The sequence below is a fragment of the Brucella pituitosa genome, assembly GCF_003049685.1.
Lineage (GTDB): Bacteria > Pseudomonadota > Alphaproteobacteria > Rhizobiales > Rhizobiaceae > Brucella > Brucella pituitosa.
This window is the reverse complement of sequence record NZ_PYSY02000003.1, coordinates 1-115343: the sequence shown is the minus strand read 5'-3', so window position 1 is coordinate 115343 and position 115343 is coordinate 1. Positions and strand designations below refer to the sequence as shown.

Below are 115343 nucleotides of genomic sequence, written 5' to 3'. Positions count from 1 at the left end.
AGGAAAGTCCCGTCGCCGGGCCTATCTCAGTCTTGCGCGCGCGTCCGTGATTGTTGCCGGGATCGGTTTGGCCATTGTTATACCGCTTGGCTGGGGAAGCTGGGTGGCGGGCATGACCAGCCAGACGACCGACAATGCCTATCTGCGCGCCGACACAACGCCGGTCAGCGCTGAGGTTAGCGGGCGTATTGTGCGCCTGCTGGTAGGGGATTACCAGCACGTCAAGACCGGACAATTGCTGATGGAGATCGATCCGACCCAGTATCAGGCACAGGTGGATCAGGCCAAGGCAAGCGTAGCCGCCGCACAGGCCACAATCCGCAATGAGCAGAGCAACATCACCTTGCAGCAGCGTGTTATCGAGAAGGCGGATGCGGGTCTCGCGGCGCTCAATGCCGATCGCGAGCGCGTCGTAAGCGAAGGTCGCCGCCAGACATCTCTGACGAAAGACGGCTGGTCGACGGCGCAAAAGCTGGAAGCCGCGATTGCCGACGTCAAACGCATTGAAGCGCAGATTGCCGAAAAGCAGGCCGAAATAGCAGCCGAACGCCAGAAACTGGACGTTCTGGCAAGCCAATCCGATCAGGCGCAGGCTGAACTGTCCAATCAGCAGGCTGCATTGCGGCTCGCGCAGATCGATCTGGATCGTACCCGCATTTTAGCACCGATGGATGGCGTTGTGGGTGTCAGCGGCGCGCGCGAAGGACAATATGTGCGGGCCGGGTCGCAGCTCGTTTCCGTCGTGCCGGTCTCTAAGCTTTATGTCGTCGCCAATTTCAAGGAAACGCAGCTGGCCAAGTTCAGGCCGGGACAGCTTGTCAGTGTGACGGTCGATACATTCCCGGGCAAGGAGCTGCGCGGTCATGTCGAGCGGCTGTCACCGGCAACGGGATCGGAATTCAGCCTGCTGCCGCCGGACAATGCGACCGGCAACTTCACCAAAGTGGCCCAGCGTGTCGGCGTGCGTATCGCACTTGAACACAATGATGAACTCGGCGGTCTGCTTCGCCCAGGCATGTCAGTGGTGGCAACCGTGCATACAGACCAGAGCATCGAGACGACAGCCAGTCTCATCAAATAGCTAATTAGGCCGCTTGCCGCGAAACTTCGTTTGAGACGGCAGGCGGCAGGAGCCGAAAAGCCATGTCCACCGCTACGATCGTTCAAGGTTCTACCCGATCGCACTCCACAAACCTACCCAACATGCGGGCTCTGATCGGCGTTGCCGCTGTCCTGCTCGGCACGACGACATCCCTGTTGAACTCGCGTCTCACCGATATCGGGCTTGCCGATATTCGTGGAGCGCTTGGCGTCAGCATGGATGAGGCGAGCTGGTTGACGACGGCTTATGTCGTCGCAGAAGTGGCAGCCATACCATCCGCCGTCTGGCTACGCTCGATCCTCTCGCCCGCTCGCGGGGTTATGATCGGAGCGCTTATTTTCACGATTGCATCGATGCTGGCGCCGTTCAGCCCCAATCTCCAAACCCTGATCAGCATTCAGGCGGTACGCGGCCTGAGTGCAGGTATCCTGATGCCGATGGCTTATGCCGTGATCATGCGGCATCTGCCACAGCATTTGCGGCTCTATGGCTTGTCGCTTTATGCGCTGGCTTCGTCACTGACGCCAAATCTTGCTGTCAGCATCGAGGGATGGGTGATTACTCACTTGTCTTGGCAATATCTGTTCTGGATCAACATTATACCCGGCAGTCTTACGCTGCTGGCGGGAGCCTACGGGCTTGCCAACGATCCTATCAAATTCCTGCGTTTCCGCAGACATGACGGTTTCGGTCTGCTGGCACTGTCTTTCGGGCTGGCTGCATTGGTTACGGCACTCGATCAGGGCAACCGCCTCGACTGGCTCGGATCGGGATTGATCGTGGGTCTGCTGGCGTCGGCCTTGTTCTTTCTGAGCATTTATCTCATCCATGCATTGTGGCATCCAGATCCGGTGGTCAGTCCGCGTCTGCTTGCCAGACGGAATATTGGCTTCAGTCTGTTCCTGATGTTCGCCATGCGCATCGGGTTGATGACCTCTGCTTATCTGCTGCCGCAATACCTGATCCGTATTCAGGGCTATCGCGCGCTGGAAAGCGGCACGATGTTCTGGGTCTCTGTTCTGCCGCAGATCGTTCTGACGCCATTCGTTGCCTGGCTGGCCTACAGGATGGATCCGCGCAGTCTGGCAGCATTCGGGCTGATGCTGTTCGGCGCAGGCGTTCTCATGCTGTCCGATCTCACGCATCTATGGACGTCGGATCAGATATTGCCTTCGCTGTTCGTGCAATCCATTGCTGCGCCATTCACCGCCATACCCTTAATGGTTCTGATAACGGAAGACATCAGCGTCAGGGAAATACCGTGGATTGCGTCCCTTGTTCATATCGTTCGTACGGTTGGCACAGCCATTGGCCTTGCTGCGGTCAGCACATTTACACGCATGCAGGAGCAGCTGCACTCCAATCTGCTTGGCCTGCATCTGGAACGGGGTGCTGCGGACGTGCAGGGTCGCATCGACCGAACCGCAGCCATGCTGGAAGCTCATAACAGCGATCCGACGACGGTGACTGCCCAAGCCACGGCCATGCTCGCCAGAACCGTTCAACGGGAGGCTTTCGTGTTGGCCTACAGCGACATGTTCGTGATGATCGGTCTTGCCATTGCTCTTGCAGCGCTCGTAACACTCTTCATGCGCCGACCACCGCTCCCGGGAAAATTCCTGTGATACCGGCTGTATCTGCTGCAGTTCCCGCTTCAACGCAAGCAACCGTCCTATTTATAGGACATTGAGTACCGAAATCCGAACTACACAGCGTTGCGCCCCACAGCTACTTACAAAGGCATCGAAGCGATCACTGTATTCACGCTTCACGGCTAAATCTCGACAAGGAAATGGACATGAGAAAGTTCGTACTGCCACTCTTAGCCTCGTTGCTGTCAGTCTCGGCTGCCCAGGCTGCGGATTACAAACTGGACCCAACACACACAAAAGCTGTTTTCTATATTGATCACTTCAATACATCGACAAACAGCGGCGGTTTCTATGAAATCAACGGCGATATCTCGTTCGATCCTGAAACGATGGATGGGAAGATGGATATCTCAATTCCCGTAAAGACGCTGAATACAGGCATGGCCGCATTTGACAAGCACGTGACAGGTGCCGACATGCTGGACGCGGAAAAGTTCCCAACCATTGAGTTCAAGTCGACCAAATGGAATTTTGACGAAAACAAGCTGGTATCGGTGGATGGCGATCTGACCATGAAGGGAAAGACACTGCCAATCCAACTCACGGCCACCAAGTTCGGTTGTTACCAGAGCCCGATCTTCAAGGCAGAAGTCTGTGGTGGCGATTTTGAAGCAACTATCGATCGCACCCAATGGGGCGTGGACTTCCTTGTAAAGGAAGGCATGGCCAAGATGGTCAAGCTTGAGATTCAGGCTGAGGCTATCAAGCAGTAAATCAACTGCTCTGATGACGCATATAGTTCTTCGTCCCCATATGACAGCCAGCGAGCCAAACGGCTCGCGTGGCCATGGGGACAATTTAGTGTCGATCAACCCGCCGCTTTAAACGCCGCGTCGTCGTTTCAGCTGAGGAGCAGTTTGACGAGCAGCGGAACAACGAGTGATGTTGCAATAGCGTTCAGCGCCATGGCAATTCCGGCGAAGAGGCCAGCCGTCTCATCGACATCGAAAGCACGTGCAGTTCCAATACCGTGCGACGTTAGCCCCACCGCAAATCCACGTGCGGCGTAGTCCCTTATCCGCATGGCATTCATGAAAGGGGTGACGACAAGTGCGCCGATGATACCGGTAAGCACGACCAACACCGCGGTTAGCGATGGTGTGCCGCCAAGTGTGGAAGAGATCGCCATGGCAACCCCAGCAGTTGCGGATTTTGGCAGAAAAGAAATCAGCACTTCATTGGAGAGATTGGCCCATTTGCCCATCACCACAATGGAAAGAACCGCAAAGAACGAACCGACGACGAGCGCTGCTCCCATTGGGATGAGCGCTTGCCGCACCTGATGCCATTGGCGAAACAGAGGCACGGCGATAGCGACAGTTGCTGGACCAAGCAGGAAGTGGATAAACTGGGCTCCCTCAAAGAACCTTCCATAGGGAACATCGAAGATCACAAGCAGGCTGGAAAGCAGCACGATGGAAATCAGTACAGGATTGGCCAATGGATGGCGCTTCAATCGAACGGAAATCTGCGTTGCCACGATCCATGCACATAATGTGAGAGTGAGCCACAGCAGTGGCGATGCTGAAAGGTAAACCCAGAGTTCCAGCGGATGTTTCATAACGCTACCTCTGCCCCATGAAGCGTTGCACAAGAATGAAGGTCCAGACCGTCACCGCCAATGTGAGAATTGCCGAGATCACCACGATAGCCAGAATTGCCGTGGCTTGCCCCTGAATCTGGCCCCACATAGCCACCACTCCGACGCCGGCCGGGACAAAAAGCAGGCCGAGATTACTGAGAAAGCCATCGGCCGCCGTTTCAGCTTCGGTAAAGACACCCCAGTCGAATATTTTGCACAGTTGCATGGCAACGAACAGAAGCACGAGCCCCACAACGGGGCCCGGTATGGGGAGCCCGCTCATGAAGATAAAGCTTTCGCCAAGCAGCTGAAACAACAATAGCAGCGCTATACCCTTGATCATAAAAGCTTCATCTCCGGTTCAAATCTCAAGAGCCAAGGTAACCGACCGGCCGTCCTGCCGTCTATACCGTCGGCAGTGATAGTGTTTCTGATTTGTATGATCATATGCCCGTCGAGCGGGTCCATATCGAGGGCACTTTCAGGATACCGGGTTTCGATAATGTGCCTTCTTGCATGCCAACAGGTAGTACCAATATTATACTCAGTTACTAAGATATACTGCCGACCAAGATTGTCGGCATAGGCCTTAAGGAGAGAATAACATGGAATTGGGCGTATATAGTTTCGGGGATGTGCAGAAGAACACCGCCACTGGCGAGCTCGGCTCTACGGCAGATGCAATGCGCAACCTGCTCGAAGCGATCCAACTTGCTGATGAGGTGGGTCTCGATTATTTTGGTATCGGCGAGCATCATACACGCGAGATGCCAGCTTCGGCTGCGACGGTCATTCTGGGTGCAGCAGCATCGACGACGACAAACATTAAACTTGGTAGTGCGGTCACAGTGCTCAGCACCGATGACCCGGTGCGTGTTTATCAGCAGTTTGCTACGGTGGACGCATTGTCGAAAGGACGTGCCGAAATTACGGCTGGCAGAGGGTCCTCAACAGAATCCTTTCCGCTTTTCGGACATGATCTCAACAACTATGACGAGCTTTATGCCGAAAAACTTGAACTGCTTTTGAAGATCAACGAAAGCGAAAAAGTTACCTGGCAGGGTAAATTTCGTCCGGCGCTAAACGATGCACTTGTTGTGCCACGCCCGGATAGAGGATCGCTGCCGATCTGGCTTGCCACTGGGGGTAATCCGCACTCGTCAGTTCGTGCGGGCCTGCTTGGCCTGCCGATTTCCTACGCTATTATCGGCGGTCAGGCGTCGCGATTTGCACCATTGGCTGATCTTTACCGACGCGCGGCCGCCCAGGCGGAAATCGCACCGGAAAAGGTGAAGGTCTCGGTCGCGAGCCCAGGTTTCATCGGCGAGGATGCAAAGGAAGCCAAGGAGTTTTTCTGGACCCATTGGCATGCCGTCATGGAACAGCTCGGCAAGATCCGAGGCTTCGCGCCGCCGCCACGCTCCCACTATGACAAGGAAGCGAGTGGTGCGGGCGCACTTTTTGCGGGTAGTCCGGAGGAAATAGCCAAGCGTATCGTCGAGTTGCACAAGCATATCGGTCATACACGACAGTTCTTCCAGATGGACGTCGGACAGATGCCACACAAGGCATTCCTGCGTTCAATAGAACTGCTGGGCACCAAGGTGAAGCCGCTCGTCGATGCGGAACTGGGTTCTGGAAAATAAACAGGAACAAACTGAATATGCCAATATCTCAGGTCAAAACCATCGGCATATTGGGTGCGGGCCGTGTCGGCACCGCCATAGCTCGTCGCGCAATTGCGGCGGGCATGAGATGCGATTGGCCTTCCAAAACGCCGGAAGATGTCGCGATTGACGCCACTATGGTGCCCTGTGGCGGAGGTGGTCTCTCGGCAGGAACCGCCTGGCCGTAAGAGCGTCGAATTCTCTTGCTGAAATCCGGACCGTCGAACCGCGGTACTCGATGATACGCGGCGTTCATTGGTCACAGGAAACCGAGGGGTCAAACTCGCCCTGAGCGGTTCGGTATCCCACGCGCTTCTGGTGCCTACACCTGCCGAACTGCTATACGCGATAAACCGATACGGCCTGTCGAAGGTGCTGATTGTCTCTGCTCGCGAGGTCCTGATTGCTATCCGATTGCGGCAAGAACGTTATCGTGGTTGTCTCAGGCGGCAACATTGAACCCGTAGTTTTCAAACAAGCGTTCACACAGACCACACATTGTCGTTTTTGCGATAAATCTTTATTCATGAGGTCAAAATGGTTTCGGTCATTGAAAAATTCGCCACCCTCGCCACCGACAATGCACCAGGGCAGGAAGTCAGGCAAAGCGTAGGTAATATCAACGACCTGATGCGCGGTGATAAAATGTCCGGTCGTCTGGTCGATTTCTCGCACGGCGACGTCGATGCCTTCGCTCTGACGCCAGGCTCGTTCGAGCGGTTTTCGGAGGCGGTTCAGGCCGGTGGTCGTCAAGCCTATACGGAGTATCGCGGTTCGTCTGAAATCCGGGTCGAACTGGCTGGGCGGCTTGCAGCTTTCACCGGTGCGCCGGTTTCTGCTGACGAGGGCCTTATCCTCACTCCGGGGACGCAAGGTGCGTTGTTTCTGGCCGTCGCCTCAACAGTCACTGACGGCGACAAAGTGGCGATTGTGCAGCCGGACTACTTTGCCAATCGCAAGCTTGTCCAGTTTTTCGATGGTCAGGTGATGCCGGTGACGATGAATTATATGAATTCAACTGTCGAGGCAGGTCTGGATCTTTCTCAGCTGCGGGCCGCATTCGAGGCGGGGGCCAAGACTTTCCTATTCTCCAACCCGAACAATCCGACTGGAGCAGTCTATTCCGAATCTGAGATCGACCAGATCGTCGAACTAGCCAAGGAGTTTGACGTTACGATCATTGCTGATCAGCTTTATTCCCGGCTGCGTTATGAAGGCGAATCCTACACTCATATCCGGGCTCGCGGTTTGCAGGCAGAAAAAGTGCTGACCATTATGGGGCCGTCGAAAACGGAATCGCTCAGCGGCTATCGTCTTGGAGTAGCATTTGGCTCTCCAACAATCATCGGTAGAATGGAGAAACTGCAAGCCATCGTTTCTCTGCGCGCGGCAGGCTACAACCAAGCGGTATTCAGGACCTGGTTCAATGAGCCGGAGGGATGGATGGATGAGCGCGTCCGGCTGCATCAGGCGATCAGAGACGACCTGCTCAAGGTGTTCCGTAGTGGTGGCCTTAAGGCACGCACACCGCAAGCTGGAAGCTATTTGTTTCCGACGTTACCAACGCTCTCGGTCGACCTTCAGGATTTCGTCAGACTGCTTCGGCATCAGGCCAGTGTCATCGTCACGCCCGGAACCGAATTCGGGCCCCACACCAGTAGCGTTCGCCTGAACTTCTCACAGGATCATTCGGCCACCGTTGAAGCTGGAAAGCGCATCGTGGAGATGGTCAATCGCTATCGGATCTAGAAAAGCGGCCAATTGTTTGATTGTACTCATCTCTGAATGCCAGCTTGATGTCGAATATGGCTATGCTCTCGTTTTCGAAGCCGAATTGACGAGCAAGCATATCGCCGCTAACAAACACTCGTGTCAAAAATGCTGAATTGTATATCGTACATCTTCTGCCTGCCTGAAATAGCACTTCGGTTCGCTGGAATTCTTTTCTCAAGGGGCATCATGTGGTGGCGATAACAATTCAACCACATGTTGCTGATGCTAATGATATCTACGGAGCTCGAGAATGATAAACGTCAGAAAATGGTCTTGCAGAATTGCGTTTGGTTTAAGCCTGACGCCTCTGTTGTTTTCTCAAGCTCTGGCCGCGTCATCGAATTCGGGAGATCTTTCTGCCGAGCAACGCGCCGAACTTCAGCGCTCTGCTGGTATCAGCTGCGACGCGAATGGCAATAATGATTGTACCGCCGGTAACGTTGAAAGTGGCGATTATTACAACGTACGGATCTATGGTGACTGCGCGAATGCTGCTTATTTTGGGCGGATAAGCGATAAGGCGGTTTCTCTGAGGAAAGATGTCGCAACAACTGGGACAGAAGGCAAAACAAATGGGCCGTTGGCGCCTGAGCAATTGGTTTGTATCAAAGCGGCCGCTCAGGTGAACGTGACAGATAAAGAATATTATGTCATGGCGCTCCCAATGGATCACGGCCCGGAATGCAAAGGCGAAGAGCTGTGCAAGAAGCCTCGGTCAATTCCAGAAAACTATCAAAAGACGATGGCTAATTGCCAGCCTGACAGTCAGAATGACTATCGCGGCTGTCCACAGGGATGGGTTTTTGCAACTGAAATGGAGGCCTATTCAAACGGGCTGCCTGGTGCACAGTAACTGACTGCCGCACACGACGATAACCATGGTCTGCTGACATTTACGCGGTTGGATTTTCACTGCGGAAACCGCAGTGCTGTGTTCAATTACAGCATGTCGCTTCAGCCGTAACGGAAGCAGACCCCGTGTGATTGACACTGAAAAGCTGGAGCAAATTTCACGCGCTCAATACTGAAGCCCGTCGAGCCCTCGTTTGCCGGACATTTAGCCTGCGGCGCCTGATCCTTATTGATAATCTTACCCGTATTGGTTGGAATAGATTGCAAGTGCACGGATAAGATTTATTCAAGTTTCCTTATATTGTATTATTATTAAATACTTGGCTGACAAGTTATTTTGGCTTCCTTCAACAAACCTGTCAATCACGTTGCCGTTTTAATCAGCCATATTTTAACTTTCTCTTTATATTAGCTAATCGTAATTATAAGAAAAGTACGACATTCTATTAAAATATCGCAGTGAACATTTGATTTTACTTGATAATTATTCTTTTGATTAATAATACTTGCCGTGATTCCAAGGGGGCAATTCGGCAGAGTCTTGCGCTGCTGGTTATGTCAGTTGTGAAGCTTGTTCTGATGAATGCAACCTGTTCCTCAACGAGGTGCGGGCGGGAGATTTTATGTACATGAATCTGACTCAGTTATTAGTTCATACGCGGTCTGGAAATTTCCGATCAAGCGTCTCTCACCGAACTCTGGCATTGGCAGGGACTGCAATTGCACTCAGTCTGACCGGTGCTGCAAATGCAGCTAACTTTACTGCATCAAATGAGACTGAACTGGTGGCAGCTATCAATCAGGCCAATGCCAGCGGGGATACAAATTCAACCATCACGATGGTTGGCAGTTTCACGATCGCGCCGGGTTCTCTGCCGCAAGTGACAACCAATCTGCGTATTGAAACGGCAGGCAATACGCTCACCTCATCAGTCGGCAATCTGGCGCTCAATGTCGCAACCGGTTCGGAGCTCACAATTGATGGCTCCATCCGCACGCAGGGTGTGAATGGCTTTAGTGGTGCTATTGTCAAGAATGGTGGCGGAACGCTCAACATAACGGGCGGCCCGAGTGCAGTTTTCTGGTCTCTGAAAACAACAGACGGCGACCTCATTTTCAAAGACGGAGCCCAGTTCACCTATGATACGTCAAAGGGCTCTGGTACGGGTGCACTGAGCACTGCATTATTTGATGGTGGTAGAACCATCACTGTTACGGGAGCCGGAACCGTCGTCACAGAAAAAGGCGGTGCCTTGATTGAAAGTGCCGACGAAGCAACCTTGAATGTCGAGAATGGTGGGAAATTCGTTTCCACTCTCGGCACAACTATGGTTATTACAGCCGGTACCAAGGGCACCGTCAATGTCACAGGTGCAAATTCCGCTTACGAAACAAATGCACTTCGGATATCGCGTGGGCACGCTACGATTAATGTAACAGGTGGCGGTTCCTTATCCGCGAGTGCCATGCAGGTCGGTGTATATGCATCCCTAAACGCTGCGGCCAGTGGCCTACAAGATTTGGGCGGATCAGCCGACATTCTGGTTTCGGATGCAGGATCGGTCATGACCGTTACCAACCCGTTTCTGTTGACGCGTGGTTCACTGAGCATTCTGAACGGCGGCGTGGTAACAGCAGGTGGGATGCGTGTCGGATCGTATGATCGCGCTGTCACCAATGATGCAATCGGTACCATTCTGGTTTCCGGAGCGGGCTCAGCACTCAATACGACACAAACGACAGCCAATTCGTTTATTGTTGGTGGCGGCAATGGTGCCGGCGTTAAGAACGGGACACTCACAGTCGCCAATCAAGGCAAGGTGAATGCTGCATCCGGTGCAGGCATAATCAACGTCGCCACAACCGCTGGCAGTGCCGGTATTATCAATATTGGTGGTGAAACAGGACAGGCAGCAACAGGCGCAGGCACGATTGAAGCTGGCACCATCAAGTTCGGTGCGGGCAATGGCGCACTCAACTTCAATCATACTGACAGCGATTATGCCTTCAGCACGGTGCTGGAAGGTAATGGCACACTCAGCCACATCGGCTCCGGCAAAACCACGTTGACAACTGATCAGACAGCTTTCACTGGTCAAACTCTCGTGCAATCCGGTATTCTGGCCGTAGATCACAAGCTCGGAGGCACAATGGATGTTTCCGGCGGACGCTTGCAGGGTATCGGCACAATCGGTGATACTGTTTTGTCCAAAGGCGGTGTGATTGCAGCGGGCAATGCATCCCTCGGTACGCTGACAATTGACGGCGACTACACCGGCAATGGTGGGTTGCTTGAAATCGAGACTGTGCTTGGCGACGATACATCTGCGACCGACAAGCTGGTCATTACCGGCAACAGTTCCGGCGATACGGATGTAAAACTTATCAACCGCGACGGTCTTGGTGCGCAGACAGACAAAGGCATCAAGATTATTGAAGTCGGCGGTCAGTCTGACGGTACTTTCGCTCTCGTCAGCGATTACACGACCAAAGACGGCAAAAAGGTCGTCATCGGTGGTGCCTATGCCTATGAGCTACTTAAGAATGCCAAAAGCGACCCGGCTGATGGAGACTGGTATCTGGTCAGTGAGGTTTATAAGACCGCCCCTGTCGATAGCGGCAATGGTAATGGTAACGGCAACGGTAATAATAATGGCGGCAGTAATGAAACCACTCCGCGCTATAGTGCAGCCGTTCCGGTTTATCAGAGTTATATGACCACCCTACAATCGCTGAACAAGCTGCCGACTTTACAGCAGCGCGTCGGTGAGCGTTATCAGGATGGCACACCTGTCGCTGCCGGCGGCGAAAACGGTGGTGCAAACCGCGCTATCTGGGGTCGTATCGAAGGTGCGCACAGCTCCCTCAAAAACAACAGCTCATCAGGTCGTCTGCAACAGGACATTAATACATATGTTATGCAAAGCGGTGTTGATGGTCAGTTCTATGAAAGTGACAAGGGCAGGCTGATCGGCGGTATTACCGGTCAATATGGCAATGCACAGAATAATGTCACAGCTTTTGCCGGTGACGGCACAATCAAAACACAGAGCTGGGGTCTGGGCGGCACGCTCACATGGTATGGCAGCAATGGTTTCTACGTTGACGGTCAGGCACAGGCCAACTGGTATGATAGTGATCTGAAGATCGATGATGTGAACAGCTTCACAAACGGACATAATGCCTTCGGCTATGCGCTCAGCATTGAATCCGGACAGACTTTTGCCGTGAATAACAACTGGTCGCTGACACCGCAGGCACAACTGATGTGGTCGTCGCTCGATTTCGACAGCTTCAGGGACAGCTATGGCACGCAAGTTGACAAGAACGACGGCGACAGCCTGACAGCGCGTCTCGGTCTTGCTGCCAATTATCGCAATGGCTGGAAGGGTGATGACGGACGCGCTGTAAATACTCAGGTTTATGGTATTGCTAATCTCTATCAGGAGCTCTCCGGCAATAGCAAAATCAATGTTGCAGATGTGAAGCTTGCCAATGATGAAGACAGAACATGGGCAGGCCTTGGTGCCGGTGGTACCTATGCATGGAGCGACAATGCCTATGCTGTTTATGGCGAAGGCTCGGTCAGCACGTCGCTCAACCATTTTGCAGACAGCTATATTGTCAAAGGTACTGTCGGCTTCAAAATGAAGTGGTAGTTTAACGTACTGCTCATAGCTATAAAAGCCTGTCATCTGGCAGTTCGGATGGCAGGCTTTGTTATTTGGTGTTGCATTCGTTTCAGAATGTTCATGGATCGTCAGATACATGAGCATCATTCTCTGGATATCAAGCGGTATAAACGATCTGCGCTGGACCTCAAATCAGAGACTTATGTCAATCAACACTCAGGTCAAAGCACTTGGGAGCGGCTTTTCGTCATTGGTGAAGTCCGCGCGGCGGCAGGTCCTTCCCAAGCTTAGGGTATTGCTGTCGGCTCCGTGCGGATGCGTTTTTAAATTGGCAAAAAGATTGCGATCAAGGTGTGCGGGAAACAACTGCCTACATTCTGCTGAGAGAAGTCCAGTCAATCAACATAAAGCGGACACGTAGACTTTACAAAGAGTTAGGACTTTAGTTCAGGCATAGACGTCCGAAACGTCGTATCAAGGCCAAGCCGTGTGAGGACCGCCAATAAGATCACTCTGGGCTTTTCCAGACCAGGAGGGCCCACGGCGACGGGTTTAGTGAAGCCTTCAATAGCAAGCTTGGTGCAGGGTGTTTGAATGCACATTAATTCTTAACGCAGGAAGAGGTGCGCGAAAAATTGGAGAGTTTGCGCAGAGACTACAATGAGGATCATCCTTATTTGACAATCGGATATATCGTCCCGATTGGCTTGCACAATCCCGGTGGCGTAACCGGAACGCCACTGGCATAAGGGCTGGAAAATCCTGATTTCTGGCGGTCTAATCTTGGGGTTCAGTGCAACGACTGGTAACGGTCAAGGTATCACCGATCATGAAAATAAGTTGTCGCGGCCTGATACAAGGGAGATAGGCTTGAGGCTTGGCTAAAATCCTGTCGTTGTTTGATAATGTTCGGAATTCACGCCACAGCACCCTTGTATTTGCCCTATGAGGCCGCCCAGAGCTGCGGCCGACGAAACAAGTCCCCGGCTCCCAAGAAATGGGATAGCACAAACTGCGCCGAAGAATTTCAATGTCCTGCCAGTTAATTTGATGGGTAGTCCTCTGACGGTCTTCACGGGGTTTTCTCTGTAACGTGCTGAGAATTCGGTGATGTTATGATCGCGATTGCGTCGGAAGTGATACGCAAGGGTGAGGCGTGACGCAGGAACGGTTTCGTACACAATAGCATCGTGCGCCCAGCCGGTTTCGGCACCCAGGCTCTTGGCTGTCGCCCACAGGTTCCAGTCTTCTCCACCGGAGAGATCAAATCTTTGATCGAAGCGAAGGCCTGTTTCCCGGAAAAAGCTTAAGCGCCCCATCCAGCTTCCCGTTGCTATTTTTATAGTATGGCCCTGACCAGACAGCGCTTTTGTTTTGCATTTGCGTTCCGATTTCATACTGCTGTGTTTTATACCAGACCATACGATCTTCTGCATAAGGCTCAAATCCTTCCCAAAAGGGATAGGACGAACTGGCGATCCGACTATATCGAGATCAAGCCTGTCGCGCTCGGCAAGCAAATTGATAAGCCAGTCTTTGTGTACTTGCTCGTCATCATCAACGTAGACCAGAAAGTCATAACCTTTGTCGACCGTGTAATTCAGAGCAAAGTTTCTGACAGCGCATATGCCAGGTTTACCTTGGTTGAAATAGGCAATTTCGGTATCTGTGACAGAGGAGCGGAATTGATCCACGATCTCGTCTAACGAACAATAGTCCTTATTTTCGACGATCAGGAAAGAAACCTTATCCATTGCTGGGAGCGTCATATCCCTTAATGAAGCCAGCAAACTAGCTAACATCTTTGGCCTGTCTCGCGTTGCCACGGAAACACAAATATGACGCCCCATGCTCAACCCCACCTTTAATTCATGCATTGCCCAGCGGTGATTTGATCGGGAATATGAAAATTAGATATCACTGAAACTTGGTATTTTATGAGATCCCATAGACTGCACATAAAGGTAGGACGCCCAAAATACCTGAATTCAGGGATATGCAGCAGGTCCTGCTAATTTTACTTGGTTCTCCAGCCTGCGGGTATTATTGGAGAAACAATATGAATCTGAGATCACTTCTTATCGCATCTGGCATCGCACTTTCGAGTGCAGGCGTTGCGAATGCCGCCGATGCTATTCTCTCACAAGAACCGACGCCAGCGATTGCGGCTCCTGTTTTTTCATGGTCAGGCAGTTATATCGGCGGTCAAGTCGGTTATGGTTGGGGCAAGTCGAGGCTCGGTGATGGCGAAGAGTCCATTTCTCTGAAGCCTGATGGTTTCCTCGGTGGCCTTTATGCGGGCTATAATTTCGACACGGGAAACAATGTGGTTCTGGGTATCGACGGAGATCTGACTTTCAACAATCAGAAAGACAGCATTTCAGAAAGCGATGATTTTCTTACGGCCACATTTGAAAGCAAGCTTCGTTGGTCGGGCGCAGTGCGTGCTCGGGCGGGTGTCGCGGTCGACCGCTTCCTGCCTTATATCGCTGGTGGTGTAGCGTTCGGCAGTGTTAAGAATTCTGTTTCCCTCACCGATGGGATCGATAGTATCAGCGCCTCGCAAAGCAAGACTTTGACGGGTTGGACGATCGGTGCCGGTGTTGATTATGCCGCAACCGATAATGTAATCCTGCGACTTGAATACCGTTATACGGATTATGGCAAAAAGTCCTTCAGTGCCGGTGACGACGATTTCGGTTTCGATTCCGTCCATAACAAATTCAAGACAAACGAAATTCGACTTGGCGTAGCATACAAATTCTAAAACACGTCAAAAGTTAACGGCTTGAGGTATCGTCCGGGTTCTCCAGAGGATACCTCAACAATTGTATTAGATTATTTATCAAATTCCTTGAGATAAAGATGTTTAGTTGTAATAGAAGTTTCTAAACCAGTAATTGGTCTGAAAGGAGATGCCGATGCCACTGAGCGCGCTTGCAGCCGATATCGCGTTGCCTGCACCGGTGCTTCTCGTTGAAGATGATATGGTGGTACGACGCAGGCTCGAAATACTGCTGCTTCAGTTTGGCTACCAACTGGAAGCAATTATCTTTGCCGCTTCACTGGCTGAGGCGCGCGCCTGTATGGCGGATCAGCCAGTTGCGCTGGCTTTGGTCGATATCGGTTTGCCTGATGGCAGTGGAATTGATCTGATTTCTGAACTTCATACTTCAGATCCGGGATTGGCTATACTGGTCATTTCGGCATGGTGTACGCAGGATGTTATTCTTTCTGCCTTGCGGGCAGGCGCTGTAGGTTATGTTCTTAAAGAACGTGACGATCTGGAAGTTGCCATCGCAATAAGAAGTGTTTTGCGCGGTGGGGCACCTATCGATCCATTTGTCGCAAAACGAATTATCGAGGAATTGCCTGCTCAATCGCCAGAACGGATGGCCGATGACGGCATGCAAGTGCTGACTGCGCGCGAGAGCCAGATATTACTTCTGGTGGCCGAAGGACTTGGCAATAGGGATATTGCAGAGCGCCTCTGCCTGTCACGGTACACGGTGGAGTGCCATATCAAACGGATTTATCGCAAGCTTGCCGTTTCCTCACGGACGCGAGCCATCCATACCGCGAGACAGCGCGGATTGTTGGCGTGAGGTGGCTGCTATTTCTGTGTTTGTGCATTTTTTCAACACCTGCGTGGGCGCAAGTGAATTCTACGTCATCAACATGTTCGGTGCGCATAGTCGATGTCAAAGCGGCTGCGGCTACTTCTGATGGTGGTAGGGCAGAGGTTTCGCAATGGGAACATGTGACTCTTCCAGATGATTGGAATTGGCGACATTCTCACAAGGCTAATGAAGTCTGGTATCGTATCGACTGGCAACGAAGTTGCACTGCTGACAGCAAAAAGCCTGTGGCCCTGCTTTTGCGATCCGTCGTTATGGCTGGAGAAGTTTACGTCAACGACCACCATCTCTGGAGTGATGAGCAATTAACGGAGCCGCTTTCACGCAGTTGGAACATGCCCCGCTATTGGCTTTTGCAGAACTCTTGGCTGCATGAGGATATAAATACACTCTGGATCAGAGTTGTCGGCATAGAAGGACAGTCCTTAGGGCTTGGCCCCGTCGTCTTTGGTGAGCCCAGACAAATTTATGAGCAATATGAAAATCTGTGGTGGCGTAACCGCACACTATATGTTGCAAACATCATCGTATCGGGCGTTATCGGCATTTTATTCTTTTGCATCTGGATCGTTCGCAGGGATCAGACTGCATACGGATGGTATGCATTTTCGTCCTTATTCTGGGTAGTTTTCATATCAAATATTCTTGTCACGAAACCCTGGCCATTCCCGGACACTCTTACGGCAGCCAAAGTAAACGCAATTGCCTTGTTGTTATGCGTGGCCTGTTTTTGCTTATTTACACTGCGTTTTGGCGAAAGGCGATTTAAGCGCTACGAGCGTATTCTATGGAGCACGACAGCATGCCTGATTATCGCGCTCGTTATCGCGCCGGTTCACGTTATCGGTTATGTACAGATACTCAGCTTATTGTTGGCAACTGTGGCGTTTCTGGCGAATTGCCTGCAATTTCCTCTCTATGCTCTGCATACGCGCCAGCGCGAACATTTGATGCTCGCTCTTTGCCTGCTGGTTTTATTCGTGACAAGCCTGCATGATTTTCTGCTGATTTTTAAATTCATTCCAGGTGAATTTTCGATCCTGCCCTATGCGAATATAGCGATTACTCTCTGTTTATCAGGGATATTGGGATTGCGTCACGCGCATAATGTCCGACGAATAGAACAGTTCAATGTTGAACTGGCGGACAATGTGGCCAAGGCGCGTGCTGAACTCGCAACTATCCTTGAGCGTGAATATACTCTGGCACTGAGCAATACGAGACTTAGAGACAGGTTGGATATTGCACACGACCTTCACGATGGCATAGGCGGTTCACTCGTGCACATGATGGCTTCGGTGGAGCAGGGCCAAGGTCCCGTCAACCGGCCACAGGTCGTCTCCATGCTTAAGTTGATCCGCGACGATCTACGCCAGACCATTGACAGCAATTCCAGCCCCAGCATCAAGGTTCCAGCCACTCCATTGGAATGGATAGCTCCTTTACGACACCGGTTCACGGCACTTTTTGATGAACTTGGCATAAAGTCCGAATGGGTGTTTCCAGGTCAGTGGCTCAATCCTCCCAACACGTTACAATGTTTGGCGCTGACCCGAATTGTTGAGGAAGCATTGACCAATGTCATAAAGCACAGCCGCGCAAGAATAGTGACATTGTCATTGGTCCAGAGTTCTCGTGACACACTCGTACTGCATGTCGAAGACAATGGCATTGGCTTCGATGTCGAGGCCGTGCACCAGGCCAATATCAGTATTGGCATGCGCAGCATGTCTACGCGTATGGCGCGCGTTGGGGGAAGGATCGAGCTTACGTCAATGCCGGGTCGAACTCTTTTGAGCGCGGTGCTCGTGATTGGATCCTGATGAAAAGAAATGCGGGCGACACGATTGGTGCTGTTTCGGCCCGGATCGTGATCTCCGTGCTCGATAAGAATACGAATGGTTGCTAAAAGACCATAATTGTTTCACATAAATTGTGGTCTGAATGTTCTGCTTCGAGAAAATGGGGTGCAAGTTGTTACGCAAGAAGTTTGGTTTTCTCTTCCTTTTCCTTGCAATTATTGCGTCGCCCGCAAACGCTTTTGAAGCAGGTTCTCCGCCGGAACTAAAGCCGTTGCCGCAACAGGTTCAGGCAGCACGTTTGACGGCAGAGTTCCTTTCGCGCTTTCATTATAAGCCAGTTCCCTTGGACGATGCTCTGTCCGTCAAGATCATGAATCGCTATATCGATTCCCTTGATCCTGATCGGCTGATTTTCCTGCAGTCGGATATTGATAGCTTCAAAACCAGCAGCAAAGAAATCGATGACGCCATCAACCAGGAAGACCTGAGCATCCCGTTTGCCATTTTCAATATTTATGGGCAGCGTGTCGTTGACCGCATGACTTATGCACGCAGTCTGCTCAATCAGAAGTTCGACTTCAGTGTCGAGGAAGACTATCCGATTGTTCGCGATAAAGCAGTTTGGCCGCAGTCGGATGCGGAGCGCAATGACTTGTGGCGCAAACGCGTCAAAAACGATTGGCTACGTTTGAAATTGGCTGGCAAAGACGATGCCACAATTCGCGAGACGCTGGGCAAGCGCTATGAGAACACTCTCGCGCGGACTTATAAGTCGAAAGCTGACGACGTTTTTCAGATCTTTATGGCTGCTTATACGACGTCCATCGATCCTCATACCGACTATTTTGGTGCGAATGCTTCGGCAGAATTTGATATTGCTATGAAGCTGTCCCTTGTTGGTATCGGCGCTGTTTTGCAGGAACGCGATGATTACACGACTATCCGCGAACTCGTGGCTGGTGGTCCTGCTCAATCGTCAGGCAAGCTTGCCGTTGGGGATCGTATTGTTGGTGTCGGTCAGGACGAAGACGGGCCGATAAAAGAAGTCGTTGGATTGCGTCTTGATGAAGTTGTGCAACTGATACGCGGCGCCAAAGGGTCGATTGTGCGTCTGGATATCTTGCCAGCGGATGCCGGACCGGATGGTGCACATCACGTCGTTCGTCTGGTTCGCGACAAGATCAGTCTCGAAAAACAAGCGGCCCAAAAGACAGTGCTGTCGGTAAAAGATGGAACGACCACGCGAAAGATAGGCGTAATCACACTACCTGCGTTTTACGAGGATATTGAAGCACGCCGAAAAGGTGACAAGGATTATCGAAGCGCCAGCCGTGATGTCGCTAAACTCGTAACGGAACTGAAGCAGGACAAAGTCGATGGTATTCTCATTGATCTTCGCAACAATGGCGGTGGTTCGTTGACCGAAGCCATCGACCTTACTGGCTTATTTGTCGGCAAGGGTCCTGTGGTTCAGCAACGCAATGCAAAAGGCGAAGTGAAAGTAGAGAATGATGACCTTCCGGCTCCGATCTGGAATGGACCGCTCGGAGTTCTCATAAATCGTGGATCGGCATCAGCTTCCGAGATTTTTGCTGCGGCGGTTCAGGATTATGGGCGGGGTGTCATTATTGGTGAGCCTAGTTTCGGCAAAGGAACAGTGCAGACCGTTATCAATCTTGATGAGGTGGTACAGAATCCAGAACCGAAATTCGGCGAATTGAAGTTGACGGTTGCCCAGTTTTTCCGTGTGAATGGCGGCACAACGCAATTACGCGGTGTAACACCCGATATCAGCCTGCCTGGAACATTTAATATCAAGACCACCGGTGAATCGAGTTTCGATAATGCCCTGCCCTGGAGCGAGGTGAAGGCTGCGAAGTTCAAGTCGTTTGGCGATATGGCAGCTACGATATCGCAGCTGCAGGAACGGCACGATAATCGAGTAAAGAGTGAACCGGAATTCCAACGGTTTGTGGAAGATATTGCAGCCCTAAAGGCACAGCGCGAAAAGACAATCATATCTCTTAACGAAGCCAAGCGTCGTGATGAGATCTCGGCAGAAACAAATCGCCTGAAGGCACGTGGTGAGAACAAAGATGAAGTCGCCACGGATCAGGATGATGGCCTACAGTCCAATGAGCGGAGTTTGAGCGCTGAAATTGCCATCGAAAAAGCCCGTACAAGTGCAAAAGATGTTCTGCAAAATGAGGCGGCGGCTATCATTGGCAATTTGGCAGATTTGCAAAAGGAAGCGTCGAAATAGAGCTTTATTGCAAACTCATTCGTCAATGATGACGATGGTAGTAGCATTCTGGCTATAGTCTGAAGCGGCGTAATTCACAGGAAATGATGGCTGAGCGCGGCATCTCGTTGAATGCTCGGCTGTCCATCGCCGCACCTAGAATTTCAACTCTGAGTGGTTTTGTCGATTCAATCGAAGGAAGTACTCGTTCTACGAGGATGCCAACGGGAAACTGGTTGTCGGTATCACCGGGCGATATGGTACGGCACATGGCAATTCCAGCTCGTTCTTGGGTGACGGTTACACCGACACCAGTGCCTGGAGCCTCGGTGCGACGGAGACCTGTCTTCCGATGACATGAATTCGTCTCTGGTCAATGGCGCGATGGCCTTCGGTTATGCATAGAGTGCCGAGGTGGGCCAGCGTGTCGCCATTGATGATCATTAGTCGCGACGCCACAGGCGCAGTTGATGTGGGTGCCTTTCACGACATCTGGGGCAACCGCGTACATATGCAGGACGACGACAGCCTGACGGCACGCTTCGGTCTTGCTGCCGGCTACCGCAATGACTGGACGGGCGAAGATGGCCATATAGCCAACAGTTCGGTCTATGGCATCACTAATGTCTATCAGGAGTTTCTCGGCGGCACGCGGATCAATGTGGCCGGTGTTCCCATCGATGCCGACAACTATAAGACTTGGGCGGACCAGAAATACACCGTCCATGGTGAGGGCTCCATCAACACATCCCTCTACGATGCGTCGCTTTCAGTGGGGAGCGCTGTTTCTCAACCTCTGCTCCGCATAAACGAAGGCTGCATTGATCAGAACCGCAAGTGCTGCGACGATGAAGCCACCTTGCAGAACGAATGCCGTATTGCCGGATAGAAGTCCTGCAACGATGACTTCGCCAAGCGTGCTTGCCGCAACAGTCGAGCCAATGGTCGCAGTAGAGAGTGAGATAATCGCTGCGAGGCGTATGCCCGATAAAATCACTGGTAGGGCGAGCGGCAGTTCTACATTGAATAATAATTGCCGGTCGGTCATGCCCATGCCGCGGCCTGCATCGACAACAGATGGTTCAAGCTCGGTGAGGCCGGTCAGCGTGTTCTCAAAAATAGGTAGCAGGCCATAAAGCAGCAGAGCGATGAAAGCCGGAACTGAACCAAAGCCGAAGATTGGCACTGCGATGGCCAGAACGGCAACAGGCGGAAAGGTCTGGCCGATATTGGCGATGGCGCGCGACAGTGGCAGGAATTCGCGTCCGCTTGGCCGGGTGGTCAAAATGCCAAGTGTTACTGCAATGATAGTCGCGGCCAGCGTTGCGATACCGACCAGTGCCAGATGGTTGATAGTCAGCGCCAAGAGCGAATTCTGCGTGTAGATCGCCGGTGCATTGTTACGGGTGAACGGTGCTAACCAGCTCTGAAACCACTCCGGCCTCAGAATGAAAATACATAGAATTCCCAGCAGTCCGGCTTTCAGAACTGTGCCCAGTTTCATGCGACCCTCCGGGCATGGTCTTCAATTGCCGTACGGGTGATGCGGCCAACAATCTGGCCGTTGCGGCTGACGGGAAGTGCAGGGCGGCCTGACCACAGGCTGGCGCCAAGTGCTTCGCGCAGCGACGTCTCGCTAGATATTGCTTCACCATCAGCTTGGCCCGGTTCAATGAGACCATCGACTGTTTCAAGCGACAACAGGCGGAATACGCGGTCGCTGCCTCCGCCGAGCAGCGCATGGACAAATTCTGTTGCGGGCTGCGTGATAATTTCTTCCGGCGTCGCATATTGCAGTAGCTTACCCTTATCCATTACTGCGATGCGCGAACCAAGCCGGATAGCTTCTTCCATGTCGTGGGTCACGAGAACAATCGTGGTGCCATAATGCTTCTGGATGGCCAGCAGATCTTCCTGCGCTTTATCCCGGATGATTGGGTCAAGCGCGCCGAATGGCTCATCCATCAAAAGGATGGCTGGATTGGATGCCAGCGCGCGTGCGACGCCGATGCGTTGCTGTTGACCACCTGAAAGTTCATGCGGCATACGATCACGATAGATCGCCGGGTCGAGATGAAACAGCGACAATAATTCATCGACACGAGCAGAGATTTTGGCCTTGTCCCATCCGAGCAGAGTAGGGACAGTTGCAATATTTTGGGCGATTGTGCGGTGTGGAAACAGTCCGTGACCCTGAATGGCATAGCCGATACCGCGGCGCAGAATATGAGATGGCAGTTCGCGATTGTCTCTGCCGTCGATCTTGATCACGCCATGGCTCGGTTCGACAAGACGGTTGATCATGCGCATCAGCGTTGTCTTGCCGGAGCCGGATGTGCCGACGATGACAGCCACGTCACCTGCCTGAATAGTCAATGAGACGTTGTCGACGGCCGTCTGTGCACCATAGATACGTGTGATGTTTGAAATCTCGATCATAGCACGGGCTCCTAATTCTGATGGCCGCGGCTGATTTCAATCAGCGCGTCTAGCAAGATGGCAGCGACGAAGGCCATTGCAACGGTTGGTAATGCGCCGAGCAGCACCAGATCGGTGGCTGTCTGGGCAATCCCCTGAAAGACGAACATGCCAAGACCGCCGCCGCCGACGAGGCCTGCAATCACCGCAAGGCCGATATTCTGCACCAAAACCACGCGGACACCGGTAAGGACCACCGGGAAAGCCAGTGGCAATTCCACCGAGAACAGGCGTTGGCGGCGCGTCATACCCACACCACGGGCCGCGTCCACAACGGAAGGCGACACATTATCGAGACCGGTAACGGTTGCCGAAACGATGGGAAGAAGTGCATAGGCAACAAGCGCGATGAATGCGGGTGCCGGACCGATACCGGCAATACCGAGAGCGCTTGCGCCGGGCAGGTTCGCGCCAACCCACGCAAGCGGGGCGATCAGCACACCAAATAGCGCCATGGATGGGATAGTTTGGATCACATTGAAAAAAGACAGAACCGCATCACGGATGCGCTTAACGCGATGGATTAGGATGCCGATGGGTGTGGCAATGATGAAGGCGGCAATCAGTGAGCCGATCGCCAGAAAAGCATGAGTGCTTAGTGCGCTTTTGAATGCGCTACGGCGGGAAGCATACTCCTTGAGAATAGAAACATCGTTCCAGACACCGCTATAGAGAAACACACCGAGCAACAGAACGAAGATGCCAAGTGCTACCAACCGTGACAGGGGCTTGAGGCGTAGCCGCACAAGCGTGTCACCAATGGCAAGTGCCAGAGCAAAGACCATCAGCCACAAGCTGCCGCCAGGCGAAACACGTGCGTAATTATTGCCAGCTGGCGTAAGATAGGTTGCGCTCCAGCCAATGGAGATGGCCAGCATGATGAGGGTGATAACCAGAATTCCAAGCCGGACACCTGACTTCGAACGTAGCGCCATGATGAGTGCTGTGCCAAGCGCCAGCGCTATTAGAACAAGCGCCTGCAACAAAGGCAATGCGTTCCAGATATAGATTGGTGCAGTTGCCGCAACACGATTGGGGCGCACGAGGGCAAAAGGCTGGATGAACATCGCTAGAATGATGATGAGCGCAATAACCAGCCCCAGCCTGTCGAAGGCAAAACGTGATGGAGAGGCGGCGGCACGGTCTGCGGTTATTTGCATGGTAAGTCCTGTTCGCCGGGAGTTCTGCTGGCTTTAACGACGATTGTGTGAAGCGCTCTCTCTAAAGCAAACCATCAGGAAATGAATCCCTGCCGGAGCGATGAACGCCCGGCAGGGGAAGGGATTACTTGATGAAACCTTTAGAGGTCAGGTACTCGCGAGCAACATCAGCTGCAGGCTCGCCACCGACCTGAACGCGACCGTTGAGTTCCTGAAGGCTTTCGAGAGTGAAGGACTCAAATACCGGCTTTAGCAGTTCGGCAATTTGTGGGTTTTCCTTCAGCACTGCTTCGCGAATAATTGGGGTCGGCAGATAAACCGGCTGCACACCCTTGTCGTCTTCCAGCACCACAAGATTCGCAGGTCCGATGCCGCCATCGGTGCCATAGACCATGGCCGCATTGGCGCCCGAGGTCTGCTGTGCAGCAGCAGCGATTGTCGCTGCCGTGTCACCACCAGAAAGCGTGATCAGCTGGTCAGGCTTGAGGGTGAAACTATACGCCGTCTGGAAAGCGGGCAAGGCTGTTGCCGAGCTTACAAATTCTGACGATGCTGCAAGCTTTACCTCACCGCCATCGCTCACATATTTGCCGAAATCAGTCAGAGACTTCAGATTGTTCTTTTCTGCTACATCGCGGCGCACAGCAATTGCCCATGTATTGTTGGCATTGGCGGGCGTCAGCCAGACAATCTTGTTGGCATCGTAATCGAGCTTCTTGGCTTCTTCATACCCTGCCACGGCCTTGTTCCATACAGGCAAGTCGCCCTTGTTGAAGAAGAAAGCAGCATTGCCGGTATATTCAGGATAGATATCAATCTGGCCTTGCGTAATGGCTTCGCGCACGATCGGCGTTGCACCAAGCTGGATCTTATCGACAACAGGAATGTTGTTGGCCTTAAGAACCTGCGAAATAATATTTCCCAACACGCCGCCTTCCGTGTCGATTTTGGAGCCGACAACAACGTCGGCAGCCAGGGCAGAGCTGGCAGCAGTTATCATGCCGGCCAATATGCCGACCATCCTCAGCGATGTCTTCATAGTTATGTTCTCCCTCACAGTCAGACGCTGTTTGAGTTTCAGGCTAATTTAAAACACCGGAAAGGGATATATCCCAGATTCCGAACGAAGGATGCCTCAGCAAGCGCTGCCATCCCGGTAACGTTTTATAAGCGTCGAAAACCAGTCCTCGCGAGAAATAAAATTCTACTAATCGTCCTCTGTTAGCAGTGACACCATCTCATTTAACATCGTTGGTGTGAAAGTGTTCCGTCGCCAGACAAATGAAAGTATCTGCCGGTGTTCTTGTCCAAGCGGATATTGCGTAATCGGAAATGGGAGACGTGCAACGACGGGTTCAGGCAATATCGAAAGGTAGCCATGACGAGTGACCAGATTGATGATCACGGGAATTGAGTCCATTTCTATTAAGCGCAGTTTGGACGACCCTACTTGGCCAAGTATGCTTTCCAAATAAAGCATTGCGTGTTGTCGGATACCGCTCTTGGCGCTGGGGAGTGCCAGACGATGCTTCTGTAAAAATGCAGCCATATCGCCATTGAGCTCTGCCATGACCCGATGATCGCCAATCAGTGCGAGCGGCGCATCGGATACGACGCGGCCATCAAAATCTTTGGAAAAGTCGTCATGGTCTATGAGAATTGCATCATAGCGGCGGCTTTTAAGGCCGGAGATCAGTTCTTCAGCTGTGTTGGCCGAGATTGACAGAGGTTGGCGCGGATAGAGTTTTTCCCATCCGGCAGTCAGATTGGCGAGTATCTGGGCAATATTGCTTTCATGGCCAAGTGGCATAACGGAACCGACCCGGCATGTCGCAAGATTGTACCGGAAGCGATCGGAGGATGCATGAGACAATTCCTCCCAATTGCTTATAATTCCCTCAACAAGAGTGAGCATTTTCTCTCCGGTCTCAGTGCAGCTGACGCCAGACCGCGTTCGTTCAAACAAACAGCAGCTAAGGTTACGCTCCAGTTCGGACAGCTGACGGGTCAACTGTGGCTGCCCCATACCGAGGCTTTTGGCTGCGGCACGGATGCTGCCCGCTTGGGCTGCAACAGAAAAGCGAGTGAGAGCGGTGAGAGAAATGGCTGCGCGACTATTGGTGACGCCGCCGATTGATTGCAATTGGCGGCCAAGCTGGGCTGTTTCGTCAAACAGTCTGCGGCGCTTTTGTGCTTCCAGAGTGAGACTGAGGACTGCCCCCTCCCGCCGCATGAGCGGTACCGCAAGTGCGTTTTCCATTCGCTCCAGTGCTGCGCTGACTGTGGATGGAGCGCGGTCTTCCTGGCGTGCTGTTTCGCGAATGGAGCAAGTTGCAAGCAGTGAATTGATGATCAGGATGGTGGCAATGTCCATTAATATACCCCGATTCACTTTTTATAGCCGCACGGCACGCGATGTGCCTGCTGAACAATAGGCCTCAGCTTGTCGATGGCCTATCGCATAGATTCATATTGCTTGCATCAAGACTTATGCAGGTCTTTATATTTAGCGAATGCCAATCCCGCGAGATTAGCAGTGTGTTGTGAATGAAGTCGCAACCTGAATTTAGCCCTCCCGGCATTCGCGGCTCTTACTAAATTAAAATCCCCACATCGCGCGTTCGCAATATGGGATATCCCTTATGCTCTCTGTGTCAGATAAGCTCATCCTGACAGCCTAGTCTTTAAAGGTATCGAAAACAGTGCAGATCGTATTGAACGGGCAGCCAATTGGCTTTGCCGATATGATGAAGATCGGGAATGGAGAAGTGGAAGTCGCAGCTTCTGCGGAGGGCATGGAGCGCGTGAGAGCATCCCGCGCCGTGCTGGAAGAGGCGATCCGCAATGGCGTTCCCGTTTATGGCACTACAACCGGGGTCGGTGCGATGAAGGATGTTGCCTGGTCCAGTGAAGAGCTTGATGAGTTCAATATGGGGCTGGTGCGCGCGCATCATTTTGGTACCGGTGCTGCTTTCCCACCGTCAGTCGTGCGCAAGGCCATTGCCATTCGCATCAATACAATCCTCACGGGGCAGGTCGGTTGCACAACGGGACTGGTTGATGCCTATCTCGATTTGTTGCGGGCAGATGTTATCCCTGTTGTGCGCCGTACAGGCTCGATCGGCTGTGCTGATATAGGCCTCATGGGGCAGATCGGGGCTGTTCTGACGGGTGTCGGTGAGGCAATCTATCATGGTGAGCGTATGCCGGCGCACGAGGCGTTGGCCGCCGCCGGCCTTAAAGCTCATCGCATGGCACCCCGTGATGCATTAGCCTCGCTTTCGGCGAATGCGGTAAGCTTTGCCGCCGCCGCCCGTGCCCTTCGTGATGCGGCTTCGGTCATTCGGGTTATGTTGGCGACAAGCCTCACAGCTTCTGGTGCGCTCGGTGCATCGCCGGACCCCTGGCTTGCAGCCTGTCATGTTGGTACGCCGCGTGAAGCACTGGTCGGAAAATGGTACTGCGACGCGGCAGCTTCATGGCAATGGCCGGTATCAACCCACGTGCAGGACCCGTTGAGCCTTCGCATGGTTGCGCAAGTTTTTGGCGCAATAATCGAGAGCCTGCTTGGTGCGGGTTACAAGATTCTGCAGGCGACGGGCCGCTCCGACGACAATCCGGTGGTGGTTGATGGTCGTGTTGTAACGTCTGGCGGTTCACTGCCACTCGACGTAACGGTTTTGCTTGAATCAGTCTCCATTTGCATGGCTCATGCTGCGCGCAATGCTTTCAATCGCTGCGTTCTGTTTGGCAACGGTCATCGCCGGGGTTTGCCACTCAATCTTGTACCAGAGGGTAGAATCGCAACCGGCTTTGGCCCGATCATCAAGCTTGCCGGTGAAATCTTCTCGCGGGTTCTGTCGCTCAGCCATCCCGTATCCGCCCAGTCATTGGTTGTGGCAGGTGGGATGGAAGACGAAGCCGCTTTTCTGCCGTTGGTGATAGAGCGTTTTGAACGTCAGGTCGAAGCGCTGAAACGCCTGGCAGCTTTGGAAGCACTGCTAGCCGCGCAAGCCATTGATATTGTCGGTGATGAACCCAAAGGCGTGGCAGGTCTGATCTATGAGCAGGTACGCAAATGCTCACCGTTATATAGCAAGGACCGACCGCTTTCTGCTGAGGTGGAATGCATCGAAGAACTGATTTGCTCGGACGCGATTGTGGCACAAATCATCAACCGGGCACCAATCAACAGCTTCGACGGTTTCTTTGCACTGGGTACTGCACCCGAAGGCACGCCCGAAGCGACACGCGCGAGGGTTGTTGCTGCGGTCATTTCATTTGAGGAGGATTGATATGGCCGATTTCGATCTGGTTTTACAGGGAACCGTTGTGTTGGCTGATCGCGTGGTGAAGCGCGGTTATGTGGCGGTGCGCGATGGCAAGATTATCCAGCTTGGCATCGGAACACCGCCGGAAGCCAAAGAGCGTCACCTGTTGGGTGAAGCGCTGATTATGCCGGGCGCAATCGACGCGCAGGTGCATTCGCTGTCGCAGAAAAACCAGGAAGACTTCATCTGGTCGACGCGCACGGCGGCGGCTGGCGGCGTTACCACTATTGTAGATATGCCTTATGATGAAGGTGACTTGATCTGCTCCGCAGCGGCGGTGGAACGCAAGATTGCGCATGCGGGTAAGCAGGCTTTCGTCGATTTCGCGCTTTATGGGACGATTGATCCACTCGAAGGTGCCAAGCGCATTGCCGAACAGGCGGAAGCGGGCGTAGCAGCGTTCAAATTCTCTACTTTCGGCACTGATCCAAAGCGCTTCCCGCGCATCAATCCGCCGCTTCTGGCTGATTGCTTTGCGGAAGTGGCCAAAACCGGTCTGACTGCTGGTGTGCATAATGAGAATGATGAATATGTGCAGTCGGCAATGAAAAAGGTCAAAGAAGCAGGCATTACCGATTATCGTGCGCACGGATTGTCGCGTCCACCGCTGACCGAACTTCTTGCTATGACCGAGATTTATGAAATTGGCGCTGCAACCGGTTGTCCGGCGCATGTGGTGCATTGCTCGCTTGGTCGTGGTTACGAGATTGCCGCGTCTTATCGCGCGCAGGGTTATCAGGCGACGGTCGAGTGCCTCATTCACTATCTGATGCTGGATGAAGAAAATGACGCACAGCGTCTTGGCGGGCGCTCTAAATGTAACCCGCCATTGCGTCCACGTGCCGAAGTGGAAAAGCTGTGGCGTGAACTGGCCAATGGCAATGTCACGCTGCTCTCCACGGATCATGTGAGCTGGTCACTTGACCGGAAAACTAATCCGGACATGCTTGCCAATGCATCTGGTTTACCGGGGCTGGAAACGCTTATTCCGCTGTTTGTGAAAGGTGCGATGGAGCGCGGTGTGTCGCTTTCATGGGGTGCAAAGCTGATGGCAGAGAACCCAGCGAAGCATTTCCGCCTTGATCATATCAAGGGCGCACTGACGCCGGATCGCGATGCTGATATCACGATCCTGACACCCGAAACATATATCTACGATGCGGCCTCGACAGGAAATAATGTTGCTGGCTGGTCACCTTTCGACGGGATAGAGCTGCCGTACAAAGTGGCGGCAACCTATGTGCGGGGTCAAAAGGTCTTCGATGGTAAGAATGTCATTGCAACCGCAGGCTCAGGCCAGTTCATTCGCCCACCGCTGCGTCATATCATTGCTGGACACGCATAATGAGCGCCAATCTGCCGGTTCAGGCTATGCGTATCGCGGAAGACATCGACGCGTTGGCTGCAATTACCGAGCCGGGTCGTCCGTGGACAAGGCGCGTGTTCTCACCGCTTTATCTGGAAGGTCGTGCATATCTGGAAAAGCGTATGCGGGCGGCTGGTCTTGAAACCCGCATCGATGCGGCAGGCAATCTGATCGGCCTGCGTAAAGGCAAGGGAGCCGGTAAGGGCGTTATTATGCTCGGTTCCCATTCTGACACCGTGCCGGAAGGCGGACGCTTTGACGGCATTGCCGGGGTTGTTGCAGCGCTCGAAGTGGCGCGTGCATTGAGCAATCACGGCGTTGAGCTTGATCACGATCTTGAAGTCGTTGATTTTCTCGCAGAAGAAGTGAGTCCGTTTGGCGTTTCCTGTATTGGCAGTCGCGGCATGACCGGACAATTGCCGAAGGCATGGCTGGAACGTATCAGTGACGGGCGCACGCTCTATGCTGCATTTGGCGAAGTCGGCGGCGATGCAGAAAGGGTTCTAAGCCAGAGCCGTCCTGATCTTGCTGCCTTTCTGGAACTGCATATCGAGCAGGGGCCGGTGCTTGAAACCGAGCATAAAGATATCGGTATCGTCACGGCAATTGCGGGTATCAGCCGGTTTGAGATTGTCATTGAAGGTCGCGCCGATCATGCAGGTACAACACCGATGGGACAGCGGTCGGATGCATTGGTCGCGGCCTCAAAGCTGGTACTGGAGATTAACAAAAAGGCTTTCGAACTGTCGGCAACGCCGGGGCACTTCACGGCGACCGTCGGTGAATTCCGTATTCAGCCGAATGCTGCCAATGTGGTGCCGTCACTGGTGCGCCTCCTGATCGATGCGCGTGCAGAATTTCGCGATGATATGCTGAGCTTTGCCGCGTGGCTTGATCAGGCTTGTGTCAAGTGCGCCGAGGCTGATCGTGTGGCAATTTCTGGTGTTAATCGCGTGTCGGATAACAATCCGGCTCCAAGTGATGCGACTGTTCTGACACATCTCGAACTGGCTTGTGAGAAGGTTGGTGCAACGCATCGGCGTCTCGCATCCGGTGCGGGCCATGACGCAGCATGGCTTTCAAAAGTCACGCCAACGGCAATGATCTTTGTGCCAAGCAAAGGCGGGCGTAGTCACACATCAGAAGAATGGACAGAAAACAACGAAATCACCTTGGGTGCTGCCGTGCTTTATGAAGCGGTACTTTCCCTCGACAAAGCGCTGACAACACAGAGTTAGAACGCAGGAGAAGCTGAATGGGACGCATACTCGTTGAGAAAGACGTTGAAGCCGCAGTCAAGGGCGGTTCCGTTTACGCGGCTGGCGGCGGTGGCTGGGCCGATCATGGCCGTATGTTGGGTTATGCGGCGGTGAGTATCGGGAAGCCTGAACTGGTTTCCATTGATGAGCTTGATGATAATGACTGGATTGCCACAGCTGCTGCCATTGGCGCACCGGCTTCGACCACTCCATGGGAAATGCAGGGCGTTGATTACGTCAAGGCCGTTGATTTGTTGCAAAAGGAACTGGGCGAGCCGCTCAAAGGTCTGATCATCGGGCAGAACGGCAAGTCTTCGACGCTCAATGGATGGTTGCCATCAGCCATTCTCGGCACCAAGGTTGTTGATGCGGTGGGCGATATCCGTGCGCATCCGACCGGTGACATGGGCTCAATTGGTATGGCCGGTTCGCCGGAACAGATGATCCAGACCGCTGTTGGTGGCAATCGCTCGGAAAATCGCTACATCGAGTTGGTGGTGAAGGGTGCTACCGCGAAAGTTTCGCCAATCCTGCGTGCAGCGTCTGATCAGTCGGGTGGTTTCATTGCGTCTTGCCGCAATCCGCTGCGCGCTTCATATGTGCGCACCCATGCGGCTCTTGGCGGTATTTCCATGGCATTGAGTCTTGGCGAAGCAATTGTCGCTGCCGAAGCCAAGGGCGGTCATGCGGTGATTGATGCGATCTGCAAGAGCACTGGCGGTCATATTCTGGCCGAAGGCGTGATCGCGGAAAAGAACGTGGTCTATACCAGGGAAGCCTTTGATATTGGCACTGTTAAAGTCGGCACAGGTGACAAGGCCGTGCTGCTGCATGTCATGAATGAATATATGGCGGTGGATGACAAGAACGGCCAGCGTGTCGCAACTTTCCCATCGGTCATCACCACGCTTTCGGAAGAAGGCCATCCCTTAAGCGTTGGCGAATTGCGCGAGGGCATGAAGATTTTCATCCTGCATGTGCCGATGAACATTATCCCGCTTTCAGCCAGCGTGTTGGATGCAACTGTCTATCCGTCGGTTGAAAAAGCGATGGGCATTGAAATTGCGAAATACGTGCAGGGAGTGAAGTAACCATGCCAAAGGCAAATCCACGTCATCCGAACTTTCCCATCCCGGGTGGTCCGGAGCTTCGTGCCAAGGGCTGGCGGCAGGAAGCGTTGCTGCGCTTGCTTGAAAACGTACTCTCGGTTGGTGAAGATCCGGAAAACCTGATCGTTTATGCGGCGCTCGGCAAGGCTGCACGTAGCTGGCCTGCGCATCGCGCCATCGTGAAGACCCTTCTGGAAATGGATGAAAATCAGACATTGCTCATCCAGTCTGGCAAGCCTGTGGGTTTGATGAAAACCCATGCCAAAGCGCCGCTTGTCATTATGGCGAATTGCAATATTGTCGGGCAGTGGGCGAAGGCTGAATATTTCTACGAGCTACAGCGCAAGGGCCTTATCTGCTGGGGCGGTCTGACGGCTGGCGCGTGGCAATATATCGGAAGTCAGGGTGTTATTCAGGGCACTTATGAAATCTTCATGCGCATTGCGCAGAAGCGTTTCGACGGTGATCTGGCCGGACGGTTCATTCTGACTGCTGGTCTCGGTGGTATGGGCGGTGCGCAGCCGCTTGCCGGTCGTATGGCAGGGGCTGCAATCCTCTGTGTGGATATTGATCCTGAGCGTGCCCGCATGCGCAAGGAAATAGGCTATTTGCAGGAAATCGCCCCTGATCTCGACGCGGCGCTTGCCATGATCGATCAGGCGGTGAAGGAAAGGCGGGCTCTGTCGGTTGGCCTTGTTGGCAATGCCGCTGAAATTTATCCGGAAATTGCGCGTCGTGGCATTGTGCCGGATATCGTCACAGATCAGACTTCAGCACATGATCTCGTTTATGGCTATGTACCAAAGGGTATGAGCCTTGGTCACGTCAGGGAACTGCGCGAAGACGGTCAGGGCCAGCTGATGGCCGCAAGCCGTGCTTCGATTGTTGAGCATGTGCAAGCAATGCTGAGCTTTCAGAAAAATGGCTCTGAAGTGTTTGATAACGGCAACCTGATCCGCACGCAAGCCAAGGAAGGCGGCGTCGAAAACGCGTTCGACATTCCGATTTTCACGGAAGCTTATCTACGTCCACTCTTTGCCCGCGCGATTGGTCCGTTCCGCTGGATGGCGACTTCTGGTGAAGAAAGCGACATCGCCAAGATTGATGATGTGTTGCTGGAAATGTTTGCAGACAACCAGATCGTCACCAACTGGATCAAGCTTGCCCGCGAGCATATCCCGTTTGAAGGCTTGCCAGCACGTATCGCATGGCTTGGTCATGGTGAACGCACGGCGTTGGCGCTACGCGTCAATGATATGGTGTCGTCTGGTGAACTCAAAGGCCCTGTAGCCTTTTCGCGTGACCACCTTGATGCCGGGGCTATGGCGCATCCAAATATCATGACTGAGGGCATGAAAGATGGTTCAGATGCTATCGCGGACTGGCCGTTGATCGATGCGATGATGCTCTGCGCATCGATGGCCGATCTGGTGGTGGTGCATTCCGGTGGTGGCGGTTACGCCGGTTACATGACCAGTGCGGGTGTAACCGTGGTGGCCGATGGTACTCCTGAAGGTGCGGAGCGTCTCGAACATTCGCTGACCAATGATACTGCGCTTGGCGTTATTCGTTATGCAGATGCAGGATACGAAGAATCCTTTGACGAAATTGCCAGGAAAAACGTGCCCTATATTTCGCTGATCTAAGTTATCTGCTTGTCCGGAAACGTGGGAAAATCTCCATTGTGAGATAATCTTCATTGAAACTGGAAATATGCACCAGAGCAGCACGGTTGAGAAATTCAACCGTGTTGTTTCGAAAGGTCAGCAAATCATCGCTGCGCAATTCACGCAGCATTCGATTAATATGTATCGGCGTAAGTCCAAGAGCATCACCAAGTTCGGATTGTGTGAGGGGACAGAAAAAACGCTCCTCATTTCCTGTTCCGTTCAGTCGTGCTCGATGGCCCAGTTCCAACAGCAGGTGGGCCACGCGAACAAGAGCGCTACGCCGTCCTATACTGATAATATGTTCCACAAGGATTGCGCGTTGCCGGGCCATCAGTTCCATGAAGGTCATGGCGAGGCGCGGGGATTTCGCAAGACATTCAGTGAGATGGTCGAGAGAAAGCTCAAAGACTGCGAGTTCAGTGACTGAGATCAAAGTATAGTAGTTAAATCCGATTCCGGTTCTAAAGCCGAGAAAGTCGCCTTTCATCGGAAAGTCGAGGATCTGGCGGTCACCGTCTGCCAGGTCGCGATAGATGCATCCCCAGCCACCTCTTATGATATGGAGAGAGTTGGCCCAGTCGCCCTGACTGCTGACAACCGTATGCGGCGCGTAAGTTTTCATGGACACTGGAAGCGCGCTGAGGATGCCGAAATCGCTCTCCTCAAAGACGGCACCAATTGGCGGGCTTTCGAGGAAATGGCGAAATGTTTTTGCGTCGTCAGTCATGACCGCCATTGGCACATATCCGCAGAAATGATGGTTTGCCTGATTCTCGCGCCTTCCGATTTCTTAAGGAGCGGGCGATCTACTAAGTGTCGGGGAGCACATTTGTTTTGGCAAGGTAGTAATCTCTACCACTAATTGCGTAGATATCTGAGCTTTTACTAAACCATATTTCCCGCAAGTGCTTAATCTAGGTTAATGACACTGTGATAAAATTCGGGCAATCTTCTAATCAATAAAAGCAAAAATAAGAATTGATTACGGGGTTAGAAATATATCTCACTGAAATCAAAAAACAGGCGGCCGTTGCGCTTCAGTCATCGTGACATGAATACGAAAGAGCTGTGCGCATAATTCGGATTTGAGGGCGAAAAGATGAACGTTTCTCCGCATTTCAATGGCGTGAACAGTGAATTAAGAAATAGTAGTCAGGTTGTATCTAAAGATGCATCAGTTAAGTCGGAAGATTCTTTCGACAGTTTACTGCCATTACTTGTAATAATCGACAACCGTGCGTTGGATCGCGAATGTTTGGCGCATGGGCTAACCAACCACAGTATCGAAATGTCGATCGCGACATTCAGTTCCTTCGAACAGTGGCAGCATCAGCGTCGTGGACGTACTGTGAGCGCCGTACTGTTCAATATTGGTGGTCAGAAAGTTTCGGATCCTGCCGTAGGCAATTATCTGAACCGTATCGTCAACGACTGTGCACCGGCGCCGGTCATCATTTTGGCGGACAAGGAGGAAATCTCCCAGGTTCTCAAGGCACTCGATCATGGTGTACGGGGCTATATTCCTACATCCGTCAATGTGAATGTATGTGTAGAGGCTTTACGGCTGGCAATGGCTGGTGGAACCTTTGTTCCTGCAAGTAGCGTGCTTGCTCTTCGACACGCGACAGATCCGAATTCGCATCGACTTCAGCCATTGGGGGGCATGTTTACCCAGCGTCAGGCAGAGGTTGTCAATGCTTTGCGTCGTGGCAAGGCAAACAAGATCATCGCCTATGAACTCAAACTTCGGGAAAGCACTGTTAAGGTTCATATTCGCAACATCATGAAGAAGCTGAAGGCGTCTAATCGCACAGAAGTTGCCTGCATTATCAACGAGCTGTTTCCGTCGGAAACATCCTTTTCCGACATCCATTAACCCCTCACGGGTTCGGTAAAACAGCTTCGTCACAACGCAGAGCCTTTTCTCATAAAGGAGACTTTTTGTGATTATCTCCGACGTTTCATCAGGAAACGCGCGGCAGCCACTGGCTGACCTGCTCGAAACCATAAAACGCAGAAAAACATTGCTTGTTGTACCGGTCGTAGCAGGGGCTTGCATTGGATTTGCGGGCTACCTGACTGCGCCTGTCAGTTATGTTTCAGAATCTGTTCTGGTGCTTGATATGCGACGTGTGCAGGCACTTCCAAATGAGAGTGCTATCACCCCTTTGCCTCAGGACAGCCCAGTTCTTCGTTCTGAACTTGATATTATCAGTTCACGCATGATGGCCCGTAAGGTCATAGATATTCTGCAAGCTGATAATATTGTCGTGCCGACCGAGTTCCGTTCGCGTACCGTGCTTTCTTCTGCATCCGATAATGTGGCGAGGGAGCGCGAAGCACGTGATGTAGACCCCGTAGCACGTGAGCGTCAGCGGATCGACCTTTTGCTTTCGCGTCTACGGGTGAATAACGACGGTCGATCATATACGATATTCATTTCATATCGTGCTTCCGACCCTGTTTATGCGGCAAAGGTCGCCAATGCATTCGTTACGGCCTATCTGGATCATCAGATCGATGTGCAACAATCGGCAGCACGTCGCGTTAGTGAATGGCTTGGTGAGAAGCTCGTTACGTTGCGTAGCGGCCTTGAAGAGGCTGAACGTGCCGCCGAAGATTTCAGACAAAAGTCGCGCCTCGCCGGAGAACCGGGACAGATTAGTTTTCAGGCGCAACGCGTTGCGGCATTGAACACTGAAATCGTTGCGGCAACCGGTGCGGTATCGCTCGCCGAGGCAAGGCTTCGCACGGCGGAGTCTTTGAAAACAAATAATGAAGCGCCGGCGATGACCGAAGTGTTAGCCTCACCAGCGATCCAGACACTTCGCAACGAACAAGCTCGTGTCGAGCGCCAGCTTGATGAGCTGAGGTCTAATGGTGCTTTGAAAAGTGCGGAAATTCCTGTTCTCACTGCGGAACGGGACGCGCTCAAGCAACAGATCTCGGCACAGGTTGATGAAATCACAAAGAGTCTCAGTAATGAAATCCAAATCGCTCGACAACGCAGGGTAGGGCTTGAAGAAGCGCTCAAAGCTGCGGAAGCCGAACTTGGAGACGCCAATCAAGCTCAAGTCAAAGCTGTGCAACTTGATCGTGAAGCCAATGCCAGCAGAACCGTCTATGAGAGTTATCTGACCCGGTATAAGCAGCTCATTGAACAGGACGGGATTGCTGTACCTGAAGCGCAAATGATCTCTGCTGCAGAGCCGGCAATGGCCAAGGCGAGCCCTAATCTTGCAAACTGGCTGTTACTCGGTTTGGGACTTGGTGGACTGGTCTCGCTCCTTGGCACGGTTTTAAGAGAAACGTTCGATACAATTCGTCCTGCTCAGACGGCGTCGTTCATTCTGCCGGGTATTCCCGCAGCGACTCTGCTGCCGTTGACGCGTCAGCTGACAGTTCCGGTGCTTGTCAATCGCGGGCTCGATCCAACCAGCGCTTTCGGGCGTGCAATCAAATCAGTTCATGATCGTTTGCGGTTGCTGACACGCGGGCGGGATTCCCTTGCTCTTTCAGTCGTATCTCTGACTGATAATGAAGGAAAAACTCTGCTTATCACAGCATTGGCACAACAGTTTGCTGCATCGGGAATGGCTGTGGCTGTTATTGATGCAACCAACCGACAGTCGAGGCTTTCGGAGGCATTCGGACTTCCTGAAAATGAATATGGCGTAACGTCGTTTGGCAAAGCATTATCCGGAGCAACTCTCATACACGATCACAGTTCAGGAATTGATATCATAACTCCTGGGAAACAATTGCAAGAGGGTGAATGGCTCGCAGATCTTATCGCCCAACTTCGTTCTGACCATAAAATTATACTCGTGGATCTCCCGGCTGTGATGGAGGACAAGCGTTCGCTTCTTTTGTCCCGAGCGACTGATACCGCACTTTTGGTGGTCCAGCCGGATCGAAAAGATCAGCATGCGAATCTGGCGCTTATACAAACAATGGCGTCTTTGGGACGCAAGCCAGCACTTGCGGTCGTCAACCAGGTTTCAACATCCTATCGCAACTGGATCAATATTGCTGTTGCATACTTTCGTCCGGGCGTCGGAAAAGCCAGCAGGTTTCTGCGAGCGGCAATTACGCGGCGCAATCAGGCCGGGGCTGACAAAATGCAAGATCAGGCGTGAGGCAATAAGATGGTTTACAGACTTAATCACTTCCGGCTGAGTGCCCGTTTTAAAGCAGCATTGTTGTCGGGATTTATCGCTGTGGGGGCGCCCAATGGGGTCTTGGCACAAGGACAGGCCTATCTCGTCAGCCCCAATGATGTTTTGCAGGTCACAGTTTATGGTCAGCCATCTCTGACGGGGCTCTACCCTGTCGATGTGGATGGCAATATTGGCTATCCGGTTGTGGGGAACATCAATGTCAGGGGTCTGACAACGCCACAAATCAGTGAAAAGATCGCCAGCTCGCTGTCCGAGCATATACCGGGGCTGACTGTGACTGCCGTGATTAATCAGTATGCGTCCGTATTTGTTGTCGGCGATGTAAAGGCACCTGGTAAATACGAGTTTCGTCCGGGGATGGTGGCACTTGAGCTCATGGCTTTGGGCGGGGGAGCTGGAAAAGGTGAAGCGCCAGCAGTCACAGCCGGTATGCAATTAATTTCTGCGCAACAAGAATATGCTGATCTGCAAATGCAGATCACGACGACGAATATCCGGAGGGTCCGTCTCCAGGCTGAACTCAACGGAACGGAGTTCAAGTATGAATTACCGGATTCTACACCGGCGAATAAGCAGGCCGCAGCGCTCAGTCAGCATATGTTAGAGGGTGAAAAGACGCTCTTCGATGTTCGTCGTAATAACCTCGCTGCCGAACGTCAGGCATTGGAAGCGCAGTCAGCAAGTTATGGAGATGAAATCCAGACACTCCAGCAGAGCATCAAACTTCATGATGCTGAAATCCAACTCCTGCAGGAAAATGTCGATTCAAGTAAATCACTCGTTGACCGTGGGCTCGCTGCAAAGTCCAATCTTCGTGACATGGAGCGCGATCTTTCAGCAACGCGGCGCGATGCACTGGAGCTGGGATCGTTTTTGGCCCGGGCAAGACAAAATCAACTGGCTGTACAACAGCGTATTGCCAATCTTGAGGAGGTTCGCAAAAGCGAAGCCGCTGGAAGTCTGCAGGAGCTGGATCTCAATATTGCCCGTATGGAACTGCGCAGCAATGCCCAACTTCAAACAATGGCCGAAATCGCCAAATCTTCAGGCAATATTTCATCGTCTGACATGCGTCAGAAACTGGTTTTTACAATCAGTCGGAATGTAAATGGCACATTTGAGGACATCGTCGGTAACGAGCGCACTGAGATCAAGCCTGGTGATATTTTGCGTATCGAGTTGGACATGAGTAAACTAACGGGCTCACCTTCGTAAGTGCAGCCTATCAAAGATCCTCAATAAGAAGGGCGCTTCCCATAAATTGGAAGCGCCTTTCTTGTTGTTGCAACGACATTGAACGTTGTCGCTTAAGCCGCGACTGGTGCGGTAACGCTTTGAACCCAGTTCTGGTAAACTTCCCGGATACCATCATGGAGACGGATACGTGGTCTCCAGCCAAGCGCATGCATCAGTGAGGTATCGAGGAGCTTACGCGGCGTTCCATCTGGTTTGCTGAGATCATGTACGAATGTGCCTTCGAAGCCGACGACGTTCGCAATTGTCAGAGCGAGTTCTTTGATCGATATTTCTTCCCCGGTACCGATATTTACCGGTTCGATGCTCTCGCTGAAACGCAACAGATGTACACAGGCATCAGCAAGGTCATCGACATGCAGGAATTCGCGCAATGGGGTGCCGCTTCCCCACAGCGTAATATGATCACTGCCATTGATTTTTGCTTCGTGAATGCGGCGCATCAGTGCTGGCAATACATGGGATGTATGAGGATCAAAGTTGTCGTTGGGCCCATAGAGGTTTGTCGGCATGGCGGTCATAAATCGATTGCCGAATTGGCGAGAGCACGCCTGTGCGTATTTGAGGGCCGCGATCTTCGCGATTGCATAGGCTTCGTTGGTTGGCTCCAATGCTCCGGTCAACAATGCTTGCTCATGCAAGGGTTGAGGAGCATCTCGGGGATATATACAACTTGACCCCAGCCAAAGCAGGCGTTCGACATTTGATAAATGTGCAGCACGAATAACGTTCATGCCAATGGTCAGATTGTCGTAGAGAAAGTCCGCCGGGAATTGTGAATTGGCCAGAATTCCACCAACACGAGCTGCGGCCACAATAACGACATCGGGCTTATGATGCGCGATATATTGCTCTGTCGGACTTTGTCGTGTGAGATCAAGATCGCTATGGGCGATGCTAATGACTTCACAGTCTACAGATTGAAGTCTTCGCAGTATTGCCGACCCCACCATGCCGGTATGGCCGGCAATGAAAACTTTCTTCCCCGAAAGCGAGTAGACTGCACGAGGCGTGTGATCAGCCGTAGAAGTCATTGCGTCCAGCCTCCCGCATAATATTGCGCAAATCCCAGTCGACCATTTCAGTGACAAGATTTCCAAATTCCGTCGTATGTTTCCAGCCAAGTCTGTTCTTCGCTTTGGATGCATCGCCTAACAGGAAATCAACTTCGTTGGGACGAAAATAGCGCGGATCTATTTCGATGAGACATTTACCTGATTTTCGGTCGATACCGATTTCATTGACTCCGTCACCGTCCCACTCGATCTGTTTATCGACTGCGTTAAATGCCAGCTCGACAAATTCACGCACGGTGTGCGTTTCTCCTGTGGCAAGAACATAGTCGTCAGCTACATCTTCTTGCAAAATCCGCCACATTCCCTCGACATAGTCGCGCGCATGACCCCAGTCACGGCGGGCGTTAAGATTGCCAAGCCGCAGCTTTTCCTGAAGTCCTCGCTCAATTGCCGCAACTGCGCGTGTGATCTTGCGTGTGACGAATGTTTCGCCGCGCAGAGGACTTTCATGGTTGAACAGGATGCCATTGGAGGCATGAAAGCCATAGGCCTGACGATAGTTGACTGTTGTCCAGTAAGCAAAAAGCTTAGCGGTTGCATATGGGCTTTGCGGGGCGAATGGCGTTTGTTCACTTTGTGCGTATGGTGAGCTGTTTCCAAACAGTTCTGATGTTGAAGCCTGATAAAAGCGGCATGTATTGCCAAGCCCCAGAATGCGTATCGATTCAAGCAATCTCAAAGTGCCGAGTGCATCTGTATTCGCAGTATATTCGGGCGTTTCAAAACTGACCTGAACGTGGCTTTGTGCACCGAGATTATAAATCTCGTCGGGGCGGACTTCCTGAATAACGCGGCAGAGATTGGTTGCGTCGGTCAAGTCGCCAAAATGCAGGCGAAAGCGGATATCCTCTTCATGCGGGTCCTGATAAAGATGGTCGATGCGTGCCGTATTGAACGAAGAAGACCTCCGCTTAAGACCGTGTACCCGATAGCCTTTGTTGAGCAATAGCTCACTTAAATAGGCGCCATCCTGCCCTGTCACGCCAATGATGAGAGCTGTCTTTTCCTGCAAGGTCTTCCCTCCGGTCAGAATTAAATACAGCCATGATAGCGATTTAGATCTCCGACTAAACGGCTTCAAAACGGTAATACAGACGCCAAGTATCCCACTTCGGATAAGCATCAAATTGCATTGAACATGCCCTGTTTAGACAAAAGAGGTAGGCCTCTCGCCCGCTGTCTGTGTTCCCTATGCCATTGGGCTCCTTGCGACATTGGAGATGGTGTTGCCATCCTGATCAAAACCCGATCGAGCTATGGGAAATCAAAATCATGCGTGTGGTTCTGGCAAACAGGTATTTTTATCCCGATCAATCCGCGACGAGCCGGATGGTGACGAGCCTGGCACATGAACTGGTGCGCGAAGGTGTAGAGACCACCGTGGTTGCCAGCCGCAACTACCACGAAAATGGCAAACCTGTTTTACCCGCGCGCGAAACAATCGAGGGTGTCGATGTCCACCGAATATGGACGTCTGGTTTTGGTCGCAAGAAACTTGCGGGTCGGGCAATTGACTATGCAACGTTTCATCTCTCGGCTGCGGCATGGTTTGCTGCCAACGCAAAAAAGGACGATATATGCGTGGTTTGCACTGATCCACCACTCCTTTCCGTTTCTGCCGCACTACCTGTTCGGTTCCGACGAGCGCACCTCGTTAACTGGGTCATGGATCTGTTCCCCGAAACGGCCATCGAACTGGGATTGATGAAACACCAAAATGCATCCGGCAGACTGGCTGTTGCGTTACGCAACTGGTCGATGCGCCAATCCGCACTTACGATCTGCCCGATAGAGAAGATGGCACACTACTTGTCTGAAAAAGGCATACCTTCTGATAATCTGGCAGTGGTTCATCACTGGGCAGATAAAAACGAAATCCTGCCAGTGAACCGTGAAGAGAATGCGTTGCGCAATCTATGGGGACTGGAGGAAAAGTTTGTCATTGGCTATTCAGGCAATTTTGGTCGGGCGCACGAGTTCAGCACTGTGCTTGATGCTGCAGAACAGCTTCAAACGAATTCGGATATCGTTTTCTTGATGATTGGCGAAGGACAACAGCACGCCTATGTCGAACAAGAAGTCAAACGACGCAGACTATCGAATGTTGTCATGAAACCTTTCCAGCCGGTGGAGCAGCTTTCAGAAAGCCTTGGAGCTGCGGATGTTCATCTGGTGTCGCTGAAACCTGAGCTTGAACACTGTATTGTGCCGAGCAAATTCTATGGTGTTTTAGCAGCTGCGCGTCCGACAATTTTCATTGGCGACCCTGACGGCGAGATAGCAACTGTTGTGCGCGATTTTCACTGCGGCTTGTCGTTGTGTCCGGGTGAGGTCGAGATGCTGATTAGCGCGATACTTTTGTTGCGAAACTCACAGCTCAATCGCAACACGATGGGAAACAATGCACGCTATCTCATGGAAACTGCTTATTCGCGCGAATTTGGCGCTGCCGTCTGGCAGTCAGCAATAGGCCGAATAGTAAGGAACGGCCAGCTCTCAGCAATGCCGGTTCTCGACCGGCGGTTTCATGCGGAGAAAATGTGATGGAAGGCTCTTTTGTCGTAAGCCAATTGGGCGCACGAATGCATTATGCGGTGCCTCGCATATTTGCAAATCATCAGAGGCTCGCACATTTTTACACTGATATTTGCGCCTTGCAGGGATGGCCGAGGCTTCTCAATAGGTTGCCTTCCACGGTGTTGCCAACTGCAGTGCGGCGACTGGTAGGGCGTGCACCGCAGGGTATTCCTCAAGAGAATATGACAACTTTCCCGACTTTTGGCCTCCACTCGGCAATGCGAAGACTGGCCAACCAGACAGGCCCACGGTCCACTGCCAATGCGATATGGGCGGGTGAGACCTTTGGTAAACTGGTCGCCGCCAAGGGCTTTCATGGTGCAAGCGGGGTCTATGCGTTCAGTGGAGAAGCACTCGAACTTTTGCGCGCGGCAAAAAAGCAGGGTCTCTGGACCGCGGTTGAACAAATGATTGCGCCGCGTGGCGTTGTCGATCAGTTGGCGTGTGAGGAGGAAATTCTAAATCCAGGCTGGCAAGTATCGGCGACTGACGATGAGAATGCCGCAGCCTTCGCCGCAAGAGAAAAGGCCGAATGGCAGATCGCAGACGCCGTGATATGTCCGTCGAATTTTGTAGCAAAACACGTGATAGAAGCGGGCTGTGCGCCCGAAAAAGTGGTCGTAGTGCCCTATGGTGTCGATGATCGCTTTTCGATCAGTCCAAGGGCCCGTCAACCGGGACCATTGAGGATTTTAACCGTTGGTGCGGTGGGGCTTAGAAAGGGCTCACCCTATGTGGGCGAGGTCGCGCGAAAGCTCAATGGACAGGTTCAGTTTCGTATGGTTGGACCAGTCGATATCCAGCCAGAAGCGTATGAACAGCTTAAAAAGGCCGTTGAACTGACAGGTCCAATACCGCGCAGCGAAATGCGATCACAGTTTGAATGGGCGGACGTTTTCTATCTTCCTTCATTGTGCGAAGGATCGGCAACAGCATGTTACGAGGCTCTCGCCGCAGGTCTTCCAGTGATCTGTACTGAGAATACCGGAAGCGTTGTTCGCCACGGAATAGATGGATACATCGTCCCGATCCGTGATGTTGATGAAACCGTCGAGATCCTTCGTCGGTTTTCGAGTAATCCCATGACACTGTTCAGGATGAGTGAGAATGCACGCGAAAGAGCGAGCGATTTCACCGTTTTGCGCTACGGCGAACGGTTGGTCAAAGCCTTGTCACAACTCTCGATGGGTGAAGCTTCATGAAGATCGTCCATGTCATTGGGTCATTCGACCCCGCTAAAGGCGGTCCGCAAGCGGTCGTCGTTCGTCTTGCTGCAGCTCAGGCATCTCTCGGGCACGACGTGACTATAGTCAGTTATAGTGATGATGAAATCAATTATCGCGCTGTAAAAGCCACAGCTGCGATCCCCGATTTTAGTAAGGTGCGGACATTCCTGCTTGCAATGCCCGATATACGTGAGAAGTTTTTGGGTAATCGCGCCGCAAAAGCAATGTCCTCCCTTATACGTTCAGCAGATTTTGTACACATTCATGGTGTGTGGGAAACCAATTTGCTAAGAGCGGCAATGCTCTGTCGTCGCTATCGTGTAGCTTACTGCATATGCTGTTGTGGCATGCTTGATGTTTGGAGTATGCAACAAAAGGCCTGGAAAAAGAAACTCGCATTGAAGTTTGGTTTCCGCAAAATGCTTGATGGAGCAGCGTTTATCCAGGCGCTTAATCAAGATGAGATTGAGCTTATTCGAATATTATCATAATACCAAGTGACTTTGAGCTGACTGATATTTTGTTGATTGATTTGATGTTCATTGATTTGGTGGTTCTAGTTTGATTGACGTTTGGATATGACCTTGAAGATCTGTGCCCGTCCATAAGATCAATGACGCTTGTTCTGAAGTTATGCACTGAATCATCGCAGCGCTCCTTCTGAAACCGTCGGTGGGCAGTGCTTTATACTGAGATCCTGACGAATGGCAAACGTCACTTGACGGCTGCGGCTTATATAGTCTCTGGTCAGGATGCTCTGAAAACGATCACTGTAACATGAGCGCTATTTCCGGCATTCAGAGCGCCAAGTTGAAGAAAACTGGCGCTCTGATCTATATTTTCACTTTTCGGGATGCGCTCTAAGCTGATTTTCGTCTTGGACGTATTGGTGTCGCTGGATTGCCGGCGTAAACCATCCATGGTTCCATACTTCGGAAACTGACTGCTCTTGCCCCCAATACGGCACCTTCCCCCACATTTACCCCAGGTCCAACAAAAGCTTCTGCAGCAATCCAGGCACAAGGCCCGATGACAATCGGAGCTGCAGTGAGCGGGAAGTCGTGCTGATCGATGTTATGGCCTGCGGTACACAGATGGGCGCGTTGCGAGACAATGGCATAAGGAGCCAGTGTCACTTGCGCAACGTTATAACAAAGAACCCCCGGGCCAAGTGAAGAATGGGCATCCATAACAAGGTTTCCCGGCCACCATATCCGGGCGCTACCGCGCACAATGGCGGTTTTGTGAATTTGGGCACCGAATGCCCGCAATATCATCGCTCGCCAGCGCCACAGGAAAGAAGGTGTCCATGCAGCCAGAGAAAACCACGTCAGCTGCCAGAAGAGACGCTGAAGACGGTGTGTTAATGTGAAGGTTGCTCCGCCCTCCATTGGACGAGAGGAGTCCTTCCTTCCATTTATGGTGATGTGAGAATCTGATCGCGATGTAATAGACATCATTCCCATCCTTTACATAAATTGAGGGATGTGCGGATTGCGTTGCAACGGTGTCGGCAGACCCACTGACTGATTGCGTATGCGGCAAAGCGATAGAACAGGTATCAGGAAAATCGCCATATGGATCCAGACCGGAATAACCCAGTCAGTCTGATGCGATATTGCATGCATGGCTGGCACGATCGATAGCATATAGACCAGTTGCCCCAGCATTTCTCCAGCCATCGCAGTTTCCCAAAGCCTACGCATTATCCATGCAAGGAGCAGAAACTTGAAAGCGCCGAAGTACCAGAATGATGCAAATGCATCGACCAGTCCGGTTTCGGTTGTGCCCGTCGAAGGATTGTAGTCGCGGCTTGGTTTGGGCGTGTTGAACTGAAGTGAATCCTTCAATTTCGAGCCGACGAGCTGCGCTGGGACAAAAGTGAAGATCACGCGGTTCCAGTGAAACTTGCCGTAATCAAACTCCAGTCGCCTGTCGATTTCGTCAATACGCTGCACCGCATTGCGCATTTCGAGACCGCCGCGCTCCAGCGTCTCATTGAAGTTTTCCGCATAATCGATCTGCATAATGTCATCGAGAACAAAGCCTGAGGCTGCGCGCGTAATCTGGCGATAATCGCCCATACTCGTCATCAGAAATGTTCCCGCAAGAATACCCAATGACATAAGAATGCGCGGCACAACAAACCGACGGTAGAACCACAAAGCGAGCAATATCATAAGCAAAAGCTGAATTGCCTCTGCGCGTTTTCCCGTTACGAGAATGCGGTCGAGATAGAAAACCAGATCAAAAGCGATAATCGCCAGCACAGTCCATGAAGGCCGGCGTGCAAAGCAAAGAAGGGCGATTGCGAGGCCATAGGGCATAAGCTGCGCAAAGAATAGATAGACAACGGGAATGCCTGTCATCTGCATTCCGATTGAAATATCACCGGGCAGACGACTTAAAAGAAAATAGAAGATTGCACCAAATGCCGATAGTCCTGCTGCAGCCCAGATGAGGCGGCGTTCACTAAAGCTCATGCTGAGAAAGCCGATGGGCTTTTTGGTCATACGCCAACCAAGTGCCAGCATTGCGAGCGATAGAATTCCCATAAACATTGTCTTGGCGTAAGCACCTGATGGTAGAAACTGGTCATGCATCAAAGCCGGAATCTGTGGCAGCAGGAAACCAAATGTCATTACGCCTGCAAGAAAAGGAAACTGGTACATACGTTCTGCGCGAAACAGCAGCCCACCTGCCAGAAAGCATCCCACAAGACCAACAAAAATCCAGGTGAGTGAAATATTCATGGGCTTTTACCATAAGGCGCGCAAACGCTGGAGAGGGTAGGGGAGGAATTGTCCGGAACCAGATCCCATGGGAAAATGCGGCCAGATACCAGATACCAGCCTAATTTCACGTATTCTTTTGCCACCAGTTCTATATCGGCAGGGGTGGTAGGAAAGCCTGTTTGTCTGCCATCACCCCCAATGGGCGAAGAACTGAAATGCATTTGCGGGCAGGCTGCGCGAAAGCTCGCTATTGCGCGACGTGAATGATACCAGTTCGTAACAATCAACGCTTTTCTTGCCTGAATTTCACGCATGACAGGCACGGAATAATAAGCGTTTTGCCAGGTGCTGCCCGATTGGCATTCTACGAGGATTGCGGATGGATTCACGCCGTCACGAACCATTATCTGCTTATTGAAAAGGCAGTCGCCATCGCCTGTAATCAGAATGAGTGGTGAACGGCCTTCTTTCCAGAGGCGGGCGGCCTGTGCTGCTCGTGGTGGTCCATCGCCACCGGGAACAACAATAACATCAGCTTTAGTGCCATCATCCTGCAATGTCAGAACAGGTTCTGAATAAAACATTGCAGCCAACCCGAAGAGAACGGCACAGGGCAGGAAAATCAATAACATCATACCATATGCCGCTCTGGTTCTTTGTTCTGCAGGCCATGGCGAACCGGTGCGCCGTCCAACTCGACGCTTTGAATGAGACGCCGCTCTTCCATCTTGATAACGATCATGAATTCATAAGCAGCAAGAAGTCGGCAATAAAGGTAGCCGGGCTTTCCATCAAGGAAGCCTCGACGCAACAGATACATGTAAAGAAAGCGCAGGGATGGCCTGAAGGGCATGTGATAAGACAGAGATTTTAGCGCCCGTCTGCGCCTCTCAGGCGCAGTGGAAATTATGCCACCCCAGTCAATCTTTCGTTCAAGCAGACGGTTGGACGAAAGATCAGCTTCGGCCGAAGAGTAACGATTGTGCTTGTCGTACCAGGCCTCAAGGCCTTTATTGAAACTGTAGTGAATGAAATGCGACTGTAGAGCGCCTTCTGGGCCACCGCTTGCACGCGAATGTACCGAGCGTTCAAATCGAACGCGATCAGGACGCACCAAACGAGTGATCCATGTGGGATAAAGGCTCGCATGTTTTATCCAGCGACCCATGAACATGTTTTTGTAGCGTGCTTTAAAGAACACTTCTGGCCGGGTTGGATCTGATGCTATTGCCAGCATTTCATCACGCAAATCCGCAGGCGTTATCTCGTCGGCATCCGGTGTGTAGACCCAATCGTGTTTGAATTTTATTTCAGTTAGTCCGTACATTCTCTGTCGGTCTTCGGTATCGTAAGGCCGCTGAAACACGCGTGCGCCTGCAGCTTTTGCGAGTTCTACCGTGCGGTCGTCACTGAATGAATCGAGTACGACAATATCATCACACCAATTCAGCGAGGCCAGGCAGGCTGGTAGATTGACCTCTTCATTCCATGTCATGATAAGAACGGAAACGCTCATGAAGTTGCCCCTGGTAGAGTCACGTTAGCTTTTGGTGTTTGAGCTGGCTCTGCCGCCGTTATTTTAACAACAGGGCGCAAACCTCTGTTGGTGCGCAGGACGAACAGCGTGTGTGCAATTGCCGGGATAATGAGCGCTATAAGCATTGACCAGGCGGGTATTCCCAGTCGTATCGAAATATAGGCTATGGCGCCTGCCAGGAAATTGAGTGCCATGACGGCAACTGCGGTCTGTCCTGCTGATAACCCGGTGTCCATGAACAGATGATGCAAATGCTGCCTATCAGGAGAGAACGGGCTTCTGCGCGCTGCAAGACGACGCACAATGAGGCTGAGTGTATCGGTCACTGGAACGACAACCACCCACAGCACGGCCGGAAAGGCTATTTCAGCATGCGCATTTGTGAGAATTAGGATTATCCCGGCAAGTGTCGCACCGAGAAAAGTACTGCCGCCGTCACCGAGAAAGAGACTGGCTTTTGCACGCCAGCGATGCCGCATGTTGAACAGGAGAAAACCGCTGCATGCAGCTGCTAAGGCCAGTGTCTGTAAGCCGATGCGGTTTTCGCCTACCCAGAAGCAGATAGCTGCCAGCCAAAAAAAGGCCACAGCACTCGCTGAGCCTGCAAGACCGTCAACACCATCACTCATATTGATGGCATTCACGAGGCCGACCACAAAAGCGAGTGCGATAAGTAGGAAAAGCGGCCCCACCAGAACTTCGCCCGGAATTTCAGTTGCTGGGAGGAATACGCTTTGTATTGCACCTACAGCAAGACCAAGATGGATCTGTGTTAATCCAGCAATTCCGATAATCAGGAATGCAGCAACCACTTGCATTGCAAGGCGCGGTGCGACGGGAAGATTAAACCTGTCGTCCAGAACGCCGGTTGCAAGGATCAGAAACAGGCCTGGTAACAAAGCTATAGCATTCGCTGAGCCTGCCAAGGATGGTGTCAGAACAACTGCTACCAGGAATGAAAGAAAAACCGCTATTCCCCCACAAAGGGGCACATTTCCATCATGTCTCTTCCGGGCATCGGGGATATCAATAAGATACCACTCACGAGCAAGTCCGCGAAACCCTAAGCAGAATAATACTGATAAGGAAAAAGCAAGAAGCGTGATGCAGAAAAGACTGATCATGTCTCCTCCCTGGCGCGGGTAAAAATTAGGACTGGCTAGATTTTTACCGGCTCACGCACGCACCGACGACTTGGCTATAGAGCGTGCACCATACTCCTTTCAGGTCAGGGCCTAACACCAACGGTGACGTTCCCCGTTGGCCGCAAACAGTTATCCTTACGCACCAGAATGAAACGCAGCCCATTGCTGTTCTGTTTCGTCCGTCCGGGGGGATAAAATATCTTGAAAGAACACAAGCAGCTTGCAGCGCAGTCCGAAAAACTTAGCAGGGTCTTCGGATCGAAACACGCTTTGCCTGATCTCCCGAAGAGGAGCAGATGATGAGCGGTAGCCGACGAGGCATTCTTATGGCCGCGCTGGAGCAATATGCTGGCCTGCTGTTTAATTTCCTGACAGTCATTGCAGTCTCCCGCTTTCTTGGTCCGGCTGAAACAGGTGCGGGTGTGGTAGGGTTGAGTATCGCGGCAATTGTCTTTTCTTTACGCGAGTTTGCCAGCCCTGAATTTCTGATCCGGATTGAAAAAGTCGAGGACCACGACATCAGGACTTCGATGACCTTCCTCATGATTGTAACACTGCTGCTCTCGGCCGGGCTTTATCTGGCGCGGGAGTATTTTGCGGCGTCCTATCATGATCCGTTGTTATTGATGTTCCTCGATATAACCATCATCGCGGCAATCGTCGAAAGCATCTCATTACCGGTTGTAGCATTATTGCGACGTGAAATGGCATTTGGCATTCTTGCCAGAATTCGCACTGCCGGATCTGGTTTCGGAGCGGCTGTGACGATTGCGATGGCTACGTGTGGCTTCGGGCACATGTGTTTTGCTTTCGGGTTGCTTGCCAGTGCGTTGATGACAACGGGTTTGGCGATGGCCATCTATCCTCTTGGGCGTCTGTTACGTCCCTCATTGGCCAGCATTGATGTGGCCTGGAGATTTGGCATTTATCTCGGCGGCAATGCCGGTCTGAACAAGATATGCGAAACCTTCCCTCAACTGATGCTTGGGCGTTTCATGCCGATTGCATCTGTTGGCATATATAATCGTGCAAACACCGTAAGCGGGTTGCCTGATCGCGTTTTTCTTTCAGCAGTCTTCACGGTCGCATTTCCCATGCTTTCGGCACACGTTCGTGCAGGCGGCGATATCAGTCGCGCCTATGTTCGGGCTTTGTCTTATATTTCAGTCGTTTATTGGCCTGCACAGGCGCTATTGGCACTTTTGGCTTATCCTGCTGTTCGTATCATTTTGGGGCCGGGATGGTCTGAAGCAGCACTTATTGTTGCCATCACAAGTCTCGCAAGCCTGTTCTGGTTTCCGGTCATTCTGACCTATCCCCTTCTCATGGCACTTGGTGCAAACCGCGAGGCTTTCGTTTCCAACTTCATTTCAAGATCGGTCGCCACGATTATCTTGTGTCTTGCAGCATTTCACGGATTGCTTGCTGTGGCGTTGAGCCAGTTCATCAGTTTGCCTTTTCAAATGATTGTGGCCATTCTTTATGTGCGAAAGCACGTGAATTTTTCCTATCGGGTACTGGCCAAAGAACTGATGAAGAGTGCACTTGTTACTATATTTGCGCTTGCAGGCCCGCTTATCATGGTGGCGGCGGATGGATTTCATCTCGATATGCATTGGACGAGAGCAGTTATCACTGGGGTAGTGGCTGTCGCTGGCTGGCTCTTGGCGTTGTTTATAATCCGTCATCCCTTCAGGGAAGAGCTTATCCCGATTTTCAGATGGCTTTTGGGTAAGTTCGCACGCAGTTTTGGTTGGTCGCGACTGCTGCGATCAAACCTATCCGAGCCAGCGGAATGAGGCAGGTTATGCAGACGCGCTTCACCGATCAGCCAACTGTCGACGTTGTGATACCCAACTATAATTATGGTCATTATCTGCTTGAATGTGCAGATAGTGTGCTATCGCAAACGGGCGTCAACGTCCGTTTGCTCATCATCGACAACGCATCTGAAGATAATAGTGCAGCAATAGCGCGTGATCTTGCAGTGCATGACAAGCGCATCGAACTGTTACTAAGATCAAAAAATGCAGGGCCGCATGCGTCTTTTAACGAAGGTATCGATTGGGCGCGGTCCGAGTATTTTCTTATATTATGCGCTGATGATTTGCTTGCGCATGGAGCATTGTCTCGGGCTGTGCATGTGCTTGAGCAATGTCCCGATGCTCACCTTGCATATGGGGCGACCCAAAAAATATCAAAAGATGAAAAGCGTCCCCAAAGACCCATGATTGCAGGCGACAGGCAATGGAATATCAGCTCTGGCACTGATTTCATTGAACTAGCATGCAAACATGCTTTCAACCCGGTCGCCGGGCCGACGGCGGTAGTGCGCACACCGGTTCAGAAACAGGCCGGATATTACCGCCAAACACTTCCGCATACCGATGATCTTGAGATGTGGTTGCGTCTGGCGTTGTTGGGGAATGTTGCCTCGACTGAAACTGTCCAGGCTTATGCGCGTGTTCATTCGAACAACCAGTCGGCTAAGGTTGCAGGAATCATGCACTGGAACCGAGAGTTTGAAGCTGGATTTCGCTCATTCTTCGAGAATGACGGCCGAGATATGCCACAGGCCAAACAACACCTCGCGGCAGCGTGTGATTGCCTTACCAAACGAGCTTATTGGTCGGCGTGGTCAAATCTTGTCAGACGCGAAGAAGGGTCTGTATCTCTGATGACCTTTGCGCTTAAAAGGCATCCCCTGATGGCCTTGATGCCACCTTTTGACTATTTGTTTCAGCGTCGCCGGCGGCTTTCCCCGTAATGATCCGTCAAAATTGGGCTCATCTTATTTTCTGGAGAAGATAGACGCGCAAGACTTCTTCTTGTTTGGCAAGTCGCTCGCGATAGACTCCCACACCAGCGTTGACGGTTTTGACGAGTTCTTCTCGGTGAGAAAACATATTATCGATCTGAGCGAGTAATATTTTCGGATCAAAGTTCTCGATGTGGTGGCAAAATTCACTCAGGCCGGTGTCATTTAGAAGTGCATCATTCTTACGGGCATAGCCAATCGAAATTGCGGGCCTGCCCATGGAAAGAGAGCAAACGATGTTATGATATCGGCTGGCAACGACGATATCCGTTTTTGCAATTTGCTGCATGAGGTCATTCAGAGAAGCAACGGGCTCGAAAATAACATTACTTAAATTCGGCGCGCGGATACGTTTTTGCAGATCATAAACGGCCTCAAGATCGCCCTTATCACCGGTGAGAAGGCGCACCTGCCGTCCGTCCAGCACAAGTTCGTCAATCAGCTCGGTCATCTTGTCGAGATAATTATTGTAAATTGCAGCACCGTCGGCAGCCCGCTTTTTCCAGCCTTTATAAGTCATAATGCCCAAACCGACCCGCTGATCGCCGCTGTTACGTAACTCGTCTTCGACAGTCGGAAGCGCAAACGCGATATCCGCACTGACACCGTCCTTTGCAGCATCGACGTTCAAAGACTTCATGAAATCGTATGAAACCTGATCGCGATAGGAACGGTAAGCGGCCATCATCGACGCTTTGCGGACGAAAAAGCGACTAAGTGGATGAGTGACAGGTCCTGCACCAATGGAAATGAAAGCAAAACGCGCCCCCGCCAATTTTGCGGCCACCGACCAACGTAGAACGGCAAATGGCCAGCCAAACGGATCTTCATTGAAGTCATCAAGAATACCGGTGCCCGGAACGATGATCAGATCAATTCCCTGAGCGAACGACACAGCACCTAGAAAGCCGGTAATACGGCGTGGAAACTGTAAGAGAACCTTATTGATCAGCCTGATGAATGTATTGTCTGATGCAGGCTGCCCAACGGGAATCGCGTCTATTTGAAATCTCTCGTCAATGATTTCAGGTCTTGAGCATATACAGATGAGTTGAGCGCCAGGGCATGTACGTTTCAATAGTTGCAGCATTGCTTCAAGCGATCCGTCATTGCCGGTATTGCCAGAACCGAACTGACCGAAAAGACCTATTCTCATACAAGTGTCTCCAGCTGCATTCACAAGCTAAGCCGGTATGAGTTTTTATGAAAACTGGCAGAAGGGTGAACCCCATCCTCTAATGTATGAAGGGATATACCCCTCATAGACAAAATGCGTTGTCGAGCAATTTCGTTACACTGGCAAGCGGTATATCAAACGCCCCCCGATATACCGGAGTAAGGCTTCGAGGGATTTTTCCCTCGAAGTCTTGGTCTCTGGGCAGCAGGGTTGTGATCATGAAATGTGCTTACTTTGTCCGTCCACATATCGGTGGGACCTACTCTGTATTTACGCGCCTGAGCTCGTCACTTCGACAATCCGGCATTGAATTGCGGTGGCTGGCTGCGGGAGCAGCAGGAGAAACGATCAGTTTTCCACCTGCAGGTCAGGGACTAAGTGATGCGTTGCGAAAGGGCGATGCAATTGATCAGATGGGCGTGCTGGACGAGGAAACACGTGCCAGACGGATGATCGCGTTTCTACGCGATAATAAATTTGAAGCGGTGTTCGTGAACGTCCTGTCCAGCCGCTTTGAAACAAATCTGGTGCGATATCTCCCAGATGACATCTTGCGTATTATGATCGTGCACAACATCACGCCGGGAACTTATGCGGCCGCTCGTGCAATTCGCGATCATGTTCATGCGACGGTTGGCGTATCAAAACGTTGCCGGGATGATCTGGTCAACCAATATGGCTTTGATGCCGCGCGAACGCTGGTTATCCCACATGGTCTGAGCAAGGACATTCTCGCCCCGCAGGTGGCCTCCCCACGGGATGAAAACGCACCTTTACGGTTGCTTTATCTCGGGCGAATTGAGGACAATTCTAAAGGCGTGTTCTGGCTACCCAACATTCTGCGTGAGCTAAAATGCGACTATCATCTGACTGTCGCGGGTGACGGTCCGGATTTGGTTGAACTGCGCCATCGGCTTGAAAGTTTTCGTGAGAAAGTAAGTTTTACGAGTTGGGTCGCACCATCAGATGTCCCCTGGCTTGTCAGTCAGCACGACGTTATGGTTATGCCATCCCGTTTTGAAGGTTTTGGGCTTACTTTAATTGAAGCAATGAGCCAGGGTTGCCCTGCCGTCGTTTCGAAGATCGCGGGCGTGACCGATACAATCGTCACAAACGGTGAAGATGGCTTTTTGTTTCCTGTTGGAGATTTCAGACAGGCCGCGCGTCATATAGATCTTCTTGCAGACAATAAGCAGTTGAGAATGGAAATGGCTCAGGCTGCCGTCCTTAAAGTCGCGGTAGCTTTCAATAGTGATCTGGCGGGGCAGGCCTATGCAGGGCTTCTCGAAAACCTGATGCAGAACCGGCCCGCCATTGCCCAATCTTTAGCGCTCTCACAATGGACAATGCCGAACGCTTTACATTCAAGCCTGCGAAGCCGGCTGCCCAAACCAGTCAAGAACTGGCTCCGACAGATGCGAGAGCGCCTCAACACAGCCTGGTCCACAGTGTGATCGTCAAAACTGGTAATTAACAAAGGGACAAGGTCATGAACCTTTTCACATCCCGGTTTCGCAATTCGCAATTGCTCAGAAGTAAAGCCCATGCCCTCATACCGGGCGGCTGCCATACCTATGCCAAAGGTGATGATCAATATCCGGTCTTGGCGCCGGGTTTCATACAACGTGGTTCCGGATCGCATGTGTTCGATGTCGATGGAAACCAGTATATTGAGTACGGAATGGGCAATCGCGCCGTGGGACTTGGACATGCCTATCCTCCGGTGCTGCATGCGGCGCGTGATGCGTTGCAGGATGGTTGCAACTTTACACGTCCAAGCGCGATTGAAATTGAATGTGCGGAGAGTTTCCTTGAGCTGATCGAGGGAGCAGAAATGGTGAAATTCTGCAAGGATGGATCGGATGCCACCTCCGGAGCTGTGCGTCTGGCGCGCGCCTATACCGGTCGCGATATGATAGCATGTTGTGCCGATCATCCGTTTTTCTCGACTGATGACTGGTTCATCGGAACGACGAAAATGAATGCAGGTATTCCTGCATCGGTGTCAGCTTTGACGACCACTTTTCGCTACAATGACATTGCGAGCGTGAGAACGTTGTTTGAAAATTATCCGGGCATGATTGCAGCGCTAATTCTTGAACCCGCGCGGATGGATGAACCTCAAGATAACTTTCTGCATGAGGCAAAACGTATTGCCCATGAAAATGGTGCTCTATTTATCCTCGATGAGATGATAACGGGCTTTCGCTGGCATATGCGCGGCGCTCAGAAGCTTTATGGCATCGAGCCTGATCTATCTTGCTTTGGTAAAGCTTTGGGAAATGGCTTCGCGATCTCGGCACTTGCAGGGAAAGCTGAATATATGCAGCTCGGTGGGCTTACCCAAACCGATTATGCCCGCGTCTTTTTGCTTTCGACCACGCACGGGGCCGAAACGCACGCTATGGCGGCTGCAATCGCCACCATGAAAGTCTATCGCGATGAGCCTGTCATTGAACGGCTTTACGAACAGGGTCGGAAGCTTGTCGAAGGGGTCAATACGGCGATTTCAGCCCATGGGTTGGAAAACAATGTTCGCTTGGTCGGACGCCCTTGCTGCCTGGCTTACGCTACTCTCGACGAGAATGGACAATCCTCTCAGGCGTTGCGGACACTTTTCCTTCAGGAGACCATCCGGCGCGGTGTTTTGATGCCGTCTCTGGTTGTAAGCTACACGCACAGTGATACGGACATTGCACGTACAATCGACGCAATTGATGGAGCGCTTGGCGTTTATGTTCGAGCTCTCAATGATGGTGTCGACAATTATCTTACTGGCCGCCCGTCGCAAGTGGTGTATCGCCGATTTAACGATGCGCCATCCTATCCACCAGCAACGCGATGATGCTGTCGCGATTAGGTTTAATCTTGGGTTTTCTGCTGCTTCTGACAGGAGTGGTTCGAGCCGAAAATGCGTTTCCGATCAGAGTAAGCCAGGATCATCGTATTTTTGAAGATGCTCAAGGTCGGCCGTTTTTGTTGCAGGGCGACACGGCATGGTCGTTGATCGCAGAGCTGAAGCGAGGCGATGTCGAAACTTATCTGGCTGATCGCAGCAAGCGCGGCTTTAATGCCATTCTGGTCAATCTGATTGAGCATCAGTTTTCAAGCAATCCGCCAAGGAATGCCTATGGTGAGCAACCTTTCGTACGAGAGGCCTTTGGCGCGCTTAACCCTAGATACTTTGATCATGCTGCCTGGACAATTGAACAGGCCCAAAAGCTTGGGCTGGTGGTCTTTCTTGCTCCTGCATATCTTGGGGTGAACGGTGGCGATCAGGGCTGGTTCGCTAAAGCACAAGCTGCGGGCCCTGACAAAATGGAAGTCTATGGCAAAGCCATCGCGCAACGGTTCTCGAAATTCTCCAACATTGTTTGGGTGTTGGGCGGTGATTTTGATGCGCCGGATCGAGCACTGGTGTCAAAGCTTGCAGAAGGAATTGCAGCAATTTCTCCCCAGGCGCTGCAGACTGTTCATTCGGGACGCGATACAAACACGAATGAGATCTGGAAAGATCAGCCTTGGTTTGCGATCGACACGGTCTATACATATAACGACGTTCACAAAACGATCCTGGATCGCAGTAAATCAGGCGGAATGCCTATAATCTTTCTTGAAGGGGCCTATGAGTATGAGCGTGAGACGACTGCACGTATGATACGGCGGAATGCATATGGCGCGCTTTTAGGTGGTGCAGCCGGGCAGTTTTTTGTTGGAAACAACCCCATCTGGCATTTTTCAGGCCCTGGTGTCTTCACCTCGGATCAAAGCTGGCAAGAAGCACTGGCCAGTCCGGGAGCGCAGTCTATGTCAGTCATGAAGGCTTTTTTTCGATAAGATACCATGGTCGCAACTGAAGCCAGATCGAGATAGTGAGATTTCCGGCGTTGCTCAAAGCTATGCGGCAGCTTTGCCAGATCACAGTCTGATCGTCATCTATGGTGATGCTGACGGCTTTAAGGTGAAACGAAGTGTTATTGGCAATGGTCAGATCGCTTTATGGGTTGATCCTGCGTCTGGTAAATTTCTACCGTCAAAGGCACCAGAATTCGGCCCAGAATTTGACAATGAGTTTGGCATTTTTCCGGCACCGGAAGACCGAAAAAATGTAAATAACAGCGACTGGATTTTATTGATCGGCGGTCCTGAACAGTTGCAGATCATTCAAAAGAGGTAGTCTCCACTACCTTTCGCGTCTTAATTCACCGCTTGTCCGAAGCAAACATGCCTTCGTTTAACTCGTCGCTTCCGATGAGGCCCGTTACCTTGAATCCATCGTTCAGCTGAGGAACCGGACATGAAGGTACTTGTTACAGGGCATCAGGGCTATATCGGATCAGTGATGGTGCCGACACTGATCAATTCGGGACATGATGTTTCAGGCTATGATGTCGGCCTATATCAGCATTGTCTTTTCGAAGAAGGTGGCACGGTTATGAATGTGCCGACGATCCGTAAGGATGTGCGCGATGTGTCTCCACGCGATCTGGAGGGTTTCGACGCTGTTATTCATCTGGCGGCACTGTCCAATGATCCGCTTGGCAATCTGAATGAAGAGCTTACCTATGAGATCAACCATCATGCCAGTGTGGCTATGGCGAAAGCGGCAAAATCAGCCGGTGTTGCCAGATTCTTATTTGCATCATCGTGCAGCAATTACGGCATCAGTGACGCGGATTTAATTGATGAAACCGGAGAGCTTAAACCCGTCACTGCTTACGGACGCTCCAAAGTCAGGGCCGAGCAAGAGATACGAGCATTGGCAGATTCCAGCTTTTGCCCGGTATATCTGCGACCGGCGACTGCCTACGGCGTTTCGCCATTCCTGCGTTTCGACATTGTGCTGAACAATCTGGTTGCCTGGGCAGTTACCAAGGGGCTTATCTACCTTAAATCCGACGGTACACCTTGGCGACCGATTGTTCATATTCGCGATATCTCGCGTGCGTTTAATGCAGCAATGGAAGCACCGCGTGACAAGGTCTTCAATGAATCTTTCAACGTGGGTTCGACCGAGCATAATTACCGCATCCGCGATATTGCCAGCATTGTTGCAGACAATGTTCCTGATTGCCGGATCGAGTATGCAGATGATGCAGGCCCCGACACGCGTTCTTATCGGGTTAGTTTTGAAAAACTGGCGCGCGTTTTGCCGGAGGCCAAGCCGCAATGGGATGCGGTCGCAGGGGCACAGGAGCTTCTGGCTGCGTATAGTCGGTCTTCATTGACACTGGAGGAATTCGAGGGGCCGCGGTTTCAGCGTATTGCCCATATTCGCAAGCTAATTGCCCAAGGTGTGCTGGATGCCAATCTGCGTCGGCTAGATGAGCAGCCACAACCGCTTCTGGCAACTGCATAATGGACAACAGGTTGGGCAGCCCGCAGATTGAAGATTCTGCAATGCATTCTTCCTCTGGAATGAGCATTTACGAGCTCGCTTCGCGGCTCTTCCCAATTTGCCGTAGTCTCACTGGTGATGGCGTGCGCGAAACGCTCGCCATCGTCGGTGAGCATTTGCCGTTGAAAATTCATAGAATCCAGACGGGTACGCAACTTTTCGATTGGCAGGCACCGCAGGAGTGGCTGATCCGGGGCGCCTACATTATGGATTCTGCCGGTCGGCGCGTTGTAGACTTTGCAGAGCACAATCTGCACGTCGTCAATTTCAGTACGCCGGTGCGCAAGAAACTTACGCTCAACGAACTAAAAGAACACATACACACACTGCCTGATCAGCCCGATTTAATTCCCTACCGCACCTGTTATCATACGGAAGCCTGGGGTTTCTGCATGACGCATAATGCGCTTATGCAGATGAAGGAGCTGACCTATGAGGTGGTGATTGATGCAGAACGGCGCGACGGTTCTCTCAATTTTGGTGAATTCATCCATCAGGGTGAAACAGAAGAAACCTTCTTGCTTTCAACTCATCTTTGTCACCCTTCCCTTGCCAACGATAACTGCTCAGGAATAGCGCTGCTTACCCGCTTGGGTGAAGCATTGAAGTCGCGAAAGACACGTTTCACATACCGGCTTTTGTTCGGTCCTGCGACTTTCGGGGCTCTCGCCTGGCTTAAACAGAACGAAGAGAATCTGGGCCTTGTGAAGCATGGCATCGTATTGTCGTGTGTTGGCGACGGTGGTGGCCCCAATTATAAGCGTAGCCGCCGTGGCAATTCGGAAATCGATCGCATTATGACGCAAGTTCTGGAAGGGTCCGGACTTCCTGAGGCGAAACTGCATGATTTTGGCCCTACGGATATGACGAGCGTCAGTTTTGTTCTCCGGGCTTCAATCTGCCGGTTGGTTTGTTTCAGCGCAGTCTTTATGGGGAGTTTCCTGAATATCATACTTCTGCTGACAATCTTGATTTCATCAAACCCGAATATCTGGAGCAGTCTTATAATCTTATCATTCAAGCGATTGAGATTGCAGAGCGTAACTGGACGCCGATTAATTTGTCGCCAAAGGGGGGAGCCGCAACTTGGCCGTCGAGGCCTTTACGGTAATACTGGAGGGGGATCGAAATGCGGCTAAGAATGCGATGACTATGTTATGGGTGCTCAATCTGGCCGACGGCGATCATTCGCTCCTCGATATGGCTGAGCGTGCCGGGTTGCCATTCGCACAATTAGCAGATGCCGCAGAACGGCTTCGTGATGCCGGTCTATTGACGGCACTTTAAGTTCAGAGTGTCTGAACCAAAATTCAGCGGTTAGAGGAGGGGCCAGTTTCTGTCTTTTTCCGACATGACACTTGGCGTGTCGGGCCATGGAATCCCGAGGGCAGGGTCATCATGTCGTAATCCTGTTGCGAAATCAGGTGCGTAGGGACGAGATATCATATAGCGAAGCAACACATCGTCCGTGAGCGTTTGAAAGCCATGTGCACAGCCTTTAGGAATGTAGAGCTGTACGCCATTTTCCGACGATAACTCCAATCCAGTCCAGCGTCGATAGGTAGGCGAATTCGGTCGCAGATCGACAAGAACATCCCAGATTACGCCTTTTAAACATGTCACAAGCTTGGTCTCGGAGTGTGGTTCATTTTGATAATGCAGCCCGCGTAAAGTTCCTTTTTCCCGAGAAAAAGAGAGGCTGTGTTGTGGGAAATCCGTTTCCATTTCCCGTTCGGCAAATGCGTTCTCACAATAGACGCGCGCGAACCAACCCCGCTCATCTTCGAGCTTCTCTGGTTCAACGGACCATGCACCGTCTATATTAAGCGGGGTAAATCGCATTGTTCGCCTCAGATCACTGCATATGGTCATTCTGACAGTTCCGTGCTTTGGGAATAGTATTGTTTTCGGGGCAGCGGACCGGCCCTAAGATCAAGGTCCAGCTACCTAAAAGGCGTAGCCATGTACCCCTTCATCGACATTGGGCGAGGTTAGGGGGGATTGTCGGGGATCAATCGACGGATGGTGGGGGCGGCCAATCGTATGTATGGCTCGCTCCTCATTACAGTCTCGGAAAAAACCGGGCAAACTTAGTAATTTTGATCGTCCGGCATTGAACGGAATTCAAACCCACATACCCGTAAGGGACCGAGCAGGGCGAGGTATATCTATGACCATCCAAACGCCGGGCATATCACGGAGTGCAGGCATGGCTCGAGAGCAGGCAGGTTGCCGCTTGTGCGGGACACTTCTCAAACACACATTTGTAGATCTGGGCATGTCTCCGCCGTGTGAGAGTTTTCTCACTGTGGAACAACTTGATCACATGGAACCGTATTATCCGCTATATGCTTTTGTGTGCGACCATTGTTATTTGGTTCAGCTAAAAGAATATTTCAGCCCTGCCGATATTTTCACCGAATATGCTTATTTTTCTTCCTATGCTACAAGCTGGGTCAATCACGCTCGGATCTATTGTGATGAAATTACTGAAAAGCTGGGTCTCAACGGAAATAGCTTCGTTGTTGAGATTGCAAGTAACGACGGCTATTTGCTTCAGCATTTCCTACCCAAGGGTATTCCAATTCTGGGAATTGAACCCGCTGCCAATGTAGCCAAAACAGCGATTTCCAAAGGCGTGCCCACCCGTATCGACTTCTTTGGCTCGACCCTTGCCGCGCAAATGGTTGGGGAAGGCGGAAAGGCTGATCTGATCATCGGAAATAATGTTTTGGCACAGGTGCCGGACCTCAATGATTTTGTTCGGGGTATGCAGCTTCTGCTAAAACCTGAAGGTGTTATTACTCTTGAGTTTCCACATCTCGCCAATCTGATCGAGCAAAACCAGTTCGATACAATTTATCACGAACACTTCTCATATTTTTCACTTCTGACGATCCGCTATATGGCTCACCGTCATCATCTCAAGGTGATTGACGTTGAAGAGGTGTCGACGCATGGCGGTTCGCTCCGTGTTTATCTCGCGCACAATGCCAGCAAACGAAAGGCCGGGCCACGCGTTGCAGCGCTTTTGAAACGCGAACAGACATTCGGTCTCAATGAAATTTCCACATATGAACAATTCTCGGAAAAAACACGTCGTACAAAACGGGATCTGCTGTCGTTTCTGATCGCTGCAAAAAATGCGGGTAAACGTATCTGTGGTTACGGCGCGCCTGGGAAGGGCAATACGCTCCTTAACTACTGTGGAATAGGAACTGATTTTCTGGATTTCACAGTTGATCGCAACCCGTACAAACACGGTCGTTTCACTCCCGGTATGCATATTCCGATTTATGATACCTCGATGATTGATAGCTATAAGCCTGATTATATTCTGATCCTGCCCTGGAACTTCAAGGATGAGATTATTCGTCAGATGCAGCATGTGGTCGAATGGGGTGGAAAGTTCATCATACCTATCCCGCATGTCACACTGATCGATCCAGCATTACTCACAGAGGAGCGCTAGATTATGAAGGTCGTTCTTTTCTGCGGTGGCCTTGGCACTCGAATAAGGGAATATTCAGAGAATGTTCCCAAGCCGATGATCCCGCTTGGTCACCAGCCGATCCTCCATCATGTCATGGAGTATTATTCTGATTACGGCCATAACGACTTCGTTTTGTGCCTCGGATACAAGGCAAATGTGGTCAAAGACTTTTTCCTTAACATACGGCCGCAAACATTTGCGGATTGTGTAGTTTCCGATGGTGGACGCAATGTTCGCTTGCTTGAAGAGGTCGATCGCGACTGGAGCGTGACTTTGCTCGACACGGGTATCTGGCGCAACATCGGTGAAAGATTGTGGAGTGCACGTTCACATGTCGAAGGTGAGGATATGTTCCTCGCAAACTACAGCGACGGTCTCAGTGATGTCGACCTCGACGATATGACCGATCGTTTTCACAAGAGCGGTAAACTGGCATGTTTTCTGGCTGTCCGTCCGCCGTTGACATACCATCTTGCCGACATTGCAGAAGGTGGCGATGTCCGCGCTTTCAGAACCTCCAACACCTCTGATATCTGGATAAATGGCGGTTATTTCCTTTTCCGCAAAGAGATATTCGATTACATGCGCGAGGGTGAGGAGCTTGTGTTGGAACCGTTCAGCCGCCTGATCGCCGATAATCAGCTTATGGCCTATAAATATGAGGGTTTCTGGCGTTCGATGGACACGCTACGAGATTGGCAGACTCTCGAGGATATGGTCGAGAAGGGGGATATGCCCTGGAAAAAGCACAAGACAGAAATTAGTGCAGCCAACATCGCGATTGCACTATGATTGATCTGAGTTCCCTGACGCAACTTGGCAGGCCGCTCAGACTGCTCTGTCTGGGCGCGCATTCAGACGATATCGAAATTGGATGCGGAGGAACGCTTCTAAGTCTGATCGGGATGGGAGTCCCTCTGGAGGTAGATTGGTGCGTTTTGTCGGGAGGAGGAGATCGGCGCGCAGAAGCGGAAGCTTCGGCGCGTGATTTTCTTGTTGGAGTGCAAAGAAGCAGAATTCACTTAAAGGATTTTGAGGACAGTTATTTTCCTGCTCAGAGCAGGGCCATCAAAGAGTGGTTGATAGGGCTGCGCAACACAAACCAGCCGGATCTTGTTTTTACGCATAGCCAGGGGGATGCCCATCAGGATCACCGTATGGTTCGGGAACTCACATGGAATGTTTTTCGTGACCAATTAATTCTGGAGTATGAAATTCCCAAATGGGACGGTGATCTGGGGCGACCAAATGCTTATGTTGCATTGTCAGCAGTGGTACTGGAAAAGAAGATTGAACTGCTGATAAAAAACTTCGGCACTCAACGATCCAAAGACTGGTTTGATCAGGAAACTTTTCGTGGAATTGCGCGTTTGCGTGGGATGGAATGCCGCGCCGCTGAAGCATATGCGGAAGCATTTTACGCGCCAAAGATCAAAATCTTTTAAGATCACTGAGATTGAGCAAGAGCTTTGCCATGTGGTCGGGCTTTGATGAAACACGAATGATCGTGACGGGCTAGGCAGTCTTTAGTCGCTTAAAAATCAGTTCTCCAATGGGGATGGCTGATGTGGCGGCTGGCGAAGGCGCATTGCACACATGCAAGCTCCGTTTTGTCTGCAAAAATTTGAAGTCGTGAATGAGGTGGCCTGAATTGGAAACCGCTTGCGCTCTTATGCCAGCTCTGTAAGGAAGCAAGTCGTTTGCTTGAAGTGTGGGGCAATATTTTCGACATTTATCGAGATAGCTTGATTTAAAGACGCTATCCTTTACTTCCTCAATGCCGGACCGCAGATTTTGCGAGATGACTTTCCAAAATCCGGGGAAGCGCGTGTAAGTCATGATGTCATTTAAACTGGCAGAAAATTTTGCATAGCCTTCCCGCGAAAGTCCGAGGACGGCGTTTGGTCCTACGGTCAGGCTCCCATCCATCATTGGAGTGAGATGGATTCCAAGAAACGGCATTGACGGATCAGGCACCGGATAAATCATTCGTTCGACTAAATTATTCAGCTCCGGTTTGAGTGCATAATATTCGCCCCGAAACGGTACGATTTGAAAGTCGATTTCCAAACCAGAGCGTTGCGCGAGGCGATCGGACTGAAGTCCGGCACAGGCAACGATGTATCGGCTTTCCCAGACACCTTTGTTGGTATGAACACGTATGCAATCGCTGCGTTCTTCTACAAAACTGACATCGGTGCCCAAAATGATTGTTGCGCCGCGCGCTTTAATCAGTTCGCCCATTGCACTGGAAACAGCCCGATAGTCAACAATGCCACTTTGTTCAACCAAAAGAGCTTTCAGACCGGTGACGGCGGGCTCCATTTCGATGAGTTCCGACTGATTGATCATCCGACAGTTTATTTTGTTGGCTGCGGCATTTGCCTCAAGCCCATTGAGGCGTTGCAACTCGATATCATTTGTTGCCACGACCAGCTTACCCGGTGTTCGATACGGGATATCGTGTGTGTCGCAAAATTGCTTTGTTGCTCGTTCCCCGGCCCGACATAGTTCAGCCTTCAGGCTACCGGGCTGATAATAGATGCCCGCGTGGATGACGCCGCTATTGTGCCCGGTTTGGTGAGAAGCAAGCGAGAGCTCTTTTTCGAGGAGGAGAATGCGTGCGTCTGGTTCGCTCCTGGTGATTGCCAGTGCGGTTGCCAGGCCAACAATTCCTCCTCCAACAATACAGTATTCGAACATGTTCAAGCTCGATATTATTGCCGCATGAAACCCACGTGATTAGTCACACAACCATTCCAAAGCGTCAACTGAACTTCCGCTTTACTCCGATATGCCAATTACCTCGTTGGTATAAAGGCGTGATCGGTTCCACTGTCTTAAAATACTTATTTGACGGCAAGCCAACGCGCGTGTGCCCGACGCTGCATTGAAGAATTTTGGGCCTAGCATGCGACTTTTTCAGAAAACCAGTCTAATGCTTCAACCGAAGAGAGAAAGGTGCGGTGCTTCCAGATGGTCACAAATAGGAACGATCTTTCCGATCTCTCTCTGTGTTTTTGCTGATTGTGAGATACCGGAGTTTCCGAAAAGCTGCTGATCAACTGGATTTATCCGTGTCTGCACTTAGCCATCGAATGAAGGCGCTTGAAGCACGTCTTGGAGTTAGATTGCTTAATCGAACCAGCCGGAGTGTTGCTCCAACTGCGGCAGGCGCGGTATTGGCAGATAAAGTTGCTGCCGGTCTTGATATCATCAACGGCGGTATTGAAGAATTGCAGGGACAATTCAGCGGTATCGCAGGAAGCGTGCGCATTAACGTGCTCAAGGACGCTGTTCCGCTGTTGCTTCAATCTGTCTTGCCCGTTTTCCGCGAACGTTATCCAAATATTGAGCTGGAAATTGCTGCTGATGACAACTTTCTTGATGTTACGGCAGAGGGTTTTGATGCCGGGCTCAGATATGCTGGCTCTATCCCCGAGGATATGATCGCGGTTGCGATCAGTGAACCGTTGAATTGGGTTGCGGTGGCCTCCCCAGCCTATCTGACGCGCGCTGGACATCCCAAACATCCGGCTGACCTGATGAACCACAACTGCATCAGGATAAGAACGGGGCGAGGTCAGATTTTCCATTGGGAGTTCGATCGCGGGGACGAGAGTTTACAGATTGATGTTCCTGGCTCGCTGATTTCCGGTTCAACAGATGTCTCTATGGCTGCTGCTCTGTCCGGGACCGGCATTGCGTATTGTCTGGAAAAACTGGCTGAACCATATGTGAAAACGGGACAGCTACAAATAATTCTGCCCGAATGGGCCTCTCTTGGTCCTCCACTGGCCTTCTATTATTCCAGCCGCCGCCAGTTGCCTTATGGTCTTCAGATGCTGATCAAAACAATCCGGGAATTACGTCCGATTGATCGTTGAGATAAACTAAATGATCCATTGAACTGACCATGATTGATTCAACCATCAGCGCCCCGTACTTATGTTGATGGAAGATGGGCAAGTAAGCGCATATGAATTCGTATGGAGACGACATGTATATTCCCAATGCAGACCGATATGAAGGTGTCGACTATCGCCGCACTGGCCGTTCGGGTCTGAGGTTGCCGCCGATCTCACTTGGTCTGTGGCAGAATTTTGGAGGTGCTGATGTATTTGAAACAGGTCGCGCCATCATTCGCCGGGCTTTTGATCGCGGTGTTACGCATTTTGACCTCGCCAACAATTATGGCCCTCCATATGGATCGGCAGAAGAGAACTTCGGCAACGTTCTGAAGAAAGATTTCCGCGATCACCGCGACGAACTGGTAATTTCTACGAAAGCCGGTTGGGATATGTGGTCCGGGCCTTATGGTCGGGGTGGTTCTCGCAAGCATGTGCTGGCTTCCCTTGATCAGAGCCTTCAGCGCATGGGGCTCGATTACGTTGATATTTTCTATTCGCATCGCCCAACCAACGACGTGCCACTTGAAGAAACCGTTGGCGCTCTTGTCCAGATGGTTCGTCAGGGCAAAGCGCTTTATATTGGTGTTTCTTCTTACAATCCGGAACGCACTCGGGAAACTGAAGCTCTTTGCGGGCTGAAGGCATCCCGCTATTGATCCATCAGCCATCCTATTCGATGCTCAATCGCTGGATTGAGGAAGAACTTCTTGGAACGCTGGATGCGTTAGGCACGGGTTGTATTGCGTTCTCACCACTGGCGCAGGGGCTTCTGACCTCGAAATATCTTGGCGGTGTACCAAAAGACGCACGTGTTGCCCGAGGCGGATCTTTCAACGAGCGATTGCTCAGTGACGATAACCTTGCGCGCGTTCGCGCGCTTGATGCGATTGCAAAGAAGCGTGGTCAGTCATTGGCTCAGATGGCGATTGCCTGGGTCTTGCGTGATCCTCGTGTGACGTCTGCGCTCGTCGGTGCCCGCACAGTCGAGCAGCTTGATGATTCCCTTGATGCGCTCAAGAACCTGAGTTTCAGCAAGGAAGAGCTCAAGGAAATCGATACCCATGCAGGCGAAGGTAGCGTCGACCTCTGGCGCAATGTGATGCAGCAGAACTAAACGGTTTTAGAACCAGGATGCGCTCAGGCAAATGAGTAGCGCGCCGATCTTTTTTCAATTGGATCGGCGCGCTAATTTCTTGCCCCTAGATAGGATCGTTCAAAGAGGCATTTTTTTGTTTTCAGTGCTTGCCGAAGTCGGTGTAAATATCGGCGCGCGTTTGCGGCACTGCTGAAATCCCGCGTCTGCGTTTAGAGGCCAGAGTCTGATTGATTTGAACTGTCCCTCGTTCAAACGCCAATGCACAGCCCGCCAGATAAAGCACCCAAAGGCGTGCCTTTGGATAGCCAATTTCCTCGATTGCCTTGTCGAAATTTGCATAGAGCCGCTCACACCATAAACGGCACGTCCGGCCATAATGTTCGCGCAGGTTCTCCACATCATGAACCTCAAAGCCGTGTCCTTCGAGATTTTCAACGGTCATGCCGAGATGATCCAATTCCCCGCCTGGGAAAATATACTTCACCAGCGCGAGATGTTCAGCACTTTTACGATTAAAGGCTTTCTTGCTTTTCTTCATGCGACGGGTGATCGCGTGATGCATATAAAGACCGCCGGGACGCAAAAGCCGGTTCACTGCAGTGAAATAACCATCGTAATTTTCGATGCCTACGTGCTCGAACATTCCCACCGACGATATCTTGTCAAACTGGCCGTCTAGCTCAGCATAAGATTTAATGTGGATTGTGATTTTATCTTCAAGGCCCGCCGCCCTGATCCGCTCGCGCGCAAGCGCTGTCTGCGCTTCGGACAGGGAAACACCCGTGCCGGTGACGCCAAAGTTCTGCGCAGCATAGATCAGCAATGCTCCCCAGCCACAGCCAATATCAAGGAGACGATCTCCCGGTTGAAGCCGGAGCTTTCGGCAAATCAGTTCAAGCTTGTCTTTCTGCGCCTGATCAATGTCATTTGCCCAGTCTGTGAAATAGCCGCATGTATAGACCATGCGCTCATCGAGAAACAGCTTATAGAATTCGTTCGACACATCGTAATGATGCGTGATTGCTTCTTTGTTCGATCCGCTAACGAAAGGGGCTTTGCCGTCGACCGCAGCCCGCGCTGCAGACTTGCCCGCGAATACAAGTGCCGGAAGATCCTTCAATAACTGCCATTTCGGCAGTTCTTTAAGTCTTTCCTTGAGTTTGCCGTCGATTTTTGCGTTTGCCAGATCGAAAATTGTACCATTTTTAATATCGACGCGGCCAGATACCCAGATATCGATCAATGAATCATAATTCGGTTTGAGTATAAGTTGTCGAACGATCGTCGGATCATTGATTACGAGCGAGGCGCCTTCGAAGTTTCCAATTCGCGTACCATCCCAAAGCTCGACGTTGAATTGCGGGCGAAGTGTTTCAATAACTGTCCGTATGATACGCACTGACTTGGTTTCTGCAGTCATTCAACGCCTCTCGATGTTTCACAGACAAACGCTCTTCAAACAAACTTAGCCTAAAGCGTTTATCGATTGAATGGCCATAATATTCTATGCTTTACCCTCAAAATCTTGTGTTCTCGTGGCATGTAAGCTCATCTGCGGTTGACCTTCGCCACCCAACATTGACATCGGGGTTTTCACTATCTGTTGAATGAAATTTCGCGCCGATGGTGCGCTTTCGTCCGCCCGAAACAGAACGGCGATTTCAGATGTAATCGGCTTTCCGGCAATAGAACGGAACTCAATATTGGGAAGTCTGACAACGTTTCTTACAGAACTCGGAATGACTGACACACCTGCACCGAGTGAAACCTGTGTGAGAACAGAAAGAAGGCTGCCGGGCTTTGCCACTACATCTAATGGAAAGCGGCCCCGGCGAGCGACTTCATAGGTGCCAAACTCTTGTTCGGGCATTACAAATTTTAATCCCGCGAGTTCACGGGGTGACAACGGTGCACCTTGGGTTACTTTGGGATGGCCTGAACAAAAGGCAATACAGAATACGTCTCTGAGAAGTATATGTGATCGAAGTGAAGAGGGGTAAACCATTGGCAGTCGTACAAAGCCCAGATCGAGCTGCCCCTCTTCGATTAATTTTGGCAAGTCCTCCATGGGATATTCGCGCGCGCGAATGTTGACGCCCGGCCAATGATTAGTGAACTGAGAGATTTGTTCTTGCAGGACGCCAGCATAGGCAGCAGACCCGACGTAACCTATCTCGATCCGTCCTATTTCGCCCCGTCCGGCCCGCCGTCCGGCACTTTCTGCCTTTGCATACTGGTCCAGAACGAGACGGGCTTCATCGAGAAAACCTTGCCCGCCGATGTCAGCATGACTGAGCGCTTGGTCCGTGTGAATAAACGCACAGAAAGAACGCGTTCGATTTCCTGGATCTGGACGGTCAGGGTCGGCGCAGCGATGTTCAAACGCTCAGCTGCACGAGAAAAATGCAATTCTTCAGCCACGGTAATGAAATAACGAAGGTGCCGAAGCTCCATTTGAAGTCTCTTCAATAATTAGTTTGTACCTAATAAATAGCAAAAATAGTAAGAATGAAACAAATTATGAAATCAGCTTAGGTGACGCCATAATTTTAGAAGGAGTCGCCCAATGTCATCACGTATCGCTTTAGCCGTCCTTATGAGTATCAGCGTCACACCAGCCTTAGCACTGGACCTTCCCACCAAGCCTTATCTGACGCTGGAGGCAGCACGAACTGTTCTAACCGCCGCACAAGCAAAGGCGTCTGAGAATGGCTGGCCATGCGTGATTGCTGTGGTCGATGCTGAAGGACTTCCGATCGTTATGGAACGGATGGATAATGCCTCTGTTCTCGCAGGTGTTGATCTGGCTCCCGGCAAAGCTCGAACAGCTGCTCTTTTTCGACGTGAAAGCGGGGCGCTGGAAGATGCAATCAATGGCCCGCGGCCAGCAGCGGTGACAGCGCAGGGCTTTGTCATGATGCGAGGCGGCGTACCTATTACAGTTGATGGCACAGTTGTGGGCGCAATCGGTGTCTCGGCAGATACACCGGACCACGATGAGCAGATAGCGAAGGCCGGCATTGCCGCGTTGATAAAATGACCTTGGACATCGCAGTTGCTCGTCGGAAAGCCAATACGTCCCTCACGCTTTTGACCGCCTCTATCGGTTGCGCCATGACGGTGCTGGATACGAACGTCGTTGCTGTGGTTTTACCAACAATAGCGCGTGATTTCGGTGCGTCTTTCGCCGAAGTTGAATGGGTTATCAGTACCTATGTGTTGTGTTTTGCGTCCTTGCTTCTGCCTGCAGGAGCAATTGCCGATCGCTTCGGCCGCCGCGCGGTCTTTCTGATCGGCATCGGAGCATTTGCGTTGTCCTCCTGGTTATGTGGCGCTGCCCCCTCAGCAGCAGCGCTTTATCTGGCGCGTGCAGCTCAGGGCGTGAGCGCGGCCTTTATGCTTGCGCCCGCACTTGCCATTATCGGGCATACTTTTCACCAGGAAGAAGAGCGTAATCGCGCGTGGGCCATGTGGGGCGCAATCATGGGCCTCACGATGGTCCTGTCACCAATTCTGGGCGGAGTAATCGCTTATGCTTTGGGATGGCGATGGGCCTTCTACATCAATGTTCCAATATGTATCGCTCTCGCACTCGCCGCATTGCGACTGATTGAAGAATCGCGAGACGTGAATGCACGACGGCTGGATCCCTTTGGCTTCGCTTCATTTTCTGCCGCGATGTTTGGAATTACGTGGGGGTTGATCAATGGGCAGGCTCATGGGTGGCTATCTTTCGTTGCACTGAGCGGATTTGCAGCGGGTAGCGTGGCACTCGTTATTTTTGTGATTGCAGAGACTGTCCAAAGCCGCCCGATGCTCGACCTCAGCCTGTTTCGCAATCCCCGCTTTGTCGGCGGAGTGTGGGCAATGTTTGCCTATGCGGCCTGCGCTCAGGTCATGGCTTCCATGCTGCCATTGTTTCTTCAGAACGGTCTTGGGCGAACAGCTTTGCAAGCAGGCTTTGCTATGTTTCCATTCGCCATTGCGATGCTGATTTTCCCCAATGTCGGTCGTCTTCTCAGCAAGCGATTTGGTTCCAGAGAAATTCTTGCACTTGGTCTTCTGATTGTGGGTATGGGAAGCTTATTGACTGCCTGGGGTGCCAGAGATGGCGCGTGGTCCACTGTGATGTGCGGCATGCTGGTTCTTGGCAGCGGAGGCGGTCTTCTCAATGGTGAAACGCAAAAAGCAATTATGTCGGTGGTTCCCAGAGAAAGAGCTGGTATGGCATCGGGCATCAGCACCACATCCCGTTTCTCTGGAATTCTCTTAGGGTTTGCAGTGTTAAGCGGCATACTAGCAAGTGTCGTACGGGGTGCGCTTATTCAGATTAATTGTGCGGACCCGACTTGCACCCCCGCTTTTGCAGAGGCGATTGTAGCAGGCGATTTACCAGCTGCGCTTTCTGGAATTGCGCCTTCCGCACGCGATGCAGCGATGATGATCGCCATGAAGGGATACTCGACGGGCTTTTCCGCAGCACTCACTGTTTCCGCAATCATGGCGATTGTGTCTGCTCTGCTGGTATATGCCCTTATGCGCGCCGGGAACTCGTTGCCAAAGTCATAGAGCATCGCAATTGCCTGGTTCTATGAGGCACAGCATTCCCTGTCGGTTATTATGGTCTCGAATGCGAGACCATAATGATTTTATTGTGGCAGTGGAACTTGGAGCGTATGTGCCGCATTCGAATATACGCCGTAATAAAAGTTAGAAGTTGGAACTATTTTTTATAATGTAATTAAATTCAGTCGATCTGTTCGTTCTTTTTACCGCCTCCTTATGAAACGTTTTGAATAACATTATTCATATAGAGGGCGTCATGTTGAAATCTGGTTTTCTACGTCTTGCTGCAGCTACATTCTTAATTGCTTCGCTTACTCAAATTAGTTCTGCTGAAACACTGCGCTGGACGCGTGCTGCCGATGCCTTGACGCTGGATCCTCATGCGCAGAACGATGGCGTGACGCATGCTATTCTCAATCAAATCTACGAAAGCCTTGTCTGGCGCGATGCTGAGGGCAAACTTATCCCACGGCTTGCAACGGAGTGGCACTTGAAGGAAGGCGATCCGACCACGTGGGTGTTCAAGCTGCGTGAAGGGGCTAAGTTTCACAATGGCGATGATCTGACCGCAGAAGATGTTGTCTTCACGCTGGACCGCGCTCGTTCCGATAAGTCAAATCTTCGCCAGTTGCATGCCGATGTGGAGAAGGTGACTGCTGTGGGTCATCACACGGTTGAGGTAAAACTACGCGCACCCAATGCGATCTATCCGAACAATCTGACCGGTACTTACATTCTCGACAAGACATGGGCAGAGCAAAATGATGCTGCGGACGTGCAGGATATTGCCGCTGGCAAAGACAATTATGCTGTGCGTAACACCAATGGCACTGGCCCTTATATTCTGAAATCACGTGAAGTTGGTGTTCGCACGGTGCTTGAAGCCAACGAGCATCATTGGGCGGAAAAGAAGCCGGAAATTACGGAAATCATCTATACGCCGATTGCAGACAATGCGACGCGTGTTGCAGCCTTGCTTTCCGGCGAGGTGGACTTCCTGCATGAAGTGCCGGTGCAGGATATTGAACGTCTGAGGAATACGCCGGGCATCAAGGTTTCGGTTGGTCCTGAGAACCGTTCAATCTTCCTTGGCTACCGCGTTGATAGCGCGCCGCTTGCGTCGTCGGATGTGAAGGATAAGAATCCTCTCAGTGATGTGCGTGTTCGTGAGGCTTTCGAGCTGGCGATTGACCGCGATGCGATCAAGACCGTAGTTTTGCGCGGTAACTCAGTGCCGACCGGCATTATCGTTCCGCCTTTCGTGCATGGCTGGACTGAGGCGTTGGATGCTTACTCAAAGCCCGATGTAGAGAAGGCGAAAGCGCTGCTTGTGGAAGCCGGTTATCCGCAGGGCTTCACGATCACGCTCGATACGCCAAACAATCGCTACGTCAATGACGAAGCCATTGCGCAAGCGGTTGTCGGTTTTCTGGGACGTATTGGCGTGAAGGTTGCTCTGGCATCGCGTCCATATGCGCAACACGCTCCGCTGCTTATTGACCAGAAATCAGATTTCTACCTGTTTGGATGGGGCGTTCCGACCTTCGACAGCGCCTATAATTTCAATGATCTCGTTCACACCCGTGCAGGGCGCTACGGTGCCTATAACGCGACCGGTTACTCAAACCCGGAAGTGGATAAGAAGATCGAGTCTCTTGGTGCCGAGATCGATCCTGCAAAGCGTGATGCGACTATCGATGAACTCTGGAAACAGGTGAAAGCAGAGCATCTGTATCTGCCATTGCATAATCAGGTTGGTGCCTGGGCGGTGCGAGACAAGTTCAATCTTGAACATCAGCCCGATAACTCGCCGAAGGTTGGACAGGCGACCATCAATAATTGATGACACGAGCGACCCTTTCCGCGTGCCTCCGGGCCACACGGAAAGGGTCGTTCGTTCATATTTCAGGCAGATATTATGATCGGATTTATTATCAGGCGTATCTTTCAATCCATGGGCGTTATGCTGGCCGTGGCTTTGATTGCATTCGCCGTTATTCGCTTTGTCGGCGACCCGCTGGAATCCATCGCCAGTCAGGAAACACGACTGGAGGAGCGACTGGAAATCAAGCAACGCCTTGGGCTCGATCAGCCGGTTTATCTCCAGTTTCTTTCTTTTCTCAAGCGCGGTTTGTCTGGCGATTTTGGTTTGTCTTATAAGCAACAGGAACCGGTGAGCCGTATGATCATTGAGCGGCTGCCAGCAACGCTGGAGCTTGCAATAACCTCATCGCTTATTGCGCTGATCGGCGGTGGAATTCTGGGTGTTTATGCAGCGCTGCGTCCCGCATCGCGCCTGAGCAGCTTTCTCATGACCGCTTCACTCATCGGCGTGTCACTACCCACATTTCTGATCGGTATCGGCCTTATCTATCTCTTCTCTGTTGAACTTGGCCTGCTTCCATCCTTTGGGCGCGGGCAGGTGGTGGCGGTTGGCAGTTGGTGGACGACTGGCTTTTTTAACTGCATCGGGCTGGCGGTCGCTGATCCTGCCAGCAATCACCTTGTCGCTGTTTCAGATGACATTGCTCATGCGGCTGATCCGGGCGGAAATGCTGGAAGTGCTGCGGCAGGATTATATTCGATTTGCAAAAGCACGCGGGCTATCGCGCCGCAGCATCTATTTTGGACATGCGCTGAAGAATACGCTGGTGCCTGTCATCACGGTTGTTGGTTTGCAATTGGGCTCTGTCATTGCCTTCGCAATCGTGACGGAAACGGTCTTCCAGTGGCCGGGCGTTGGGTCACTGTTCATCAGTTCGGTGCAAGCGGTCGATGTGCCAGTAATGGCGGCATATCTCGTGTTCATTTCGCTTGTCTTTGTGATCATCAATCTCATTGTCGATATTCTTTATCATGCTGTTGATCCGCGTCTGCGGTTTGACCGCATTGCTGCGGGAGCGTGACGTGACCGATACATCTCTTCTCCGTCTTGCCACCAAAAGTCGGTTGTCGCGAAGTCAGTCTGGCAAGAAACGTTGGCGGATTGCGCCACTGACAACGCTTGCCGCTACGCTCGCAGGCGTGCTGATACTGGGTGCCGTTTTTGCGCCACTCGTCGCACCACATACCCCCTTCGATCCTTCAACCCTTGATCTGATGGATGGCCTGACGCCGCCATTGCAGGCGAGCGCTTTCACGGGCAACAGCTTTTTGATGGGCACAGATCACCAGGGACGTGATATATTTTCGTCCATTCTTTATGGAAGCCGCATTTCGCTGCTCGTCGCATTTTCAGCGACCTTTGTATCCTTATTGATTGGTGTGAGTGCCGGACTTATCAGTGGATATAGAGGTGGTATCACCGATGCAGTCATTATGCGTATTGCCGATGCTCAACTCACATTTCCAACCATCCTAATTGCGCTTTTGATTTTTGGTTTTGCGCAACGGCTGATCCCGCCAGCGCAGCAGGAGACGGCAGCGGTGTGGCTTCTGATCTTTGCAATAGGTCTTTCAAACTGGCCGCAATTTGCACGCACCGTCCGCGGCGCAGTGCTGGTAGAGCGGCGTAAGGATTACGTTTCGGCAGCGCAACTGATCGGTGTTCGGCCCGTTCGATTGTTGATTACGCATATTCTGCCCAATCTGCTCGGGCCTGTCATGGTAATCGCAACAATCGGCCTTGCACTTGCGGTGTTGGAAGAAGCGACACTTTCCTATCTTGGGGTTGGTGTCCCGCCCACACGACCGTCACTTGGCACTTTGATCCGCAATGGCCAGCAATTTTTGTTTTCCGGCGAGTGGTGGATTCTGGTCTTTCCCGCATTAACCCTCGTACTGCTTGCGCTTGCAATCAATTTGCTTGGCGACAGGTTGCGTGATCGCCTTAACCCGAAATTGCGCGAGAAATCCCGGTGACAGACAGTTATTCGAGCAATCAGCCTCCGGTTCTTTCTGTGCGAAATTTGGACGTAGATTTTCCCACAGACGGCGGCGTCTTTCATGCGGTCGACCAAGTGTCTTTTGATATTGCCGCAGGCGAAGTTCTTGGCATGATAGGGGAATCCGGTGCGGGAAAATCCATGACCGGTTCTGCGATTACGCGGCTTATCGAGCCGCCGGGCCGGATCGTGAGCGGTGAAATTCGCCTCAAAGGCGAACGCATCGATACATTATCAGACAAGGCACTGGCGTCATTGCGTGGACGCAGGATTGGTACTGTTTTTCAGGACCCTTTGGTTAGCCTCAATCCGCTTTATACGATTGGCCAGCAATTGGTGGAAACCATACGCAGGCACCTGCCCCTTGACGCAGTGGCTGCGCGTAAACGCGCTGCTGAGCTGTTGACCGAAGTTGGTATCCACGATGCCGAGCAACGCCTTGGTGCTTATCCGCATCAGTTTTCTGGTGGTATGCGCCAGCGCGTTGTGATTGCGCTGGCAATCGCGGCAGACCCTGAATTGTTGATTGCCGATGAACCCACTTCAGCACTTGATGTTTCAGTTCAGGCGCAGATTATCGCGCTTCTCAAAAGGCTTTGTATAGAGCGTGGCCTGGCAGTTTTGCTTATCACGCATGATATGGGCGTCATTGCGGAAATCGCTGATCAGGTGGTGGTACTCAACCATGGGCAGGTCGTTGAGACGGGGCCGGTGCGCGACGTTATTCAGGCGCCACGTGAAAATTATACACGAAAGCTCATTGCTGCCACACCTTCCATTCACCAGAAAAGCAGCAGGAGCAATCTGGCTGACAAGCGACCGGATATTTTGAGCGTGAATAATCTCAAGCATGATTTCAGCACGTCGGGTGGTCGCTTTTCTTTCCTCAGAAAAGCGAAAAAATCTGGCACGATCCGCGCGGTCGATGACGTCTCCTTGAATATCCGCGAAGGCGAAACCTATGCGCTTGTCGGTGAATCTGGCTCTGGAAAATCGACGATAGCACGCATTATTGCGGGCCTTTTATCCGCTCAGGACGGCCAAATCCGGATTGATGGCACGACGAAAAGGTCAACTCATGGCGCCGTGCAGATGGTGTTTCAGGACCCCTATGCCAGCCTTAATCCACGCTGGCGTATCGGTGATATCATAGCGGAGCCGATCCGCCGTCTAAACCTTGAGAAAGACAATCAGGCAATTCAAAACCGGGTTCATGACCTCTTGGAAAAGGTGCGATTGGAGCCGGGTTCCACGCGCCGTTATCCGCACGAGTTTTCGGGCGGACAGCGGCAGCGCATTGCTATTGCCCGCGCGCTTGCCAGCCGTCCGCGTTTTATCATCTGCGACGAACCAACGTCGGCACTTGATGTTTCCGTTCAAGCACAAGTCCTTGACCTGATGGCACAATTACAAGCCGAATTTGGGCTGACCTATCTGCTGATCAGCCATAATCTGGCGGTTGTTCGGCAAATGGCTGACCGTGTTGGCGTATTGCGTCAGGGCATTTTGGTCGAGCAAGGTGCAGTAGAGGAAGTTTTCCAGAATCCCAGCCACTCCTACACAAAGATGCTGATCAACGCAGTCCCAGATATCGATCTCGCATTGGCGAGAAGAGGGTTTTAAAGCACCTTCGGCAAAAGTGCGTAGCGGTTTTGCGCAGGATTATGCGTAATGACAAAGATAGATGGCTTGTTACTGACTCGTTCGGAGATGTCGCAAACGTATATTGCATGTCAGCTTTGCCGCATGAGATAAGCAAATTCTTCAAAAGTTCTCAGGATTATCATTATGGCAACTGTAAAGCTCTGGACTGATAACGACGCTGAAAAGTCACCACGAGTAAAAGCTGTGTTCGATGACATAAAAGCCGTGCGAAGGTCAGATTTCATCAATAATTTCTGGCGAGGGCTTGCGAATGATCCTCTTACTCTGGAACGCACATGGCAAAGTCTGAAGGAGGTCATGGTCGCTCCGTCTGCATTGGACCCGCTCACCAAAGAGCTGATTTACATCGCTGTTTCGGTGGCGAGCGGCTGCAACTATTGCATTCACTCGCATACAGCAGCTGCGAGAGCAAAAGGGATGACCGATGCTCAATATGGTGATCTTCTGGCCGTTATCGGTATGGCATCAGAAACGAACCGTATCGTTACTGCGTTGTCCATACCTGTTGATCCGGAGTTTGAAGTAATAAGCTAAATGTTGTGATTATGGTGCCGGTCTGGCGCCATAGTTCTCTCCGAGATCAAGACTTATTTTCCGGATTGAAATGTCCGGCGAAAAATTGTTCTTCTTTAGATAGCAACATAGAAAAAGCTGCCTGCAATGTAACGCGTGGACTGTCTATTGATGATCCAGAAAGCGTTTCACATTCCGCGATTATTCCGGCCTCCTTGGTCGCCTGTTTCCGGCCTGAAACGATCGTTTCGGCGTGTGAAAGGTTACCTGGTTTGTCGCGGTCCCTTGGCTCAATCAAATCGGTCAGTCAGGAAAGAATTGTCCTGATCCTGGCTGCAGTTTTATTTGCTGGCTTTGCCCTGACACTTGACGGGTTCAGGGCGACCGGCAATCTCATTGCAATTGTTCGCAGCGTGTCCGTACTGGGCATTCTGGCAATTGGGATGGGACTGGTGGTTATTGGGCGCGGTATCGATTTGTCGGTGGTTGCAGTTATGGTGATCGCAACCGCTTTGCAGCTCGAACTGCTACATCATGGCTGGAACCTTCTGTCGGCAAGCTCCATTGTTTTCCTGATTGTGGTAGCAATCGGTTCGGTTAACGGGTTTCTGGTTGCATATGCCAGCGTGCCGGCATTGTTTGCGACGCTTGCCACAAGCGCCTTTGTCTTCGGCTTCGTACGTTCGCAGATACTGACACAGGATGTTGTATCCGTTCCACAAGATGCTGTGGCTCTGCTGTCTTTGGGGCAGGCGCGGTTGGTTGGATTGCCGCTTGACGTGCTGCTGTTTGGTGGGATGCTTGTTATAGGCTGGCTTTTTTTGCGCTACACCAAGCCAGGTCGCTTTCTTTACCTTATGGGTGACAATTATCAGGCAGCGCGGACAATGGGTATCGCCGTTCGGCCGCTTACACTCCTCCAGTATATCGTCAGTGCATTGCTGGCATGGATTGCTGGTGTAGCAACGGCTGTCAGCCTGCAAAGCATGAACACCCGCATCGTCAATTCAACGCTACTTTATGATGTGGTGCTGGTTGTGGTCATCGGCGGCATTGGTCTTTCCGGCGGCAAGGGTGGAATGCGCAATGTGCTGGTCGGGGCGCTTCTGATAGGCATTCTGCTCAATGGAATGACAATCCTCGATCTCCCCAACATCTACCAGAACCTGATCAAAGCAACGATCTTGCTCGCCGCAATTATTCTCGATGGACGCCTCAATCCACGCGACGAGCAGACGAGCCAGCAAGGTGACATTTAACATTTAAAGTATCTGGGCGACATGCTGCCCATATCGGAGAAGGATAGAAAATGAAGTTCTGGAAACGCGGATTACTGACCGCATTGTCTGCAAGTGTCGTGCTTGCATTTGGTGCGCTGACCGCCCCCGCGCAGGACGCAGGCAATGCGGGGGCCTGCAACTTACGAAAATGCGTTGAAGGGCAAGCGAGTGGTGCTTGTACCAATGACGATGGGCTTTGACCTGGCACAGGGCTGGAACCATTTCATCGGCGAAGAAGTCAAGGCTTTTGGCGGCATCTGGGAAACGCGTGATCCGAACTGGAGCGTGGATGCAGGTGCACAGGCGATCACCGATCTGATTTCTTCGGCCAACAAACCAGACGTACTGATTGTGCAGTCGCCTGACATCAATTCCTATAGCCGTCTTTACAAGCGCGCGCAGGATGCCGCCGGGATTTTTGTCATTCAGCTCGACAATCCATCGAATTTTGCGTCTGATGTTTTTTGCCGGTTCTGATTGGAAGCGATTGGGCGAACTGGAAACGGAAGCCGTCATCAAAGGTTGCGGACCTAATTCCAGCAAGAAAATCGGCGTGATACAGGGCGATCAAGTCAATGCATCGAGCCTCGATCAATGGGCTGGTGTCCAGGCTGTTCTGGAAAAGAATCCTGAATTCAAGATTGTTGGCCAGCCTGACTCCAACTGGGATCCGACCACTGCTCGCAATGCAGCTACCACCCTTCTTCAGCAGAATCCTGATGTGTGCGGTATCATCGATTTCTGGGATGCAACGGCTCAGGGAACAGCTGCGGCTATCCGCGATGCGGGACTTAAAGATAAAGTCTTTCTGGTGACGACCGGCGGCGGCGAAGAAATCGACTGCAAGCTGATCGAGGACGGTACATTTGGCGCAATCGTAACGAGTGAACTGGTTCGCCAGTCGCACGATGTTGTCACCGCTATAAAACTATTGCTGCAGGGCAATGAAAAGCCGGGCGACAAAGCACGTTATCTCTACACGCTTGAACGCGCGCGCACCAAAGCGGATCTGACCCCAGGCGTTTGCTGGAGCCAGAAGGCGATCGAAGCCGCGAAGATTTAAAGCCAAAACTATGGAAAGCGCGGCTCTATGAGGCGTCGCGTTTTCCAGTTTTACCAATATGCCTCTGCCCATTGGCGGGGACTAAAGACAGCTGTTGCCTTGCGGAAAGCCGGATAAATCGAATGAAACTGAGAGAAGCGCTTGCGCGATTTCGATATAATAAAATTCCGGATCATCTTGCGGGAGAGATTCTGGTTAAAAACTGGGCCGACAATCTGGTTCCATTTGTCTTTCTCATTGCTGTCATTGCCATTTTCGGCTCACTCATTCCCGGCTTTTTCACCGCGGGCAGTTTGCTCGATACATCGCGTCAGCTTGGTGAATTTCTCATCGTCGTCATCGGTCTTACGGTGGTTATTATCGGTGGCGGAATTGATCTGTCTGTTGGTTCAATCTTTGCGCTCTCTGCCTTTGCGGCACTTTCCGTCATTTACATCGGCGAAGGTCCTGTCTGGATTTCTTTTATAGCAGCGGTCGGCATGGGCGCTCTTTTTGGCGCGTTCAACGGCTTCCTCATAGGCTATTTGCGCCTGCGCGCATTTTTGACGACGCTCGTCACACTCATCATTGGGCGCTCAATCTACGATATTTTGATCATCCACTACGGTAAGCAGATCCAGAGTTCGCAGGCCTATTCTGATAGCTTTGACTGGATCGGCATTGGAACGCTTTGGGGCATTCCTGTGAGCGCTTTGATCGCGCTTCTGTTCACTCTGATTGCGCATGTAGTTATTACGCGCTCGCGTATTGGTTGGCATATAAGCGCTGTCGGCGGAGCCCGTCGCTCAGCTTTCAATATCGGTATTCCCGTGCGACGCACAGTGTTTCTGACCTATGTTGTTTGTGGAGTAGCCTGTGGCGTTGCCGGTTATTTCTTTGCGGCGCGTCTTTCGGGTGTAGGGCCGGGCTCAGGGCTTGGTCTGGAATTACTGGCATTGACAGCAGCAGTAGTTGGCGGCAACAGCCTTGGCGGCGGGCGCGGTTCAATTGCAAAAGGCCTTATGGGGGCCGTCGCAGTTCTGATCATCAACAATGGCCTGATCCGCATGGGAGCGGGCACCGGCACCAATCAGATGATCCTCGGACTTCTGTTGGCGTTTGCTATCGTATTCGATGTGCGTTGGCTGAAAAATCGGCACAAGGTTGTTTCCGAAGTTTATGTCGCGCCAGTGCATCACAAGATGCAAACGGCTTTGTCAGCAGTTCCCGGTGCGGACTCGCCTTACGCGCTTAACAATTCATTGGCGGATGCTGAAGCCATCGGTATTGGTGAAGTTGAGGGCCCTGAAGACGTTATCCTTGATCGCGACGATAATCTCTATGCCGGTACGAGACATGGCGAAATCGTGCGCTATTTTGCACCGGACTACAAACGCTCGGAAATATTTGCACATATCGGTGGTTTCCCGCTCGGCCTTGCAATTGACCGCGATGGTTCGATTAAATCCTGTGTTGGCGCAATGGGCCTATACTCAGTAGCGAACGATGGTGAAGTTAGTGTATTGTCGACGGAAACACGCCGGTCGCTTTTTTCTGTCATTGACGACGCGCGACTGCGCGATCCTAACGATTGCGACATCGATCATCAGGGCAGGGTGTGGTTTACAGACTCAACAACACGTTATGACGCGCATGACTGGGCACTGGATTCGATTGAAAGCCGCCCTACCGGGCGTTTGTTGGTTTACGATCCAAAGACAGGCAAAACGCGCACTGTTCTCAAAAACCTGCGCTATGCTAACGGTGTTTGCATCGCACATGACGGTCAGTCATTGCTGCTGGCGGAATCTTGGGCTTGCACAGTTCATCGCTATTGGATTGAAGGACCAAAGGCAGGCACGCTTGAAACGGTTATTCGAGATATGCCGGGCTATCCCGATAATATCAATCGTGCATCGGACGGTACTTACTGGATGGCCTGGCTTGGTATGCGCACGCCGAGTTTTGATCTCGCATTGCGCAATCCCGGCATGCGGAAGCGTATGACGCGACGCTTGCCGCAAGATGAATGGCTGTTTCCCAACATCAATACCGGCGGCGTGGTCAAGTTTGACGACAATGGCGAGATAGTTGCGACCTTGGGTGATCTCGGTGGTGCCAGCCATCCTATGGTGACATCCATGCGTGAGCACAAAGGCTATCTTTATATCGGCGGTATTCTCAATAATCGCATCGGCCGCATCAAAATCGACGGCGCAGATCCGAACTGGACGGGTTGGAGTTCCTATTGGGGAGATGTGAAATGAGTTTCATTGACCGTCTTCTTGACCCGTTTCGTGGCAAAGCAATCACCATTCCGCCCTATGATGGTGCATTCAAACCGAATAATGCTCTGGATGATGCGTCAGTCCAGTTTCAACATAATGCGCCGGATAATCTCGTGCTTTGGGCAGGAAAAGTGCTTTTCGTCCAACGCATCGATTTTCGCGATTGCGGGGAGACTGCTAAAAAGGTTGCCGACTATGATGCGGATATTTCTGCTCTCGCGGTTCTTTCCGATGATGCACTACTTGTCGCCCTCGAAAATGGCACTCTTGTTGTTCGTGGAGGGACGCATGATGGCCGGACATTCGATCATTTAGGGTCTAATCGGCTGGTCTGCCCAACGGCTGTGTCGGTTCTCGACGCGACAACCGTTGTTGTTGCACAAGGTTCTAACCATCATGCGCCGTCCGACTGGGTGGAGGATCTGATGGGGAAACGCGCCACTGGCTCTGTCTGGAAGCTTGATATCACCACAGGAGAAGCAACACTTCTGGCGGACAAGCTTGCGTGGCCATCAGGTGTTCATGCCGCCACTGATGGAACCGTCCATGTCAGTGAAGCTTTTGCCCATCGTATTGTTCGTGTTGATCCAAAGAACCAACGAGCCAATGTGAAGCCGGTTTTGACCAGAATTCCCGGCTATCCGGGCAAATTGTCGACGTCTGCCAATGGTGGCTTCTGGTTATCGGTTTTGCGCCCCGTAACCGTTTGATCGAATTTGTGTTGCAGGAAGACGCATTCCGCCACGATATGCTCAAAATGGTCGAGCGAGAGCACTGGATTGCCCCTGTTCTATCGTCTGGCACGAGTTTTCTCGAGCCGCTTCAATGTGGTTCTGTGCGGACAATGGGTGTGCATAAGCCCTGGGCACCATCACGCTCCTATGGGTTGGCTGTTCGCCTCGACAACCGGTTCCAGCCGCTTGAAAGCTTCCATAGCCGTTCCGATGGCAAGCGCCACGGACTGACTTCGATACTGGAGACAGGTCAGTCAGTTCTCGCGAGCGTAAAGGGTGCGGATCTTATTCTGGATCTTGGTAAAGGCGATAAACTATGACGATCCTGCTGGAGACCAAGGCAATCACAAAATCCTATCATGGCAATATCGCTGTTGATGCGGTTGATTTTGACCTGTGTGCAGGCGAGGTTCATGCGCTTCTGGGTGAAAACGGAGCGGGCAAGTCGACCTTAAGTAAATTGCTTGCTGGGGTTGTGGAGCCCACATCCGGCGCGTTGATTTTTGATGGTAAGGAAATACGGTTCACACGTCCTGCAGATGCCTTGCAGCATGGCATCGCTATGGTATTTCAGGAAACAAGTCTCGTCCCCTCGATGACAGTTGCGCAAAACCTTTATCTTGGTGATGAGAAAGCGTTCAATCGCTTGCGCGGCATCACGATCGCTGCCCAGCAGTTCCTGCAATCGCTGAATTTTACAGTCGATCCTACGGCGAATGTTTCGACGCTTGGCGCTGCCAAACGCCAGATGGTGGAGATAGCGCGTGCCGTTCGGCTTAATGCCAAAATCATTATATTTGACGAACCAACCGCCACTTTGACACCTGAAGAACGAAAGCACTTCTTCTCGCTCGTTATGCGTCTCAAGGCGCGCGGGGTGACGGTGGTATTTATCAGTCATGCGCTCGAAGAGGCGCTACAGATTTCTGACCGCATCACCATCATGCGAGATGGACAGAAAGTTATTACGGACATAACGGCCAATTTCGATCAGGGAAAAATCGTTCAGGCCATGATCGGGCGTGTGGCTGCGCAGAATATATCGACCCGCGAGAGAGTGCGACCGGCGGGCTTGAAAATCCTGTCTGTTGAGGATGTTTCGATGGGCGCGATGGTTCGAAACACTTCGTTTTCCATTTTTGAAGGGCAGACGACAGGTATCTTTGGACTGGTTGGCTCGGGTCGCACCGAGACTGCCAAGATCATTGCCGGCATTTACAAGCGTAATTTTCTGCGCGGTGGTTCAATTGCATATCAGGGCAAACCAGTACGTTATACGACGCCGCACGAGGCTGTGCGCGATGGCATTGTCTATGTCACAGAAGACCGCAAGCTGGAAGGCTTCTTTGAGACGATGTCTGTCGCCGAAAACCTCTATTCGGGGTTGCTTGCAGCCGGGCTTGAGCGATTGCCCTTCGTCAGTTTTTCCGAAATGAAAGCACTGTCAGAGACATGGAGCAACAAGCTCGCGATCCGCAGCATTGATGCTCAGGCGCGGGTTATAGAGCTTTCAGGCGGTAATCAGCAGAAGGTCGTGATCGGTAAAGCGCTCGTGCAGAAGCCGAGATTGATCATCTTCGACGAGCCCACACGTGGTGTCGATGTTGGAGCTGTTACCGAAATTCATAACTTGATTGAGGAACTCGCAGGTCAGGGACTCGCAGTCGTGGTTATATCGTCTTATCTACCTGAGATCCTCGCGCTTTCTGACCGTATACTCGTTTGCCGCCAGGGTCGTGTGGTGGAAGAGTTTTCCCCACTCAATGTGTCTCAGGAAGAGATTATGTATGCGGCAGTGCACTGACAATCTTTCGGGCAGTACGTTGTCTTTTATCCGCTTTAAATGAGTTTCGCCGCGAGATTAAGATCTCGCGGCGAAATTTCAGTGTCCAGCGATTTTGGTGCCGGATGTTCTGTGGCCTGCGGGAAATCCCCGCGACCGGGCACGCCAGGCCAAAATCAAGCCCATTACCAGCAATAGAACGACAGCCCAAGAGAATGAGGAAACACCATAAGTATTCAGGAGTATGCCGCCGACAATCCCGCCTCCTGCGACAGCACTATTCCAGGCTACGACATTCATTGACAGTGCGACATCTGCACCGTCTCCGCTGTATCTGCCAACGCCGTCTGTAACAGGGTTGCGGCTCCGCCAAATGTCAGCCCCCAGATCGCGACGCCTGTGAACACAAGAGTTGGTGATGCAGGTAATAATGCGAATGCCAGTGCTATCATCGTGAATACCAGAAGACTGGCTAGTACCGTCTTGCGCAAGGCTCGGTCTACGAGTTTCCCAGTAACCCCTATGCCAGCAAGAGCTGTGATACCAAAAACGAGCAATACAAGATCGACGCGGTTGCTCAGTCCGGCTGGGGCAACAAACGGTGCGATATAAGTATAGAGGATATTGTGGGCAAGCATCCACATGATCACGACGGCCAGAACGGACAGTACCCCCGGTGTCCTTAAGACCTTTGTCAGTGGGATGCGTCCGCTTCTTTTGATCCCAGGATAGTCCGGAACCTTAGCAATAACCCAAAAGACAAGTACGATGGTCAATGCTGACATGATCCAGAATGCAGCACGCCATCCAACGGCTGTCCCAAGCCAGGTTCCAATCGGCACACCTAGGGATAAAGCTATGGGAGTGCCGACCATGGCGATAGCCATTGCTTTCCTTGCTGATCCGGAGAAACCATGCGTCGTGCATATCCGGCCAGAAGGCTCCAGGCCAGCCCTGCGGCTACGCCTGCGAAGAACCGTGAAGTCAGTGTAAGCCAATAATTGTTCGAAACAGCCGTAACCATGTTGAAGACCAGAAAGCCTGCAAGCGTGAGAAGCAAGACATTGCGGCGTCTCCAGCTGCTTGTTGCGATGGTAAGTGGAATAGCTGCGAGCAGCGATCCGACTGCATAAGCAGTTACAGTTTGTCCGGCCAGAGCTTGAGAAACGCCCAATCCATTTCCGATCTGCGGCAACAGGCCGGCTGGGAGTGTTTCTGTGACGATGCAGATAAAGCCCGACATTGCGAGAGCGAGCAGGGCAGCTATTGGTAATCGCGCCTCTCTTTCGGTCGGAAAGTTTGCGGTCGTTACGGTCATCAGGAGTCCTTCAATATATGGAACGATCATTCCATATATTGCAAGATTTGACCCTTGGCAATGAATTATGGATCGACTACTATATATTTATATGAGGAGATTACGATGGCACGTACCGGACGCCCGCGAGAATTCGACAGAGAGAAGGCCCTTGACGCCGCGCTGACACTGTTTTGGGAGCAAGGATTTGAGCCGACATCGCTCAATCAGCTGAAAGCGTCGATGGGGAATATATCTCCGGCGAGCTTTTATGCGGCCTTTGGATCGAAGGAGAGCTTATTTCGGGAAGTGGTCGAACGCTACCAATCCACTTACGGGCAAGTTACATTAAGTCTCTTCGATCTCTCATTGGCTCCGCGGGACGCAATAGAGATGGCGTTAAGAAAATCCGCGCAGATGCAAAGCGACGAGACTCATCCTCTCGGCTGTCTGATTATTTTAGGAGCGAGCAATTGCGCGCCTGATAATCGCCACGTGGATGAGATTCTTGCAACAGATCGTCAACGCAATCGCCACGGGATAGAGCAATGTATCAGGCGTGGTATTGCACAAGGAGAGCTTTCCGAGCGGACTGATGTGTCAGCTTTGGCCGGAGTGCTTCACACATTTCTAATGGGTATAGCACTGGAAGCGAAAGACGGCACGAAGCGCGATCAACTGGATCGCGCTGTCACTATGCTGTTGACGATATGGGATACGAATCGTTTATCTTAGCTATTTTGTCGTGCTGTTCAGACCAGATAGGCCGTCCACAGTTTCGGGAAAATCGCTATTCCAGTTTCAGGCATGCCTCATTGAGCCGCGCCTGAAACCAAGTGTCGTCCTTTTGCTCATCGCCCATCAGTTCGTTTGGCGAAACGCAGGATAATGAAACCAGCACTACCTGCGATAAGCGAACCGATCAGAATTCCTATTTTGCTTCGTCCTGCAGCAGCGCGTCGTTGAAAGCGAGAAGTGAGATAAACAGGCTCATTGTGAAGCCAATGCCGCATAAGAGAGTGGTGCCCAGCATTTGGGACCAGCTTGCGCCAGCTGGCAGACCCACAATACCCGTTTTGACCAGTAGCAAAACTGCGCCGAAAATCCCCAGGAGTTTACCAAGCGCCAATCCGGCAGCCACACCTAAGGTGACTGGGGCAAATATTGCGTCCAGACCCAATCCAGAGAAACTCACACCGGCATTCGCAAAGCCGAATATCGGTACAATGAAGAATGCAACAGGCTTGATCAGGCTATGTTCAAGCAGATGCAAGGGACTTTCGGAAATGCTGGCTTCTGGCTTTGCTGGCGTGCGTGTGATCGGAATGGTCAATGCAAGCAAAACACCTGCAATTGTTGCATGAACGCCGGAGCGATAGGTGAAGAACCAGAGTAAAATACCGACTAAGAGATAGGGTGTCAGGCGCTTTACGCCTGCAAGATTGAAAGCCAGAAGAACCGCGAAAACACCTCCAGCCAAAGCCAGATCGATTACTGAAACGCCAGACGTATAGAAAATCCCAATGATGATCACAGCGCCAAGATCGTCAATGATCGCGAGAGCGGCAAGAAAAACCTTCAGAGATGTTGGAACCCGGGAGCCGAGCAACGAAATGACACCAAGGGCAAATGCAATATCAGTTGCAGCTGGAATTGCCCAGCCGTGGGAAGCGCCGTTGTTAAGATTGAACGCAAGGTAGACCATTGCGGGAACGGCCATGCCCGCAGCAGCTGCTGCCCCGGGCAGGATGCGCCGCGGCCAGGAAGAAAGATGGCCATCAACCATCTCGCGCTTTATCTCAAGACCAACCATCAAAAAGAAAATGGCCATAAGAGCATCGTTTACCCAATGCTGAATGGAAAGAGGTCCCAGATAGACATGCAGTGTACGGAAATAGGTCTCCGCAAGCGGAGAATTTGCGACGAGCAATGCAGCAATCGCTGATGCTATCAGCAACAAACCACCTGAAGATTCACTGTCGAGAAAATTGCGAATAGTACTTTGAATGCGACCAGCCATGGCAGCTCCTGACAGAAACGGTTAAACACAGTCTCCGTATTCAGGGCAGTCCCTGGGCGCACGCAGCACACGCCTTGCGTTAAGGTAGCAATTAACGCTGAGATTTCAAGCGCTGCTTGTCGATAATGCTCATAGTCGATTTGGTGCTGGCCTCGTTCTCCTATTGAACCACACCAATCTTTAGCTTGACGGAAGAGTTGGTGTCGTAAGAAAAGAAGACAAATGTGTATCCGAGCGCTGCAACAGCGATGCAGAGTCTGAAACAGTATGCGACATGAGAGAGATGAAGCAGTTATGAGCCACGAGCTCCATGATCCCGGCGGTAAGGTTCGCCTCAAGGTTAAATCGGAAATCAGGGGCGATGCTCTATTTTCGGAATGTGGCCGCTATCGGCGGCTACTCACACGCGACTGGGACGGGGCAGAGAAGGCTGGTTATGTTCTATGGATCGGTATGAATCCGAGCACCGCTGCATTCAATGTTGATGATCCCACTGTTTTAAAGAGCAGAAATTCACACGCCGTTGGGGTTATGGTCGGTACGTGAAATGCAATGTTATGGATTACCGTGCAACCAATCCGAAGATGTTGCTGGAACAAGGTGTTATTCCTAATACGCAGGAAAATCTGCAAACAATTGTCGAACAGGCTTTGGGCGCTGAAATTGTTGTGATGGCATATGGTTCACTTCACAAGAAACTGGCACACCACGGACAGGCTGTGACCGATGCTTTGCGGGCAGCAAAGTTAAGCTGCACGCCCTAAAATTACAAACAACGGTTCGCCCGGACATCCCTTATATCTCAAGGACACGAGCGAACTGATCCCCTATTAGTTTTCGCGGACCAATCTAACTGCCAATCACTGGCAGTGAGTTTAAAGCGCATCCCGAAAAGTGTGAAACGGTTTTCGGGTAAGATGCGCGTTCAATCAAAGGTTTAGAGCGCCGATCTGATTCAATCAGATCGAAACGCGCTCTAATAGCTGTTCTGAAATAAGCATCAGACGATGGAAAGACAAAACACGTGACGAACAAGCTTCTTCGTAACCAGGCAGGATTTGCTACTCGGGCCATTCACGTTGGACAGGAGCCTGATCCACTGACTGGTGCTGTTATCCCTCCGATTTACCATGCCACAACCTATGTGCAGGACGGCATCGGTGCCAGCAAAGGCTATGATTATAGCCGAAGTGGCAACCCGACGCGCAATGCATTGGAGCGTTGCCTTGCCGATCTTGAAGGTGCGGAAGTAGCTTTCGCGTTCCCGAGTGGCCTTGCAGCGGCCGCGACTTTGCTAGAGGCGCTTCCGGCGGGCTCGTCAATATTAGCCCATAATGATCTTTACGGTGGTGTCTACCGACTACTTGCCGATGTTCGACCGCTGACTGCGGGCCATAAGGTCCGTTTTGTTGATTTTTCTGACGAAAATGCGCTAAGCTTAGCTGTTCTGGACCATAAGCCAAGTTTGCTCTGGTTTGAGACGCCTTCCAATCCCACTCTTCGAATTGTTGACCTGTCTCTGGTTGCAAAGCTTGGTGCTGAAGCCGGTGCGATCACCGTGTGTGACAGCACCTTCTCATCGCCTGCAGGGCAGCGTCCGATAGAACATGGTATCCATGTTGTCGTCCACTCGGCCACCAAAATGTTAAACGGACATTCAGACCTTCTTGGTGGTGTTGTCGCAGTTTCCGCCCATGCTCCAGCTAAGCTCGGCGAAAGGATCAAGTATCTGCAAAATGCGCTGGGGTCAGTGATGTCGCCGACAGATTGCGCGCTGTTGCACCGCTCTCTGAAGACGCTTGAGATCCGGAGCATCCGGCAGTCAGAAACGGCACTCAAGCTGGCCAATAGTCTTGAAAGCAAAGCCCACGAGCTTGGGTTGAGCAGAGTTGTTTATCCGGGGCTGACAAGCCACCCCCAACACGCAATGGCTGCGCGACAAATGCTTAATTTCGGCTGCGTCGTTTCTGTTGAGGTTAAGGGTGATCTTGCGCGGGTCGAGCGTATCCTGACATCGACGCGTTACTTCCATTTTGCTGTCAGTTTGGGCAGCGTAGAGAGCCTCATTCAACACCCGTTCTCCCTCACGCATGCCGTTGTACCCGAAGATCAGAAGAATGATCTTGGAATTGGTCCTCAACTGATCCGCATTTCCGTTGGTCTTGAAGATCCGGAGGATTTGGAGGCTGATCTGGTGCAGGCACTGATCAATAGCTGATAGTTCGCGCTATTATACTTGGGGCTGTTTTTTCCGTTTACCAGCGTTTTGTGTTGTATCCGGTGCTGTAGCGGAAGGCGGGTCATCAAAGCCGCAATTGGAAGCGCCGGGTTCGATCCTCTTGGAAAAACCTAGTGTCGTCAAACAACAAAGAGAGCAGCGCCGCCGGTTAAGCCAGCGCCTGCGGCGGTCATCAATAATTGCTCGTGTGGCTCAAATGGCTTTTGTTGATGCTGGACAGAAAGCGACAACGGGATGGTTGCTGCTGATGAGTTGCCATAGGTGGCGATTGTGCGGACCATTTTATTCTCCTCAAGTCCCAGATTGTGACGCACCGCATCGCAAAGACGGATATTGGCCTGATGGGGGATGAAATGGTCAATAGCAGAAGCTGTTATACCTGCTTCGTCCAGCACTTGGCGTGAGGTGTCTGTCATCAGATCGACGGCACGTGTGAAAACCTCGCGCCCGTCACGCATTGTCATCAGAGAATGATCTGTAGGGGTCTCCGGCGAAAAGGGTTTGTTGCTGCCGCCTGCTGCAATGGTGATGAGGCCATAACCACTGCCGTCTGATGCCATTGCTGCTGCTTTAAGGCCACTTTGTCCGTCTTTGCATGGGGCCAACACAACTGCGCCTGCAGCGTCTGCGAATAAAACTGCAGTCGCTCGTTCCAACGGATTAATCCTGCGACTGAGAATATTCGCGGCCACGATAAGCACCGCTTTGCCTTGCGTTCGTACAAAGCCATCAGCAAGTGTCAACGCATAGAGAAAGCCGGAGCAGGCACCGGCAAGATCGATGGCACCGGAATGATTCAGCCCAAGCTTATTCGCAAGCAGCGGTGCTGACGGGGGCAAAAGATGATCCGGCGTTGAGGTTGCAAGCAAGGTCATAGCGATTTCATCCGGTGCAATTCCCGCTTTGTCGAGGGCCATTTTTCCGGCTGCGGCTGCAAGGTCGCTTAATGTGTCACCTTCCGTTGCCCAATGGCGCTTTTGAATCCCGGTACGCCTTTTTATCCAACCTTTTTCAAGGCCAAGCTGGTTTTCAATTTCCGCATTGTGAACGATACGCGAAGGTACGGCATGACCAAAGCCGGCAAGACGGGAAGAAATCTTGGGCATCAAACAACCTCAGTTGAAACCATTGATGTGACTTCATCAATCGCATCATAGGTGGCAGCAAGTTCTTCAGCACTGGTGCAATAGGGTGGCATCAGATAGATGACGTTACCCAGCGGGCGCAAAAGTATGGCTCGTTCGCGGAATAGCCAACGCAAGCGTGGTCCTATTTCGGCCATATAACCGCTGGAAGGCGACGCAAGATCGAGTGCCGCGATAGTACCGCATTGCCGGATACTGGTAAATCGTGCGTCATTCTCGAAACGCTGCAACTGACGCGCATGTTGTGCAGCAAGCTGAGCAATGCGCGCCCCAACCGGCTCACTGCGCCAGACTTCCAGATTGGCGACAGCGGCGGCGCAGGCAATTGCATTGGCAGTATAGGAACTGGAATGGAAAAAGGTTTTGCTGCGGTCTTGCGATAGATGCGCATCGAAAACCTCCGCAGTGCACAGCGTTGCCGCCAGTGGCAAGGAGCCTCCGGTCAGGCCTTTTGAAGTGCAGAGAATATCGGGTGTAATGCCCACCTGATCACAAGCGAAGTGCGTACCGGTACGCCCCCCATCCGGTCATCACCTCGTCAGCGATAAACAGACAACCGTAGCGACTGGCTATTTCCTTAAGTGCACAAAGTACCGCTTTGTCATAAAGTTTCATGCCGCCTGCGCCAAGCACCAGTGGCTCAATGAGAATGGCAGCGACTTTTCCCGAACGGCAAAAACTTTCAAACGCATCAAGGGTCTCCTGTTCTTTCTCCGCATCGGGGAAGGGAAGGCGATCCACGCCAAACAGAAGTGGTTCAAACGGAACGTTGAACACGCCGCGCTCTCCCCGCAGACATGGTGCCGATGGTGTCACCATGATAGCCGTGCTCCATCACCACAATGCGATTACGCACGATGCCGCGATTGTAGAAGCTCCCCAACGCCATCTTGATCGCAACCTCGACAGCGGTTGATCCGCTGTCAGAAAAGAAGACATGGCTCAGGCCGTGTGGGGCAAATTCGAGCAGGCCTCTGGCAAGGATTTCTGCAGGTTCGTGGGTGAACTCGGCAAAAATAATCTGATCTAAACTCTCAGTCGCCGCGCGGATTGCATCCATGATGATGGGATGACGATGGCCGTGCGTTGTCACCCACCATGACGAGATGGCGTCGAAGATACGAGTGCCGTCTTCATCGAACAGGTAAGCGCCATCGGTTGCGACGATGCGCTTCATCGGCGGTATAAGGGTATGTTGCGTAAACGGATGCCAGACAGGAGAGCGGGTCATGCGGTTGTCTCCATCAGGGGTGCCATATCGAAATTCTCATGGAAGGCTCGGCTGAGGCTTTCTTTTGTCAGCTCGTCCAAAATGGGCAGGCGCCCGAGTATTCTCACCTGTCCAATCTTGGCAATAATTGTCTGCGTGTCGATATTTTCAGCGCCGATGAAGGCCACGCTATGAATAGGAATATTGCGGCTGCGCAGCGCTTCGATGGACATCAACGTATGATTGATCGTGCCAAGCGATGTACGGGCGCAGAGAATGACAGGAATGCGCCAGCGAGCGAAGACATCTGCAAAGACTGTTGTATCGGTTAGCGGTACCAGCAGGCCGCCCGCGCCTTCTATAATCAGTGGGCGGTTGCAGGCGGGTGGTTCAAGCCGGGTCGGATCGATTTCCACACCCTCAAGCCGAGCGGACAGGTGAGGCGAGGTGGGTGCTTTCAGGCGATAGGCTTCCGGCAATATGTGCGCGGTTGGCACGCCGCTTAGACGAGCAACGGTTTCGCTGTCCGTTTCTTCATCCAGTCCTGATTGTACAGGTTTCCAGTAATGGGCGTTGAATATGCCTGTGATGGCCGCAGAAAACACCGTTTTGCCGATGCCGGTATCAGTGCCGGATATAACATAACGGAGGGTCATGCCTTGTACTCTTTCATGGTTGCGGCTAGGCAATCCAGCATGTGAGAAATCTGCTGTTGATTGACATTGAGCGTAATGGAGAGACGCAGACGCGCTGTGCCTTCAGGCACAGTTGGCGGGCGGATGGCGCGGACATCAAAGCCGTGCTCCTGAAGAGCCTCGGCAATTTGCAAGGCTTGCGCATTGTTGCCGATGATGACCGGCTGGATATGCGATCCGCTTGGCGTAATACCGAACCGTTGTTTCAATGCCTGACCCGTAAAGGCGACCCGAGCATTGAGCGCTTCCCGCCGTTCAGGTTCATCATTGATGATACGTAGTGCTTCGCGAACACCTGCTGCCATAAGCGGCGACGGTGCAGTGGAATAGATGAAAGCCCGTGCACGATTAACGAGATAATCTGCCAATACTTTTGACATAACAAGCAATGCACCCGACACGCCAAGCGCCTTGCCGCAGGTATGCAAGACCAGCACGTTTTCTCGGTCTTCCAAGCCTGCTGCCAGTCCGCGACCACCAGTGCCGAAGACGCCGGTGGCATGCGCTTCATCGATCACCAGAAATCCGTCATGATGATCGGCAACTGCAGCGAGTTCGGTAAGCGGTGCCTGGTCTCCATCCATTGAGTAGAGGCTTTCCACGGCAATCCATGGGCGCCCTTTGCCGCCTTTGTTGCGCCAGTTGCGGATTGCTTCACCAAAGGCACTAGCATCATTGTGGGGGATGCTAATCGATGCGGCTTTGCTGGCCGCAATGCCGTCATGGGTGCTGGCATGAATAAGTGCGTCATACAGAATGAGATCGTCACGTCTTGGCAAAGTCGCGAAAAGCGCGAAGTTGGCCATATAACCGCTGCCGAAATAAAGAGCGCTTTCAGCACCAAAAAAAGCGGCTGCTTCCAGTTCGAGAGCTTCGTGTTCCAGATGGTTGCCGCGCAGCAGACGCGAACCTCCGGCTCCAGTCGGAACGCCTCTATCCATCGCTGCACGGATTGCTGCTTTCATGCGTGGCGCATTGGCAAGTGCGAGAAAATCATTTGACGTGAAATCTATGCCGCACGGCGGCGCCAGTCTGCGTAGTCGTGCTTTGCGTTTTAGGCCTTCAAGCGCTGTTGAATAGTTGGCGAGCATAGTCATCAACCGGCTGCCGGTTCCAATGGCATGGGAGAAATACCAAGACGATTAAATAGAGCAGTATCGTGGTCTTCGCCGGGATTATCGGCCGTTAGCAACGTGTCGCCGATGAAGATAGAATTCGCGCCAGCAAAAAAAAACACAGCGCCTGCATTTCGTCGCTCATTTCGGTGCGCCCGGCAGACAGGCGCACATGCGAGGTCGGCATCAAGATACGCGCCAATGCAATTGTGCGGATGAAGTCAATCGGATCGATAGCTTTGGCATTTGCCAATTTTGAGCCGGGAATGGGGATCAGCTGATTGATTGGTACACTTTCCGGCGGTACGGGCAGATTAGCGAGCGTCAGCAACATCGAGATGCGGTCGTCGATTGTTTCACCCATGCCCAAAATTCCACCGGCGCAAACCTTGATGCCTGCTACACGCACAGTTTCAAGCGTGTTCAGCCGGTCTTCAAACGTTCGGGTGGTGATGATCTCAGAATAGAAACGTTCGGACGTGTCGATGTTGTGATTGTAGTAATCGAGCCCGGCTTTGGCAAAGTCATGTGCTTGCTGATCTGTCAGCATGCCCAGTGTCATGCAGGTTTCCATGCCGAGCGCTTTCACGCCTTCAACCATGGCAACAAGTGTGTCCATGTCGCGGTCCTTCGGGCTACGCCATGCTGCGCCCATACAATAGCGCGTTGCGCCTGCATCCTTGGCCTTGCGGGCTTCTCCGAGTACCTTCTCAACTTCCATCAGTTTTGAGGCTTTTAGGCCGGTCGGGTAGCGAGAGGATTGGCTACAATAGCCGCAATCTTCCGCACACCCGCCGGTTTTTATCGATAAAAGGCGGCTCATCTGCACGGCATTGGGGTCGAAATACATGCGGTGAACGCTCTGAGCGCGGAACAACAGATCATTGAACGGTAAATTATAGATAATAATAGCTTGATTGATGGTGTAGGGAGGTAATTCTGATACGTTACGTTCGAGTTGTGGCGATTTTGATGTCTGAACTTGCACGAATAAGGTCCTCAAGAATCAAATTATAGATATAATTGATAATTATTGATAATACACAGAAATGCAACTGCCGCTTCTGCTTTTTGCGCGTGCTGCCGCGTGGAGGATGGCTGATCGACGCTATATTTGTTGGCCTTGCCAGCGTTTCGGTATTTAGAAATTGTTGAAACTCGATCTGCTGGACGCGGCAGTCTCTTGACAGAAAGCTTCACGTCGCAGAGTGTAACTGGACTAGTGGATGAACCAGTAGATCAGTGGAGTGTCGCTTGAACGTTGTTCACGATCTTTTACTCGATAAGAGTGCAGGGCTCGGGCGCAACCTTGAGCGGCGCACCATTCGCGATGTGATCGCAGACAAGATCAGCGCCCTTATTGCTTCTGGATTGCTGAGTATCGGTGATGAGCTCCCGGGGGAAAGAGAGCTGGCGACGGCACTTTCCGTCAGTCGTCAAACTGTTCGTGGTGCGATCCAGATTTTGGCAGCGCGTGGTATTCTTGAGGTCGCTCAAGGCGCAAGAACGCGTGTGGCAAGCATCGATCTGACCGGGCTTTCTATCGGTATAACATCTCGCCTCAATGTCGATCTTTACGATGTGCATGCGGTTCATGCAGCGCGCTTGCTTGTCGAGCAGCAGATTGTCGGCGATGCAGCTGAGCGCATCTCGGATGATGCGTTGGAATTGTTGCATCGGTCTCTTGATGCTCAGGCGAGTTGCATGGATGACCCAGTCCGCTTTCTGATCTGTGATCGGGAGTTTCATGTGGCGATCTATCGCGAATGCGGGAATCCGCTTCTCGCAGATATCGTGACAGATCTTTACACTTACATGATGGAGCATCGTCGTCGCGCCATGGCGCAGCCGGGGTGCCGTCGATGGGAGCTTTGCTGATCATCAGGTTATCTTGAGCGCGTTGGAAAAGCGTGATCGGGTTGCAGCGATGGCAGCTTTTGCCGCGCATGAAGAACGAATTTATGTCTCCACGAAAAAAGTCCTTGGCCGCCGAAACTCGGTAGCCATGAGCACGTATGTGCTGTCGCAAAGGCTGCAAATGAACTGCATGTAACCAAATGAAGAAGGGCAAAACTGTATGCATGTCTTGATTATCGGCGCGGCAGGAATGGTCGGACGCAAACTTGCGGAAGCCATCAGCCGTAATGGAGGTATTGCCGGAGCGGAAGTCAATGCTTTGACATTGGTGGACGTAATCTCGCCTTCTGCCCCAGACGGATATTCCGGCAAAGTTGAGACCTATGCCGCAGACATTTCTGATCCCGCAGTAGCAACCACTCTTGTTGCAGGTCGACCAGACGTTATATTTCATCTGGCAGCGATCGTATCCGGTGAAGCCGAGCTCGATTTCGACAAAGGCTATGCAATCAATCTTGATGGCACGAGATATCTGTTTGAAGCTATTCGCAAACAAAGGGACATCTCTCCGTATAAACCACGTGTGGTTTTCACATCGTCGATTGCTGTCTTTGGGGCACCCTTTCCAGAGAAAATTGATGATGAATTCTTTTTGACGCCGCGTACAAGCTATGGAACGCAGAAAGCAATAGGCGAGCTGCTGCTCGCGGATTATTCGCGCAAAGGCTTTTTGGACGGCATCGGAATCCGGCTGCCGACGGTGTGTATTCGCCCAGGAAAGCCAAATAAAGCTGCGTCCGGCTTTTTCTCCAATATCCTGCGTGAACCCCTCATAGGCAAGGAAGCAATTCTGCCGGTGGATGAAACCGTCAGACATTGGCATGTCAGTCCTCGCCGTGCAGTGGGTTTTCCCTGCATGCTGCAACGATTGATCTTGCGCGCCTCGGCCATCGCTGTGTTTTGAACATGCCAGGCCTCTCAGCCACAGTTGGTGAACAGATTGAAGCATTGCGAAGAGTTGCCGGCGACAAAGCCGTGGCGTTGATCCGTAAAGAACGCGATCCGCTTATTGCTGGGATCGTTGATGGCTGGGCGCAAGATTTTGATGCAAGTCGCGCGATCGAGTTGGGCTTTGTCGCGGATACATCGTTCGATGAAATCATCAAAATTCATATCGAAGATGAATTGAACCAAGGATGACATGACGTGACGCCGGATAAGACAGTAACTGTAATCGGACTTGGCTCCATGGGCTGGGGGGCAGCCACGTCACTATTGCGCGCAGGCTTTCATGTTAAAGGCGTGGATGTTCGTCACGAGGTTTTGCAACGTTTCGCGGCAGAAGGCGGCGAGGCATACTCAACCGCAGCCGAGGCGGGGCCTAGCGATGTAGTATTCGTTTTCGTTGTGAATTCTGATCAGGCAAAGGATGTCCTGTTCGGCGCCAAAGGTGCATTGGCAAGCGCTGTTCGAGGCACAGTCTTTCTTTTGTGCGTAACTATGGCGCCGAGCGCCACCGTCGAAATAGCCGAAAGCCTCGAAGCGGCGGGCATGCTGGTTATAGACGCGCCGGTTTCGGGTGGGCATCAAAAGGCTCTCACAGGCGAAATGACGGTGATGGGATCTGGCTCGAACGCAGCCTTTGACATTGCTGCGTCCAGTTTGAATGCTGTTGCTGGCAAGGTATTTCGTCTCGGTGAAGTGCCCGGACTGGGCTCGAAGGTCAAGATGATCAATCAGCTGCTTGCCGGTGTACATATCGCGGCAACAGCAGAAGCTCTCACTCTTGCAGCAAAAGTTGGATTAGACCTTCAGACAGTATTCGACGTCATTCGTGTTTCGGCGGGTTCTTCATGGATGTTCGAAAATCGCGGACCGCACATTGTGGAAGGCGATTACACACCACGTTCTGCAGTGAATATCTTTGTCAAGGATCTGGGCATAGTAACCTCCGAAGCTTCCGAGGCTGGAGGGTCGACACCTTTAAGTCAAACAGCACTGGAACTCTTTAATCAGGCTGCCGGTGCCGGATTCGGACCTCAGGATGACGCAGCTGTAGCAAAGATTCTCGCCTTAAAAAGCGATGTAATATTGCCCGGAATGACGGATTAGACGATGGGTATTGTTTTAGGCGCCATTGCTGACGACTTTACCGGAGCAACCGATCTCGCAGGTCTTTTGGCTCGAAGTGGCTATCCAGTTTCTTTGCGACTTGGATTGCCGTCAGAAGCCGAACCTGAAGGCAACGCCGCAGCGTTCGAAATTATCGCTCTTAAATGCCGTACAATTCCTCAAAACATGGCTGTTGATCAGGCGCGATCTGCTTATGAATGGCTCAGCGCTCGCGGTGCAAAACGCTTCTACTGGAAATATTGCTCGACCTTCGACAGCACTGAAAAAGGCAATATAGGGCCAGTTGCTGAAGCGTTGATGGCCGATATAGGCACGTCTCAGACGATCTATTGCCCTGCATTTCCGGAAAATGGTCGTAATGTTTTCATGGGGCATCTTTTTGTGGGAGAAGCGCTTCTCAACGAAAGCGCGATGAAAGACCATCCTTTAACGCCCATGCGCGACTCCAGTCTGGTCAGATTGTTGACGCCACAGGTGCGTGGAAAAGTGGGCCTCGTCAACCGGCTTACTGTCGCGCGTGGAGTGGAAGCTCTCAAATCCAGATTAAGGGAACTGGAGGCTGACGGCATCGCACACGTTATTATTGATGCGGTTGCGAATGATGATCTTTCAATTATCGCGGAAGCCTCACTGGATTTCCCATTAATCAGTGGAGGTAGCGCTCTCGCTATGCCACTGCCAGCACTTCTCGCTGGCTCCGGTATGATTGGCCAAACCACTGAAACTGTACCTGAACCTCAGGTGCAGAAGGGACAGATTGTACTTTCAGGCAGTTGTTCGGCCATGACTCTCAAGCAGGTCGAACTCTATCGTGATAGGGCTGCGAGTTATCGGCTGAACCCAACAGTTCTGGCCGAACGTGGTATCGCGGATGCGCTCGACTGGCTTCAAAAACAACCGGCCGAAAAGCCGAAGCTGATTTATGCAAGTGCTGATCCAACGTCTGTGCAAGAGGCGCAATCGAAGCTTGGTGTGGAACGGGCCGGACAAATTGTTGAACAGGCGCTCGCTGAATTGGCGCTCGCTTCGTTCAAACTTGGAATACGTCGATTTGTGGTCGCTGGTGGTGAAACATCGGGCGCAGTTGCTCAGGCACTTGGAGTCTCGAAGCTCAGGGTCGGTAAAGAAATCGCGCCCGGTGTTCCATGGACCTATGCCAAAATTGGCGATGAAACCGTCGCACTCGCACTTAAGTCCGGCAATTTTGGAACCGCGTCCTTCTTCTCCGATGCACTTCAGATGCTGGAGGTCGCATGAGCGAAGAAGCAAGATTGCGAGAGGATATCTGCCGGTTAGCAAAATCGATGTTTGATCGGGGCTTACAGGTGGATCTTCGGAAATATTTCAGCTCGCCTTTCCGACGGGCGCTTGTTGGTAACGCCAACAGGCAGCTCGTTTGGTGGGCTTGATCCTCAAAGACTATCGCTATTCAACGAGGCAGGGATATTGGTTGGCGGTGATCGTCCCACAAAAGAAATGCCGCTACATTCCGCATTTTATGAAACGCGCGGTGCCAAGGCCGGGGCAGTTGTGCATTTGCATTCGTGCCATTCGGTTGCCCTTTCAATGCTACCAAATATCGATCCCGATAACATGCTGCCGCCTCTAACGGCTTATTCGATCATGAAGCTCGGCAAGGTCAAGCTCTTGCCATACTTTTTGCCGGGTGATCCGGCAACCGGCGATGCAATCCGCGGGCTGGCTGGTAAGCGAAGTGCGGTTATGTTGGCCAATCACGGCCCTGTCGTTGCATCGAAAGATCTGGAAGCAGCGGTTTACGCGATCGAGGAACTCGAAGAAACGGCCAAACTTGCTTTGTTGACCCACGGGCTGAAACCCAAGCTCTTAACCGATGCGCAGATCAGTCAGATCGTGGAAAAATTTGATGTGGAGTGGGAGTAATATGGCGAAATTCTCGGCCAATTTGGGTTTCCTGTGGCAAGAGCTGCCTCTTCCTGATGCTATACGCGCAGCCAAAAAGGCTGGCTTTGATGCTGTGGAATGTCATTGGCCCTATTCCTATGATATCAAGGATATAGCTGCCGCTCTTCGCGAGACCAGGTTGCCAATGCTGGGTCTCAATACTAGTCGCGGCAATGTGGAAGCTGGAGATAATGGTCTTACAGCCGTTCCGGGCCGTGAAAGCGAAGCACGCGCGGCTATTGATCAGGCGATCGCCTATGCCAGCGAACTTAACGTGCCCAATATACACGTCATGGCAGGACGTAGTGAAGGAACGGAAGCCCATCGCACTTTTCTGAGTAATCTCACCTATGCCTGCGAGCGCGCATCTATCTATGGCATGACTATTCTGATCGAACCCCTGAATGAACGCGATGCGCCGGGATACTTTCTGAGAACTTCTGCGCAAGGTCTATCGATTATCGAAGAGCTCGGTCAGGACAATCTGAAGCTGATGTTTGATTGTTATCATATCCAGATCATGGAGGGTGATATCAGTAAACGGCTTGAAGCATTGATGCCGCATATCGGTCATGTTCAGATAGCGTCCGTTCCCGATCGTGCAGAACCCGATCACGGGGAGTTAAACTACAGACATATTTTGAGTTGGCTCGATAAGCTTGGCTATCAAAAACCTATTGGGGCTGAATATCGTCCGGCAACGTCTACCGTTGATGGACTAAAATGGATGCGCCTTTTTGAATGAAGCTATTAAGCGGTACAGAGACGAGAACGAGGAGGAATAATAGTAATGAGCGCTGGATCAGCTGCAGGAAATAAGCCCATTGCACTTGTGACAGGTGGGGGGAACCGGGGTCGGCCGTGCAATTGCAAAAGCGCTTGGCACTGCAGGCTATCAGGTCATCATCTCGGGCAGACGTGGTGAGGTTCTCGATAAGGCGGTTAAGGAACTTACAGCTGATACGGGTGGACATTTCCACGCTTTCAAAGCGGATGTAAGCGACCCCGTGTCAGTGCGTACCCTTTTTGACAACATCGAAAGCAAATTTGGACGACTGGATCTTCTGATCAACAATGCGGGTACTTTGGTGCCAGGTGTTCCTTTAGAGGAAATAAGTTTCGATGACTGGAGTGCAATTGTAGGCGCCAATCTGACAGGTGCGTTTTTGTGCACACAACAGGCATTTCGCATCATGAAAGCGCAACAGCCGCGTGGTGGTCGCATCATCAATAACGGATCAATTTCAGCGACGACACCGCGTCCAAACTCTGCGCCTTATACTGCGACCAAGCATGCCATCACTGGCCTGACGAAGTCGACGGCACTTGACGGGCGTAACTTTGATATTGCTTGCGGGCAGATCGATATCGGGAACGCTGCAAGTGACATGACGCAGAAAATATCGACTGGTGTCATTCAGGCAAATGGGACGATTGCCGCAGAACCAACAATTGACCCAACACATGTTGCCAATGCAGTTGTTTATATGGCGAGTTTGCCTTTGGACGCTAATGTGTTGACCATGACGGTGATGGCAACCAAAATGCCATTAGTCGGGCGCGGTTGATACTGTCGTCTGCTGCAATGGTATGAAGTCTAACAAAGGAGAGAAATAGCGAAGGTGTAAATGTCGGAAGTGAGGAGCTGGCGTTTTCATTTTTCCAAAAAACATAAACTATCGATCACACTCTGGGAGGATACGCATGGCAGCTGTACAGTTCGCTGAGGTAGTGAAATCTTTCGGTACCTTTCCTGTTATCAAAGGCGTGAATATTGATATTGAAGATGGCGAATTCGTCATTCTTGTTGGGCCTTCTGGCTGCGGAAAATCAACCCTTTTGAGAATGTTGGCCGGGCTGGAGAATATCTCCGGCGGGGAGGTTCGCATTGGCGGAAGAACAGTAAATAACCTGCCGCCCAAGGAACGCGATATTGCTATGGTGTTCCAGAACTATGCCCTTTATCCCCATATGACAGTTGCCAAGAATATGGCTTTCTCATTGATGCTCAACTCTGCGCCACAGGCCGAAATTGAGAAGCGGGTGAACTATGCGGCTGGTATTCTCGGTCTGACAAATCTGCTCGACAGATATCCGCGTCAGCTTTCAGGAGGGCAGCGCCAGCGAGTTGCCATGGGGCGCGCGATCGTTCGTGATCCGCAGGTTTTCCTGTTCGATGAGCCACTGTCTAATCTCGACGCCAAGCTCCGAGTGGCTATGCGTGCAGAAATTAAGGAATTGCATCATCGACTTAAGACGACAACCGTTTATGTAACCCACGATCAGATTGAAGCGATGACAATGGCTGACAAGATCGTGGTCATGCATGACGGGCGCGTTGAGCAGATTGGCTCACCGCTGGAGCTTTATGATAATCCGAGCAACCTGTTTGTCGCAGGATTTATCGGCTCACCCGCAATGAATATGATCAAGGGCAGGCTCGCCCCCGGAAGATCCAAAAACATTTGTTGCTGAAGATGGTATGCGATTACCACTTTCTCGCGCCTATCCGGCCGCTGTCGGCCGCGATCTCGTTTATGGGTTGCGTCCTGAATATATCCGGCTTGATAGCGCGGGCATGCAGGTGCCGGTCGTCGTCATTGAACCAACGGGCTATGAAACACATATCGTCGTGAATTTTGGCGGAACAGAAAATATCTGCATTTTCCGCGAACGTGTCGACGTTCGCCCTGGCGAGATGATTTCAATCTCAATTGATCCAGCAAATGTTCACTTGTTCGATGAACAGGATGGAATGCGGCTGTCGGCCTGAGTTTATTCCGCGCACCAAAAGGAGAGGAGCCTTCGGTGTGCCGTTTCTGGGAAAGACGCATGTCACCAGATTTCTGCATCCGTGGTTTGGGACAGCGGATGTGATCAACGAGAAGTCCCATCTTTGGAGGAGGAGCATAATGACTATCAGAAGAAGAACATTTCTTGCAGGAACAGCAAGCCTTGTTGGCGCTGCAGGTCTTTCTGGCCTTGGCTACTCTCCGGCTTTTGCTGCCGAACCTCAATATAAACCCGAAGAAGGCGCAAGTCTTCGGCTCTTGCGCTGGACACCTTTCGTGAAGGGCGACGAAGAGAGCTGGTTTGCTAACACAAAGAAATTCAGCGATGCCACTGGTGTTGCAGTCCGCATTGATAAGGAAAGCTGGGAAGATATTCGCCCCAAAGCAGCGGTCGCAGCCAATGTTGGATCTGGCCCGGACATTGTCATGTGCTGGTTCGATGATGCCCATCAATATCCCGACAAGCTCGTAGACCTCACGGAACTGGGTACATATCTCGACGGTAAGTATGGCGGCTTCTATGATGGGTTGAAGGGATATGCAGTTCGGGATGATAAATTCATTGCCATGCCGTTGACTGCAATCGGCAATGCCATTGTTTATCGTGACAGCCATATGAAAGCAGCAGGCTTTAGCGAGTTCCCCAAGGATGCCGCAGGCTTCCTGGAGCTTTGCAAAGCGATGAAAGCCAAAGGCACGCCAGCGGGCTTTCCACATGGTAAAGCAGTTGGTGATGGCAACAACTACGCCCATTGGTTGTTGTGGAGCCACGGCGCACAAATGGTCAATGAAAAGGGCGAAGTCACTATCAATTCGCCTGAAACACTGGCCGCATTGAATTACGCAAAAGAGCTCTACGCCACATTTATTCCAGGTACGGAAAGCTGGCTGGACATCAATAACAATCGCGCGTTTCTTGCGGGGCAGGTTTCATTAACTGCGAACGGTGTTTCGATCTATTACGCTGCGAAGAATGACCCGAAGCTTGCTGAAATTGCTGAGGATATGCGCAGTACAAACTTCCCAATTGGACCTGTTGGGAAGAGCGTTGAATTGCATCAGACCAGTTCTTTGCTCGTGTTCAAACATACAAAATATCCAGAAGCCGCAAAAGCTTACCTTAAGTTCATGATGGAAGCTGACCAGATGAATGCATGGATCAAGGGGTCGAGCGCCTATTGCTGCCAGCCACTTAAGGCGTTCGCAAACAATCCGGTCTGGACGGAGAATCCCATCCATGCGCCTTATGCCCGAGCATCGGAAACCCTGCGGCCGAATGGGTATGCAGGCCCTCTGGGATATGCGTCAGCGGCCGTGATGGCTGACTACGTTCTGGTCGATATGTTTGCCTCTGCAGTCACAGGAGCGGAAACTCCGGAGGAAGCGATGGCAAGCGCTGAAAAGCGGGCGAACAGATATTATCGCGTGTGACCGACATAATCATGAGGCGTAGGTGAAAGCCTGCGCCTCCGCTTCGCATAGAGCATTTCCGGCAAAAGAGCGAAGCGGTTTTCGGAACAAGATGTATGCAAAAACAGTGAGATAGAACATTTCTCGTGATCGAACTTCAACCAGAAATGCTCTGGTGTTCTGGAGGTGCAATCCATGACGATGACGAATACAAAAGACTCCGGGAGCGATGCGGCGCAGCAAAGTCCCGCCCGACCGCGCCTGAGCAACAATCGCGATATGCTTGGATTTTTGTTCATGCTGCCTGCAGCAGTTTTTCTGCTTTGCTTCCTTACCTATCCGCTTGGCCTGGGGGGTTTGGCTGGGCTTCACCGACACCAAGATAGGACGCGACGGCATTTTTATTGGCCTTGAGAATTATGAGTTTCTCTGGGACGACAGTGTTTTCTGGCTATCTGTGTTCAACACGGTCCTCTATACGTTCGTCGCATCTGTTCTCAAATTTGGTTTGGGCCTTTGGCTTGCGCTGTTGCTGAACGAAAATTTGCCGATCAAATCTTTCTTCCGCGCAATTGTACTGTTGCCGTGGGTGGTGCCAACCGTACTTTCAGCACTCGCATTCTGGTGGATCTACGACGCACAGTTTTCCATTATATCCTGGTCGCTCATGCAGATCGGCCTGATTGACCAGCCCATCAATTTTCTGGGCGATCCAACCAATGCACGATTGTCTGTCATTGCTGCCAATGTCTGGCGCGGCATTCCTTTCGTGGCGATATCTCTCCTTGCGGGCCTGCAGACCATTCCAGCATCCTTGCAGGAAGCAGCTTCCCTTGACGGTGCATCCAGCTGGCAGCGTTTTAGGCATGTGACATTACCGATGCTGACGCCGATCATCGCTGTGGTGATGACGTTTTCCGTTCTGTTCACATTCACAGATTTTCAGCTGATCTATGTTTTGACCAAAGGTGGGCCTGTGAACGCGACGCATCTCATGGCCACCCTATCGTTTCAACGTGCAATTCCGGGCGGCCAGTTAGGCGAGGGTGCTGCGATAGCGGTCGCAATGATCCCGTTCCTGCTCGCCGCAATTATGTTCTCCTTCTTCGGTTTGCAACGCCGCAAATGGCAGCAGGGCGGAGGTGATTGAGAATGGAGAAAATCATGAAAGCCAAGGATCAGGCGATCAATACGGTTACTGATGACACCCAGGGCATGTCTTATCTCAACAGGCTGCCTAGAAGAGTGGTGACAATCTATATACCCATTGCGCTGTTTATTTTCGTGCTGCTCTTTCCATTCTACTGGATGGCAATCACTGCAGTTAAGCCAAATTCACAGCTCACAGATTATGACAATTACAGCCCATTCTGGGTGGTCGATGCCACATTCGATCACATCAAGTATCTGTTGTTTGAGACGTCATATCCGGGCTGGTTATGGAATACGATGCTCGTTGCGACATGTGCAACGTTCATATCACTGGTAACATCAGTTCTAAGCGCCTATGCGATTGAACGTATCCGCTTTACCGGCTCGCGCTCGGTAGGCTTGCTGATTTTTCTGGCTTATCTTGTTCCACCATCAATCCTGTTCATTCCGCTGGCATTTATCGTCTTCAAACTTGGGATCTATGACTCTCGTTTGGCTCTCATTTTTACTTATCCGACCTTTCTTATCCCATTCTGTACCTGGTTGCTGATGGGATACTTCCGCTCGATTCCATTTGAGCTGGAAGAAAGTGCACTCGTTGATGGTGCAAGTCGCTGGCAAATTTTGTGGAGGATTATTCTGCCTCTTGCGGTTCCAGGGCTGATTTCGGCAGGTATATTCGCCTTCACTCTTTCGTGGAACGAGTTCATCTATGCACTGACATTTATTCAGTCTTCAGAAAACAAGACCGTTCCTGTGGGAGTGCTGACTGAACTTGTGCGCGGCGATATCTTTGAGTGGGGAGCGCTTATGGCCGGTGCGTTATTTGGGTCGCTGCCGGTTGTCATTCTCTATTCATTCTTTGTCGACTATTACGTCTCGTCGATGACTGGAGCGGTGAAGGAATAACCATCCTTTATATTATCCATGTCGATACTAAAAGAGGCTCTCTCGAGCCTCTTTTTAGAGTGCGTTTCGATCTGATTGGATCAGATCGTCGCTCTAAATATTTGTTTTTAACGCGCATCCCGAAAACCGTTTCACACTTTTCGGGATGCGCTCTAATTGCGATCAATAGCTATTGTCATAACTGACCGCTCAAAGCTTCCTGAACGGCGATATCAGCCATCGCAATTGCAGCTTCTCTGGTGCGTGCTGCAGCAATAAAAACGGCCATTGTGGCAGAAGCTTGCACCTTCAATACCGCATGCTGCTTCCAGATCGCCATTGGTTAACCCAGCCCAAGCTGCAGGAAGGTCAGCCCGTAATTCAAACCCATCATCCGATTTACGGATGCCCGTCAGACACCAATCGTTATTTCTAGGATGAACGACAAACAGCAGATGATCGGCACCAGCTTTGACGATTGCAGACCGGAAAGGCATTCCGAGCGGAAGTTCCAGCACCCGATTTTCGCCTGCAGCTTCAATTGCATTTTGCACAATGGCCTCAGCCCGCAATTTCGCTGCACTTCCTGCGATTTTTGCTTCGACAAAACTGCGGGCAATGATCAAAGCGCGTTGAAACGCCTGATCATCAGCCTCGGGGTTTGTTTCATCAAAGACGGGTTTAAGCGTCTCCAAAAGTGTGGGCAGGGTCAGCCCCCGCAAGTGGTCCGGCAATAGAAGGGCTCAGTTCGCCGTTGTCCACCAGATCAATTGGAAGTACGAAATTCTGGTCAAAGGACGCGTGAATAGCTTCTACATCCGTCTCGGGAATGCCGGAGAGCATAAGGTAGTCGTGTCCATAATGCTTCCAGATCAGACCAAATGAACTGTAGGGTTGTCCGTCTTCGCGGTGCGGTGCGCCGCGCTGATGGTGATCAAAAATACGCGCTTCCGGATCATAGAGGCCGCCTACATCGTAAATAATGCGGTCAACGTTTGGCGTAATCCAATTGCGGTCCCTGCTGCGAATAAGCTGGGCATCAGGGAAAAGCCTGGTGAGTATGACACTCGACATCAACTCGTCGGCATGAAAGCCCCCAGAGTGCGTGACGATAAATTCTGGGTTCATGCCGTATGCGCCTTATCAGTATTAAAATGAAACGAGAGAACGAGTGCTGATACTCTTTAGAGCGTTTGAGCTCAAGCTCCCTCATACATATTCCTTTAAGGTATCGGTGGTCTGGCTACTGTACGAGGCAGAAGTTGAACCACAATTCTTGCAGGCAGGTTCCTGAGTTCGACACCCGTCAAATATGTCAGGGTGTTAAATTTCTGTCATCAAACCATGCTAGCTAGCTGTTCAAATGGGTATAAAAATCAAAATATACTTACTTAAATTGATTCGAATCAATATTAACTATTTGAGATTGAATTAAAACATATTTGTGAGGTATTAATTTTATAAACAAAAAATAATTTCATGAAAAATACACATTATATTTATTGATTTAGTGATTTTATATTTTATAAGCCCTCGCGTCACACCTCGCTTATGGAGTTATTTTATGAGGGTTAAGAATTTTCTCTGCGCTTCGGCTGCAGTATTCTCGTTTGTGTCGGCTGCACAGGCTGCTGATGCGATCGTTGCACCAGAGCCAGAAGCCGTAGAGTATGTCCGCGTTTGCGATGCTTATGGCGCGGGCTATTTCTACATCCCAGGCACCGAAACCTGCCTACGTATTCACGGCTATCTTCGTTATGACGTTAAAGGGGGGCGATAACGTCTACGCCAAGCGTTTGTCGCAGCTGGAACGCGACACCTATGACATGAAGTCCCGCTTTGAACTTCGTTTTTCTACTGCGTCCGAGACGGATCTGGGCACACTTAAGACCTATGCCGACGTGCGCTATGATTGGAACAACGGTGAAAACGGCGCAAGCGGCCAGCTCCGCTTCGCATATATCGAACTCGGCGGTCTTCGCCTTGGTCTCGATGAATCCAAGTTCGTGACCTTTACTGGTTACCTCGGCGATGTCATGAACGACGACGTCATTCTGGCCGGCGGCACGCGCACCAACGCCATCAGCTATAGCTTCAAGGGCGGCAACGGTTTCTCGGCTGTAATCGCTCTCGAACAGGGTGGCAATGGCGACTCGGACGTCAACGTCACAATCGATGACTACACGCCGCATGTTGTTGGTGGCTTGAAGTTTGCTCAGTCATGGGGTTCGATTGCTGGTGTTGCAGCTTATGACGCACTCAACGAAGAGTGGGCCGGTAAAGTTCGCCTCGATGTGAACGTGACCGAACAGTTCTCGGTCTGGGTGCAGGGCGCATACAAGTCGAACGATGACAACTACACGGTTACACAGCGCTTTGCTGATGGTAGCTGGCGCGGTGTTCGTCGCATCGACAGCTTCTACGGTACATGGGGTGGCGATTGGGCCGTTTGGGTGGTGCCAAGTTCAAGGCAACCAAGCAGGCAACGATCAACGTTCAGGCAGCTTATGAAGATGTCGGCCGTTTTGCAGCCACTGCAAACGTAGCTTACACTCTGGTGCCGGGCTTCACTGTAACGCCTGAAATTTCTTACACCAAGTGGTCGGATGACCGCTCGGAACTTAAGGGCGAAAAGGCCTGGCAGGGCATGGTTCGCTTCCAGCGTTCGTTCTGATCTGATCGTTCGTTCGGATTTGATAACCTCCAGTCAGATTTGAAGCGACAGGGTAGCGGCTTGAAAAAGCCGCTACTTTTTTATGGCTATTGAAGTGGATGATGATCTCAACTCTTTGAGTTATTGCAGAAAATTCCGCAAGCTCTCCAATTCAACGGGACGGATTTCATGCCCGCCGGGTGCAATCAGGGATTTGACGTCTGCACCCTGTGCTTTGAACCATTCAATCAGGCTCTTTGAGAGCTTGAGTGGCGAGATCGGATCGACTTCGCCAGCCGTGATCAAAACCCGTTTGCCGGAGAGTGCGGGCTGCGGTTCCGGTGTCCATGGGATCAGCGGATGCATGAGTGCTGCACGGTTAAACAGGTTTGGGTCGCGAAACAGCATGGATGCCAGAATATTTGCTCCGTTCGAATAACCGAGCGCATAGATTTCACGACCCAGATTCTGCTCGCGAACCTCGCTTATAAAGCCCAGCATCTTCTCCGTGCGCAGGTGAAGGTCATCCATGTCATAGACGCCTTCGCCTGTACGGCGGAAGAAGCGATTGGCACCGAATTCCGATACATCGCCGCGCGGCGCGACAATGCCTGCATCGGGCAGTATCTGGTCGATCAGGCCGGTGAACTGGTGCTCATTGCCACCTGTGCCGTGAAACGCGATGACGACCGGAGAACCGGCAACACCTTCGCGCCGGAAGCTGAAATATTCCTTTTTTGTCATGATAATCCTCCAAAGGAGGGTGCCTCCGGCAAAGCCGGAGGCATCCAGTTATTTATCAGTCAAAGGCTCGAGATTGGCTTCGATGCGATCACGATAGGCCTCATAGCGGCTTGGCAGCTTGAGTGCTTCGCCCAGATGCGCCGTGTCTTCATCGCGGTCAAAGCCGGGTTCATTGGTTGCGATTTCAACAACACGCCGCCCGGGTGCGGAAGTAGATCGCCCAGAAATAATCGCGGTCGATCACCGGCGTGACATGATAGCCCGTGTCCATCAGCGCCTTGCGCACTTCAAGCTGTGCAGCCCGGTCCGGCACCGCAAAGGCGATGTGGTGGACAGAACCTGCGCCCTGACGTGCAGCCTGTGCCGAAGGAAGGGCTTCGAGATCAACCGTATCGGCACCATTGCCATTTGGAATGATGAAGCGGCTGATATTGCCTTCGGTTTCAGCGCGTTCATAACCCATGAACTTGAGCAGTTCGGCACTGGCGTCAATGTCGTGAAGCCGCATGCGTGCGCCGCTGAAGCCGCGGATAGCTACATCTTCGGAAACGCCCGCACTGATCCATGGCGCACGCTTGTCATCGTCAATCTCAACGAGTGCAAAGCCATCGCCATCCGGCCCCTGGAAACGCAGACGTTCAGCGCCAAACACGCGGTCAGCTTCAAGGCCGGTTACGCCTTTGCGACCAGACGGTCTTTCCAGAAGCCAAGCGAACTTTGGCACAGCGAATTCGGTTTCACCGACTTCGCCAACGCCCGGACGACCGCGCACGATGTTCGGGAACGGGAAGTAAGTCATGACCGAGCCGGGGGTGCCGACTTCATCACCATAATAGAGGTGATAAACACTTGGTTCGTCAAAGTTCACCGTCTTCACGCGACGCAGGCCGAGTGTATCGGTAAAGAAGCTGTTGTTCTGGCGTGCATCGGCCGCCATCGACGTGACGTGATGAAGGCCTCTGATCTGGTTCAGCATGATGTTTGCCTTTCTGCGGCATGACCGCTCCATAATCTTGTTGAAGCCAATCTAATGGGATCGATTGTTGATGACAATTGATGCAAATATTGCGATTATATTACAATGAGTGCAATAATCGGATCGAAATAGAAGCTTAGGTTTATTGTTGTGGAGCCTGCTTTTCACAAAGCTGTGAAGCATGGAAAAGAAACGTTCAGAGACAAAAATAAACAACACTTTGTTTGATTAAAGCGGTATAGCGGCTCGCAATCAATTCTTTGGAGTGCCCTTCAGGCCGCACATAAAGCAACAGCTATTCCACGACCCGGTTCACTTGAAAAGTGCCACGTCTTGATCCTGACGATTCCACAATACGAAAACTGAATTCAGAGAGTTCTGCAGATCTAGCCCTTACCTCAAAGCGGGTGGAGATATGCAGCCACATGCGATTACATGAAATGACAAATCTTACCACACTCGACAATGTATCAAATGAGACTCAACTTTCGACACTGGTTGGCATGATTGCCATTCCGCTCTGGAGTGTATCGATTGGGTTCATTCGCAGTGTGTCGGAAATTTTTGGACCTATCGCAGGTGCTGCCCTGATCTATACGACAAGTGGCATGCTTGGTGCCCTCGTTCTCGGTCTTCCAAAGCTGCGCGATCTGAAAAACCCAGGAATCTGGTATAGCGGCCTTCTGTTCGTTGCTTATGAGATTTCGCTGGCGCTGGCGATAGGACTTGCGCACAACCGCGATCAGGCATTGGAACTGGGCATGATAAATTATCTATGGCCCAGCGTTACAATCCTGTTTGCTGTTCTGACGGGACAACAGCGCGGCTCATGGCTCCTTGCTGTTGCATTGGGCTTTTGCTTAATGGGTATCGGTTGGGTTATGAAAGGTGACAATGAGTTATCTCTGGATCTTATTTTTCATAATATTCAGGACAACCCGTTAGCTTATATTTATGCATTCTCGGCCGCATTGCTATGGGGGCTGTACTCCGTTGTTACGCGCCATTTTGATAATGGAAAAAGCGCGGTTCCACTTTATTTTCTGCTGACCGCAGCTGTACTGTGGACCAAGTATACGATCAGTGATGGGCCTGCACTGGTCCTTCATTGGAATGGTCTGGGGCAAATCCTAGTTTTTGCTGCGATGTCTGCTGTTGCTTATGCGTGTTGGAACCGGGGTGTATGTCATGGGAATATCTCACTTCTCGCAACCGCATCCTATTTCACGCCAGTACTTGCAGCAGTTCTCACGTGCTTGTGGCTTGGAATTCGACCGGGCATCGAATTTTCTTCGGTGTGTCAATGATCACGGCTGGGTCTTTGCTATGCTGGTGGGCTACACGGCGGACCGCATTATAAAGACTGCATTTCCCCAGTATGGGAGTTGGTGGCATTACACCCGCACATAAACTGAAATTGGCCGCGTGAATCCTGGTGTTAAACTCATCAAAAATAGGGGGTACGAGAACATACATTCGTTATCACTTCTCCAGCCGCCACGATAGGTTCTCTGAACTGCCAATGATGGTCTGCCCTTGAAGGTTGACAGCAAGCCATAGCGAATGGTCAAACCAAACTTGTGTGGCTCTGATGTCGCCAGAGAAACTGAGAACGGGAGAAAGTTGATGCGTTTGAAGGCTATTGCGCTGTGCCTTATGGCAGGATTTTGTACTTCGGCATTCGCACAGGACAGCACACATGTTTTGGAGCAGGCCTTAAAACAAATACCGCAAAAGACACTTACAAAACCCGAAGCGATGCAGATATTTTTCCTGGACACGCAAGCGTGGCGGGGTTTGGAAAAAGCAGGGCCGTCAGCTAACGGAATGCGAAGGCTTGTTCTATCACAACCAATCCGGTCGCTTGAATCGATCGGATATGGACTGGATGCCTGGTCGAAAAACGCAAAGATCTCTTTCGACGATCTCACCTATTTTGCCGCTTTTGGTCAGGCCCCGGGTAACGTTACCTATTGGGGTCTACAGAATGAACAAGCCAGTCAATCTTTGGTCAAGGCGCTTAAAGACACTGATTTTTCTGATGTAGACAGTGACGTTTCAGGTCTCATTGCAAATGGCGAAGCCAACAAGCTTGATTTTACGAAAGCGAATGCTGGAAATCCCTGGCGCGGAGCAACCGGCGCAACGAGCTTCGTTTTGCCTCTTGATGCTGCCGTGGTTCAAGCCTCATCCGCAAGTGACATGAAGATATTGGCTCAACCCACGCCCTCGGTGGCTGATAGCGAAATCATTGCTACAGCTGTTAACGGGCTGAAGAGTGCAATTCCGTCAGAGAACGGTCAGATTGTGCAGGCCGCGATTATATCTCCCATTTTTGGTCTGGACGGTGTTGATCCCGCAAAAATATTGCCCTCTTCGCCAGGTGATATAGAAGCCGCAAAGCAGTCTTTCAAAGACAGTGTGGCAGAGAATGGGGATTCCTCCCTATTTTGCGGGATTTATCGCCGATGCCCAAATCGATAATGCACCCGCTGTCGTCATTTCACTTTCCTATCTCGACTGTTCAACGGCCGAGCAGGCAGTCAACGGCGTCGTTGCCTCCTGGAAAGAAACGGTAGCTGGAACGGTAGAAGGCGATATTTCCGGGCATGCCGTTCAGGCAGGCAAACTTTGTGCAGGCGTGGTTAGCATTGTTGCGCCGAAAGCAGAGACCGCTGCAAACCCAATCTTGTCAGATGTGATGAACCGCTATCTGCAGCGCGATTTCACAGTCTTGCAAATTGGTTCATCGCTCTAATCTCACTTTATAATTTTCAAACTCAGGCGCAACCGCTTCCTTCTTGGGAAAGACGGGTTGTGCATTGTGCACGAGACGGTACAATCAAACAAAATTATAAGAGAGGGACCAAATCATTGGCGCAAAAAGCCAGCCCCCAAGAAACAGCTTCTGATAAGCCGGTTCTTCTCAGCGGCGGGAATCCGCAAATTCCAAAGGCAGACGGCAATGAACCTGTTCGGGCTTACATCGCTGCCATGCCCGGTTGGAAACGAGATGTGGGGCAAAAGCTGGACGCCATTATTGAGAATCTGGTGCCAAATGTTTCAAAAAAGGTTCGCTGGAACACTCCATTTTATGGAGTAGGGGACGGCACATCCTTCACTGCGTTCCACTGCATGACGAAATATATCAAAATAACCTTTTTCAAAGGGACAGACCTGACACCAATGCCACCCGAACCGTCAAAGCAAGCCAACGTGCGGTATTTTCATATTTTTGAACCTGGAGACTTTGACGAAGCGCTGTTCGCGGACTGGATAAAGCAAGCCTGCGGCTTGCCCGGCGAGAAGATTTAACACTGCTCATACGCTTTATATCCAGAACACCCTTCATGCTGATTCAATCACATATGACGAATTGTTAGTTTTGTACTTATCAATTTGGTTTTCTATTATAGAATGCTGTCCATATTTATCGCCAATGATATAATGAATATCTATAAATGCCTGCTATTAATTGGGTGTATCTGCATGTTTTTAATATATATAGTTACTGCATGTAAAAACTAATATTAAAAACAATTGACATTTAATGTAAATTAACTCAAACAGTTATTAATTTGAATAAATTCATATTTCAATATGCTTGTTTTATCAATAATGAGAATTATAAATGTACTTTAATTTTGCTCCCAAAAAATTAAACTTTGTCACAGTCTTTTCGATCCTTAGTGTATCTTTGATCCTCTCAGGCTGTGGTGGACGAGAAGCAAAACCGATCGCAGCAACGCATCCAGCCGACAGCGCATTTGACTGCGTGGGAATTTCGCGAGTTTGCTGCTAACGAACGCCAGATAGTGGCGACTTTGAAAGAGCGTTCACAGGCTCAGGGCAAAATATCATTCTGGGGCTACGGGAGCTATTCTATTCTTTCCGGCGCTCTTTTTCATGGATCCGAAATCGCCTGAAAAAGTTGAAATCGATGCCTTACGGAACCGCAACAGGGTTCTTGAAGATATAGCAAGGACGAAGAAGTGCTCCGTACCCGTTTCCCAATTGACAGATGTCTATAGCAAACTGGATCAACGCGATGGTAGACGAACTACGAAGATAAGAGACTGAACTACGAATTCAAAGACATCGGTGGCGGGCTGTTAGTTCGTCACATCCGTACGGCTATGCATTGAGCATCGCAGAAAGCTCGGATAGCATTGCACGCAGTCTGGCAATGCGTCCTCGTATCATGTTATTTGATGAGCCGACATCAGCCTTTGATCCAGAAATGGTGAAAGAAGTTCTGGATGTGATGGAAGAACTTGCCGCCGATGGCATGACCATGATTTGTGTAACGCACGAGATGGGATTTGCGCGTTCTGTGGCTGATCGGGTCATTTTTATGGATCAGGGCAGGATCGTCGAAGATAATGCCCCGACACCTCTTC

Annotated in this window: 84 protein-coding genes and 20 pseudogenes (1 of these 104 running past the window's edge); 72 read left to right on the top strand and 32 right to left on the bottom strand. The window is 51.5% G+C overall.

The window, feature by feature from the left end; genetic code table 11:
* The 3 genes from C9380_RS20860 to C9380_RS20850 all read left to right on the top strand — a co-directional run.
* On the top strand, positions 1-1081 hold the 3' portion of the coding sequence (locus C9380_RS20860) for an HlyD family secretion protein (protein WP_128094538.1). The gene continues 71 nt to the left of window position 1, outside the view; only the last 1081 of its 1152 coding nucleotides appear in the window; the start codon falls outside the window, past its left edge; the stop codon is at positions 1079-1081.
* A 62-nt stretch (positions 1082-1143) separates the two neighbouring features.
* Entirely contained in the window at positions 1144-2727 is a 1584-nt protein-coding gene (locus tag C9380_RS20855; protein ID WP_128094537.1) for a DHA2 family efflux MFS transporter permease subunit, read from the top strand.
* A gap of 173 nt (positions 2728-2900) precedes the next feature.
* Complete coding sequence (locus tag C9380_RS20850) at positions 2901-3467, top strand: YceI family protein (RefSeq protein ID WP_071631242.1); 567 nt, start codon at positions 2901-2903, stop codon at positions 3465-3467.
* 128 nt (positions 3468-3595) lie between these two features.
* On the opposite strand, the gene C9380_RS20845 is transcribed toward C9380_RS20850, so the two are convergent.
* Both C9380_RS20845 and C9380_RS20840 read right to left on the bottom strand, forming a co-directional pair.
* Positions 3596-4315 carry an LrgB family protein gene (locus C9380_RS20845; RefSeq protein ID WP_128094536.1) on the bottom strand — a complete coding sequence of 240 codons (720 nt, stop codon included), beginning with the start codon at positions 4313-4315 and terminating at the stop codon, positions 3596-3598.
* Between the two features lie 4 nt (positions 4316-4319).
* The gene (locus C9380_RS20840) at positions 4320-4679 is read right to left on the bottom strand and encodes a CidA/LrgA family protein (RefSeq protein WP_128094535.1); all 360 of its coding nucleotides are present in this window, start codon (positions 4677-4679) and stop codon (positions 4320-4322) included.
* A gap of 262 nt (positions 4680-4941) precedes the next feature.
* Between C9380_RS20840 and C9380_RS20835 the strand changes: the two genes are divergently transcribed.
* The 5 genes from C9380_RS20835 to C9380_RS20810 all read left to right on the top strand — a co-directional run bounded on the left by C9380_RS20835 (position 4942) and on the right by C9380_RS20810 (position 12287).
* Complete coding sequence (locus C9380_RS20835) at positions 4942-5982, top strand: LLM class flavin-dependent oxidoreductase (protein ID WP_128094534.1); 1041 nt, start codon at positions 4942-4944, stop codon at positions 5980-5982.
* 17 nt (positions 5983-5999) lie between these two features.
* Positions 6000-6191, top strand: coding sequence for an NAD(P)-binding domain-containing protein (locus C9380_RS27705; RefSeq protein WP_247877636.1), 192 nt, complete (start codon positions 6000-6002; stop codon positions 6189-6191).
* 349 nt (positions 6192-6540) lie between these two features.
* Positions 6541-7752, top strand: coding sequence for a pyridoxal phosphate-dependent aminotransferase (locus tag C9380_RS20820; protein ID WP_128094533.1), 1212 nt, complete (start codon positions 6541-6543; stop codon positions 7750-7752).
* A gap of 274 nt (positions 7753-8026) precedes the next feature.
* Entirely contained in the window at positions 8027-8629 is a 603-nt protein-coding gene (locus tag C9380_RS20815) for a hypothetical protein (RefSeq protein ID WP_128094532.1), read from the top strand.
* A 703-nt stretch (positions 8630-9332) separates the two neighbouring features.
* Positions 9333-12287: an autotransporter family protein gene (locus C9380_RS20810; RefSeq protein WP_164844697.1), complete on the top strand. Its 2955-nt coding sequence runs from the start codon at positions 9333-9335 to the stop codon at positions 12285-12287.
* Positions 12288-13141: 854 nt separating this feature from the next.
* Here the strand turns inward: C9380_RS20810 and C9380_RS20805 are convergent.
* Positions 13142-14110: a glycosyltransferase family 2 protein gene (locus C9380_RS20805; RefSeq protein WP_128094530.1), complete on the bottom strand. Its 969-nt coding sequence runs from the start codon at positions 14108-14110 to the stop codon at positions 13142-13144.
* 209 nt (positions 14111-14319) lie between these two features.
* On the opposite strand from C9380_RS20805, the gene C9380_RS20800 reads away from it, so the two are divergent.
* The 5 genes from C9380_RS20800 to C9380_RS20780 all read left to right on the top strand — a co-directional run bounded on the left by C9380_RS20800 (position 14320) and on the right by C9380_RS20780 (position 20831).
* Positions 14320-15027, top strand: a complete 708-nt coding sequence (locus C9380_RS20800; RefSeq protein ID WP_128094529.1) for an outer membrane protein — start codon at positions 14320-14322, stop codon at positions 15025-15027.
* A 154-nt stretch (positions 15028-15181) separates the two neighbouring features.
* Entirely contained in the window at positions 15182-15865 is a 684-nt protein-coding gene (locus tag C9380_RS20795; RefSeq protein ID WP_128094528.1) for a response regulator transcription factor, read from the top strand.
* A gap of 80 nt (positions 15866-15945) precedes the next feature.
* Positions 15946-17721 (top strand): sensor histidine kinase, encoded by a 1776-nt coding sequence (locus tag C9380_RS20790; protein ID WP_247877635.1) that lies wholly within the window; start codon positions 15946-15948, stop codon positions 17719-17721.
* Positions 17722-17860: 139 nt separating this feature from the next.
* Positions 17861-19963, top strand: a complete 2103-nt coding sequence (locus tag C9380_RS20785) for a carboxy terminal-processing peptidase (protein WP_128094526.1) — start codon at positions 17861-17863, stop codon at positions 19961-19963.
* Positions 19964-20366: 403 nt separating this feature from the next.
* On the top strand, positions 20367-20831 hold the full coding sequence (locus C9380_RS20780) for an autotransporter outer membrane beta-barrel domain-containing protein (RefSeq protein WP_252869826.1): 465 nt from the start codon (positions 20367-20369) through the stop codon (positions 20829-20831).
* Here C9380_RS20780 and C9380_RS20775 read toward each other — a convergent pair.
* From C9380_RS20775 to C9380_RS20755, 5 genes are all read right to left on the bottom strand, one after another.
* The gene (locus tag C9380_RS20775; RefSeq protein ID WP_100557771.1) at positions 20712-21446 is read right to left on the bottom strand and encodes an ABC transporter permease; all 735 of its coding nucleotides are present in this window, start codon (positions 21444-21446) and stop codon (positions 20712-20714) included. The two genes, C9380_RS20780 and C9380_RS20775, sit on opposite strands and share 120 nt — an antisense overlap.
* Complete coding sequence (locus C9380_RS20770) at positions 21443-22381, bottom strand: ABC transporter ATP-binding protein (RefSeq protein WP_128094525.1); 939 nt, start codon at positions 22379-22381, stop codon at positions 21443-21445. The genes C9380_RS20775 and C9380_RS20770 overlap by 4 nt, the downstream gene beginning before the upstream one ends.
* Before the next feature lie 11 nt (positions 22382-22392).
* Entirely contained in the window at positions 22393-23580 is a 1188-nt protein-coding gene (locus C9380_RS20765; protein ID WP_105535190.1) for an ABC transporter permease, read from the bottom strand.
* 124 nt (positions 23581-23704) lie between these two features.
* Entirely contained in the window at positions 23705-24619 is a 915-nt protein-coding gene (gene osmF, locus C9380_RS20760) for a glycine betaine ABC transporter substrate-binding protein OsmF (protein ID WP_105707102.1), read from the bottom strand.
* A gap of 168 nt (positions 24620-24787) precedes the next feature.
* Entirely contained in the window at positions 24788-25954 is a 1167-nt protein-coding gene (locus tag C9380_RS20755; RefSeq protein ID WP_105707101.1) for a LysR family transcriptional regulator, read from the bottom strand.
* A gap of 370 nt (positions 25955-26324) precedes the next feature.
* On the opposite strand from C9380_RS20755, the gene C9380_RS20750 reads away from it, so the two are divergent.
* Genes C9380_RS20750 through ertB form a run of 5 tightly spaced genes read left to right on the top strand, consistent with a single transcriptional unit; the run spans position 26325 to position 33291 of the window.
* The gene (locus C9380_RS20750; protein ID WP_128094826.1) at positions 26325-27875 is read left to right on the top strand and encodes an aromatic amino acid lyase; all 1551 of its coding nucleotides are present in this window, start codon (positions 26325-26327) and stop codon (positions 27873-27875) included.
* Between the two features lies 1 nt (position 27876).
* On the top strand, positions 27877-29256 hold the full coding sequence (gene ertD / locus C9380_RS20745) for a hydantoin-5-propionate amidohydrolase (protein WP_128094524.1): 1380 nt from the start codon (positions 27877-27879) through the stop codon (positions 29254-29256).
* The gene (locus C9380_RS20740; protein WP_128094523.1) at positions 29256-30515 is read left to right on the top strand and encodes a Zn-dependent hydrolase; all 1260 of its coding nucleotides are present in this window, start codon (positions 29256-29258) and stop codon (positions 30513-30515) included. Before ertD ends, C9380_RS20740 begins: the two co-directional genes overlap by 1 nt.
* Before the next feature lie 17 nt (positions 30516-30532).
* Complete coding sequence (ertC, locus tag C9380_RS20735) at positions 30533-31627, top strand: thiohydantoin desulfurase (protein WP_128094522.1); 1095 nt, start codon at positions 30533-30535, stop codon at positions 31625-31627.
* A 2-nt stretch (positions 31628-31629) separates the two neighbouring features.
* Positions 31630-33291 (top strand): thiourocanate hydratase, encoded by a 1662-nt coding sequence (gene ertB, locus C9380_RS20730; RefSeq protein WP_128094521.1) that lies wholly within the window; start codon positions 31630-31632, stop codon positions 33289-33291.
* Between the two features lies 1 nt (position 33292).
* Here ertB and C9380_RS20725 read toward each other — a convergent pair whose 3' ends face one another.
* Entirely contained in the window at positions 33293-34051 is a 759-nt protein-coding gene (locus C9380_RS20725) for a Crp/Fnr family transcriptional regulator (RefSeq protein WP_100557779.1), read from the bottom strand.
* Between the two features lie 363 nt (positions 34052-34414).
* On the opposite strand from C9380_RS20725, the gene C9380_RS20720 reads away from it, so the two are divergent.
* The 3 genes from C9380_RS20720 to C9380_RS20710 all read left to right on the top strand — a co-directional run bounded on the left by C9380_RS20720 (position 34415) and on the right by C9380_RS20710 (position 38711).
* Positions 34415-35191: a response regulator transcription factor gene (locus C9380_RS20720; RefSeq protein WP_100557780.1), complete on the top strand. Its 777-nt coding sequence runs from the start codon at positions 34415-34417 to the stop codon at positions 35189-35191.
* Between the two features lie 67 nt (positions 35192-35258).
* Complete coding sequence (locus C9380_RS20715; protein ID WP_128094520.1) at positions 35259-37454, top strand: GumC family protein; 2196 nt, start codon at positions 35259-35261, stop codon at positions 37452-37454.
* 9 nt (positions 37455-37463) lie between these two features.
* The gene (locus C9380_RS20710; protein WP_100557782.1) at positions 37464-38711 is read left to right on the top strand and encodes a polysaccharide biosynthesis/export family protein; all 1248 of its coding nucleotides are present in this window, start codon (positions 37464-37466) and stop codon (positions 38709-38711) included.
* 92 nt (positions 38712-38803) lie between these two features.
* On the opposite strand, the gene C9380_RS20705 is transcribed toward C9380_RS20710, so the two are convergent.
* Together C9380_RS20705 and gmd are read right to left on the bottom strand one after the other, a co-directional pair.
* Positions 38804-39784: a GDP-L-fucose synthase family protein gene (locus C9380_RS20705; RefSeq protein ID WP_128094519.1), complete on the bottom strand. Its 981-nt coding sequence runs from the start codon at positions 39782-39784 to the stop codon at positions 38804-38806.
* A complete protein-coding gene (gene gmd / locus C9380_RS20700) occupies positions 39768-40838 on the bottom strand; it encodes a GDP-mannose 4,6-dehydratase (protein ID WP_128094518.1) in 1071 nt (356 codons plus the stop codon). Before gmd ends, C9380_RS20705 begins: the two co-directional genes overlap by 17 nt.
* Positions 40839-41098: 260 nt before the next feature.
* Here gmd and C9380_RS20695 point away from each other — a divergent pair, with 260 nt between their 5' ends.
* The 3 genes and pseudogenes from C9380_RS20695 to C9380_RS20685 form a co-directional block, all read left to right on the top strand.
* A complete protein-coding gene (locus C9380_RS20695) occupies positions 41099-42370 on the top strand; it encodes a glycosyltransferase family 4 protein (RefSeq protein ID WP_128094517.1) in 1272 nt (423 codons plus the stop codon).
* Complete coding sequence (locus C9380_RS20690; RefSeq protein ID WP_128094516.1) at positions 42370-43605, top strand: glycosyltransferase family 4 protein; 1236 nt, start codon at positions 42370-42372, stop codon at positions 43603-43605. The genes C9380_RS20695 and C9380_RS20690 overlap by 1 nt, the downstream gene beginning before the upstream one ends.
* Positions 43602-44114: pseudogene (locus tag C9380_RS20685) on the top strand (glycosyltransferase); the annotation flags it as partial. The gene C9380_RS20690 and the pseudogene C9380_RS20685, both read left to right, overlap by 4 nt.
* Before the next feature lie 375 nt (positions 44115-44489).
* Here C9380_RS20685 and C9380_RS20680 read toward each other — a convergent pair.
* The 5 genes from C9380_RS20680 to C9380_RS20660 are packed head-to-tail and all read right to left on the bottom strand — an operon-like array spanning position 44490 to position 49025.
* On the bottom strand, positions 44490-45086 hold the full coding sequence (locus C9380_RS20680) for an LbetaH domain-containing protein (RefSeq protein WP_128094514.1): 597 nt from the start codon (positions 45084-45086) through the stop codon (positions 44490-44492).
* Between the two features lie 12 nt (positions 45087-45098).
* Positions 45099-46382 (bottom strand): hypothetical protein, encoded by a 1284-nt coding sequence (locus C9380_RS20675; protein WP_128094513.1) that lies wholly within the window; start codon positions 46380-46382, stop codon positions 45099-45101.
* Complete coding sequence (locus C9380_RS20670) at positions 46379-46996, bottom strand: YdcF family protein (protein WP_024896691.1); 618 nt, start codon at positions 46994-46996, stop codon at positions 46379-46381. Before C9380_RS20670 ends, C9380_RS20675 begins: the two co-directional genes overlap by 4 nt.
* Positions 46996-47880, bottom strand: coding sequence for a glycosyltransferase family 2 protein (locus C9380_RS20665; protein WP_128094512.1), 885 nt, complete (start codon positions 47878-47880; stop codon positions 46996-46998). Before C9380_RS20665 ends, C9380_RS20670 begins: the two co-directional genes overlap by 1 nt.
* Complete coding sequence (locus C9380_RS20660) at positions 47877-49025, bottom strand: MraY family glycosyltransferase (protein ID WP_128094511.1); 1149 nt, start codon at positions 49023-49025, stop codon at positions 47877-47879. The genes C9380_RS20665 and C9380_RS20660 overlap by 4 nt, the downstream gene beginning before the upstream one ends.
* A gap of 320 nt (positions 49026-49345) precedes the next feature.
* On the opposite strand from C9380_RS20660, the gene C9380_RS20655 reads away from it, so the two are divergent.
* Both C9380_RS20655 and C9380_RS20650 read left to right on the top strand, forming a co-directional pair.
* On the top strand, positions 49346-50845 hold the full coding sequence (locus tag C9380_RS20655) for an oligosaccharide flippase family protein (protein WP_128094825.1): 1500 nt from the start codon (positions 49346-49348) through the stop codon (positions 50843-50845).
* An 8-nt stretch (positions 50846-50853) separates the two neighbouring features.
* Positions 50854-51813: a glycosyltransferase gene (locus C9380_RS20650; RefSeq protein ID WP_128094510.1), complete on the top strand. Its 960-nt coding sequence runs from the start codon at positions 50854-50856 to the stop codon at positions 51811-51813.
* 19 nt (positions 51814-51832) lie between these two features.
* Here the strand turns inward: C9380_RS20650 and C9380_RS20645 are convergent, their stop codons facing one another.
* The gene (locus C9380_RS20645; RefSeq protein ID WP_128094509.1) at positions 51833-53020 is read right to left on the bottom strand and encodes a polysaccharide pyruvyl transferase family protein; all 1188 of its coding nucleotides are present in this window, start codon (positions 53018-53020) and stop codon (positions 51833-51835) included.
* Between the two features lie 239 nt (positions 53021-53259).
* Here C9380_RS20645 and C9380_RS20640 point away from each other — a divergent pair, with 239 nt between their 5' ends.
* From C9380_RS20640 to C9380_RS20620, 6 genes and pseudogenes are all read left to right on the top strand, one after another.
* Positions 53260-54495, top strand: coding sequence for a glycosyltransferase family 4 protein (locus C9380_RS20640; RefSeq protein ID WP_128094508.1), 1236 nt, complete (start codon positions 53260-53262; stop codon positions 54493-54495).
* 35 nt (positions 54496-54530) lie between these two features.
* Entirely contained in the window at positions 54531-55886 is a 1356-nt protein-coding gene (locus C9380_RS20635) for a glutamate-1-semialdehyde 2,1-aminomutase (protein WP_024896698.1), read from the top strand.
* A gap of 23 nt (positions 55887-55909) precedes the next feature.
* Positions 55910-56878, top strand: a complete 969-nt coding sequence (locus tag C9380_RS20630; RefSeq protein ID WP_252869825.1) for a glycoside hydrolase family 140 protein — start codon at positions 55910-55912, stop codon at positions 56876-56878.
* A gap of 73 nt (positions 56879-56951) precedes the next feature.
* A complete protein-coding gene (locus C9380_RS27700; RefSeq protein WP_252869824.1) occupies positions 56952-57218 on the top strand; it encodes a hypothetical protein in 267 nt (88 codons plus the stop codon).
* Between the two features lie 120 nt (positions 57219-57338).
* Positions 57339-58400, top strand: coding sequence for an NAD-dependent epimerase/dehydratase family protein (locus C9380_RS20625; protein ID WP_128094507.1), 1062 nt, complete (start codon positions 57339-57341; stop codon positions 58398-58400).
* 41 nt (positions 58401-58441) lie between these two features.
* Positions 58442-59726: pseudogene (locus C9380_RS20620) on the top strand (DUF4910 domain-containing protein).
* A gap of 30 nt (positions 59727-59756) precedes the next feature.
* Here C9380_RS20620 and rfbC read toward each other — a convergent pair.
* On the bottom strand, positions 59757-60281 hold the full coding sequence (gene rfbC, locus C9380_RS20615; protein ID WP_128094506.1) for a dTDP-4-dehydrorhamnose 3,5-epimerase: 525 nt from the start codon (positions 60279-60281) through the stop codon (positions 59757-59759).
* Between the two features lie 328 nt (positions 60282-60609).
* Here rfbC and C9380_RS20610 point away from each other — a divergent pair, with 328 nt between their 5' ends.
* Genes C9380_RS20610 through C9380_RS20600 form a run of 3 tightly spaced genes read left to right on the top strand, consistent with a single transcriptional unit; the run spans position 60610 to position 63377 of the window.
* The gene (locus C9380_RS20610) at positions 60610-61911 is read left to right on the top strand and encodes a class I SAM-dependent methyltransferase (protein ID WP_128094824.1); all 1302 of its coding nucleotides are present in this window, start codon (positions 60610-60612) and stop codon (positions 61909-61911) included.
* Between the two features lie 3 nt (positions 61912-61914).
* The gene (locus C9380_RS20605) at positions 61915-62724 is read left to right on the top strand and encodes a sugar phosphate nucleotidyltransferase (protein WP_128094505.1); all 810 of its coding nucleotides are present in this window, start codon (positions 61915-61917) and stop codon (positions 62722-62724) included.
* The gene (locus tag C9380_RS20600; protein ID WP_128094504.1) at positions 62721-63377 is read left to right on the top strand and encodes a PIG-L deacetylase family protein; all 657 of its coding nucleotides are present in this window, start codon (positions 62721-62723) and stop codon (positions 63375-63377) included. Before C9380_RS20605 ends, C9380_RS20600 begins: the two co-directional genes overlap by 4 nt.
* Positions 63378-63447: 70 nt before the next feature.
* On the opposite strand, the gene lhgO is transcribed toward C9380_RS20600, so the two are convergent.
* Complete coding sequence (gene lhgO / locus C9380_RS20595) at positions 63448-64635, bottom strand: L-2-hydroxyglutarate oxidase (RefSeq protein ID WP_111785956.1); 1188 nt, start codon at positions 64633-64635, stop codon at positions 63448-63450.
* A gap of 311 nt (positions 64636-64946) precedes the next feature.
* Between lhgO and C9380_RS20590 the strand changes: the two genes are divergently transcribed.
* Together C9380_RS20590 and mgrA are read left to right on the top strand one after the other, a co-directional pair.
* Positions 64947-65819 (top strand): LysR family transcriptional regulator, encoded by an 873-nt coding sequence (locus tag C9380_RS20590; protein ID WP_252869823.1) that lies wholly within the window; start codon positions 64947-64949, stop codon positions 65817-65819.
* 113 nt (positions 65820-65932) lie between these two features.
* Positions 65933-66957: pseudogene (gene mgrA / locus C9380_RS20585) on the top strand (L-glyceraldehyde 3-phosphate reductase).
* Between the two features lie 121 nt (positions 66958-67078).
* Here the strand turns inward: mgrA and C9380_RS20580 are convergent.
* The 3 genes from C9380_RS20580 to C9380_RS27130 form a co-directional block, all read right to left on the bottom strand.
* Entirely contained in the window at positions 67079-68359 is a 1281-nt protein-coding gene (locus tag C9380_RS20580; RefSeq protein WP_105707081.1) for an SAM-dependent methyltransferase, read from the bottom strand.
* A gap of 84 nt (positions 68360-68443) precedes the next feature.
* Positions 68444-69076: a LysR family substrate-binding domain-containing protein gene (locus C9380_RS20575; protein WP_252869846.1), complete on the bottom strand. Its 633-nt coding sequence runs from the start codon at positions 69074-69076 to the stop codon at positions 68444-68446.
* A 47-nt stretch (positions 69077-69123) separates the two neighbouring features.
* A complete protein-coding gene (locus C9380_RS27130) occupies positions 69124-69393 on the bottom strand; it encodes a LysR family transcriptional regulator (RefSeq protein ID WP_217284102.1) in 270 nt (89 codons plus the stop codon).
* Between the two features lie 112 nt (positions 69394-69505).
* Here C9380_RS27130 and C9380_RS20570 point away from each other — a divergent pair, with 112 nt between their 5' ends.
* The 14 genes and pseudogenes from C9380_RS20570 to C9380_RS20510 all read left to right on the top strand — a co-directional run bounded on the left by C9380_RS20570 (position 69506) and on the right by C9380_RS20510 (position 84715).
* Positions 69506-69979, top strand: coding sequence for a GlcG/HbpS family heme-binding protein (locus C9380_RS20570; protein WP_105707077.1), 474 nt, complete (start codon positions 69506-69508; stop codon positions 69977-69979).
* Positions 69976-71508 (top strand): MFS transporter, encoded by a 1533-nt coding sequence (locus tag C9380_RS20565; RefSeq protein ID WP_105707076.1) that lies wholly within the window; start codon positions 69976-69978, stop codon positions 71506-71508. The genes C9380_RS20570 and C9380_RS20565 overlap by 4 nt, the downstream gene beginning before the upstream one ends.
* Positions 71509-71761: 253 nt before the next feature.
* Positions 71762-73348, top strand: coding sequence for an ABC transporter substrate-binding protein (locus tag C9380_RS20560; protein WP_128094503.1), 1587 nt, complete (start codon positions 71762-71764; stop codon positions 73346-73348).
* A gap of 75 nt (positions 73349-73423) precedes the next feature.
* Positions 73424-74411: pseudogene (locus C9380_RS20555) on the top strand (ABC transporter permease).
* Between the two features lies 1 nt (position 74412).
* Positions 74413-75366, top strand: a complete 954-nt coding sequence (locus C9380_RS20550) for an ABC transporter permease (RefSeq protein WP_247877633.1) — start codon at positions 74413-74415, stop codon at positions 75364-75366.
* The gene (locus C9380_RS20545; protein ID WP_128094501.1) at positions 75363-77012 is read left to right on the top strand and encodes an ABC transporter ATP-binding protein; all 1650 of its coding nucleotides are present in this window, start codon (positions 75363-75365) and stop codon (positions 77010-77012) included. The genes C9380_RS20550 and C9380_RS20545 overlap by 4 nt, the downstream gene beginning before the upstream one ends.
* 165 nt (positions 77013-77177) lie before the next feature.
* Complete coding sequence (locus C9380_RS20540) at positions 77178-77588, top strand: carboxymuconolactone decarboxylase family protein (protein ID WP_128094500.1); 411 nt, start codon at positions 77178-77180, stop codon at positions 77586-77588.
* Positions 77589-77839: 251 nt separating this feature from the next.
* Positions 77840-78826, top strand: a complete 987-nt coding sequence (locus C9380_RS20535) for an ABC transporter permease (RefSeq protein WP_247877632.1) — start codon at positions 77840-77842, stop codon at positions 78824-78826.
* Between the two features lie 144 nt (positions 78827-78970).
* Positions 78971-79324 carry a type 1 periplasmic-binding domain-containing protein gene (locus tag C9380_RS27695; protein ID WP_252869822.1) on the top strand — a complete coding sequence of 118 codons (354 nt, stop codon included), beginning with the start codon at positions 78971-78973 and terminating at the stop codon, positions 79322-79324.
* A gap of 10 nt (positions 79325-79334) precedes the next feature.
* Positions 79335-79910: a sugar ABC transporter substrate-binding protein gene (locus C9380_RS27690; RefSeq protein WP_252869821.1), complete on the top strand. Its 576-nt coding sequence runs from the start codon at positions 79335-79337 to the stop codon at positions 79908-79910.
* Positions 79911-80032: 122 nt separating this feature from the next.
* On the top strand, positions 80033-82156 hold the full coding sequence (locus C9380_RS20525; protein ID WP_128094498.1) for an ABC transporter permease: 2124 nt from the start codon (positions 80033-80035) through the stop codon (positions 82154-82156).
* Positions 82153-82887 carry a hypothetical protein gene (locus C9380_RS20520; protein ID WP_128094497.1) on the top strand — a complete coding sequence of 245 codons (735 nt, stop codon included), beginning with the start codon at positions 82153-82155 and terminating at the stop codon, positions 82885-82887. Before C9380_RS20525 ends, C9380_RS20520 begins: the two co-directional genes overlap by 4 nt.
* The gene (locus C9380_RS20515) at positions 82884-83231 is read left to right on the top strand and encodes a hypothetical protein (protein WP_128094496.1); all 348 of its coding nucleotides are present in this window, start codon (positions 82884-82886) and stop codon (positions 83229-83231) included. Before C9380_RS20520 ends, C9380_RS20515 begins: the two co-directional genes overlap by 4 nt.
* Positions 83228-84715, top strand: coding sequence for a sugar ABC transporter ATP-binding protein (locus C9380_RS20510; protein ID WP_128094495.1), 1488 nt, complete (start codon positions 83228-83230; stop codon positions 84713-84715). Before C9380_RS20515 ends, C9380_RS20510 begins: the two co-directional genes overlap by 4 nt.
* A gap of 275 nt (positions 84716-84990) precedes the next feature.
* On the opposite strand, the pseudogene C9380_RS20505 reads toward C9380_RS20510, so the two are convergent.
* Positions 84991-85937, bottom strand: a pseudogene (locus C9380_RS20505) (MFS transporter).
* A 180-nt stretch (positions 85938-86117) separates the two neighbouring features.
* Here C9380_RS20505 and C9380_RS20500 point away from each other — a divergent pair.
* The gene (locus C9380_RS20500; RefSeq protein WP_128094494.1) at positions 86118-86726 is read left to right on the top strand and encodes a TetR/AcrR family transcriptional regulator; all 609 of its coding nucleotides are present in this window, start codon (positions 86118-86120) and stop codon (positions 86724-86726) included.
* Between the two features lie 116 nt (positions 86727-86842).
* Here the strand turns inward: C9380_RS20500 and nhaA are convergent.
* Positions 86843-88011: pseudogene (gene nhaA / locus C9380_RS20495) on the bottom strand (Na+/H+ antiporter NhaA).
* Positions 88012-88278: 267 nt separating this feature from the next.
* On the opposite strand from nhaA, the pseudogene C9380_RS20490 reads away from it, so the two are divergent.
* Both C9380_RS20490 and C9380_RS20485 read left to right on the top strand, forming a co-directional pair.
* Positions 88279-88775 (top strand): annotated as a pseudogene (locus C9380_RS20490) (DUF1643 domain-containing protein).
* Positions 88776-89035: 260 nt separating this feature from the next.
* Complete coding sequence (locus tag C9380_RS20485) at positions 89036-90229, top strand: trans-sulfuration enzyme family protein (RefSeq protein WP_128094493.1); 1194 nt, start codon at positions 89036-89038, stop codon at positions 90227-90229.
* A gap of 140 nt (positions 90230-90369) precedes the next feature.
* Here C9380_RS20485 and C9380_RS20480 read toward each other — a convergent pair whose 3' ends face one another.
* The 5 genes and pseudogenes from C9380_RS20480 to bioB form a co-directional block, all read right to left on the bottom strand.
* Positions 90370-91356 carry a beta-ketoacyl-ACP synthase III gene (locus tag C9380_RS20480; RefSeq protein WP_128094492.1) on the bottom strand — a complete coding sequence of 329 codons (987 nt, stop codon included), beginning with the start codon at positions 91354-91356 and terminating at the stop codon, positions 90370-90372.
* Positions 91356-92626, bottom strand: a pseudogene (locus C9380_RS20475) (adenosylmethionine--8-amino-7-oxononanoate transaminase). The gene C9380_RS20480 and the pseudogene C9380_RS20475 overlap by 1 nt, the downstream one beginning before the upstream one ends.
* Complete coding sequence (gene bioD, locus C9380_RS20470; RefSeq protein ID WP_128094491.1) at positions 92623-93261, bottom strand: dethiobiotin synthase; 639 nt, start codon at positions 93259-93261, stop codon at positions 92623-92625. The pseudogene C9380_RS20475 and the gene bioD overlap by 4 nt, the downstream one beginning before the upstream one ends.
* Complete coding sequence (locus C9380_RS20465; RefSeq protein WP_128094490.1) at positions 93258-94397, bottom strand: 8-amino-7-oxononanoate synthase; 1140 nt, start codon at positions 94395-94397, stop codon at positions 93258-93260. Before C9380_RS20465 ends, bioD begins: the two co-directional genes overlap by 4 nt.
* A pseudogene (gene bioB / locus C9380_RS20460) lies at positions 94397-95337 on the bottom strand (biotin synthase BioB). The gene C9380_RS20465 and the pseudogene bioB overlap by 1 nt, the downstream one beginning before the upstream one ends.
* Positions 95338-95669: 332 nt before the next feature.
* On the opposite strand from bioB, the pseudogene C9380_RS20455 reads away from it, so the two are divergent.
* From C9380_RS20455 to C9380_RS20405, 11 genes and pseudogenes are all read left to right on the top strand, one after another.
* Positions 95670-96468 (top strand): annotated as a pseudogene (locus C9380_RS20455) (FadR/GntR family transcriptional regulator).
* 24 nt (positions 96469-96492) lie between these two features.
* Positions 96493-97472: pseudogene (denD, locus tag C9380_RS20450) on the top strand (D-erythronate dehydrogenase).
* Between the two features lie 6 nt (positions 97473-97478).
* Positions 97479-98384, top strand: coding sequence for an L-threonate dehydrogenase (gene ltnD, locus C9380_RS20445; RefSeq protein ID WP_128094489.1), 906 nt, complete (start codon positions 97479-97481; stop codon positions 98382-98384).
* Positions 98385-98387: 3 nt separating this feature from the next.
* Complete coding sequence (otnK, locus tag C9380_RS20440; protein WP_128094488.1) at positions 98388-99662, top strand: 3-oxo-tetronate kinase; 1275 nt, start codon at positions 98388-98390, stop codon at positions 99660-99662.
* Positions 99659-100307: pseudogene (gene otnC / locus C9380_RS20435) on the top strand (3-oxo-tetronate 4-phosphate decarboxylase). Before otnK ends, otnC begins: the two are co-directional and overlap by 4 nt.
* 1 nt (position 100308) lies before the next feature.
* A complete protein-coding gene (locus C9380_RS20430) occupies positions 100309-101073 on the top strand; it encodes a hydroxypyruvate isomerase family protein (protein WP_128094487.1) in 765 nt (254 codons plus the stop codon).
* A gap of 45 nt (positions 101074-101118) precedes the next feature.
* Positions 101119-101896: pseudogene (locus C9380_RS20425) on the top strand (SDR family oxidoreductase).
* 136 nt (positions 101897-102032) lie between these two features.
* Positions 102033-103101, top strand: a pseudogene (locus tag C9380_RS20420) (ABC transporter ATP-binding protein).
* 139 nt (positions 103102-103240) lie between these two features.
* Positions 103241-104551: an ABC transporter substrate-binding protein gene (locus C9380_RS20415; RefSeq protein ID WP_128094486.1), complete on the top strand. Its 1311-nt coding sequence runs from the start codon at positions 103241-103243 to the stop codon at positions 104549-104551.
* Between the two features lie 174 nt (positions 104552-104725).
* Positions 104726-105680: pseudogene (locus tag C9380_RS20410) on the top strand (carbohydrate ABC transporter permease).
* Positions 105681-105694: 14 nt separating this feature from the next.
* Entirely contained in the window at positions 105695-106591 is an 897-nt protein-coding gene (locus C9380_RS20405) for a carbohydrate ABC transporter permease (protein ID WP_105535271.1), read from the top strand.
* 175 nt (positions 106592-106766) lie between these two features.
* Here C9380_RS20405 and C9380_RS20400 read toward each other — a convergent pair.
* Positions 106767-107698 (bottom strand): annotated as a pseudogene (locus tag C9380_RS20400) (MYG1 family protein).
* Positions 107699-108134: 436 nt separating this feature from the next.
* Between C9380_RS20400 and C9380_RS20395 the strand changes: the two are divergent.
* Positions 108135-109244: pseudogene (locus C9380_RS20395) on the top strand (porin).
* 120 nt (positions 109245-109364) lie between these two features.
* Here the strand turns inward: C9380_RS20395 and C9380_RS20390 are convergent.
* Positions 109365-109967, bottom strand: a complete 603-nt coding sequence (locus tag C9380_RS20390; protein ID WP_105535132.1) for an alpha/beta hydrolase — start codon at positions 109965-109967, stop codon at positions 109365-109367.
* A gap of 48 nt (positions 109968-110015) precedes the next feature.
* Positions 110016-110943: pseudogene (locus C9380_RS20385) on the bottom strand (VOC family protein).
* Between the two features lie 323 nt (positions 110944-111266).
* Between C9380_RS20385 and yddG the strand changes: the two are divergent.
* The 6 genes and pseudogenes from yddG to C9380_RS20360 all read left to right on the top strand — a co-directional run.
* Entirely contained in the window at positions 111267-112250 is a 984-nt protein-coding gene (yddG, locus tag C9380_RS20380; protein ID WP_217284099.1) for an aromatic amino acid DMT transporter YddG, read from the top strand.
* 319 nt (positions 112251-112569) lie between these two features.
* Positions 112570-113427: a hypothetical protein gene (locus C9380_RS20375; protein ID WP_217284098.1), complete on the top strand. Its 858-nt coding sequence runs from the start codon at positions 112570-112572 to the stop codon at positions 113425-113427.
* Entirely contained in the window at positions 113375-113701 is a 327-nt protein-coding gene (locus C9380_RS27120; protein ID WP_217284097.1) for a hypothetical protein, read from the top strand. The genes C9380_RS20375 and C9380_RS27120 overlap by 53 nt, the downstream gene beginning before the upstream one ends.
* A gap of 116 nt (positions 113702-113817) precedes the next feature.
* Entirely contained in the window at positions 113818-114258 is a 441-nt protein-coding gene (locus tag C9380_RS20370; RefSeq protein WP_247877631.1) for a DUF1801 domain-containing protein, read from the top strand.
* A gap of 316 nt (positions 114259-114574) precedes the next feature.
* Positions 114575-115023: pseudogene (locus C9380_RS20365) on the top strand (hypothetical protein).
* An 85-nt stretch (positions 115024-115108) separates the two neighbouring features.
* Positions 115109-115343: pseudogene (locus C9380_RS20360) on the top strand (amino acid ABC transporter ATP-binding protein); the annotation flags it as partial.

What these genes read in the sequence shown, in the direction of transcription:
- C9380_RS20855 (WP_128094537.1), top strand. Translation starts at nt 1,144, where the DNA reads ATGTCCACCGCTACGATCGTTCAAGGTTCTACCCGATCGCACTCCACA.
- C9380_RS20850 (WP_071631242.1), top strand. Translation starts at nt 2,901, where the DNA reads ATGAGAAAGTTCGTACTGCCACTCTTAGCCTCGTTGCTGTCAGTCTCG.
- C9380_RS20845 (WP_128094536.1), bottom strand. Translation starts at nt 4,315, where the DNA reads ATGAAACATCCGCTGGAACTCTGGGTTTACCTTTCAGCATCGCCACTG.
- C9380_RS20840 (WP_128094535.1), bottom strand. Translation starts at nt 4,679, where the DNA reads ATGATCAAGGGTATAGCGCTGCTATTGTTGTTTCAGCTGCTTGGCGAA.
- C9380_RS20835 (WP_128094534.1), top strand. Translation starts at nt 4,942, where the DNA reads ATGGAATTGGGCGTATATAGTTTCGGGGATGTGCAGAAGAACACCGCC.
- C9380_RS27705 (WP_247877636.1), top strand. Translation starts at nt 6,000, where the DNA reads ATGCCAATATCTCAGGTCAAAACCATCGGCATATTGGGTGCGGGCCGT.
- C9380_RS20820 (WP_128094533.1), top strand. Translation starts at nt 6,541, where the DNA reads ATGGTTTCGGTCATTGAAAAATTCGCCACCCTCGCCACCGACAATGCA.
- C9380_RS20815 (WP_128094532.1), top strand. Translation starts at nt 8,027, where the DNA reads ATGATAAACGTCAGAAAATGGTCTTGCAGAATTGCGTTTGGTTTAAGC.
- C9380_RS20805 (WP_128094530.1), bottom strand. Translation starts at nt 14,110, where the DNA reads ATGGGGCGTCATATTTGTGTTTCCGTGGCAACGCGAGACAGGCCAAAG.
- C9380_RS20800 (WP_128094529.1), top strand. Translation starts at nt 14,320, where the DNA reads ATGAATCTGAGATCACTTCTTATCGCATCTGGCATCGCACTTTCGAGT.
- C9380_RS20795 (WP_128094528.1), top strand. Translation starts at nt 15,182, where the DNA reads ATGCCACTGAGCGCGCTTGCAGCCGATATCGCGTTGCCTGCACCGGTG.
- C9380_RS20785 (WP_128094526.1), top strand. Translation starts at nt 17,861, where the DNA reads ATGGGGTGCAAGTTGTTACGCAAGAAGTTTGGTTTTCTCTTCCTTTTC.
- C9380_RS20775 (WP_100557771.1), bottom strand. Translation starts at nt 21,446, where the DNA reads ATGAAACTGGGCACAGTTCTGAAAGCCGGACTGCTGGGAATTCTATGT.
- C9380_RS20770 (WP_128094525.1), bottom strand. Translation starts at nt 22,381, where the DNA reads ATGATCGAGATTTCAAACATCACACGTATCTATGGTGCACAGACGGCC.
- C9380_RS20765 (WP_105535190.1), bottom strand. Translation starts at nt 23,580, where the DNA reads ATGCAAATAACCGCAGACCGTGCCGCCGCCTCTCCATCACGTTTTGCC.
- osmF (WP_105707102.1), bottom strand. Translation starts at nt 24,619, where the DNA reads ATGAAGACATCGCTGAGGATGGTCGGCATATTGGCCGGCATGATAACT.
- C9380_RS20755 (WP_105707101.1), bottom strand. Translation starts at nt 25,954, where the DNA reads ATGGACATTGCCACCATCCTGATCATCAATTCACTGCTTGCAACTTGC.
- C9380_RS20750 (WP_128094826.1), top strand. Translation starts at nt 26,325, where the DNA reads ATGATGAAGATCGGGAATGGAGAAGTGGAAGTCGCAGCTTCTGCGGAG.
- ertD (WP_128094524.1), top strand. Translation starts at nt 27,877, where the DNA reads ATGGCCGATTTCGATCTGGTTTTACAGGGAACCGTTGTGTTGGCTGAT.
- C9380_RS20740 (WP_128094523.1), top strand. Translation starts at nt 29,256, where the DNA reads ATGAGCGCCAATCTGCCGGTTCAGGCTATGCGTATCGCGGAAGACATC.
- ertC (WP_128094522.1), top strand. Translation starts at nt 30,533, where the DNA reads ATGGGACGCATACTCGTTGAGAAAGACGTTGAAGCCGCAGTCAAGGGC.
- ertB (WP_128094521.1), top strand. Translation starts at nt 31,630, where the DNA reads ATGCCAAAGGCAAATCCACGTCATCCGAACTTTCCCATCCCGGGTGGT.
- C9380_RS20725 (WP_100557779.1), bottom strand. Translation starts at nt 34,051, where the DNA reads ATGGCGGTCATGACTGACGACGCAAAAACATTTCGCCATTTCCTCGAA.
- C9380_RS20720 (WP_100557780.1), top strand. Translation starts at nt 34,415, where the DNA reads ATGAACGTTTCTCCGCATTTCAATGGCGTGAACAGTGAATTAAGAAAT.
- C9380_RS20710 (WP_100557782.1), top strand. Translation starts at nt 37,464, where the DNA reads ATGGTTTACAGACTTAATCACTTCCGGCTGAGTGCCCGTTTTAAAGCA.
- C9380_RS20705 (WP_128094519.1), bottom strand. Translation starts at nt 39,784, where the DNA reads ATGACTTCTACGGCTGATCACACGCCTCGTGCAGTCTACTCGCTTTCG.
- C9380_RS20695 (WP_128094517.1), top strand. Translation starts at nt 41,099, where the DNA reads ATGCGTGTGGTTCTGGCAAACAGGTATTTTTATCCCGATCAATCCGCG.
- C9380_RS20690 (WP_128094516.1), top strand. Translation starts at nt 42,370, where the DNA reads ATGGAAGGCTCTTTTGTCGTAAGCCAATTGGGCGCACGAATGCATTAT.
- C9380_RS20680 (WP_128094514.1), bottom strand. Translation starts at nt 45,086, where the DNA reads ATGTCTATTACATCGCGATCAGATTCTCACATCACCATAAATGGAAGG.
- C9380_RS20675 (WP_128094513.1), bottom strand. Translation starts at nt 46,382, where the DNA reads ATGAATATTTCACTCACCTGGATTTTTGTTGGTCTTGTGGGATGCTTT.
- C9380_RS20670 (WP_024896691.1), bottom strand. Translation starts at nt 46,996, where the DNA reads ATGTTATTGATTTTCCTGCCCTGTGCCGTTCTCTTCGGGTTGGCTGCA.
- C9380_RS20665 (WP_128094512.1), bottom strand. Translation starts at nt 47,880, where the DNA reads ATGAGCGTTTCCGTTCTTATCATGACATGGAATGAAGAGGTCAATCTA.
- C9380_RS20660 (WP_128094511.1), bottom strand. Translation starts at nt 49,025, where the DNA reads ATGATCAGTCTTTTCTGCATCACGCTTCTTGCTTTTTCCTTATCAGTA.
- C9380_RS20655 (WP_128094825.1), top strand. Translation starts at nt 49,346, where the DNA reads ATGAGCGGTAGCCGACGAGGCATTCTTATGGCCGCGCTGGAGCAATAT.
- C9380_RS20650 (WP_128094510.1), top strand. Translation starts at nt 50,854, where the DNA reads ATGCAGACGCGCTTCACCGATCAGCCAACTGTCGACGTTGTGATACCC.
- C9380_RS20645 (WP_128094509.1), bottom strand. Translation starts at nt 53,020, where the DNA reads ATGAGAATAGGTCTTTTCGGTCAGTTCGGTTCTGGCAATACCGGCAAT.
- C9380_RS20640 (WP_128094508.1), top strand. Translation starts at nt 53,260, where the DNA reads ATGAAATGTGCTTACTTTGTCCGTCCACATATCGGTGGGACCTACTCT.
- C9380_RS20635 (WP_024896698.1), top strand. Translation starts at nt 54,531, where the DNA reads ATGAACCTTTTCACATCCCGGTTTCGCAATTCGCAATTGCTCAGAAGT.
- C9380_RS20625 (WP_128094507.1), top strand. Translation starts at nt 57,339, where the DNA reads ATGAAGGTACTTGTTACAGGGCATCAGGGCTATATCGGATCAGTGATG.
- rfbC (WP_128094506.1), bottom strand. Translation starts at nt 60,281, where the DNA reads ATGCGATTTACCCCGCTTAATATAGACGGTGCATGGTCCGTTGAACCA.
- C9380_RS20610 (WP_128094824.1), top strand. Translation starts at nt 60,610, where the DNA reads ATGACCATCCAAACGCCGGGCATATCACGGAGTGCAGGCATGGCTCGA.
- C9380_RS20605 (WP_128094505.1), top strand. Translation starts at nt 61,915, where the DNA reads ATGAAGGTCGTTCTTTTCTGCGGTGGCCTTGGCACTCGAATAAGGGAA.
- C9380_RS20600 (WP_128094504.1), top strand. Translation starts at nt 62,721, where the DNA reads ATGATTGATCTGAGTTCCCTGACGCAACTTGGCAGGCCGCTCAGACTG.
- lhgO (WP_111785956.1), bottom strand. Translation starts at nt 64,635, where the DNA reads ATGTTCGAATACTGTATTGTTGGAGGAGGAATTGTTGGCCTGGCAACC.
- C9380_RS20580 (WP_105707081.1), bottom strand. Translation starts at nt 68,359, where the DNA reads ATGACTGCAGAAACCAAGTCAGTGCGTATCATACGGACAGTTATTGAA.
- C9380_RS27130 (WP_217284102.1), bottom strand. Translation starts at nt 69,393, where the DNA reads ATGGAGCTTCGGCACCTTCGTTATTTCATTACCGTGGCTGAAGAATTG.
- C9380_RS20570 (WP_105707077.1), top strand. Translation starts at nt 69,506, where the DNA reads ATGTCATCACGTATCGCTTTAGCCGTCCTTATGAGTATCAGCGTCACA.
- C9380_RS20565 (WP_105707076.1), top strand. Translation starts at nt 69,976, where the DNA reads ATGACCTTGGACATCGCAGTTGCTCGTCGGAAAGCCAATACGTCCCTC.
- C9380_RS20560 (WP_128094503.1), top strand. Translation starts at nt 71,762, where the DNA reads ATGTTGAAATCTGGTTTTCTACGTCTTGCTGCAGCTACATTCTTAATT.
- C9380_RS20540 (WP_128094500.1), top strand. Translation starts at nt 77,178, where the DNA reads ATGGCAACTGTAAAGCTCTGGACTGATAACGACGCTGAAAAGTCACCA.
- C9380_RS27695 (WP_252869822.1), top strand. Translation starts at nt 78,971, where the DNA reads ATGCGGGGGCCTGCAACTTACGAAAATGCGTTGAAGGGCAAGCGAGTG.
- C9380_RS20525 (WP_128094498.1), top strand. Translation starts at nt 80,033, where the DNA reads ATGAAACTGAGAGAAGCGCTTGCGCGATTTCGATATAATAAAATTCCG.
- C9380_RS20520 (WP_128094497.1), top strand. Translation starts at nt 82,153, where the DNA reads ATGAGTTTCATTGACCGTCTTCTTGACCCGTTTCGTGGCAAAGCAATC.
- C9380_RS20510 (WP_128094495.1), top strand. Translation starts at nt 83,228, where the DNA reads ATGACGATCCTGCTGGAGACCAAGGCAATCACAAAATCCTATCATGGC.
- C9380_RS20500 (WP_128094494.1), top strand. Translation starts at nt 86,118, where the DNA reads ATGGCACGTACCGGACGCCCGCGAGAATTCGACAGAGAGAAGGCCCTT.
- C9380_RS20480 (WP_128094492.1), bottom strand. Translation starts at nt 91,356, where the DNA reads ATGCCCAAGATTTCTTCCCGTCTTGCCGGCTTTGGTCATGCCGTACCT.
- bioD (WP_128094491.1), bottom strand. Translation starts at nt 93,261, where the DNA reads ATGACCCTCCGTTATGTTATATCCGGCACTGATACCGGCATCGGCAAA.
- C9380_RS20465 (WP_128094490.1), bottom strand. Translation starts at nt 94,397, where the DNA reads ATGACTATGCTCGCCAACTATTCAACAGCGCTTGAAGGCCTAAAACGC.
- otnK (WP_128094488.1), top strand. Translation starts at nt 98,388, where the DNA reads ATGGGTATTGTTTTAGGCGCCATTGCTGACGACTTTACCGGAGCAACC.
- C9380_RS20430 (WP_128094487.1), top strand. Translation starts at nt 100,309, where the DNA reads ATGGCGAAATTCTCGGCCAATTTGGGTTTCCTGTGGCAAGAGCTGCCT.
- C9380_RS20415 (WP_128094486.1), top strand. Translation starts at nt 103,241, where the DNA reads ATGACTATCAGAAGAAGAACATTTCTTGCAGGAACAGCAAGCCTTGTT.
- C9380_RS20405 (WP_105535271.1), top strand. Translation starts at nt 105,695, where the DNA reads ATGAAAGCCAAGGATCAGGCGATCAATACGGTTACTGATGACACCCAG.
- C9380_RS20390 (WP_105535132.1), bottom strand. Translation starts at nt 109,967, where the DNA reads ATGACAAAAAAGGAATATTTCAGCTTCCGGCGCGAAGGTGTTGCCGGT.
- C9380_RS20375 (WP_217284098.1), top strand. Translation starts at nt 112,570, where the DNA reads ATGCGTTTGAAGGCTATTGCGCTGTGCCTTATGGCAGGATTTTGTACT.
- C9380_RS27120 (WP_217284097.1), top strand. Translation starts at nt 113,375, where the DNA reads ATGGGGATTCCTCCCTATTTTGCGGGATTTATCGCCGATGCCCAAATC.